102 protein-coding genes, 20 tRNA genes, 1 pseudogene, 1 riboswitch and 2 other annotated features are annotated in these 115,343 nt (G+C 31.1%); of the genes and pseudogenes, 100 read left to right on the top strand and 23 right to left on the bottom strand.

Translation table 11 applies throughout. The features are described 5' to 3' along the window. The first annotated feature begins 384 nt into the window (after positions 1-384). On the top strand, positions 385-951 hold the full coding sequence (locus tag J2Z44_RS10425; RefSeq protein ID WP_021282869.1) for an ECF transporter S component: 567 nt from the start codon (positions 385-387) through the stop codon (positions 949-951). Positions 952-1,339: 388 nt separating this feature from the next. Here J2Z44_RS10425 and J2Z44_RS10420 read toward each other — a convergent pair whose 3' ends face one another. Then, on the bottom strand, positions 1,340-1,510 hold the full coding sequence (locus J2Z44_RS10420; protein ID WP_021282868.1) for a zinc-ribbon domain-containing protein: 171 nt from the start codon (positions 1,508-1,510) through the stop codon (positions 1,340-1,342). Positions 1,511-1,771: 261 nt separating this feature from the next. Here J2Z44_RS10420 and J2Z44_RS10415 point away from each other — a divergent pair, with 261 nt between their 5' ends. The 6 genes from J2Z44_RS10415 to J2Z44_RS10390 all read left to right on the top strand — a co-directional run bounded on the left by J2Z44_RS10415 (position 1,772) and on the right by J2Z44_RS10390 (position 8,462). Further along, complete coding sequence (locus J2Z44_RS10415; RefSeq protein ID WP_021282867.1) at positions 1,772-2,917, top strand: AlbA family DNA-binding domain-containing protein; 1,146 nt, start codon at positions 1,772-1,774, stop codon at positions 2,915-2,917. 203 nt (positions 2,918-3,120) lie between these two features. Then, positions 3,121-3,531 carry a hypothetical protein gene (locus J2Z44_RS10410; protein WP_209649551.1) on the top strand — a complete coding sequence of 137 codons (411 nt, stop codon included), beginning with the start codon at positions 3,121-3,123 and terminating at the stop codon, positions 3,529-3,531. Between the two features lie 69 nt (positions 3,532-3,600). Then, positions 3,601-3,808 (top strand) — a binding site (T-box leader). A 251-nt stretch (positions 3,809-4,059) separates the two neighbouring features. Continuing rightward, positions 4,060-5,286, top strand: coding sequence for a tyrosine--tRNA ligase (tyrS, locus tag J2Z44_RS10405; RefSeq protein WP_021282865.1), 1,227 nt, complete (start codon positions 4,060-4,062; stop codon positions 5,284-5,286). 430 nt (positions 5,287-5,716) lie between these two features. Beyond that, positions 5,717-7,396: a hypothetical protein gene (locus J2Z44_RS10400; RefSeq protein WP_021282864.1), complete on the top strand. Its 1,680-nt coding sequence runs from the start codon at positions 5,717-5,719 to the stop codon at positions 7,394-7,396. A gap of 103 nt (positions 7,397-7,499) precedes the next feature. Continuing rightward, entirely contained in the window at positions 7,500-7,766 is a 267-nt protein-coding gene (locus tag J2Z44_RS10395; protein ID WP_021282863.1) for an EscU/YscU/HrcU family type III secretion system export apparatus switch protein, read from the top strand. A 6-nt stretch (positions 7,767-7,772) separates the two neighbouring features. Further along, a complete protein-coding gene (locus J2Z44_RS10390) occupies positions 7,773-8,462 on the top strand; it encodes a metallophosphoesterase (RefSeq protein WP_209649550.1) in 690 nt (229 codons plus the stop codon). A gap of 138 nt (positions 8,463-8,600) precedes the next feature. On the opposite strand, the gene J2Z44_RS10385 is transcribed toward J2Z44_RS10390, so the two are convergent. Next, the gene (locus J2Z44_RS10385; protein WP_021282861.1) at positions 8,601-9,518 is read right to left on the bottom strand and encodes a DUF2225 domain-containing protein; all 918 of its coding nucleotides are present in this window, start codon (positions 9,516-9,518) and stop codon (positions 8,601-8,603) included. Positions 9,519-9,927: 409 nt separating this feature from the next. Between J2Z44_RS10385 and yjbM the strand changes: the two genes are divergently transcribed. Continuing rightward, positions 9,928-10,719 (top strand): GTP diphosphokinase, encoded by a 792-nt coding sequence (yjbM, locus tag J2Z44_RS10380; RefSeq protein WP_021282860.1) that lies wholly within the window; start codon positions 9,928-9,930, stop codon positions 10,717-10,719. Positions 10,720-10,893: 174 nt separating this feature from the next. Here the strand turns inward: yjbM and leuS are convergent, their stop codons facing one another. From leuS to J2Z44_RS10360, 4 genes are all read right to left on the bottom strand, one after another. Next, the gene (gene leuS / locus J2Z44_RS10375; protein WP_021282859.1) at positions 10,894-13,332 is read right to left on the bottom strand and encodes a leucine--tRNA ligase; all 2,439 of its coding nucleotides are present in this window, start codon (positions 13,330-13,332) and stop codon (positions 10,894-10,896) included. Positions 13,333-13,375: 43 nt separating this feature from the next. Continuing rightward, positions 13,376-13,577, bottom strand: a binding site (T-box leader). 959 nt (positions 13,578-14,536) lie between these two features. Then, positions 14,537-15,139: a J domain-containing protein gene (locus J2Z44_RS10370; RefSeq protein ID WP_021282857.1), complete on the bottom strand. Its 603-nt coding sequence runs from the start codon at positions 15,137-15,139 to the stop codon at positions 14,537-14,539. Next, the gene (locus J2Z44_RS10365; protein WP_021282856.1) at positions 15,123-16,004 is read right to left on the bottom strand and encodes a DUF5685 family protein; all 882 of its coding nucleotides are present in this window, start codon (positions 16,002-16,004) and stop codon (positions 15,123-15,125) included. Before J2Z44_RS10365 ends, J2Z44_RS10370 begins: the two co-directional genes overlap by 17 nt. Beyond that, positions 16,004-16,552: a class IV adenylate cyclase gene (locus J2Z44_RS10360; protein WP_021282855.1), complete on the bottom strand. Its 549-nt coding sequence runs from the start codon at positions 16,550-16,552 to the stop codon at positions 16,004-16,006. The genes J2Z44_RS10365 and J2Z44_RS10360 overlap by 1 nt, the downstream gene beginning before the upstream one ends. A 226-nt stretch (positions 16,553-16,778) precedes the next feature. Between J2Z44_RS10360 and J2Z44_RS10355 the strand changes: the two genes are divergently transcribed. Together J2Z44_RS10355 and J2Z44_RS10350 are read left to right on the top strand one after the other, a co-directional pair. Further along, complete coding sequence (locus tag J2Z44_RS10355; RefSeq protein ID WP_021282854.1) at positions 16,779-17,813, top strand: nucleoid-associated protein; 1,035 nt, start codon at positions 16,779-16,781, stop codon at positions 17,811-17,813. 8 nt (positions 17,814-17,821) lie between these two features. Then, a pseudogene (locus J2Z44_RS10350) lies at positions 17,822-18,079 on the top strand (YciI family protein); the annotation flags it as partial. On the opposite strand, the gene J2Z44_RS22065 reads toward J2Z44_RS10350, so the two are convergent. The 4 genes from J2Z44_RS22065 to J2Z44_RS10335 form a co-directional block, all read right to left on the bottom strand. Next, a complete protein-coding gene (locus tag J2Z44_RS22065; protein WP_378109325.1) occupies positions 18,050-18,115 on the bottom strand; it encodes a hypothetical protein in 66 nt (21 codons plus the stop codon). The pseudogene J2Z44_RS10350 and the gene J2Z44_RS22065 sit on opposite strands and share 30 nt — an antisense overlap. Positions 18,116-18,273: 158 nt before the next feature. Then, positions 18,274-19,221 carry a class II fructose-1,6-bisphosphate aldolase gene (fba, locus tag J2Z44_RS10345; protein ID WP_209649549.1) on the bottom strand — a complete coding sequence of 316 codons (948 nt, stop codon included), beginning with the start codon at positions 19,219-19,221 and terminating at the stop codon, positions 18,274-18,276. Between the two features lie 177 nt (positions 19,222-19,398). After that, a complete protein-coding gene (locus J2Z44_RS10340; protein ID WP_021281524.1) occupies positions 19,399-19,821 on the bottom strand; it encodes a DUF4363 family protein in 423 nt (140 codons plus the stop codon). Further along, entirely contained in the window at positions 19,822-20,556 is a 735-nt protein-coding gene (locus tag J2Z44_RS10335) for a DUF421 domain-containing protein (RefSeq protein ID WP_021281523.1), read from the bottom strand. It abuts the gene before it with no gap. Positions 20,557-20,680: 124 nt separating this feature from the next. Between J2Z44_RS10335 and J2Z44_RS10330 the strand changes: the two genes are divergently transcribed. The 5 genes from J2Z44_RS10330 (at position 20,681) to J2Z44_RS10310 (ending at position 25,899) form a co-directional block, all read left to right on the top strand. Further along, positions 20,681-22,336, top strand: a complete 1,656-nt coding sequence (locus J2Z44_RS10330) for a nucleoside kinase (RefSeq protein WP_021281522.1) — start codon at positions 20,681-20,683, stop codon at positions 22,334-22,336. Positions 22,337-22,744: 408 nt separating this feature from the next. Further along, complete coding sequence (sdaAB, locus tag J2Z44_RS10325) at positions 22,745-23,425, top strand: L-serine ammonia-lyase, iron-sulfur-dependent subunit beta (protein WP_021281521.1); 681 nt, start codon at positions 22,745-22,747, stop codon at positions 23,423-23,425. A 3-nt stretch (positions 23,426-23,428) separates the two neighbouring features. Further along, on the top strand, positions 23,429-24,301 hold the full coding sequence (gene sdaAA, locus J2Z44_RS10320; protein ID WP_021281520.1) for an L-serine ammonia-lyase, iron-sulfur-dependent, subunit alpha: 873 nt from the start codon (positions 23,429-23,431) through the stop codon (positions 24,299-24,301). Between the two features lie 64 nt (positions 24,302-24,365). Next, the gene (gene cax / locus J2Z44_RS10315) at positions 24,366-25,466 is read left to right on the top strand and encodes a calcium/proton exchanger (protein ID WP_021281519.1); all 1,101 of its coding nucleotides are present in this window, start codon (positions 24,366-24,368) and stop codon (positions 25,464-25,466) included. A gap of 103 nt (positions 25,467-25,569) precedes the next feature. Further along, positions 25,570-25,899: a hypothetical protein gene (locus tag J2Z44_RS10310; protein WP_021281518.1), complete on the top strand. Its 330-nt coding sequence runs from the start codon at positions 25,570-25,572 to the stop codon at positions 25,897-25,899. 15 nt (positions 25,900-25,914) lie between these two features. On the opposite strand, the gene pssA is transcribed toward J2Z44_RS10310, so the two are convergent. Then, the gene (gene pssA / locus J2Z44_RS10305; RefSeq protein WP_021281517.1) at positions 25,915-26,427 is read right to left on the bottom strand and encodes a CDP-diacylglycerol--serine O-phosphatidyltransferase; all 513 of its coding nucleotides are present in this window, start codon (positions 26,425-26,427) and stop codon (positions 25,915-25,917) included. 201 nt (positions 26,428-26,628) lie between these two features. Here pssA and J2Z44_RS10300 point away from each other — a divergent pair, with 201 nt between their 5' ends. From J2Z44_RS10300 to J2Z44_RS10280, 5 genes are all read left to right on the top strand, one after another. Beyond that, positions 26,629-27,048 carry a CBS domain-containing protein gene (locus J2Z44_RS10300; protein WP_021281516.1) on the top strand — a complete coding sequence of 140 codons (420 nt, stop codon included), beginning with the start codon at positions 26,629-26,631 and terminating at the stop codon, positions 27,046-27,048. A 309-nt stretch (positions 27,049-27,357) separates the two neighbouring features. Further along, on the top strand, positions 27,358-28,245 hold the full coding sequence (locus tag J2Z44_RS10295; protein ID WP_021281515.1) for a YegS/Rv2252/BmrU family lipid kinase: 888 nt from the start codon (positions 27,358-27,360) through the stop codon (positions 28,243-28,245). A gap of 67 nt (positions 28,246-28,312) precedes the next feature. Further along, positions 28,313-28,957 carry a hypothetical protein gene (locus J2Z44_RS10290; RefSeq protein ID WP_021281514.1) on the top strand — a complete coding sequence of 215 codons (645 nt, stop codon included), beginning with the start codon at positions 28,313-28,315 and terminating at the stop codon, positions 28,955-28,957. A 265-nt stretch (positions 28,958-29,222) separates the two neighbouring features. Next, entirely contained in the window at positions 29,223-30,302 is a 1,080-nt protein-coding gene (gene rsgA / locus J2Z44_RS10285; RefSeq protein WP_021281513.1) for a ribosome small subunit-dependent GTPase A, read from the top strand. A 368-nt stretch (positions 30,303-30,670) separates the two neighbouring features. Continuing rightward, positions 30,671-31,918, top strand: a complete 1,248-nt coding sequence (locus J2Z44_RS10280) for a S41 family peptidase (protein ID WP_021281512.1) — start codon at positions 30,671-30,673, stop codon at positions 31,916-31,918. Positions 31,919-32,018: 100 nt separating this feature from the next. On the opposite strand, the gene J2Z44_RS10275 is transcribed toward J2Z44_RS10280, so the two are convergent. Continuing rightward, positions 32,019-33,953 (bottom strand): YgiQ family radical SAM protein, encoded by a 1,935-nt coding sequence (locus J2Z44_RS10275; RefSeq protein WP_209649548.1) that lies wholly within the window; start codon positions 33,951-33,953, stop codon positions 32,019-32,021. A 754-nt stretch (positions 33,954-34,707) separates the two neighbouring features. Here J2Z44_RS10275 and J2Z44_RS10270 point away from each other — a divergent pair. Then, on the top strand, positions 34,708-35,973 hold the full coding sequence (locus tag J2Z44_RS10270; protein WP_209649547.1) for a magnesium transporter: 1,266 nt from the start codon (positions 34,708-34,710) through the stop codon (positions 35,971-35,973). Between the two features lie 68 nt (positions 35,974-36,041). Here J2Z44_RS10270 and J2Z44_RS10265 read toward each other — a convergent pair whose 3' ends face one another. Then, the gene (locus tag J2Z44_RS10265) at positions 36,042-37,079 is read right to left on the bottom strand and encodes a M42 family metallopeptidase (protein WP_021281507.1); all 1,038 of its coding nucleotides are present in this window, start codon (positions 37,077-37,079) and stop codon (positions 36,042-36,044) included. A gap of 153 nt (positions 37,080-37,232) precedes the next feature. Between J2Z44_RS10265 and J2Z44_RS10260 the strand changes: the two genes are divergently transcribed. The 32 genes from J2Z44_RS10260 to J2Z44_RS10105 all read left to right on the top strand — a co-directional run bounded on the left by J2Z44_RS10260 (position 37,233) and on the right by J2Z44_RS10105 (position 75,267). Beyond that, positions 37,233-38,567, top strand: a complete 1,335-nt coding sequence (locus J2Z44_RS10260) for a VanW family protein (protein ID WP_209649546.1) — start codon at positions 37,233-37,235, stop codon at positions 38,565-38,567. A gap of 367 nt (positions 38,568-38,934) precedes the next feature. Continuing rightward, positions 38,935-39,885: an AAA family ATPase gene (locus tag J2Z44_RS10255; RefSeq protein WP_021281504.1), complete on the top strand. Its 951-nt coding sequence runs from the start codon at positions 38,935-38,937 to the stop codon at positions 39,883-39,885. After that, entirely contained in the window at positions 39,878-41,044 is a 1,167-nt protein-coding gene (locus tag J2Z44_RS10250) for a DUF58 domain-containing protein (protein WP_209649545.1), read from the top strand. Before J2Z44_RS10255 ends, J2Z44_RS10250 begins: the two co-directional genes overlap by 8 nt. 24 nt (positions 41,045-41,068) lie before the next feature. Then, a complete protein-coding gene (locus J2Z44_RS10245) occupies positions 41,069-43,435 on the top strand; it encodes a transglutaminase domain-containing protein (RefSeq protein WP_209649544.1) in 2,367 nt (788 codons plus the stop codon). 11 nt (positions 43,436-43,446) lie between these two features. After that, positions 43,447-44,283 carry a Cof-type HAD-IIB family hydrolase gene (locus J2Z44_RS10240; RefSeq protein WP_209649543.1) on the top strand — a complete coding sequence of 279 codons (837 nt, stop codon included), beginning with the start codon at positions 43,447-43,449 and terminating at the stop codon, positions 44,281-44,283. A gap of 212 nt (positions 44,284-44,495) precedes the next feature. Further along, positions 44,496-44,963: a tRNA (cytidine(34)-2'-O)-methyltransferase gene (locus tag J2Z44_RS10235; RefSeq protein ID WP_021281499.1), complete on the top strand. Its 468-nt coding sequence runs from the start codon at positions 44,496-44,498 to the stop codon at positions 44,961-44,963. 12 nt (positions 44,964-44,975) lie between these two features. Further along, entirely contained in the window at positions 44,976-45,824 is an 849-nt protein-coding gene (locus J2Z44_RS10230) for a DegV family protein (RefSeq protein WP_021281498.1), read from the top strand. Between the two features lie 377 nt (positions 45,825-46,201). Beyond that, positions 46,202-46,316: riboswitch (glycine riboswitch) on the top strand. Positions 46,317-46,428: 112 nt separating this feature from the next. Beyond that, the gene (locus J2Z44_RS10225) at positions 46,429-46,806 is read left to right on the top strand and encodes a GrdX family protein (RefSeq protein ID WP_021281496.1); all 378 of its coding nucleotides are present in this window, start codon (positions 46,429-46,431) and stop codon (positions 46,804-46,806) included. Between the two features lie 13 nt (positions 46,807-46,819). Next, positions 46,820-47,746, top strand: a complete 927-nt coding sequence (trxB, locus tag J2Z44_RS10220; RefSeq protein ID WP_021281495.1) for a thioredoxin-disulfide reductase — start codon at positions 46,820-46,822, stop codon at positions 47,744-47,746. Positions 47,747-47,838: 92 nt separating this feature from the next. Next, entirely contained in the window at positions 47,839-48,168 is a 330-nt protein-coding gene (locus J2Z44_RS10215; protein ID WP_021281494.1) for a thioredoxin family protein, read from the top strand. Positions 48,169-48,252: 84 nt separating this feature from the next. Further along, entirely contained in the window at positions 48,253-49,539 is a 1,287-nt protein-coding gene (locus tag J2Z44_RS10210; RefSeq protein WP_017416816.1) for a glycine/sarcosine/betaine reductase component B subunit, read from the top strand. Between the two features lie 54 nt (positions 49,540-49,593). Beyond that, a complete protein-coding gene (gene grdA / locus J2Z44_RS10205) occupies positions 49,594-50,061 on the top strand; it encodes a glycine/sarcosine/betaine reductase complex selenoprotein A (RefSeq protein ID WP_082206847.1) in 468 nt (155 codons plus the stop codon). A gap of 94 nt (positions 50,062-50,155) precedes the next feature. Then, a complete protein-coding gene (grdB, locus tag J2Z44_RS10200) occupies positions 50,156-51,460 on the top strand; it encodes a glycine reductase complex selenoprotein B (RefSeq protein ID WP_082206846.1) in 1,305 nt (434 codons plus the stop codon). 193 nt (positions 51,461-51,653) lie between these two features. Further along, complete coding sequence (gene grdC, locus J2Z44_RS10195; protein WP_021281490.1) at positions 51,654-53,192, top strand: glycine/sarcosine/betaine reductase complex component C subunit beta; 1,539 nt, start codon at positions 51,654-51,656, stop codon at positions 53,190-53,192. 144 nt (positions 53,193-53,336) lie between these two features. After that, positions 53,337-54,500 carry a glycine/sarcosine/betaine reductase complex component C subunit alpha gene (gene grdD, locus J2Z44_RS10190; protein WP_021281489.1) on the top strand — a complete coding sequence of 388 codons (1,164 nt, stop codon included), beginning with the start codon at positions 53,337-53,339 and terminating at the stop codon, positions 54,498-54,500. 291 nt (positions 54,501-54,791) lie between these two features. After that, entirely contained in the window at positions 54,792-55,892 is a 1,101-nt protein-coding gene (locus tag J2Z44_RS10185) for a BMP family lipoprotein (RefSeq protein ID WP_021281488.1), read from the top strand. A gap of 211 nt (positions 55,893-56,103) precedes the next feature. Continuing rightward, the gene (locus J2Z44_RS10180) at positions 56,104-57,648 is read left to right on the top strand and encodes an ABC transporter ATP-binding protein (protein WP_209649542.1); all 1,545 of its coding nucleotides are present in this window, start codon (positions 56,104-56,106) and stop codon (positions 57,646-57,648) included. After that, on the top strand, positions 57,638-58,714 hold the full coding sequence (locus J2Z44_RS10175) for an ABC transporter permease (protein WP_021281485.1): 1,077 nt from the start codon (positions 57,638-57,640) through the stop codon (positions 58,712-58,714). The genes J2Z44_RS10180 and J2Z44_RS10175 overlap by 11 nt, the downstream gene beginning before the upstream one ends. Further along, the gene (locus J2Z44_RS10170; RefSeq protein ID WP_021281484.1) at positions 58,707-59,639 is read left to right on the top strand and encodes an ABC transporter permease; all 933 of its coding nucleotides are present in this window, start codon (positions 58,707-58,709) and stop codon (positions 59,637-59,639) included. The genes J2Z44_RS10175 and J2Z44_RS10170 overlap by 8 nt, the downstream gene beginning before the upstream one ends. Positions 59,640-59,843: 204 nt before the next feature. Continuing rightward, positions 59,844-60,587 carry a DUF429 domain-containing protein gene (locus J2Z44_RS10165; RefSeq protein ID WP_021281483.1) on the top strand — a complete coding sequence of 248 codons (744 nt, stop codon included), beginning with the start codon at positions 59,844-59,846 and terminating at the stop codon, positions 60,585-60,587. 242 nt (positions 60,588-60,829) lie between these two features. Continuing rightward, the gene (gene rpoN / locus J2Z44_RS10160; protein ID WP_021281482.1) at positions 60,830-62,212 is read left to right on the top strand and encodes an RNA polymerase factor sigma-54; all 1,383 of its coding nucleotides are present in this window, start codon (positions 60,830-60,832) and stop codon (positions 62,210-62,212) included. A gap of 119 nt (positions 62,213-62,331) precedes the next feature. After that, positions 62,332-63,375 carry a sugar-binding transcriptional regulator gene (locus J2Z44_RS10155; protein ID WP_021281481.1) on the top strand — a complete coding sequence of 348 codons (1,044 nt, stop codon included), beginning with the start codon at positions 62,332-62,334 and terminating at the stop codon, positions 63,373-63,375. Positions 63,376-63,423: 48 nt separating this feature from the next. After that, positions 63,424-64,431, top strand: a complete 1,008-nt coding sequence (gene gap, locus J2Z44_RS10150) for a type I glyceraldehyde-3-phosphate dehydrogenase (protein ID WP_021281480.1) — start codon at positions 63,424-63,426, stop codon at positions 64,429-64,431. Between the two features lie 189 nt (positions 64,432-64,620). After that, a complete protein-coding gene (locus tag J2Z44_RS10145; RefSeq protein ID WP_021281479.1) occupies positions 64,621-65,817 on the top strand; it encodes a phosphoglycerate kinase in 1,197 nt (398 codons plus the stop codon). A gap of 25 nt (positions 65,818-65,842) precedes the next feature. After that, on the top strand, positions 65,843-66,589 hold the full coding sequence (gene tpiA, locus J2Z44_RS10140; RefSeq protein ID WP_031270906.1) for a triose-phosphate isomerase: 747 nt from the start codon (positions 65,843-65,845) through the stop codon (positions 66,587-66,589). A gap of 23 nt (positions 66,590-66,612) precedes the next feature. Further along, complete coding sequence (gene gpmI, locus J2Z44_RS10135; RefSeq protein WP_021281477.1) at positions 66,613-68,142, top strand: 2,3-bisphosphoglycerate-independent phosphoglycerate mutase; 1,530 nt, start codon at positions 66,613-66,615, stop codon at positions 68,140-68,142. A gap of 179 nt (positions 68,143-68,321) precedes the next feature. Then, complete coding sequence (eno, locus tag J2Z44_RS10130) at positions 68,322-69,620, top strand: phosphopyruvate hydratase (protein WP_021281476.1); 1,299 nt, start codon at positions 68,322-68,324, stop codon at positions 69,618-69,620. A 117-nt stretch (positions 69,621-69,737) separates the two neighbouring features. Further along, entirely contained in the window at positions 69,738-69,974 is a 237-nt protein-coding gene (gene secG, locus J2Z44_RS10125; RefSeq protein ID WP_021281475.1) for a preprotein translocase subunit SecG, read from the top strand. Positions 69,975-70,265: 291 nt separating this feature from the next. Then, positions 70,266-70,571: a YerC/YecD family TrpR-related protein gene (locus J2Z44_RS10120; protein WP_021281474.1), complete on the top strand. Its 306-nt coding sequence runs from the start codon at positions 70,266-70,268 to the stop codon at positions 70,569-70,571. 164 nt (positions 70,572-70,735) lie between these two features. Further along, positions 70,736-72,976, top strand: a complete 2,241-nt coding sequence (pcrA, locus tag J2Z44_RS10115) for a DNA helicase PcrA (protein ID WP_021281473.1) — start codon at positions 70,736-70,738, stop codon at positions 72,974-72,976. Between the two features lie 38 nt (positions 72,977-73,014). Continuing rightward, positions 73,015-74,997 carry an NAD-dependent DNA ligase LigA gene (gene ligA, locus J2Z44_RS10110; protein WP_209649552.1) on the top strand — a complete coding sequence of 661 codons (1,983 nt, stop codon included), beginning with the start codon at positions 73,015-73,017 and terminating at the stop codon, positions 74,995-74,997. Next, complete coding sequence (locus J2Z44_RS10105) at positions 74,998-75,267, top strand: hypothetical protein (RefSeq protein ID WP_021281470.1); 270 nt, start codon at positions 74,998-75,000, stop codon at positions 75,265-75,267. A 116-nt stretch (positions 75,268-75,383) separates the two neighbouring features. Here J2Z44_RS10105 and J2Z44_RS10100 read toward each other — a convergent pair whose 3' ends face one another. Continuing rightward, positions 75,384-75,617: a hypothetical protein gene (locus J2Z44_RS10100; protein WP_209649541.1), complete on the bottom strand. Its 234-nt coding sequence runs from the start codon at positions 75,615-75,617 to the stop codon at positions 75,384-75,386. A gap of 195 nt (positions 75,618-75,812) precedes the next feature. Between J2Z44_RS10100 and J2Z44_RS10095 the strand changes: the two genes are divergently transcribed. Continuing rightward, positions 75,813-77,381 carry a peptide ABC transporter substrate-binding protein gene (locus J2Z44_RS10095; RefSeq protein ID WP_021281469.1) on the top strand — a complete coding sequence of 523 codons (1,569 nt, stop codon included), beginning with the start codon at positions 75,813-75,815 and terminating at the stop codon, positions 77,379-77,381. 178 nt (positions 77,382-77,559) lie between these two features. Here the strand turns inward: J2Z44_RS10095 and J2Z44_RS10090 are convergent, their stop codons facing one another. Further along, positions 77,560-78,939: a hypothetical protein gene (locus J2Z44_RS10090; RefSeq protein WP_209649540.1), complete on the bottom strand. Its 1,380-nt coding sequence runs from the start codon at positions 78,937-78,939 to the stop codon at positions 77,560-77,562. A gap of 101 nt (positions 78,940-79,040) precedes the next feature. On the opposite strand from J2Z44_RS10090, the gene J2Z44_RS10085 reads away from it, so the two are divergent. The 23 genes from J2Z44_RS10085 to J2Z44_RS09975 all read left to right on the top strand — a co-directional run bounded on the left by J2Z44_RS10085 (position 79,041) and on the right by J2Z44_RS09975 (position 83,364). Next, a complete protein-coding gene (locus tag J2Z44_RS10085) occupies positions 79,041-80,015 on the top strand; it encodes an AIR synthase family protein (RefSeq protein ID WP_021281466.1) in 975 nt (324 codons plus the stop codon). 117 nt (positions 80,016-80,132) lie between these two features. Beyond that, positions 80,133-80,732, top strand: coding sequence for an XTP/dITP diphosphatase (locus tag J2Z44_RS10080; RefSeq protein WP_209649539.1), 600 nt, complete (start codon positions 80,133-80,135; stop codon positions 80,730-80,732). 15 nt (positions 80,733-80,747) lie between these two features. Then, complete coding sequence (locus tag J2Z44_RS10075; RefSeq protein ID WP_021281464.1) at positions 80,748-81,221, top strand: metallophosphoesterase family protein; 474 nt, start codon at positions 80,748-80,750, stop codon at positions 81,219-81,221. A 411-nt stretch (positions 81,222-81,632) separates the two neighbouring features. Further along, positions 81,633-81,708 (top strand) — tRNA-Pro (locus J2Z44_RS10070). Positions 81,709-81,723: 15 nt separating this feature from the next. Beyond that, positions 81,724-81,797: transfer RNA gene (locus J2Z44_RS10065), tRNA-Gly, on the top strand. Positions 81,798-81,806: 9 nt separating this feature from the next. After that, positions 81,807-81,883, top strand: a tRNA-Arg gene (locus tag J2Z44_RS10060). A gap of 4 nt (positions 81,884-81,887) precedes the next feature. Next, positions 81,888-81,963, top strand: a tRNA-His gene (locus tag J2Z44_RS10055). A gap of 4 nt (positions 81,964-81,967) precedes the next feature. After that, positions 81,968-82,042, top strand: a tRNA-Gln gene (locus J2Z44_RS10050). A gap of 4 nt (positions 82,043-82,046) precedes the next feature. Next, positions 82,047-82,122 (top strand) — tRNA-Lys (locus tag J2Z44_RS10045). A 7-nt stretch (positions 82,123-82,129) separates the two neighbouring features. Continuing rightward, positions 82,130-82,213, top strand: a tRNA-Leu gene (locus J2Z44_RS10040). 19 nt (positions 82,214-82,232) lie between these two features. Further along, positions 82,233-82,307 (top strand) — tRNA-Gly (locus tag J2Z44_RS10035). A gap of 4 nt (positions 82,308-82,311) precedes the next feature. Continuing rightward, a tRNA-Gly gene (locus J2Z44_RS10030) sits at positions 82,312-82,385 on the top strand. A 9-nt stretch (positions 82,386-82,394) separates the two neighbouring features. Then, positions 82,395-82,471 (top strand) — tRNA-Arg (locus tag J2Z44_RS10025). A gap of 4 nt (positions 82,472-82,475) precedes the next feature. Next, a tRNA-His gene (locus J2Z44_RS10020) sits at positions 82,476-82,551 on the top strand. A gap of 4 nt (positions 82,552-82,555) precedes the next feature. Continuing rightward, positions 82,556-82,630: transfer RNA gene (locus J2Z44_RS10015), tRNA-Gln, on the top strand. A gap of 4 nt (positions 82,631-82,634) precedes the next feature. Further along, positions 82,635-82,710, top strand: a tRNA-Lys gene (locus tag J2Z44_RS10010). A gap of 7 nt (positions 82,711-82,717) precedes the next feature. Continuing rightward, a tRNA-Leu gene (locus J2Z44_RS10005) sits at positions 82,718-82,801 on the top strand. A 19-nt stretch (positions 82,802-82,820) separates the two neighbouring features. Then, a tRNA-Gly gene (locus J2Z44_RS10000) sits at positions 82,821-82,895 on the top strand. Positions 82,896-82,899: 4 nt separating this feature from the next. After that, a tRNA-Gly gene (locus J2Z44_RS09995) sits at positions 82,900-82,973 on the top strand. An 8-nt stretch (positions 82,974-82,981) separates the two neighbouring features. After that, a tRNA-Arg gene (locus J2Z44_RS09990) sits at positions 82,982-83,058 on the top strand. 9 nt (positions 83,059-83,067) lie between these two features. After that, positions 83,068-83,143, top strand: a tRNA-Pro gene (locus tag J2Z44_RS09985). A 15-nt stretch (positions 83,144-83,158) separates the two neighbouring features. Beyond that, positions 83,159-83,232: transfer RNA gene (locus J2Z44_RS09980), tRNA-Gly, on the top strand. Positions 83,233-83,287: 55 nt separating this feature from the next. After that, positions 83,288-83,364 (top strand) — tRNA-Arg (locus tag J2Z44_RS09975). Between the two features lie 203 nt (positions 83,365-83,567). On the opposite strand, the gene J2Z44_RS09970 is transcribed toward J2Z44_RS09975, so the two are convergent. The 4 genes from J2Z44_RS09970 to pflB form a co-directional block, all read right to left on the bottom strand. After that, on the bottom strand, positions 83,568-84,659 hold the full coding sequence (locus tag J2Z44_RS09970) for an AI-2E family transporter (protein ID WP_021282821.1): 1,092 nt from the start codon (positions 84,657-84,659) through the stop codon (positions 83,568-83,570). 178 nt (positions 84,660-84,837) lie between these two features. After that, positions 84,838-85,287, bottom strand: a complete 450-nt coding sequence (locus J2Z44_RS09965) for a YbjN domain-containing protein (RefSeq protein WP_021282820.1) — start codon at positions 85,285-85,287, stop codon at positions 84,838-84,840. Between the two features lie 278 nt (positions 85,288-85,565). Continuing rightward, entirely contained in the window at positions 85,566-86,315 is a 750-nt protein-coding gene (gene pflA / locus J2Z44_RS09960; protein WP_021282819.1) for a pyruvate formate-lyase-activating protein, read from the bottom strand. A 198-nt stretch (positions 86,316-86,513) separates the two neighbouring features. Continuing rightward, positions 86,514-88,742: a formate C-acetyltransferase gene (pflB, locus tag J2Z44_RS09955; RefSeq protein ID WP_021282818.1), complete on the bottom strand. Its 2,229-nt coding sequence runs from the start codon at positions 88,740-88,742 to the stop codon at positions 86,514-86,516. A 694-nt stretch (positions 88,743-89,436) separates the two neighbouring features. On the opposite strand from pflB, the gene J2Z44_RS09950 reads away from it, so the two are divergent. From J2Z44_RS09950 to J2Z44_RS09895, 12 genes are all read left to right on the top strand, one after another. Further along, complete coding sequence (locus J2Z44_RS09950; RefSeq protein WP_021282817.1) at positions 89,437-90,243, top strand: hypothetical protein; 807 nt, start codon at positions 89,437-89,439, stop codon at positions 90,241-90,243. A 204-nt stretch (positions 90,244-90,447) separates the two neighbouring features. Beyond that, positions 90,448-91,740, top strand: a complete 1,293-nt coding sequence (gene tig / locus J2Z44_RS09945) for a trigger factor (RefSeq protein ID WP_209649538.1) — start codon at positions 90,448-90,450, stop codon at positions 91,738-91,740. A 136-nt stretch (positions 91,741-91,876) separates the two neighbouring features. Further along, positions 91,877-92,461 carry an ATP-dependent Clp endopeptidase proteolytic subunit ClpP gene (clpP, locus tag J2Z44_RS09940; RefSeq protein ID WP_021282814.1) on the top strand — a complete coding sequence of 195 codons (585 nt, stop codon included), beginning with the start codon at positions 91,877-91,879 and terminating at the stop codon, positions 92,459-92,461. Between the two features lie 18 nt (positions 92,462-92,479). Then, positions 92,480-93,772 (top strand): ATP-dependent Clp protease ATP-binding subunit ClpX, encoded by a 1,293-nt coding sequence (gene clpX, locus J2Z44_RS09935; RefSeq protein ID WP_021282813.1) that lies wholly within the window; start codon positions 92,480-92,482, stop codon positions 93,770-93,772. A gap of 219 nt (positions 93,773-93,991) precedes the next feature. Further along, the gene (gene lonB / locus J2Z44_RS09930) at positions 93,992-95,683 is read left to right on the top strand and encodes an ATP-dependent protease LonB (RefSeq protein WP_209649537.1); all 1,692 of its coding nucleotides are present in this window, start codon (positions 93,992-93,994) and stop codon (positions 95,681-95,683) included. Positions 95,684-96,169: 486 nt separating this feature from the next. Beyond that, positions 96,170-98,503: an endopeptidase La gene (gene lon, locus J2Z44_RS09925; protein WP_021282810.1), complete on the top strand. Its 2,334-nt coding sequence runs from the start codon at positions 96,170-96,172 to the stop codon at positions 98,501-98,503. Then, positions 98,493-99,110, top strand: a complete 618-nt coding sequence (yihA, locus tag J2Z44_RS09920; RefSeq protein ID WP_021282809.1) for a ribosome biogenesis GTP-binding protein YihA/YsxC — start codon at positions 98,493-98,495, stop codon at positions 99,108-99,110. Before lon ends, yihA begins: the two co-directional genes overlap by 11 nt. 304 nt (positions 99,111-99,414) lie before the next feature. Next, positions 99,415-100,146 (top strand): CPBP family intramembrane glutamic endopeptidase, encoded by a 732-nt coding sequence (locus tag J2Z44_RS09915; RefSeq protein WP_021282808.1) that lies wholly within the window; start codon positions 99,415-99,417, stop codon positions 100,144-100,146. Positions 100,147-100,650: 504 nt separating this feature from the next. Continuing rightward, positions 100,651-101,073 (top strand): hypothetical protein, encoded by a 423-nt coding sequence (locus tag J2Z44_RS09910; RefSeq protein WP_021282807.1) that lies wholly within the window; start codon positions 100,651-100,653, stop codon positions 101,071-101,073. A 165-nt stretch (positions 101,074-101,238) separates the two neighbouring features. Then, positions 101,239-101,475 (top strand): hypothetical protein, encoded by a 237-nt coding sequence (locus J2Z44_RS09905; protein WP_021282806.1) that lies wholly within the window; start codon positions 101,239-101,241, stop codon positions 101,473-101,475. Between the two features lie 58 nt (positions 101,476-101,533). Then, positions 101,534-101,752, top strand: coding sequence for a hypothetical protein (locus J2Z44_RS09900; protein WP_021282805.1), 219 nt, complete (start codon positions 101,534-101,536; stop codon positions 101,750-101,752). Positions 101,753-101,948: 196 nt separating this feature from the next. Continuing rightward, on the top strand, positions 101,949-102,761 hold the full coding sequence (locus J2Z44_RS09895) for a hypothetical protein (protein ID WP_021282804.1): 813 nt from the start codon (positions 101,949-101,951) through the stop codon (positions 102,759-102,761). Between the two features lie 224 nt (positions 102,762-102,985). Here the strand turns inward: J2Z44_RS09895 and J2Z44_RS09890 are convergent, their stop codons facing one another. Together J2Z44_RS09890 and perR are read right to left on the bottom strand one after the other, a co-directional pair. Continuing rightward, on the bottom strand, positions 102,986-103,930 hold the full coding sequence (locus J2Z44_RS09890; RefSeq protein WP_021282803.1) for a hypothetical protein: 945 nt from the start codon (positions 103,928-103,930) through the stop codon (positions 102,986-102,988). A 104-nt stretch (positions 103,931-104,034) separates the two neighbouring features. Beyond that, positions 104,035-104,451, bottom strand: a complete 417-nt coding sequence (gene perR / locus J2Z44_RS09885) for a transcriptional regulator PerR (RefSeq protein WP_209649536.1) — start codon at positions 104,449-104,451, stop codon at positions 104,035-104,037. 188 nt (positions 104,452-104,639) lie between these two features. Here perR and J2Z44_RS09880 point away from each other — a divergent pair, with 188 nt between their 5' ends. The 4 genes from J2Z44_RS09880 (at position 104,640) to J2Z44_RS09865 (ending at position 108,066) form a co-directional block, all read left to right on the top strand. Next, positions 104,640-106,016 carry a PhoH family protein gene (locus J2Z44_RS09880; RefSeq protein WP_021282801.1) on the top strand — a complete coding sequence of 459 codons (1,377 nt, stop codon included), beginning with the start codon at positions 104,640-104,642 and terminating at the stop codon, positions 106,014-106,016. A 510-nt stretch (positions 106,017-106,526) separates the two neighbouring features. Beyond that, complete coding sequence (locus J2Z44_RS09875; RefSeq protein ID WP_021282800.1) at positions 106,527-107,174, top strand: site-2 protease family protein; 648 nt, start codon at positions 106,527-106,529, stop codon at positions 107,172-107,174. A gap of 19 nt (positions 107,175-107,193) precedes the next feature. Beyond that, on the top strand, positions 107,194-107,862 hold the full coding sequence (gene trmB, locus J2Z44_RS09870) for a tRNA (guanosine(46)-N7)-methyltransferase TrmB (protein WP_021282799.1): 669 nt from the start codon (positions 107,194-107,196) through the stop codon (positions 107,860-107,862). A gap of 57 nt (positions 107,863-107,919) precedes the next feature. After that, the gene (locus tag J2Z44_RS09865; RefSeq protein ID WP_021282798.1) at positions 107,920-108,066 is read left to right on the top strand and encodes a clostri-philic family protein; all 147 of its coding nucleotides are present in this window, start codon (positions 107,920-107,922) and stop codon (positions 108,064-108,066) included. A 68-nt stretch (positions 108,067-108,134) separates the two neighbouring features. On the opposite strand, the gene J2Z44_RS09860 is transcribed toward J2Z44_RS09865, so the two are convergent. Together J2Z44_RS09860 and J2Z44_RS09855 are read right to left on the bottom strand one after the other, a co-directional pair. After that, the gene (locus J2Z44_RS09860) at positions 108,135-108,929 is read right to left on the bottom strand and encodes a metal ABC transporter permease (RefSeq protein WP_021282797.1); all 795 of its coding nucleotides are present in this window, start codon (positions 108,927-108,929) and stop codon (positions 108,135-108,137) included. A gap of 14 nt (positions 108,930-108,943) precedes the next feature. Then, the gene (locus J2Z44_RS09855) at positions 108,944-109,597 is read right to left on the bottom strand and encodes a metal ABC transporter ATP-binding protein (RefSeq protein ID WP_021282796.1); all 654 of its coding nucleotides are present in this window, start codon (positions 109,595-109,597) and stop codon (positions 108,944-108,946) included. Positions 109,598-109,835: 238 nt separating this feature from the next. On the opposite strand from J2Z44_RS09855, the gene J2Z44_RS09850 reads away from it, so the two are divergent. The 7 genes from J2Z44_RS09850 to J2Z44_RS09820 all read left to right on the top strand — a co-directional run bounded on the left by J2Z44_RS09850 (position 109,836) and on the right by J2Z44_RS09820 (position 114,980). Continuing rightward, entirely contained in the window at positions 109,836-110,759 is a 924-nt protein-coding gene (locus J2Z44_RS09850) for a metal ABC transporter solute-binding protein, Zn/Mn family (protein ID WP_021282795.1), read from the top strand. Between the two features lie 266 nt (positions 110,760-111,025). Then, positions 111,026-111,613, top strand: a complete 588-nt coding sequence (cobC, locus tag J2Z44_RS09845; protein WP_021282794.1) for an alpha-ribazole phosphatase — start codon at positions 111,026-111,028, stop codon at positions 111,611-111,613. Between the two features lie 18 nt (positions 111,614-111,631). After that, positions 111,632-112,180, top strand: coding sequence for a bifunctional adenosylcobinamide kinase/adenosylcobinamide-phosphate guanylyltransferase (cobU, locus tag J2Z44_RS09840; protein WP_021282793.1), 549 nt, complete (start codon positions 111,632-111,634; stop codon positions 112,178-112,180). A gap of 18 nt (positions 112,181-112,198) precedes the next feature. Then, positions 112,199-112,948: an adenosylcobinamide-GDP ribazoletransferase gene (cobS, locus tag J2Z44_RS09835; protein WP_021282792.1), complete on the top strand. Its 750-nt coding sequence runs from the start codon at positions 112,199-112,201 to the stop codon at positions 112,946-112,948. A 134-nt stretch (positions 112,949-113,082) separates the two neighbouring features. After that, a complete protein-coding gene (locus tag J2Z44_RS09830) occupies positions 113,083-113,304 on the top strand; it encodes a DUF1450 domain-containing protein (protein WP_021282791.1) in 222 nt (73 codons plus the stop codon). Positions 113,305-113,677: 373 nt separating this feature from the next. Then, positions 113,678-114,526 carry a DegV family protein gene (locus tag J2Z44_RS09825; RefSeq protein WP_021282790.1) on the top strand — a complete coding sequence of 283 codons (849 nt, stop codon included), beginning with the start codon at positions 113,678-113,680 and terminating at the stop codon, positions 114,524-114,526. 4 nt (positions 114,527-114,530) lie between these two features. After that, positions 114,531-114,980 carry a PadR family transcriptional regulator gene (locus J2Z44_RS09820; protein WP_021282789.1) on the top strand — a complete coding sequence of 150 codons (450 nt, stop codon included), beginning with the start codon at positions 114,531-114,533 and terminating at the stop codon, positions 114,978-114,980. The last annotated feature ends 363 nt before the right edge of the window (positions 114,981-115,343 follow it).

Below are 115,343 nucleotides of genomic sequence, written 5' to 3'. Positions count from 1 at the left end.
TCAAGTACTTCAGCCTTTTTTTTTATTGATTAAAAGCATAAAATACCTTTGTCCTAAGATTTTTACAATTCTTGATAAAAGTAGTTGATTTTATTGAAAATTGTTATATAATACAGATGGAAATACAGAGATTACATATAATTGTATCAATACAATTAGTGACTCTAATTATGACATAAGTACATTTGTTTCATTATACTTAAAAGTTGAAAGTGTATTTTATTCATAGTCAAAATCATTTTGGGAAGTAATGGAGTAATAATATAAAAGTTAATTATTGCTTTGTTTTATTTTGAAATACTAACTTCATTTAAATGGAAAAAGTATTGAAATCAAAATCAAATATAAATTCAAATAAACTATATTTTAAGGAGGGGGAAGACTATGGAGAAACAAAATAAATTATCAGTGAATAATAGTTCTTCTAGCGACATTTTAAGTTTGATTCAAGTGGGATTAATGGCTTCATTAGTTTATGTAGCAACTAGGATGATAGCAATTCCAGTGGGAAGTAATGCTGTACTTCATTTAGGCGATGCGGTAGTTTTCTTATCGGCACTTCTTTTAGGTAAGAAGAAAGGAGCAATAGCTTCAGCCATAGGAATGACATTGTTTGACGTACTTTCGCCTTATATAATTTGGGCTCCTTTTACCTTAGTTATCAAAGGCGCTATGGCATATATTGCTGGAAGTATAGCTTACAGAAAAGGGTATGAAGGTAAAAACTTTATAAATAATCTTTTTGCTTTTATTGTAGCAGGAATATTTATGATAGTAGGATATTTTATAGCAGGAGGGATATTAAACCGTTTTGTATATGGTGCACCAAATATGATTGCTGCTTTTGCACTTTCATTAGAAAATGTAGCGTTCAATGGATTGCAAGTTCTAGCTGGAATTGTTATTGCTTTACCTCTAGCACCACCATTAAAGAAAGTTTTGAAGTTATAAAATTGAATTATTACAAGGCAAGTTGTTAAAAGTTATAAATAAAAAACCAACCTTATAGGGAAAAATTTATTTGATTTTACTCTATAAGGTTTTTCTATTTATGTGTGAATTTGTTTTTTACTGCAAGAGATTTGGTTAAAACTTTGAGATTATAATGCATTCTTTACTTGAAAAATATAACTAATAATTTGAATTAAAAAAGCAAAAGTGCTTATAAAAATTACAGGCTCGGTAAGGCGGCAATTAAACTTCTTATGCTTACTTATAAAAGAGAAGAATTATAGATTTATTAATAAGTTATTTCACTGTATTCTGTTTTATGACCATTAATAGAAAAATAAAAGAGCATTTCTATTTAAGAGAAATGCTCAATTTCAACTATAAATTATTATCTTTTATTGTTGAATCCGTTGTTTCTTGATGCTTTTCTTGATTTTCTGCACTCTGGGCATCTTACTGGATCATTTTCAAATCCTTTTTCTTTGTAGAAAGCTTGCTCGCCTTCAGTGAATACAAATTCTTTTCCACAATCTTTACATGTAATGTTTCTATCTGCCATTATAATGACCTCCTTTTAATCTAAGGACTAATTAAACTAGGAACACTATCACAAAAACTACCTTGACTAAAGGAGGGGATAATTGCCTGTTAATTAATCTTATTTCTAGAGTTTTAACTCTAATATTATTATACCATATTTTTGTAAGAAAACAATAGGATTTTTTTGAAATATGGTATAATATTACTGTAATAACTACTTAAAAGGAAACATAATTTTATAGCAGCATAATATAGTATAAAGCGCTAGAGGAGAATATTTATGGACTTACGAAAAATTAAAAACCTGCTTAAAAAAGAAGAAAGTACAAAATTAGATTTTAAGCGTAAAATAGATATTTATACCGATAGTGGTAAGAAGGAGCTAGCCAAGGATGTTTGTGCAATTGCAAACTCTAGAGGTGGAAGAGGATATATAATTATTGGTGTTGAGGATAAAACTAAGGAAGTTGTTGGAATAGAAGATGAGGATTTAAGTGAGGAGTATATTCAACAAGTAATAAGCTCTAGATGTGTACCGCCAATCCCTGTAGCTTTTGAATGGGTTAAATATGGAGGGAAAACACTTGGTATTATATCTATTTTTGCAGGAACTCAAAAGCCGTATCAAATAAGAGATAATGGAGCTTTTTACATTAGAAGAGGATCAACTACTGACACTATGAAAAAAGAAGAAGTAGTAAGTTATCTATCAGAGGGCTTAAGCTTTAATATTGAAGTATCACCCATTATAAATAGTAGTACAAAAGTATTAAACTATAGTATTATTGATAAATACTTTACTTCAAAAGGTATGGAAATAAATAATGAAAATAGAATTGAGTTTATGGATGCTGCTGCTATAACTTATGTGGATAAGGATAGTGGAGCGAGAATGGTCACCCTTGGAGGACTTTTAGTTTTTTCTGATATTAATAATTTGTTTTTACCCCATAACATGGTTAAGGTAATTAATAAAATTAAAGGACCTAATAATAATGTAACTATACTTCAAGGAAGTTTATTAAGTTTACTTGACTCATGTGAAAATATACTAAAAACTATTTTACCTGCTAGCTATCCGGTAAATAGCATTTGTGAGGCAGTTAATAATGCAATACTTTATCGAGATTATAGTTTACACGGAAAGGTTATTGAAATTGTTATAAGCGAAAATAGTGTCATTGTGTCAAGCCCTGGCGCTATGATTTTTAATAACAATGATAAAAATCATAGCTATATTAAGAGAAATATGTGGATATATGATAAGCTTATTGCTTTAGATGATAAAAAAAGATATTTAAAGACATCTCCTGGTTTTTCAATAATGAAAAGAGGTTTTAAAAATATTGGTAGAATTAAATTTATTAATTCTCTAGATGAAAATGTGTTTAAGGTAATTTTCCCAGGGATTAAAATAATTTCCTGATAGCATTGTAAAAATATTCTGAATATTATATAATGAAGTTATGATCTACTATTTAAAATGGAGGTATGTTAATCTTTGAAAGTCTAGCTTTAATTTATTAGCATCAATTAATAAACTTATAAAATATTAACTAAATGATAATATTTAATAGTATTGATAAATATTATTATTATAAGTAATAAAATAGTTTGGGGGCGTTTAAGATGATTCATGTATTTTGTAAAGAAAGAGGATCTGGAAAAACAAAAGCTCTAGTTAATTTAGCTAATTTAAAAACCGAAGAAGCAAAAGGAAACTTGGTTTATATTGATGATGACACAAGGGTTATGCTTGAAGTCGATAGAAATATAAGGTTTATTTGTTCACAAGATTTTAAAATCCACAATTACAAAGATTTTTATGGTTTTATGTGCGGTATTATTTCAAAAGACTATGATATCGAGGCTATTTTTATTGATGGCATTTTAAATGATATCTGTAAGTCAAATGAAGATATGGTACTTTTATTATCTAAATTAGAATATTTAGTTGATAAATTTCATGTAAACTTTTATATAAATATAAACTGTAGTGAAAGAGAAATTCCTGAGGAAATAAAAAAATATGTAGCTTAGCGCCAAATTATTAATTTATACTTGTAATTTAATTAAGATAATAGTATTATATATGTAACTTAAAATTAGTTAAAAGTGATGAAGGAAAGAAGTAATTATGGAAATCATTCAGAGAGCTGATGGTTGGTGCAAATCAGTTGAGGAACATGATGAAATACATTCCAGAGCTTTAGGCTGAAATCATAGTAAGCTGAGACGGGTTCCTGACGTTATTAAGGAAAGAGATGATATTTATTTATCAAATTTGGGTGGTACCACGGAAAAATTCGTCCCTAGTGTTTTATACACTAGGGATTTTTAAATTTAATGCTAATTATATATCTGCAGATATTTTATACAGTATTATAGAGAAATCACTTTAACATTAGAGTATAACTTTTAAAATGGGGTTTCTTAAAAATTACCATAATAATTAGAGTTGCAAAATTTTGTATATACTAAAATATATAATTAAGACAATGTTAACCCTTAGTTAAAAGAAAATTTGTATTAATTAACAGAAGAAATAAAGTCATAGGAGGAAGAAATATGAGTAATATTAATGTTTATGATGTATTAAAAGAACGTGGTTTTTTAAAGCAATTAACTCATGAAGAGGAAATGAAAGAAATTTTAGGTAAGGAGAAGGTTACTTTTTATATAGGTTTTGACCCTACAGCAGACAGTCTTCATGTAGGACATTTTATAGCTATGATGTTTATGGCACATATGCAAAGAGCTGGTCACAGACCAATAGCTTTAGTTGGTGGTGGAACTGCTATGATTGGAGACCCCTCAGGAAGAACTGATATGAGACAAATGCTATCAAAGGAAGAAATTGACCATAATATTTCTTGTATCAAAATGCAATTATCAAGATTAATTGATTTTAGTGATGATAAAGCAATACTAGCCAACAATGCTGACTGGCTCTTAGATCTTAACTATGTAGATTTTATAAGAGATATAGGTATTCACTTTTCTGTAAATAGAATGCTTACAGCAGAATGTTTTAAACAAAGATTAGAGAAAGGCCTATCCTTTTTAGAGTTTAACTATATGTTAATGCAGGGATATGATTTCTTAGTTCTTAATCAAAAGTATGGATGTACCATGGAACTAGGTGGAGATGACCAATGGTCAAATATATTAGCAGGTATGGAACTGATAAGAAGAAAAGAAAGTAAGCCTGCTTATGGTATGACTTGTGCGCTTTTGACTAATAGTGAAGGAAAGAAAATGGGTAAAACAGCAAGTGGTGCTGTTTGGCTTGATGCAGAAAAAACAACTCCATATGATTTCTTCCAATACTGGAGAAATATCGATGATGCAGATGTAGAGAAATGCTTAGCTCTTCTTACTTTCCTACCGATGGATGAGGTTAGAAGATTAGGAACTTTAAAAGACGCAGCAATAAATGAAGCTAAAACAGTATTAGCTTATGAGGTTACTAAGCTTGTTCATGGTGAAGAAGAAGCAGAAAAGTCTAAAAAGGCAGCAGAAGCTCTATTTGGAAAAGGTGTGGATATGAGTACAGTGCCTACTGTTTCTATTTCACAAGATATGAAAAACACTAACATTCTAGATATTTTAGTTCAAACTGAAATTGTTCCATCAAAGGCTGAGGGAAGAAGACTTATTCAACAAGGTGGATTAACTATTAATGAAGAAAAAATTTCTGATGTTAATGCTTTATTTAATGAAAGTTTCATAGTAGATGGGGCTGCACTAATTAAACGTGGGAAGAAGAAGTTTTACAAACTAATTGTTGAATAAATTTGTTTTTAGCTAAGCTGGAAAAGATTGTTTATCCTTTTTCAGCTTTATTAGGATATTTATAAATGGAGCAACGTTGAAAAGTATAAAAACACTTTCTAAGGATGATTATTTCATCCTTTTTCTATAGTGCCATACTACTAAAGATGTGTTTAATTTGGGGTCAAGTAAGCTTTGAAAATTATTGGATAAATGAGTTTCTCATTAATTAACTAGTAAAAACTACGCGTTTGAAGGTAGTTCATTCTAAACTGTACAACTGGTAAGAAAAATTATTTTTGAAAGAGAGTATATAGCATAATAGATATAAGTTTTCCCTCCAGTTGTAATTATTGTAATAATAATGGAAACTACAGTTTTATATTTAAGTAAAAATTTACTTTGAAGTTCAATGCGAATATATTATACTAAAGGAGGGGGAAGTGATAATATGTCTGGAATTTGGAAAATTAATATGGTGCAAAACTTGAGCACAAAACAAGATTTTAACAAGCTAACTTTTAAAAAGGGTGATAGTTTTGTTGCAAGAGTTCTTAAGTTAGATGGAAATACTTCTGAAGTACTATTAAGGATGATAGATGGGAGGACCTTTCCAGCAAAGGTAGAAGGGGCTTTTAATGGACCTTTAGATAATTATCTACTAAAGTTTTTAGTAGATAGCTTTCAGGACGGAAAATTAAATATAACAATACAGGAAAAAATATCTGATAATATAAGTGATCAAAAGGAATATAATCAAGATAACTTGTTAGATGATCTAATTGGTAGAGTTAAATTTGCTGTTGATAAAGAAGATTTAGAAATTCTAAAAAACATGATAAAGTTTAATGTTCCAGTGAATGAAGAAAATTTTAAAGAGATTAAGGCCTTTTCAGAGTTCATTAATAAAATTAATTCATCACCGGAAGATGAGAATATATTTATTGATAAGTATCTAAGTTCAAAAGATATAAATGCAAGTAGCTCAAAGGGACAAGATATAAAAGATATATTAAAGGGTTTTTTCTCTGAAGCAAAAAAATTAGATTTAACAGGAATTTTAATGCTTAAAGAAAGTGACATTTTATTAACTAAAGAAAATATAAAAGCGTTTAATAAAATTATTTCACCAGAAATGGATGTATTTAAAGAGATAGAACAAATTAAGACAATAGTTGGACAATTTAGCGATATGAGTAAAGAAGTGAATTTAGGAGTAAATATAAATGATAAAATAATAAATAATAGCACTACTACAGATAGCAATATAATTAGAGGTAGTGAAGTTAATAAAAATGCTGAGTTAAAAGTAAATGGTGATGATTTAGATTTAAATAGCAATCAATTGGTTAAAAATATAAATGTAGGTTGTGAGGAAAAAAAAAGTAGTACTAATACTTTAATTAATAACAATGATAAAGCTGCTATAAATGAAGGAAAAGATGCATCTAAAGTAGGTTACTTATCACTCGATACTAATAATGAAGATATAATTAAAAATGTAGATTTAAATAATAAAGATGCTGAAATATTATCAACTAAAGCAAAAATTCATGCATCAGATCAAAAGAACCTACTAGCTACTGAAACTCTAGTTAAAGAAGAAATAAAAGATAAGCTAAGTATGTTAAAAACTACACTATTAGATCTTTTAAAGTTTACAGAAGAAAATAGTTCAATCGCAAATAAAATTTTTCAAAATTTAGAAGGTAAATTTCAAGAGTTTAAGATGTTTAATACTCTAAATAATGATTATTACTATTTAAATATTCCAATGAATATTAGAAGTGATGAATATGACTGTAAATTAGTAATTAAGGATGAAAGAGATAGTGGCAAAAAAGTAGATTCTAAAAATATTAAAATAGCCACAAGTATAAGTACAGTTAATATGAATACTGTAGATGCTTATATAACGGTCTTAAACAACAGTGTATCTGTTAAAATAGAGGCAGATAGGGGTTTTGTTAAACTTTTAGATATGCTTAAAGATAAACTTTTATGTGATTTAGGACATAATAAGCGTGTTTTTAATGTTTCAGTGGAAGAAAAAAAGGAGATGTTTTCTTTAGGCAATTGCAGAGAGTTTTTCTCGGATGAAGATTTCACAGCTATCAATGCTATTGTATAAGTATAAGAATATACTAACAATTTTATAAAGTATTTTTTAAAATCAGTGCATCCTTGTTAAATAAAAGAAATATTAAAAGCTAATTTTTATTAGGAGTGGTTTAATGGATGAAAGGAAAAAAGCAGCTGCGCTAAAATATGATTTTAATAGCCATGCACCTAGGGTTACGGCTGCAGGTATGGGAAGAGTTGCGGATAAGATTATTGAAACTGCAGAAGAGAATAAAGTTCCGATTGTATATAATAAAGAGTTAACAGAAATGCTTACTAAAGTAGATGTAGGAGATGAAATACCCTATGAACTTTATGATATTGTTGCAAAGGTTATAGCTTATGTAATGGATGTAGATAATAAGTTGAAAAGTAGGTGATATTATATGGCACTTTATGCAATATCAGATCTTCACTTAGCATCCACTGGAAATAAGCCAATGGATGTTTTTGGAGATAAATGGTATAAACATCATGAAAGAATTCAAGAAAACTGGAACAATATAGTAAAAGAAGAGGATACGATTTTAGTTGCAGGAGATATTTCTTGGTCTATGAGGATGGAAGATGGAAGAGAAGATTTAAATTTTATTCACCAGTTACCTGGGAGGAAAATTTTTGTTAAAGGGAATCATGATTATTGGTGGACTAGTATAACTAAGTTAAATAGTATGTATGAGGATATGAATTTCATTCAGAATAACTTTTTTGCTTATGAAAATTATGCTATATGTGGCACAAGAGGATGGATTACACCAAGTGCTTCAAAATTTACAAGTCATGATAAGAAAGTTTATGATAGGGAGCTAATAAGACTTTCGTTATCTTTAAATATGGCAAAGAAAGCGGGGTATAGTAAATTTATTGTTATGATTCACTATCCTCCAACTAATGAGAGTTTTCAGGATACTGGATTTATTGATATATTTAAAACATACGGTGTGGAGAAAGTTATTTATGGACACCTTCATGGCTATGGGCTAAACAATGTATTTGAAGGGATTAAAGATGGAGTAGAGTACATACTTACCTCTTGTGATTATATTGATTTTAGCCCTAAAAAAATTATGGACTAAAAAAGGACTATCTTAGTAGTCCTTTTTTAGTCCATAACTATAGGATTATTTACGATAGTACTCTATAAATATCCACTATAATTAAATCAATGCATGTGATTAGATGTTAAAATTATAAGTGTAATATAAAATTTATAGTTATTTAAAAATATTAAAAAAAGACTTTCTAGGGTGTGTTTCCTTAATATTTTCTTGTTCCTCTTCATTGTGGTTGTGTAAGTCTAGGTTTTGAGAAGTAAGGAGCTCACCGTTGATTTCCATTTTTTTCATTAGTAACATTTCTTCTTTAATTAAATCTTTTTGAGTTCTTGCTAATTCTTTCAAGTTGGGCTTTACCCCTTTGGATGTGATTACATTACTAAACCAATTTAGGGCCACCGAGTAATTTGAAAGTCTTCTATGGATTTCTCCTATAAGATACATGGTTGTAAAATTGTCCATGCCATAGATTGGAAAGGACTCCTTCATATAAGCTTCTTCTAAGCCTTTTACTGCTTCCTTTAGAAAGGTACGCTCCATTTCCTTTCCGTAATCTGAACTCATAAGCCTATGCATCCATGCAAGTTTTAGGCAAATAATAGCTTTTTTGCTCCATTTTGATTCCATATACACAGCATTAATTAAAGCCAACTTGTATCTTTCTATGGCTATGTCTAAATCATGAAATTCAGGGTATTCTTTAGGTTTAAACTTAGGGGTTACTTTTTCTAAAATAAGTTTAATTTCACCCTCCCATACCTTATTGAAATCTGCCTTTAATGCAGAGTATCCACATTTGTTACAAATCCATACGTCATAAAAATAAGGATTAATAATATCATATCTTATAAATAAATCTGTGTCCTTTGAGGCAATTTTAAAACTAAAGGACTTAACTGCTTTTTCCTTAAAGGTATTTCCACATACAGGACAAGTTACTGAAGTAAGGTATATAAGATTTTTTTCTGCAACTGAATTTGCCACTTTAGGTTGTTTTTCTTTACTTGTTCCATATATATCATCAATGTCTGTTTCTTTAAAGCCTAGTTTTTCAAGGCCGGAAAAAATTTCACTCATAAAATCCTCCTATAATAGCGTAATAAAATTTATATATAAAATAAATAGTTAATTTTCACTATATTTTTTTACATGAAACAAATGAAATTTATGATTACTAAATTTATTATACTATTAATTATCGTAATAACTAGGAAAAAGTTAATAATATATGCAAAAATTGATTATATTTTTCGTTTATAATACTTAAATGCAGATAGTATAACTATAAAGCAATAAAGAAAAATATATAACCTTGCTTTTTATCATAAATATTGTGATATAATATTTAATGTATTTTAATTTTAATAAACCCAATTAAACACCCCTGATAGGGAAGTATTTTATTCTTAAGGGAATGATGAGAGTAGGTTCGTTAAGATTATAGTTTGATGACCTACAAGTATTAGTTGGCAAAGGAATGAAGTTTATGGCTATTATTGAGTGGAAAAAGTTTTTAATTCCCTATGAACAAGCAGTGGAAGAGTTAAAAGTTAAGTTCAGAAGTATTAGAAGAGAATTAAGAAGGAAAAATGAATATTCACCTATAGAATTCGTTACAGGGAGAGTAAAGGAAGTTTCAAGTATATTGGAAAAAGCAAATAAGTTTAATATACCTATAGATAGAATTCACTTCGAGATGGAGGACATTGCAGGCTTAAGGGTTATGTGTCAATTTGTTGATGATATAGATAAGGTAGTAGATCTTATTAGACAAAGGAAGGATATGCAAATAATATATGAAAAGGATTATGTTACCAATGTTAAGCCTAGTGGGTATAGAAGCTATCATATGATTATTAAGTACCCTGTTTATATGGCAGATGGAATTACAGAGGTTTTGGCTGAATTTCAAATAAGAACTCTAGCAATGAATTTTTGGGCTACAGTAGAACATTCGCTGAACTATAAGTATAAGCATAATATACCATCTGATGTGAGAGGAAAGCTTAAAAATGCGGCAGATGCGGCCTTCCAACTAGATCAACAGATGTTAACAATTAAGGATGAAATTAAGGATGCTCAAAAGCTCTTTGAGGTTAAATCTTCTTTAGTTACTAATATAATGGAAAATATTTTAACCTTATCTTCTTTAGGAAAAATTGCAGAAGCTTCTAGATTTACTGAGCAATTAAACAAACTGTTAGAGGTAGGGGAAGTATTTGAACTAACAAGCCTTCTTGAAGCAACAAAGAGGGTTTTGGAGAGGTATAAACTGTAAATTAAAGAAGTTTAAATAAATGAAGGAATTCTGCGTGAATATTATCTACCTCAAGTACGTAAAAAGTATAAGAATTAAGTGACTTATTAAAAATAATGAAGTTTAAAATTGAAAATCCAATTGGAGTAGTTTAAAAAGGTGAAGTTATGATAATTCATAACTTCACCTTTAAATTTAGTTAGCAACTATATTAACTAGTCTTCCTTTTATTACAATAACTTTTCTTACAGTTTTTCCTTCAAGAGAAGCTCTAATTGTTTCATTTTCTAAAGATGCTGCTTTGATACCTTCTTCATCTAAAGAAGTTGAAACATCAATTTTAGCTTTGATTTTTCCATTTACTTGAATAGCAATTTCAACTTCATCTTTAATTAAGGCAGAAGGGTTAAAAACCGGCCACTGCTCATTAAATACTGAAAAGTTCATTTTAAGGGCTTCCCATTGCTCTTCACTAAAGTGAGGTGCGAATGGAGCAAGAAGCTTTATATAATCTACTAGTACTTCTTTTAAGAAACTTGAATTTTTATTTTCTTCATTAAGATATTTTGAAAGAGCATTTGTAAGCTCCATAAGTCTAGCAATAGCAGTGTTAAATTGAAGCTTTTCAGCATCCTCTGTAACACCTTTAATTGCAAAATGTCTCCAGTAATTCAACTCTTTTTCTTGTGCATCAATTGTAGTTTTATTATTTTTAGCATTTGAAGTTTCTGCTATGCTATTCTCAACGGTTCTTTCAATTCTGTCAACAAATCTAGCAATAGCTCTTAGACCATCATCACTCCAAGCACCGCCATCAGTGTAGCCAAAGCCAAACATTAGATACATTCTAAATACGTCTGCACCAAATTCTTTAATGTAATCGTCAGGAGAAATAGTATTTCCCTTAGATTTACTCATCTTTTGTCCATCTGGTCCTAAAATTAAGCCTTGGTGTGTTAGAGATAGGAAAGGCTCGTCGAAGTTTACATAACCCATATCTCTTAGGGCTTTAGTAATAAATCTTGCATAAAGTAAATGCATACAAGCATGTTCAGGGCCACCAACATATTTATCTACAGGAAGCATTTTGTTGATAAGCTCCGTATCAAAGGCCTTCTCCGAATTCTTATTGTCTGCATATCTTAGATAGTAGAAGGATGAGCAAACAAAAGTATCAAGAGTATCTGCATCTCTGTGAGCTGGTCCTCCACAGGTTGGGCAAGTAGTATTGATAAATTCCTCAGATTTTGCAAGAGGGGATTTTCCATCTGGTGCAAATTCAACATTATAAGGTAGTTCCACAGGAAGTTGAGACTCAGGTACAGCGACAATACCGCATTTTTCACAATGAACCACAGGAATTGGAGCACCCCAGTATCTTTGTCTAGAGACTAGCCAATCACGTAGTCTGTAATTAACCTTTTTTGCACCTAGTTCAATAGATTCTAATTTTGAAATAACTGCCTCTTTTCCATTATCACCTTCAAGGCCATTAAATTCACCGCTATTAACCATTGGGCCATACTCAGTGAAGGGAAGTTCTTCCCCGCCTTCTATAACTCTTTCAATTGGTAGGTTGTATTTTTTAGCAAAGGTAAAATCTCTTTCATCATGAGCAGGAACAGCCATAACAGCACCAGTTCCGTAAGTGTTTAAAACATAATCTCCAATCCAAATAGGAACCTGTCTTCCGTTTATTGGATTTATTGCATAAGACCCAGTGAATACACCAGTTTTTTCTCTTGTAATAGATTGCCTTTCAATTTCAGATTGCTTTTTAGCAGCCTCTCTATATTCGTCTACTGCAGCTTTATTTTCTTCACAAGTTAACTTATCAACTAAATCATTCTCAGGAGCTAAAACTACATAGGTAACTCCAAATAGGGTATCAACTCTTGTAGTGAATACATTAAAGGATAAATCACTATTTTGTACCTTGAAAGTTACTTCTGAACCAGTAGATCTCCCAATCCAATGTTTCTGCATTGCTTTAGTTTTTTCTGGCCAATCAAGAGTATCTATCATGTCAAGCAACTCATCTGCATAATCTGTAATTTTTAAGAACCATTGGGTTAAGTTTTTCTTTGTAACTTCAGTGCTGCATCTTTCACAGGCACCATCCAATACCTGCTCATTGGCTAAAACTGTATTACAGCTAGGGCACCAGTTTACAGGAGCATTCTTTCTATAAGCAAGACCTTTTTCAAATAGTTTCAAGAATAGCCATTGTGTCCATTTATAATAATCAGGTCTACAAGTTACTACTTCATGATCCCAATGAAACATGGCACCCATAGCTTTTAATTGTTTTTCCATAGTTTCAATATTTTTTTCTGTAGAATCCTTTGGATGAATTCCTGTTTTAATTGCATAATTTTCAGCAGGTAATCCAAAAGCATCAAATCCCATTGGTTGGAATACATTATATCCTTGCATTCTCTTCATTCTTGCCCAAGAATCAACTGGTCCGTAATTAAACCAATGCCCAGCATGTAGCTGGCTTCCTGATGGATAAGAGAACATTTCTAACACATAAAGCTTTTTATCCATATTAGTTTCATCAAATTTATAAAGATTGGTTTCTTCCCATTTTTGCTGCCACTTTTTATCAACAGCTGTTCCGTATTTTGCCATAATCTTTTCCTCCTATATAAAAAAATAAAGGCTTTCATCTCAATGAAGAGACGAAAGCCATAGTTCCGCGGTACCACTCTAATTAGATTCATAGAATCTCACTTAAAAATATAACGGTTTAAACCGTACTTGCTTTTGGCAAGTAAGCTCCGAGGCAAGTTCATATCAATTTAATACTGCATCACACCAAGCTGCAGCTCTCTGAAAATAAATAAAATATTACTACTCCTAATCAATGCGATAATTTGTTAAATTGTTACTAAAATTATAGATTAAAATTTACATATTGTCAATGCTAGAGTATTGGCAATATGTAAATTTATTTTATTCGTCAGTAAACATCTTAAGGAAACAAAATAGTTTCCATGTATAAGTGAATTTTTCGCTTTAATCTCTCATATTTAAAGGGTATTTATCCATAAATGATATTTAAAACCTATATTTTCTCACGGAATTAATAAAAACTGTAAGGGCATAATCAAATAAGTAAAAGGCAAACTGTGCCCCAATTATTATTAATACTATATTATAATTTAAAGTGAAATTTGGTACAAAAAAACTTTTGTAAATATAAAAATTTAAGAGAGTTAGTGAATTAAAATAAAGTAGTTTTAAAATAATTTCTAAAGGTACGTTTCTTAGTCTTTCCAAAAGAAACTTAACTATTCCATAGGGACCAAAGAGAAAGGTGTACAGCACCCATATGGATTTTACAGGAACTAGAAAATAACATAGTAAAGAAGATGCAGCAAAAACTAATATTGAATTATTTAAATTAGTGGAGATAAGGCATAGAGGAATAATAGCAGAGGCCACTCCCAACATAAACAGGGTGTTAAATTGCAAAATAGTGGTTAAATAAAGTACTATTACTGACAAAGTAACAAAAAGCCCACCTTTAGCAATATAAGAAGACTTATTATTCAAGATGTTACCATTCCTTTCATGAATATATAGCTAAGGCATCATGAAATAAAGCAGATAAAATGCTAAATTTCACTGTGCATTTTACTTTTTATCTTATTTCAGATGCCTTTGTATAATTTTTTATCATTTCTTAATTTTTTAGAAGATTAAACTCTAAATGCTTCCATGAGTATAAGTTACTTAATCAAAGGTAAAATGATTATTCAAATTAAATCTTCTTGCAAGCACTCTTAAAAATCAATGGGTTAGTATTTAATATACTACAATATTGTAAAAATTATATGCAATCTCCACCCATACATTCGCAGCAGGTATCAATGGCCCAAATTTTAAAGCACATATTACACATATCGTCATTTCCACCTCTTCTTCCATAGTAGTTCTGTCTGTAAGATGTTTGTCTTTGGTTAAGTTCATTCAACATTTGTCTAAATTCAAAGTTATTTGGATCCATGCTACAAGCAGTGTTAAAGAATCTGTGAGCACTGTCAAACCAACCTTTTCTAAAATGAATCATACCCATTAAGAAATGCCATTCTCCAGTACGGTTTGAAATAGCATTTAACTTTGCTTCGGCACCATTTAAATTTCCTCTATTAATTTCCATTCTAATTCCTTGGAAGGGGCCATCCTCACCATAGTTTCCACCTTGGTTGTTAGAAGAATAACCACCATAGCCTGAACCACTGCCCTGGAAGTTTTTCATTAATGTATCATAAGCTTCATTAATTTCTCTAAGCTTTTCTTCAGCAAGATCCTGTAATGGATTGTCTGAGTACCTATCAGGGTGGTATTTTTTTACTAGTTCTCTATAAGCTCTTTTTATTTCCTCTTCAGATGCACCTTGTCTTACTCCTAATACTTCATAAGGATTTCTCATTTTTTTCTTCACTCCTAATTTTAATTCTTTCCATTTTTTCCATTAAACCTAATTGTAGAATATTATATAATAATTCTTCATTTTTTGCCAATGGTAAATTATCTAAAGCTCGTAGGCAACTGTCAGCACTAAGTATTAAATTGAGCTCTACTCGTTCTCTAATTAAACTGACAAACTCTTCATAAGGAAGATTTCCCTCATTAAATGCTTTATTAATGGCATTAAATTTTTTCTTTCTCATGTCTTCTTCTAAATCATCATAAGCATCGATTATATAAATCCAACGGCCTAGACTATAACCAAGATTATAAAGGTCGTCTTTAAATTCTTCCTCTTTATAATAATAGGAGATAATAAAGCCAGTTAAATCAGCAAATTTGTCGCTAATCTCATCGATACTAAAGCTTTCCAGTGACTTTTCCAATGTATACAACTCATTTAACTTATTTTCCATATAATCTATTAAAGGTTTTAAATTAATATCACTAGTTTTTACAAATTTCTTAATGGTAAGAGAAAGTAGTTTACTATGTAATGAGTTATTATCTTCATAATCATCTAAAAGCTTAAAATACATTAGAGAAGTATTACAAAAGGCAGCATAATCAATTGCCTTGTTATCTACAATTTTTAATCTTTTGCCTATAGGATGAGCAATACATCCACTATTTATATAGGAATTTTTATTTTTGTCTAAAGAATCTAAAAGTACCCCTAAAAAAGTCATATCATAATTAAGTGCAAATCTAGAAACATTACCAAAGTTGTTTTTTAAGGAAAGGCATAACCCACAATAATACGCCTTAAATTTCTCATAATCTCTAATTTTAAGTTCCATTTTACATGGCATTACGTATCCAAACATTATAGTCCCTTTACTGTTCCTTCCTGATTTAAAATTTCAAAAATAGTTTTTGAAGTTGTATCCTCCATAGTATAGCCAAGAAGTGATACAATTTCTTTTATTTCCTCCTCAGAAGTTGATTCAATTTCTATATATGGAAAAGGACAAAAGTTTTCATCATTAATATCAATTTCAACTAAGGAATTTTTATATTTATAACTTTCTCTATGCTTTTTTATGGATTGAACCAATTCTAAACCAAGAGTTTGAAAAATCGAAGCACCTTGGGTAGCATCCTCAATGGTAGTTTCATGCTCTTCCATAACCTTATATTTTTTTTGACTTAAAAGTTTTTTTGTAGTTATGTAATTAACAGTAAGTTTATTTAAATTATCTTCAACAATTCTAATTCTAGCATAACCTTTATTATTTAATAGCCTTCTATCTGGAAAATCATATATATCATTGATTTGATATTCTTCTTTTACTTTAATTGCTTTAATTTCTTTTAGTTTATGTTTTATTTCATCCACATTTATTTTAATTATTCTTAATTCCATTTCTTCCATGGAAATCACTCCCTATATTTAAATTAGTCACATTATATCATAAACAAATAAAACATAGCTACAACACTATAGAATATAGGTGCAAAAAAATGTATAATTAGGTGTAGCATTGTTTGATAAGCTTAATTTAATTATATTTTATTCATGAACTCATATTATCATAAATTTTTCGGTATAAGGAATGAATTTTATCCTGTGTTCTTAAAATTCAAAAGGAGGGATACATTTGGAATATATTAAAGAGGTTAATATTAGAGAAGCAGTTATTCATATCTTGGATAACAATGCCGATGAGCCAATTCTAAATGAATTTGCATTAGATTTAAATGAAGAAACCTATAATTTTTTGCTAAAACATATACAAAGATGCTTAAAAGATGAAGAGCTTAAATACGCTTTTTTTAATAAAGAAAGAAATATCGTAAAGGACTTATCACAGGAGTATTTAAATGGAGAGAATAATATACTTGATGTTTCTAAGGAACTAGCTCGTCAAATGTTTATTTTAATGAGATCAAAAGGTAATATACCATCTTGTGATTTAATAACTGTGGCTTTTTCTACGGAGTACGGAATGTTTTTGGGTATTTTTAAGATGGATTATATAAAGAACTATTTACATAGCATAGAGTATGTAGATGATAGAATTGGAATAAATATTATTCCACAATTTACTGGACTACCAGCTAGTAGTTCCAGAATACAAAAGTGTGCTTTTATAAAAACCATAAGTGCAGATAATGAATATGACTTGATGGTAATTGATAAACAAAGTAAGAATAAAAATAATGAAGAGTATGGCTCAAACTACTTTATTGATAATTATTTAGGTTGTAGTGTAGTGGATAATGAAAGGGATCAAACTAAAAATTTTGTTAAAATAGCTGAAAAGTGGACTCAAAATGCTTTTAGTGAAAATGCAGATAAACAAGAACTAGTAAGAAGAGAACTCAAAAAGAAATTAAGAGAAGAAGAAGTTATAGATGTTCAAAAGTTTTCAGAAGAAGTATTTAAGGAGCCAGAGATTAAAGAAAGTTTCATTTCTTTTACTGCAGATGCAGGGGTGAGAGAAAGTGTTCCCATCGATAAAGAGTGGGTAGATAAAAAACTAAAAAGAATAAGGTTAAAGATAGATAAGGATATAGATGTATATATATCTGAAGAAGCATATCATGACATAAACAGATTTGAAATTCAAAGGAATGGTGATGGAACCATTAATATGATATTAAAACACATTTCCAATTATGTAGAAAAGTAGGTGTAAATATGCTTAGAAATAGTAAAAAAGAATTTATTTATGAACTTAAGCCTGTTCCACGATTATTAAAAGAAGTGAATTGGCGAGAGGAAGATAGAAGAATAGTAAATAAGCATGTTCGATACTTAAAGGAACTACAGGGGGCAGATTATTTAGTTTTAGCAGGTGAAACTCAAGGAGCAAAGGAAAACACATTCAGAATAGTTATAATAAAAGCTTTTACAGAGGAAGAGGCTTTAAACATTATGAACAATGATCCTGCCGTTAAAGAAGAAATTATGACGGCAAGTTTTTACCCATATAAAACTATAGTTAAGGGGTTTTAGTGATATCTTATTTAAGAATTTTTAAAACCTATAAAAGTTTTCCTTAGGGATGGGGCTAAAGGTTAGAAATTAAGGTAATATTTAATAAAGAGAAAACCTTAGTAACAAAATTTACTAAGGTTTTCTCTTTATATTTATTTCATTGAGTCTACTGAGCCTAAAACATCTTTAATCTTATCTTCAACTAGAACTTGAAGATTTTTTCTTGCTTCTCCAAGATATTTTCTTGGGTCAAATTCAGATGGTTTCTCAGCAAATACTTTTCTTACTGTACCAGTTACAGCAAGTCTTAAGTCAGTATCCATGTTTATTTTGCATACTGCCATTGAAGCAGCTTTTCTTAGCATTTCAGTTGGTACACCTTTGGCACCTTTTATTTCTCCACCATTGTTATTACACATGTCAACATAAACAGGATCTACAGCGGAAGCACCGTGTAAAACTATTGGATAGTTATTAAAACCAGCTTCTTCTAACTTTCTTGTGATAGTCTCTAATCTATCAAAGTCTAGTTTTGCTTCTCCTTTAAATTTATATGCACCGTGGCTAGTACCTATAGCTATAGCTAGAGAGTCAACACCTGTTCTCTTAACAAAATCAACGGCTTGCTCTGGATCAGTGTAGGTAGCTTCATGAGCAGCTACATTTACATCATCTTCAACTCCTGCAAGTTTTCCAAGCTCTGCTTCAACTACCACACCTTTAGAGTGAGCATAGTCTACAACTTCCTTAGTTAATCTTACATTTTCTTCATAGTCATAATGAGAACCATCGAACATTACAGAAGTAAAGCCTATATCTATGCATTTTTTACAAAGTTCAAAAGAATCACCGTGGTCTAAATGTAATGCTACATCAACTCCAGTTTCCTCTACAGCAGCAAGTACCATATGTCTTAAATACTCAGGTCTCATATATTTAATAGCTCCTGAAGAACATTGAAGAATTACTGCAGAATTTTGAGCTTTTGCTCCATCAACAATTCCTTGAATTATCTCCATGTTATTAATGTTAAAAGCTCCAATAGCGTATTTGCCCTCAAAGGCCTTTTGGAACATTTCCTTAGTAGTTACTAATGCCATAATTACTCCACCCTTCATTTATTTATGTAATGTTTACCACTACTATACCTTTATTATAAAGCATGTTTATTACAAATTCTACTAATACAGAAATAATTTATAAAAGGTTTAAAGTTATTTTTATAACAAAATCATACTTAAATTTAAATCGACCTCAAAATTAAATATAAAAAACTATCAATTGGTAGAAAATAAATTGGTTATAGGAAAATATTTAATAAAGAAAATATTACTAATGCTTACCTTTTCTAGCTGCTTCACTTCTAGAAGAAGAGTTTTTATCAGGTGAAGGGTAGCTAAAGATTCAGTTTTATCCTCTTCTTTACAATATTGTGTAAGCTTAATCACTTCACTATAGATTACATCTACATTTGCATGATTTATAAATATTGTCATGTGTTTTACATGGCCTTCATAAATATCAAGAAGTTCAAAAGACAGAATATAAGCGTTATCCCAATTTTCATCTACTATATTACTTTCCATTTTATTTGCTACATCTAAAAGCTTATCACTAGTTAATATTATATATTGGCTTGCAAAAAAAAGACAAAAGCACATAACTAGGAAAATAATTATGGTTACTACTATATTTCTCATTTAATTATCTCCTTTAGATGAATTCATTGATTTATTATTTTCACCGTCATTTGTTGTTTCGCTGTCCTTATACTGAAAGAATATTTTTTCAGAATTGGAATATAAAATTGCTATAAAAATATCCTTCGGATTTTTTATATTATTTTCTTTTAGTTTCTTTTCCAACCACGTATTATCTTTATTCATTATTTTTAGGTTTCTAGTATTAATTTTTCCATCTAAAATCACTGGAATAGGTAGAGGTTCATCCTCTACTTTTAAGTTCAAATCCTCTCTATTAGGAGGTGAAGCAGAGTTTTTAGGGATTATAGATATATCACCATTAGTTTCCATCATAGCATAATGAATTTCACTTAAATTAAAGTAGCCTTTAAGTCTTAATTCTTCTAGTAAATCGTCTAAATTATACCTAAGATGTTTAAGTTCCTTCATATCTACTTTTCCATCTTTGACCAAGATGCTTGGTTCACCATTTAGCAAGGTTCTTAAAGTCTCGCTTTTAAGTTCTATTACTGAAGTTGCGATTTGAAGTACAACTAAAGTAGTTATTGGTACAATTGCGTATATTAATGGAATTCTATTATCTTCCATTGGAAGGGTAGCTAGCTCAGATATCATTAGTGCTATTACTAAATCCACAGGTTGTAGTTGACCTAATTGTCTTTTTCCCATAAGACGCATTATACCAACAAGATATATGTATAATATTGTAGTTCTAATTATCAAGTTAAACATTATATCACCTCTTATGTTAATGTGTATATTTTTTTCCAAAATAAATAAAATTATTAATAAATAATAGATACATTTTTCCTAAAAACAAATATAATGATAGTAATCAATTTATCGAGGTGAAAGTATGGGCAAAATAAACATAACTATCGGAAATAAATCTTTTGAAGTAAATAAAGGACTAAATCCTTATGAAATAATGAAAAAATTTAATTTAGAACACAAAGTACCTGTAGTACTAGTAAGAGTTAATGGGAAACTTAGTGAACTTTCAAAGGGCATTGAAGAAGATGCTACCTTAGAATTTGTTGATATATCAGCTAAACTAGGTATGATGTGCTATATGAGAACTCTACAGTTTGTACTTATCAAGGCTGTTAGTGAACTTTTCCCAAATTCTAAAATTACAATAGAACACTCCTTAAGCAAAGGGTTATTTGGAGAAATCCATAAAGAACCAAAGCTTGGGATAGATGATATTTATGCCATAAAAGAAAAAATGAAAGATATTATAGATCATGATATTAGAATAACTAAGTCTACCTATGATAGAAAAGAAGCGATAGAATTGTTTAATCAAAAGGGTATGACAGACAAGGCGAAGCTTTTACAATTTGTTAGTGGAGAAAGTGCAAAAATTTACGAATTAGATGGATGTATAGATTATTTTTATGGACCAATGGCATACTCAACAGGAGTATTAAAGCATTTTGATTTAATATATTATGAACCAGGATTTATTTTAAGATTTCCAACTATTGAAAAGCCTACTGAAATTCCAAGGTTTGAAGAGCATAAAAAGCTGGCAAAAATATTCTATGAGGCAGAACAGTGGGGAAATATTTTAGGAGTTGGAGATGTAGGCTCCCTAAATGAAATAATAAAGGATGGGGATATTGTTACTTTAATTAGAGTAGCAGAAGCTCTTCATGAGAAAAAAATTGCTTATATTGCAGATAAAATTCACTCCAAAGAAACTGTAAAGTTAGTTTTAATCGCAGGACCTTCTTCTTCAGGAAAAACTACTTTTTCGAAGAGACTGGGAATTCAATTAAGAGTCAATGGACTTATCCCAATTCCTATTTCTCTAGACGACTATTTTGTAAATAGGGATTTAACTCCAAAGGATGAATTTGGTGAATATGACTTTGAATCAATTTATGCTCTAGACTTACCTTTATTTAATGAACATTTGCAAATTCTTCTTTCAGGTGGGGAAACAGAATTGCCAACCTATAACTTTAGAACTGGGCAAAGAGAATGGAATGGTCATAAAATGAAGTTGCCAGAGAATGGTGTTCTAATTGTAGAAGGTATTCATGGATTAAACGAAATTTTAACCTCTACAATTTCTCATGATCAAAAATTTAAAATTTATATTAGCCCTCTTACACAAATTAATTTAGATGATCATAATAGAATTGCTACCACAGATGTAAGAATGATAAGAAGAATAGTTAGAGATTATTTATCAAGAGGATACGGAGTAGAGGATACTTTAAAAATGTGGCCATCTATAAGGCGTGGAGAAGATAAAAATATTTTTGTTTTTCAAGAAGATGCAGATGCCATGTTTAATTCAGCGTTAATATATGAGCTTGCAGTGCTAAAAAAATATGCCCTTGCAGAACTGTATAAAATTCAGTGGGATAGCCCTGTGTATGACGAAGCTAGAAGGTTGATTCAATTTTTACACTTTTTTAAAGAAGTAGATAAGGAGTTTGTGCCAACTAACTCACTTGTAAGAGAATTCATTGGTGGAAGCTGTTTTTACCAATATTAGTTATAAGATACTAAAATGAAGTCCTATTTTCTTAATCACAATAAAAACTTAATTAAGGGATAAACATACAATTAGTATGTAATTTAAACATCGAATTCCATTGAAATTAATTCAAATTAATCTAAACCAACCACAAAAGTGCTGGGAAAATATTCTAGCACTTTTATAATGCATAAATCAACAATAAAATTCAAAAATAGACAGAAAAATGAAATTTTACATCTAAGGTAGATTTAATAAAATGTAAACCTTTAATAACGTTATAAATCAATTAAAAAGGCTAACTTCATTCTAGGGTTTATAAAGAAAAAATGGTATGATTAGCATAGGTAAATATGGGATAAAATAAGCAAGTGAATTAAGATGATACAGAATTTTAAGTAAATATGCTAAATCGAGGAGGATTTTATGAAAACTTATAGTGCGTTTGATATTTTAGGCCCCATCATGATTGGTCCTTCAAGCTCTCATACTGCTGGAGCAGCTAGGCTTGCAAAGATAGCAGCTACTATAGCAGAAAATGATATTAAAGAAGTTAGATTTTTGCTACATGGATCTTTTGCAAAGACTTATAAGGGACATGGAAGTGATAGAGCTCTAGTAGCAGGAATACTAGGAATGGATCCTTGGGATGAAAATCTAAGAAATTCTATGGAGATAGCAATAGATAAGGGTATAAAATATACTTTTGAAGAATTTGATTTAGGTGAGGTTCATCCAAATACTGTGAAATTTATTATAACTTCTCACAATGGAATAGAAACAGAAATAACGGGTTCATCAGTAGGTGGGGGAAATATACTTATTTTTGATGTAGACGGTCAAAGAGTTGAATTTACAGGAGAATACCCTACTTTAATTATCACTCATCTAGATGTACCTGGCATGATTCACAAAGTAAGTACACTACTATTTAATGAAAATATAAATATTGCTTTTATGAACGTTTATAGAAAAGCTAGAGGATCAGAAGCATCTATGGTAGTGGAAACTGATGGTGAGGTAAATGATGATATTATAGAAAAAATTAAAGCTTTAGGAAATATAAAAAATATAGAAGAAATTGTACCACCAATGAAAGGAGAATAGTCAATGTTTGTAAGTAAAGCAACTGAGCTTATACATATTTGTGAAAATACCAATATATCTATTGGGGAGTATACAATTAGAGAAGAAATAGAAAATACGGGAGCTTCACGTGAAGAACTTTTAGAAAAGATGAGAAAAAATCTTCAAGTAATGATAAATGCCTCACGAGAAGCTATGGAAAAAGAGGTTTTTTCAATTAGTGGTTTAATTGGGGGAGATGCAGTAAAACTAAAAAAATACTATGAAAGTAATAATACCCTATGTGGAGACTTTATTGTTAAAGCCATGGCAAGAGCACTATCTTGCTCTGAGGTAAATGCAGCTATGGGTAAAATCGTAGCAGCCCCAACTGCTGGTAGCTGCGGTATTATACCTGCTGCTATAATAACAGCAGGTGAAAAGCTTAATAAAAGTGAAGATGAAATGATTATGGCACTTTTTTCTGCTTCAGGAGTAGGAATTTTAATTGCGAAAAATGCCACCTTAGCTGGAGCTGAGGGTGGATGTCAAGCTGAGTGTGGAAGTGCTGCAGCAATGGCAGCAGCAGCTGTAGTAGAAATGATGGGTGGAACACCTTCTATGGCTTTTGATGCAGCAGCTATGGTAATTAAAAATATAGAGGGCTTAGTATGCGACCCAATAGCTGGGCTTGTGGAAATTCCATGTGCAAAACGAAATGTTGCTGGTGCTGTCAGTGCATTAACTATGGCAGATGTAGCTATGGCAGGGGTTAAGAGTAAAATTCCTTTTGATGATACTATAATATCTATGTATAAGATAGGAAGAGCCCTTCCAAGTGAACTTAGAGAGACAGCTATGGGCGGTCTAGCAACTACTCCAGCGGGATTAAGACTTAAGGATAAGATTTTAAAATAATCCATTGTCACTTTTCCATGTAATTTGAATAGGTTATTATAGGATAAATTATGTGGAGGAAATAATGAGAACAATACCTATGAAGATTAATAGAAATGCAAGTGGTAAAAATTATAAAAAACTAATTCTAGCAATCTATCTAACTATTTCAATAGGAATACTTTTTATAGATACAAAGTTTCCTCTTGTAAATAGTATTTTGTATTCACTTGCTATGGTGCCGTTAGCTATCATATTAGGAAAAGAAACCTCTAAAATATCTGATTATATCGGAGAAAAAAAAGGTGGATTACTTTCTGCTACAGTGGGTAATGTTCCAGAACTTATGATGGGTATTTGGTCCATTAAGTATGGAATGGTAGGTATGGCAAAAGCTGGCCTTTTAGGGGCAGTGATAACAAATATGCTCCTAGGTTTAGGTCTGGCAATATTTTGTGGAGGTATTAAATTTAAAGAGCAAAAATTTAATAAAATGATCGCAAGAACTAATTTTAATATGTTGCTACTTGCAATTTCTGCAATTATAGTAATTGCTGCCTTAAATAGATATAGTTTTATAAATAAACATCAAATGATTAATATAAGTGGAACTGTAGCAATTCTTTTAATTTCAATTTATATTCTGGGATTAGTTTTTTCTCTTTATACTCATAGCAATTTCTTCGTCTTATCGGAGGAAAAACTTGATATAAGTAAAAGTAATAAAAGAGAAACTACAAAAATATTTATTACTTTAGTTTGCATTACGCTTCTTTTATACTTTACTAGTGAAAAGCTTATAGAAAATGTGAATTATGTAGTTAATCAATATCACATCTCTCAAGAGTTCATAGGGATAATTCTAATACCGCTGCTTGGAGCCTTTGGAGAAAATGCTTCTAGTATAATTTGTGCTTTAAATAATAAAATAGATGCAAGTTTAGAGACGGCTATAGGGTCAAGCATTCAAATTACTATGTTCGTTATTCCAATCCTTGTTATTTCATCTATATTTATGGGGTTGGAAATGACTCTGTTATTTTCAACCTTTGAAATAATAATGTTGGTTTTATCTATGGCTATGTCTTACTTTGTGTTTCAAGATGGAAAAACCTATTGGCTTGAGGGTGGCATACTTGTAACTACTTATGTAGTAATAACTATTGCTTATTACTATGTGGTGTAGCTTTTACACTGTGATGGCAGGAACCTATATAAATTAAAACTTGGAATAAATACTAGTCCTTGTTAATATATTTATTGTGAAATAATGTATGGGGTGGGGACGTATGGCACATAGGAGAGTCATAGAAACTTATTATAAGGATGTTAATAATTTAGCTGATTTACTAAATAAACTTGTTAATTCATATAGATTGTTAATTGGTGGAGCAAATGAACTAAATGGTATTGCTTTAGCCAGTAAAAGAGATATAAAGGATGCTTTAAAAAGGGCAAATGAGCTTGGAGATATAATTGATGGAGTTATTGATGCTTTAGAAATAAGCACAGATAACTGCAATTGTTATTGTAAATTAAAATCCGAAATAATAAATTCAAAAATGCATATGGCATATATTGAAACTGAAATTAATGAGGATTTAAAGCTGCAAAATTAAAAGGTGAGAATTTTCTCACCTTTTTTTTATTTGATATTTGCTAACCATAAGATATGATAATAATAAAACTACCACAATTGGAAATATTTGAGGAACGTGTTTGGTTTCAGTAAGAAGTACAATAATTGCCATTAAACTTCCAGCTATAGTAATAGGAACACCAGTGAAAACATTATTAAAGTCTGAGCAATTATATCGTGCTAATCTAAAGGCTCCTGAAACTGGAAATAAAACTAATAAAATAAAACCTATAATACCTAAATTATGAAATTTGTATAAAGAAAAAGCCAATATGGAAGGAGCTACACCAAAAGATACTAAATCTGCTAAAGAGTCTAATTCCTTACCAAGCTCACTAGAAACCTTCAAAAACCTAGCTACAGTACCATCATATCTATCCAAAACACCTGCTAATAGTACAAGCACTCCAGCAACCTTAAAATTACCTAGCATGGTATATTGAATTGATAGTATACCACATACTAAATTACCAAAGGTCATAATATTTGGTATTGAGGATTTGTTCATTTAATCACCCCACAAAAATATATATTATTCTACTATACTACAAAAGCTTTAATATTAGAATAAAAATATAATTACATTTTATATAGTAGTAATTTTAACATAAAAAATAAATTATAGATATAGATAATATAAAATAATTACTACTATTTTTATTTGAATAAATAGGAGAAAAATTTCAAAGAATAATATTGAGGTGATAATATGAGAATAAATGATATAATGACTAAAGATGTTATTAAAGTAGATGTACAATCAAATGTTCAGGATGTGGCAAAAATATTAAGGGAACATAATATAGGCTCTGTACCAGTATGTAGAGATAATAAAGTGGTCGGAATTATTACTGACAGAGATATAGTAATAAGAGCTATTGCTGATGGTAACACTAGTTTAACTGCGGGGGATATAATGACATCAAATCCCGTAACATGTACATCTAATACTAATGTTGAGGATGTATCAAGAATTATGAGTGAAAGACAAATAAGAAGAATTCCCATCGTCGATAATAGTAGTTTAGTAGGAATGGTGGCATTAGGAGATTTAGCAGTAGAAGAACGCTCAGACAGAAAAGCTGGTGAAGCACTTAAAGAAATATCAACTCCATGTTGTCCAGAATAGTATTAAAATACCCCTTAAATTTAATTTTTAAGGGGTATTATTTTATAAAATTTGCAAAATAATACTTTTATATATTGGTTTTTCAATGCATTTATAGGATATATATGGTATATTTACTTTGGATACTTATTTAATTTTAAAATACCCTATAGTTAACCTATTTAAACAGGTGTTTTATCTTATCTAAAGCCAATTCAAGAGATAAATTATAATACTAGGAGGTGACAACCGTTAGGTGATTTCAATAACCCTATAGAGTTTTTATTTTGAGTATAAGACCTAATAGGGTGCTGACTAACGGAATTAATAATGAAGAGAGTAAAATTCATATACAATCCATATTCTGGTGAGAATTTAATTGTTAATAATTTAGATAAAGTAATAAAAATACATCAGCAATATAACCATATTATTGAACCTTTTAGAATAGATAATAGTGTAGACATTAAAGATGCCTTTAAAGATATGGATAGTAGCTATAAATATGTTCTTATTGCCGGTGGTGATGGCACCATTGACTCTGTGATTAATAAAATGAAGGAAAGTAATGTGGATATTCCAGTGGCTTTTTTACCTGTGGGAACTGCTAATGATTTTGCTAAATATCTAGGTGTTCCAAGTGATGTAGGGGCAGCATGTAAGCAAATACTAGAAAGTAAGCCTAAGAGATTTGATTTAGGTAAAATAAATGATAAATACTTCGTAAATGTTGCAAGCACAGGAATTTTTACAGATATATCTCAAAAAACGGATCCTCATCTTAAAAATACTATGGGGAAACTCGCTTACTATTTAAAAGGATTAGAAGAAGTAACAAATTTGAGAAAAATATATATGAAGGTAGAATCACCAACAGTATGTTTTGAAGGGAAAATGTACACTCTCCTAGTATTTAATGGTCAAACAGCAGGAAATATAAAATTTACAGATCTTTCTGAAGCAGATGATGGACTTTTAGATGTAGTAATTATTAAAGAAGATGTGGTGAAAAGTGCTTTAAATAACATTTTAATTATGGCTAAAAAAGGCATGGTTGCAGATATGGACGGAGTGTTGTATTTTAAAACTGATAAATTAACAGTAGAGTGTGAAGAAGATATTGCCACTGATATAGACGGAGAAAGAGGTCCTGGTTTTCCATTAACTATAAGTTGTGAAAGAAGGGCTATTAAAATATTAGGTTATAAAGAAAGTTAATTTATTTCATAAAATTAATAGGTTTTAAATATATATAAGTAAGATTAATTTAATGGAGAGTGAGTTTTTGTTTACTTATATATATTTGATAGCTATATTAATTATGTTTATGTTAATTTATGAAGGGATAACTACCTCCTTTGGTTATGCGCCAAGAAAAATAAAAGCAATAACCATAATTGCAATGGTTTTAGTAGCCTTTAGATTTCTAACCCTGCTTTTACTATTTTTATATAATAAAATGCAATATGTTTATTTGCTAAAACCATTAATTTTCTTAGAGTTGTTTTATATGCCCATTATAATATTTATTTGCATATATATTTACTCTAGAAATGATAAGATAAAACTAAGTTTTTTTTATGTGCTATGTGGAATATTTATAGTAACATATTTTTTCCTAATAATAAAAGCTCCACTAGTTACAAATATTTCAAGTATCTATGGATATTCGATAACATTGAAAAACGGATTTAATAGCTACTTAGTACTCCTATGTATAAATACCTTTGTATTTGTTTTAGGATTTAGAATTTACGGCTTTAAATATTCAAATAAACCCGGGGTTATTATGGTTATGGCAGCAGCCTTTATAACGGTAATATCCATTATTATTTCTGTGCTTCATGCTGAGTTTGTAGGTGTCATTATTCTGGGAGAAATATGCTGGATGATGACTTTGGACTATGGATTAAGAAAATTTAGGAAATAACTATTGTAAATTATTTCAATAGATGGTAACATATAAATATATTAGAGAAATTGAGAGGAGTGATGTAATATGAAAAAATTAGATATTATTTTTGTTATGACTAATTTTAATAATTACTACTCCAAGAACAGGGTGACTTATTTAACATAGTTTAAAAGTTAGATGGTAGTTTACTACGTTGTTAACATGTTTATTCAAAACCTTGGAGTAGTTAAAGACTAAGCCAGGGTATTTTTATGCCCAAAATTAAGGGAGGAAATAAACATTGATTAATAACTTTAAAAAACTATATAATTATGGATTAAAGGACAAAGTAATTGAGGAACTTGAAAGTAATTATAATAATTACTATTTGGGTAGAGTAGTAGTTGAACAAAAGGGATTATATAAGGTGATTACAGAAAAAGGAGAGATTAATAGCAGAATCTCAGGAAAACTGAACTTTGAAGGACATCAAAGAAGTAATTATCCAGCAGTAGGAGATTGGGTGGTCTTAGACAGAGAAGACTATAGAGCTGGAGAAGCTATCATCCATGGAATTATTTCAAGGGGTAGCAAATTATCTAGAAAAGCTGCTGGCGTGAAAAGTGACGAGCAGATTATTGCAGCTAATATTGATAAGGTATTTATATGTATGGCGCTAAATGGAGATTTTAACCTTAGAAGATTAGAAAGATATACAACCATTGTGTGGGATAGTGGTGCTACTCCAGTAATTGTGTTAACTAAGTCTGATTTATGTGAGGATTTAGAAATGAGAGTTACAGAAGTGAAAAATATTTCTCTAGGCATAGAAGTATTTAATATAAGTTCTCTAACTGGCGATGGGATTAGTAATGTTATAGATTATATAAAAACAGGAGAAACTGTAGCATTTATTGGTTCTTCTGGAGTAGGTAAATCTACCTTAGTAAATGCTCTTTTAGGTTATAATAGACAGGATACCAAAGAGGTTAGGGAAAGTGATAGTAAGGGGAGGCACACCACGACTTACCGAGAACTAATCCTAATACCTTCAGGAGGAGTTATCATTGATACGCCAGGTATGAGAGAGCTTCAACTTCTGAATAATATAGAAGGGGTAGAGGATTCCTTTAAAGATATAAGTAATATTGCAAAGGATTGTAAGTTTTATGATTGTAATCATAAATCTGAGCCAGGATGTGCAGTTAAAAGGGCAATTGAAGAAGGGATTATTACTGGGGAAAGATTAGAAAACTACTTTAAACTTAAAAAAGAAGCAGAGTATATGGAAAGAAAAATGAATAAAGCTTTGGCTAGCGAAAATAAAAAACAATGGGTTAAGATCAGTAAAGAAGCAAAAAGAAATAAAAAGAAAAAATAAGGAAAAAATATTTATTAGTATTGTTATTACAAAGCTAGTTTTGAAAGAAAGATGTGAATTCAAATAGTATAAGGCCTAATTTATCGAGGGGGTTTCTTCATAGTTTATAAGAACTAATTATAAGCTATGAGAACCCTTTTTGTTTTGAATTAAACTCTATTACGAATTAAATTCTAATAAATAAGTTTTAACAATCTCAAGCATTTTACTACAATAAAATATATTCATAAACATTTTACTTTTATATTGAAATTTAGTGTAAGTTATTAGGATTTTAGGTCAGTAAAAGATTTTTTCTATGATGTATATAACTTCGCTAAAGAGAATATATTTCTGTATCAATAAAAGTTTAAAGGTGGGTACGGAGAATGACAAGCAGTAAAAACCTAAAGAAAATGATTAGTATAACATGTATAATAATACTAGCTTTATTACTATTATTGACTTTTAAGGATAGTAAGTACTCCCCGGTTGGACAACTTACCTACGAAGAGAAGTTTCAAGATAGCAAGTACCTATTAGAAGTTATAACTAACATTTACCCCTACTTTGAAGAAGATGAAAGGAGTCAACATAATGACTTTTTAAAGAGAAAAAACGAATTTATATATAGAATCAGCAATACCAAGAACGATGAAGAATTCATACTCAATATAAAAGAAGTACTTGATTCTTTATACGCAGGCTTTGGAAAAATAACTCCTTTAACTAATGTTATGGGAGAAAGTTATTATAAAGATATAGACTATGTACCAATAACTACAAAGGATTATCAGGATTTATATGAGAAGCTAAATTATTGGAAGAAGATTTACAAGAATAAAATACAGGATAATGAAAGAGATACATCAATAGGTAGCAATGATAGCAACTTACTAAAAAACAATAACTCTTCGTTTTTTAGTATTTTAAAAGAAGGAAATACAGCAGTATTAAATTTTAGTGCAATGGAAAGTTACGAAAAACAATGGAGAAATGAACTTGAAAGAAATGCGGACATGTTAAATAGTTATGAACATTTAGTTTTAGATCTAAGGGGAAATAGATCTCTAAAGGGCTATGAAAGGCTATTGAATTTTATTATTAAAACTCCTAGGGACGCTAATTTATATAAGGTTTTTGCAAAAAATAAATATAATGAAAATCACTTAGCTTTTACGAGAAATTATGAGTTTTACAACTATAAAGCTATATATGAAAAATACACTGAACCAATTAAAAATAAGTTTTCATCTGAGAAATTTAATGTTTATGAAACTTATAATCTTAAAGGTGAAAATACTGAAAAATATAAAGGAAAGGTTATAATTTTAACTGATGAAAAAGAAGTGTCTGTGGACACAATGATGTTATTAAGTTTAGTTAAGGAAGAGAACTTAGGAACCATAATGGGAACAAATACTATAACTTGTAGTACTTTAACTAATGAGGAAGGATTCTTATTTATCTTACCCAGAAGTAAACTACCTATACTAGTAAGTAATTGCAAGTTTGTTGATGACTCAGGAAATTCTATTTTGAATAAAAAGATAATTCCCGATGTTTTACTCAGTACAAAAAATTATAAGGAAGACTTAATGAATTCTAGTAGTGATTTGGAGATAAGTAGATATTGAAATTAGGATTATCTGCTTAATAGTTTTATTAAGCAGATAGAAAACAATTAATACTATTAGAAGTTTTATCGATTGAGAGAATAATAAAAAGTAGCAGAACTTATCTGCTACTTTGTTTTTTTACATGTTTACTATTTTTTGTTGATGAAGTTCTAGAGATTTTAGATACTTCTTTAGTAGAAACTGTTTTATGACTTTTCTTATCTTTAGTCTTGAAACTACTAGTGGCTTTAGGAGGAGTTGGAGTGATTAAACAGCGTTTATCATAACCAATTAAATCCTCTCTACGAGCTTTTACTAGGGCGTCTCTAACTAAACTATGATTTTCAGGATTTTTAAATTGCATCAAAGCTCTTTGCATGTTCTTTTCCCGCTGATTTGTTGGAACATAGATCTTTTCTTTGGTTAATGGATTTATTCCAGTATAATAAATTGTAGTAGAAAGGCTTCCAGGTGTTGGATAAAAGTCTTGCACCTGTTCTGGCATATAACCCATTGTGTTAATATACTCCGCTAGTTCCACAGCAGCCCTCATATCACTACCGGGATGGCTGGACATAAGGTAGGGCACAACAAATTGGTTTTTATCCAATTTCTTATTTATCTCAGAATACTTTCTCTTAAACTTTTCATAAACTTCTTTTGAAGGCTTTCCCATCTGCCCCAAAACTTTATTACTAATATGTTCAGGTGCTACCTTAAGTTGACCACTTATATGATGTTCACAAAGCTCTTCAAAAAACTTAGTGTTTTTATCATGGATTAAATAATCATATCTTATACCTGAACGTACAAAGACTTTTTTTACCTTTGGAAGGGTACGAACCTTTCTTAGCAAGGATAAATATTCAGTATGATCTACTATTAAATTTTTGCAAGGCGTAGGGAACATACATTGTCTGTCTTTGCAAACACCATGCTTTTCTTGTTTTTTACAAGCTTTATGCCTAAAATTTGCTGTTGGCCCCCCTATATCATGAATGTATCCTTTAAAGTCATTGTCATCAGTAAGAAGTTTAGCTTCTTCAATGATGGAATTCTGACTTCTATTTTGTATTACTCTACCTTGATGGTAAGTAAGGGCACAGAAGGAACAGCTACCAAAGCAACCTCTATGACTAGTAATTGAAAATTTAACTTCATTTAAGGCTGGAATCCCCCCCATAGCTTCATAGGAAGGATGATAAGTTCTTGTGAAAGGTAATTTATAAACTCTATCCATTTCCTCAGTAGTAAGTGGAAACTGAGGTGGGTTTTGGACAACATATCTATTATCATAGGGCTCAATTAAAGTTTTTCCACGAATAGCATCCTGTTCCTCTGATGCTATTTTATAACTTTCAGCATAGGCTGCTTTGTCAGTAGTAATCTCATCAAAACTTGGCAGCATTGCATAATCCTTTAAGGAGGATATGTCTTTAGTTACATAGGAAGTACCCCTAATTGACGTTATCTTCGAAACGTCCATACCATAACTTAGAAGGTTTGCAACTTCAATTATAGGTTTTTCACCCATACCATATATCAATAAATCCGCTTTGGAGTCTAAAAGTATACTCTTTCTAATTTTATCATCCCAATAATCGTAATGAGCAAATCTTCTCAAACTTGCCTCAATACCACCTAGGATTATAGGCACATCTTTATAAGCTTCTCTTGCTCTGTTTGAATAAACAGTTACTGCTCTATTGGGTCTAAAACCTGATTTTCCTCCAGGAGAATATAGGTCATCTCTTCTTTTTTTCTTAGCAGCAGTATAATGGTTAACCATAGAATCAATATTTCCAGAACTTATCAAAAAACCATACTTAGGTTTACCAAGTTTTTTGAAATCATCTGTATTATCCCATTTAGGCTGAGCTATTATACCTACAGTAAAACCTTGGTCCTCTAGCAATCTTCCGATGATTGAGGTGCCAAAAGAGGGGTGATCAATATAGGCATCTCCAGTTATTACAATAAAATCAAGTTGACTTATTTGTCTTTCTTTCATATCCTCTTTACTCACTGGTAAAAAGTTTTTATTTATATTCATGTAAACACCTCCTGTAGGAGACTAAATATTATTATTTTGGTGTAAGTATTTAAAAATCCTATGGCAAAACTATAAAAAATAAAGGGTTTTTAAATTAAACTTTATTCTTTTGGGCAATATAAATATCTTAACATATGGGGACTTAAAGTCAACAATAACTTCCACAGGAGCTTAGGTTGGTAGTTTTAGTTTCTTAGTGTGATTTGTAGAAAAATTAGTATTATATAATAGCCTTAAAATAGATTATCCTTAAACTGTAATATAAATAATGATTTATATATTTACATAATATAACCCTTTACATTTAAATAATTCATGTGAAAATCAGTTTTTCTGAAGGCTTAATATGAAATCTATGAATATAAATGTGAGTATAGTAGAGTATTTAAAAATTTTATATTTTGGTTGAAATTTAAAGGATTTACTAGATAATCAGAATAGTTCTTTGAAAATTCAATATAATATGGTCTAGTGAATAAATTTGAACATTTTTTAAATAAAATAGTTACAAAATCAGTTTTTTCTACTATAATGATTATATAAATATAATGAAGTTTATATGTCCAGAAAAGGAATCTGAACATATAAAAACAATTTAAATTTTGGGTGGTGAGTTTTAATGGATGGTGGCCCTCCAATGAGAGAGTCGAAAAGGTTTTTAAAATTAAATATAGGTGGAGGAACACTATTATATTTTAAAACTATTAAGTCTTAGTTTTTTAGTTGTTCCTTCACATGATAGGGAGGAATAACAATGGAGAAACTAAGGGAATTTCACTTAAGCAACCTTTTAAACAAATACGTCTATGATGAGTTTGAAGATTGTATTGGGAAACTTCAGGATGTATATGTGACTACAGAAGGTGGATATCCAAGAGCTATTGGTTATCAGATAAGAAAAGGAAGAGATATATATAATTTTGAGTTTCGAGATATTGATGTTTATAAGCATAATGGAAATTGTTTAATTAAAGTTAGACAAGTAAAAGATATAATTCCTAGAAAATATTCTTATCTTCTATCTAAGAATCTGTTAAATAAACAAATTGTTGATATCAACGGTAAAAAAGTTGTTAAGGTGACAGATTTAAAGCTAGTTAAATGCAATGGGGATATTAAAGTTGTTGAAGTAGAATCAGGAGTATTAGCTACAGCAAGAAAGTTGGGCTTTGAGAGCGGTGTTAAAAGGATGTATAGCCTATTTGGTAAGGATCCAAAGGAAAATGTTGTTACTTGGGAAAGTGTGCAATCTCTTGAAATGACAGAACATAGCCTGCAGCTTACAACTCCTTATAACAAGTTAAGTCAACTTCACCCTGCAGACATTGCAGAAATTATTGCTGGTCTTTCACCGGAAGATCGAGTTAAGGTAATAGAAGGACTTGATAATGATTTGGCGGCGGATACCTTAGAAGAGTTAGACAAGGAAATTCAGCAAGAAATATTAACATTGTTAAGCGAAAGCAAGGCTAAAGAAATTTTAGATCTTGTACCAAATGATGAGATTGCTGATATATTAGATGAATTAGATGAGGAAATAGCAAATAAAGTACTGATTAATATAAATGATGAAGATGAAAATGAAATTAGAGATTTAATGAAGTATGAAGATGAAGTTGTAGGTAGTATCATGAATCCAGATTTTATTTCCTTCAATATAGACATAACAGTGGCTGAGACTATGAATATTTTAAGAGAATTAAAGCCAGAAGATGAGGTTTCTCATTATATTTATATTATTGATAAGGATGAGAGATTACAAGGCTTCGTTTCTTTGAGAGATTTAATATTATCTGAGCCTAACAACAAGTTGAAATCTATTATGAATACAAAAGTATTTAAAGTGAAGGATACTGATGAGATTGAGAAGGCTATTGGGTTAGCTGTTAAGTACGACCTTTATTCCTTGCCTGTTGTAGATGAGGAAGATAAGGTTTGTGGAGTAGCAGTAATGAATGATATTATAGATGAAATATTATCCCCCAGCTGGAAGAGAAAAATTAGAAGGTCAAGTCAATAAAAGATTGCTAGGAAGATTTATAATAAATATACAAAAGCGTAGTGCTATGCACTACGCTTTTAAATTTATTATTCAATTACATACTTAACTATTAAATCAACAGTAGCAAGTACTGAGTCCATATGAGTTCTTTCATAACCATGTGAAGCAAATATTCCAGCACCTATTAAAGCTGTTTTGATATCATAACCAGCTCTTAAGGCTGCTGAAGCGTCAGAACCATAGAATGGATAAACATCGATTCTATATTCAATATTATGTTTTTTGCAAAGGTTAGTTAACTTAACTCTTAGGTCTAAATCATAAGGGCCTGAAGAGTCTTTAGCTGCAATACAACAAGCATATTCAGTAGAGTTTTGATCAAGTCCTGGACATCCCATGTCTACAGCGATAAATTCTTTGGTTTTTTCTGGAATACATGCACAAGCACCATGACCAACTTCCTCATAATTACTAATAAACACATTAATTGTATTAGGAAGTTCAATTTTATTTTCAACAATATATCTTAAAGAATAAAGAAGAATTCCAACACTAGCCTTGTCATCTAGATGTCTAGATTTGATATATCCACTTTCAGTGAATTTTGTTCTTGTATCAAAACATATGAAATCTCCAACATTTATTCCTAAATTGATTACATCTTCTTTTGAGAAAACTTTTTCATCTAAAACAACTTCGTAGTTTTCTGCAACTCTTTTTAATTCTCTAGCATCTCCACCACTAATGTGAACGGATGGTTTAATTGTTTGAATGGTTCCTTCAAAAGTTTTACCTTCCGCAGTTTCAATAGTAATATTTTCACCCTCAACTGAAGTCATCATAAATCCACCAAGTTGAGTTAGAGACAGTCTACCGTTACCTTTTATTCCTGTTACCATAGCTCCTAAGGTATCCACATGAGCAGAAAGTGTTTTTTGATAATCATCATTTTTACCTTTTATTGTAGCAACTACTGCTCCTTTATTAGTAGTAACATAAGAAATATTTAATTTGTTTAATTCCTCTCTTATATAATCCATTATTCTAACAGTATAACCTGTTGGGCTTGGAATAGTTAATATGTTTTGCAAGTATTCTTTAATTTGGTTTGAATTATAGTTCATATAAACACCTCTTTTGATTATTTTAAAATATAAAATATTTTAAATATTACATATTGATATTATATTATCATAAATTTTCTCTAAGTAGTAGTGCAATTTTATAATTTTGAGTGTTTTATATTCATATAATTGTAAAAATGGAGGGGATTTTTAATGGGAAAAAAGAGGCTTAGCTTAGTGTTTGTAACACTTATTTTATTTATAATTTTTTCATTAACTATAATAGGTATGAGAATAAAAAAATATGAGAATCTCATCTACCCTGGAGTATATATAGGGGGAATTTATGTTGGAGGATTAAGCAAGGTAGAAGCAGAAAAAAAACTAAGCAATGAATTAACTAATATAATAAGAAGCAATGAAATTACAATTAAAATTGAAGACTTTTCCCTGGACACAAATTACAATGAACTTGGTATAAGCATTAATTGCAATAAAGAAGTAGATAATGCTTTTAGTTATGGAAAAAAATTAAGCTTTATGTATAAGCATAAAGCAATTCATTCTCCTAAGATTATTCATTTTCAACCCAAATTAATTCTTAGTGAAGATAGACTTAAAAAAGTTATTAAAGATATAGATGAAAAAGTTAAAATTCTAGCTGTGGATGCGAAAATTAAGAGGGTTAATGGGTCATTTAAAATTACTCCTGAGGTTGTTGGGAAAAAATTGAACACTATTCTGCTTATAAAGGATATAGAAGAAAAAATTAATGAAAATTTACAAATTCCTATAATTGTTCAAGGACATATTGAAGAGGAAATCCCAAGGGTAACAGAAGTAGAACTTAAGTCTATTGATGCGAAGATTAGTTCTTACAATACTACTTTTAACACTTCTACTTTAGCGAGAAGTAAAAACATAAAAATAGCATCAGAAACTATAAATGGAACTCTTTTAATGCCAGGAGATGTCTTTAGCTTTAACAAAATTGTTGGAAAAACTACCATAGATAAAGGATATGAAAATGCAAAGGTCATAGTAGGAGATGAGTTTGTAGAAGATATTGGTGGAGGTGTTTGTCAAGTGTCTACAACACTTTATAATGCAGTAATAAGAAGTGATCTTACAGTGATAGAAAGAAGAAATCATAGTTTACCTATTTCTTATGTGCCCTTAGGACAAGATGCAATGATATTTTATGGATACTCAGATTTGAAGTTTGTTAATGATACAGATTTTCCAGTGTTTATTGAAGGTAATGTAAATAACTATAGTGTGAATTTTAACTTATATTCAAATGTGGACTTGACGGGTAGGAACTATAATATTGAAAGCAAAATTATAAATACTATAAAACCAGAGATAAAAGTTATATATGATGAAGAACTAGAACCTGGAGAGACAATTGTGGAAAAGGAAGGTAAACCTTCCTATATAGTAGAAGTTTATAAAACTACCTATATTAGCAACTCACTATTAAAAAAAGAGTTAATATCAACTAGCAGATATAAGGGAATAAATAAAACGATAAGAGTTGGAAAATGAAAACACAGCCTAAATATGATTCTGCATATTTAGGCTGTGTTTTTTTATTGATAGTTAGGAGTTAGTATCCTTTATTTAGATTAGCAAGAAAATCAATCTTTTAAACCAAACATTACTAGTAAAGTTATATTGCGAAACCAAAAAGATGAAAACTTTTGAATTATGTAAAAAGTGAAGTATTAGAGAATGATAATTACAATTTTTAGAAATTGTGATATTATTATTTTATATAAAATGTGATATGATTTAGTTATACATTTTTTAAAAAGCCATGGTAAGTTTAAATTTATAGAAGTCAAAATAGTTTGTTAAGAATACTAAATAATTTGATTTCTTGATTATTAAGCGTTGAAGGGAAGGGATTAACATGAATAATAACTTAGAACTTGTTGAAAAAATAGTTAATAATGTAGAAAAAGTTATTATAGGAAAAAGAAGTGAAATTTATAATATTATGAAAGGGGTAATAGCTGATGGGCATATCTTAATTGAAGATGTACCTGGGGTTGGGAAAACCACTTTAATTAAGGCTATTACAAAGAGCCTTAATCTCACATTCAGCAGAATTCAGTTTACACCAGATTTGCTACCTTCAGATATTATTGGAGTATCCATTTATAATGCTAAAAATGGTGATTTTGAATTTAGGAAAGGTCCCATATTTGCAAATGTAATATTGGCAGATGAAATTAATAGAACTTCGCCGAAAACTCAGTCTGCACTTTTAGAAGTAATGGAAGAAAAGCAAGTTTCTGAGGGTGTTAATACCTATATGCTTCAGAGGCCTTTTATAGTAATGGCAACTCAAAATCCTATAGAGTATGAGGGAACCTTCCCACTACCTGAGGCACAGCTTGATAGATTTATGATAAAAGTAAAAATAGGATATCCTAGTGAAACAGATGAAGTTTCAATTTTAAACATATATAGAGAAGAAGAGCCACTGGAATCTCTTACAGCGGTTGCTACAAGAGAGGACATAATGGAACTGCAAAAGGTAGTTAGAAAAGTCCATATTAATAATGATCTTAATAAATACATTATAAGCATTATTAATGCTACTAGACATAATAAGAGTCTAGCCCTTGGAGGAAGTACAAGAGCGTCTTTAGCTCTACAGAGAATTTCTCAAGCTACTGCACTAATAAAAGGAAGGGATTATGTAATTCCAGAAGATGTTAAAGAAAATGTAAAATTGGTTTTGAGTCATAGAATTATACCAACCTCAAGTGCTAGAGCAAATAAGAATGATAGTGATGCTATTATTTCTGACGTATTACGTGCAATACCAGTGCCAAAGGTGATGAAATATGATTAAAATCAAAAAAACCTTCATGATCATAACTGTAGTAGCTTTGGCTTTTGCAAAAATATCTGGAGGAAATTTACCTTATGCCATATTTTATTCTTTATTTTTAGTACTATTTCTAGGGGTAATTTATGTTTATTTTACCAGTAAAAATATAGTTTCAGAAATAAAATGCAAAAATCATGAACTTAGTGTTGGAGATAGCGAAGAAGTAAGCATAAAAGTAAGTAATGATTCAATAATTCCAGTGGCTTATGTAGAAGTTGTTAATGACACCATGGTGGATATCTTAAAAAAATACCATGGAGATGCTTTTTTTCTTAATTTGAATTCCACTAAGTTCCTAAAAAAGAATGTGACTTTCAAAAAGAGGGGAATATATGATTTTGGAATTACCACAGTAAAAACTAGTGACATATTTGGAGTTTTTCAACAAGTAAAAAGATATGAAAATAAGACAGGTATTAAGGTGTATCCCAAAATTTATCAGTTAAGACCTTTATTTTTAGGTGGAAGCGAAAAGTTAGAAAATAGATTAAGTAATGAAAGTAAAGTAGAGGATTTAACCTTAATTAAGGATATTAGAGAATATAGAGTTGGAGACAGCCTTAAACGAGTTCATTGGAAGCTTAGTGCAAAACATGGGGATTTATACGTAAAGAACTATGACTATGTTTCTGGGGTTCAATGCAATTTGTTCTTAGATATGAGAAGAGAGAGTTTTTACTTTGACAATGATGGAACTAAGGAAGAGCTAATGGTAGATTTTTCAGTATCTCTGCTTAATAAAATGCTTGGAGAAGGAGTAAAATCAAAAATATTTATTTGTGGTAAAGAATATAAAAAATTTGATATTGATACTAAGGAGCAATTTCATGGATTCATGGAGTTTCTATTAACTCATAAAAGTGAGGGTGAAGGAAATTTTGTTGATTTTATTCATGGAAACTTAAATAATATTAACAGAAGAAGCTATATCGCCATAGTTACCCCGGATATTAATGGGGAAAATAAAAATGAATTTATAGACCTGAAAAGTAAGGGTTATGATATTAATATTTTTTATTACAGCCAATCCGTAGGGGTTATGGAGGACATAAATACTTTGTGCGAAGCTGGAGTTAAATGTTACAGTATACTAGAGCTGTTAAAGGATAGCCCTCAATAATTGTTATAGAAATTAGGTGAGATAATGGATAGACTTAAAGAAAAAATTATATCAATATTAATCGTTTTTATAAATTTTATTTTTTTTCTTAAGCTTATTAAGGATGGTTTGAAAATTCAAGATTTTGATTATGTTATCATATTTTTGCTTGTATTATTTGGAGTATTAATTTACTTGTTTTACACTTTTATTCTTGATAAAAAAGTTTATAAAGTAGTTTTTACGAGCATATTTATAGCTATTATTGGTGTTTTGATGTACAAGTATAAGGATATTATAACAATTTATACTACAAAGGATTTTATAAATAATATTCTTGATATTAACAATGCCTTACTTAAGGATAAGCCTACTTATTTTTATCAATATAAAAAAATGTTTTTTGTGTTAATTCCCTTACTTGTTTCATCACTTATTATTCTAAATAATCTTTGGAAAAATAGTATTATAGTATTTAATTTTGTTGCAATGGTATCTTTCTGGTACACTATATTATATTCATCGGTTTTAAAAAATATCTACTATTTTTTGGGGGTTTCTTTAGGAACCTTTGCTATAACCTCATTTTTGAAAAAGTTAAAAGAATTTAGAAGCAAGGAAATAAAAGTTAGCTTAAACATTAGACATATTTTTGTATATTCAGTAGTAATTTCTTTAATTATTGTCAGAATTACTTCTATTCTACCGCAAGATTATAGAGGTCAAAGTGTTAAAGAACTAACAGATACCTTTCAAAATAGATTTGCACCTTCAAAGAGAATAGGGAATCTTAAAAATGCACTTATAGGTGAATTTGATTTGAATCAATCAGGTTATAATGATACAGAGGTAAAACTAGGTGGCCCCATAACCTTAAATAGAAAAGAAGTTTTTAAAGTTAAAAGTGATAAACCTTATTATCTTAAAGGTACTGTTAAAGATTATTATTCAAAGAATTATTGGCTAAGTACTGAGGGAGAACCAACACCTAAGTATGAGGATTATGATTTTGAAAAAACTGGTTTAAAATCTATAGGTGAAGGTGAGGGGGATGGAGTTCTTGGGGCTACTACAAAAGAAATAGAGATATTCCCTAATGTAAACTTAAACTCAACTTCTTTTTTTACACCTAACAATGGATTTGATATTGTAAGCGATTATAAAGGAGTTTTTTATACAAAAACGCCTACCTTTATTAATGATGTAGATGTGAGAAATCCTTACTTAGTTAAATTTTTTAGCTATAAGGGGTATGAGAATTATGTGGAAGGTATTCAAAACAGACCTGCAGCAACTAATATAAAACAGGAAAATTATAAACTTCCAATTAGACAAGAAAATGAACCATATTTAAATTATGAGAAAAGAGTTAACTCTTTAGATATAAACAACTTTGAAAAGAGTCAGTTAACAAGTATTTTAGATAATTATGAAAGCTATTTCCAACTTGATTCAGAAATTTCTAGTGAAGTTTATGACTTGTTAGATAAAATCTTAAATAGCACAGGAAAAGAAAAAGAAAAACTTACTAATTACGAGAAGGCTTTAGCAATTAGAAATTATTTGACCAAAAACTATCCATACACTCTTCAAGTATCAGAAATACCAGAAGGCAAAGACTTTGTGTCTTTTTTTCTACTTGAAGAAAAGAAAGGGTATTGTACTTATTTTGCTTCTGCAACTACAATACTGTGCAGAATAGCCGGTATTCCAGCAAGATATGTTCAAGGGTTCAAAACACCTGATAAAACAGATGGTGAAGGTAAATATATTGTGACTAATGCAGAAGCTCATGCATGGTGTGAAATTCTTATAAATCCAGAAAAAGATCTGTGGGTTGTAGTAGACCCGTCGCCAACACCTACTGAATTTGAAGCTTTGAACAATTCAGCAGAAAACGGCGAAGAGAAAGTATCGGAAGGCAATAAGGAAAATGAAATTAATAAGGAAAAACCTAATAGGAAAAATCCTATGGAAGAAGAGTTAGAAGAAGATTCTTGGGACTTTAGAGCTTTTAACCTTAACTATAATTTGTTCTGTAGTATAGCTATTCCAACAACTATACTGTTATATATAATCTATAGAATTTTAAAAGTTAGAAGACGTATAAAATATGTGTACTTATCGTCAAGTGTAGTGCCTCTATATCAGTATTGCTTAGAAAGGCTAGAAACCATTGATATAATAAAACCTGAAAGTAGTGGGGATCTAGAATTTATAGAAACTGTGAGAGATGGTTCACTCAAAGAGCGATTAATGGTGCTTGGAGAGTTGTCCTATGAAGAATATTATGGCGGGATAAATAGAAATACCTCAGAAAAAAAACAAGAAATAATTTTCTTTGAGAATTATATTAAGTCTAAGGAGAAAAGATTAAGTTACTTTATGAAGAAATATTTTGGATCTAACTAAGGAGGATGATTATGGGTTATAAATTAGTTTGTGTTGATATGGATGGAACTTTGCTTAATTCCAATAAAAATATTACTAAAAGAAATCTACAAGCTATAGAAAAAGCTCATGAACTAGGAGTTAATATTGCTATCTGTACTGGTAGAATTTTCACTTCTGCAAATTACTATGGAGAATTAATAGGGGTTAAGGCCCCTATTATTGCCTCCAATGGAGCTTATATTAGAGAGTGTGATAGTAATGATGTAATATACAAATCTGTACTAGGATTAGATAATTGTTGTAAAATTCTTTCTGTATTAAAGAAATACAGTATAGTACCTCACTTTTTTACTTCAGATTCTATATTTACGGAGGAGTTAAAGTATTTTTCTGCTTATTATAATGAAGAAAATAAAAATAGAGGAAAGAAGCATCAAATATCAATAGAGGTTACAGAGAATTGGAAAGAAATATTTAAAAAATACGAAACTGAAATTATAAAGGTTGTGGCAGCAGATGAGGATAAGGATAAGATTTTAGCTGCAAAGTTGGAATTTAAGGAACTTAATTCTTTTGAAGTTGTAAGCTCTCATAGTAATAATTTTGAAGTGATGAGTAAAAATACCTCGAAAGGAAGGGCTGTAAAAATTCTATCAGATTTTTATAACATTTTCCCAGATGAAGTGATTTGCATTGGTGATAATGAAAATGATATTTCAATGATTGAATTTGCTGGTTTAGGGGTTGCTATGGGAAATGGAGAGGAAAGTGTAAAAAAAATTGCTGATTATATAACAGACACTAATGATGAAGATGGGGTAGGGAAAGTTATCGAAAAATTTATAATTAAAAATACTGAATTGTAATACAGTAAATTATTATATAAAGAATTAAGTGGAAATTAAAAGAAGAATATTTGAAAAGTTTAGGAAGATATAATATTATAAATACTAAAAGTATTGTAATATCTCTCTATATAAGGCTATCTCAATTGAATATAAACGTAATTACTAACTTTACTAAATGAGTTAATTAGAGTATTATAATGCTAAGCAATAATTCTTTGGGAGGTAGCAACGTGAATTTAAATATAGTATTATTTCAACCAGAAATTCCGCAGAATACTGGAAATATTGGTAGAACATGTGTGTTAACTGATAGCAAGTTACACTTAATTAAACCACTAGGATTTAGTTTAGAAGAAAAGGAAACTAGACGTGCAGGATTGGATTACTGGCCATATCTTCAATTAGAAATTCATGAATCCTATGAGGCGCTTAGAGAAAAATATAAAGATAGTACGTTTTATTTTTGTAGTACTAAGGGTGATAAATATTATCATCAAGTTGAATTTAAAGACGGGGATTTCTTAGTTTTTGGTCGAGAGTCTAGTGGATTACCTGAATATATAAGGAATGAAAACTTTAAAAATTTAATAAAAGTTCCAATGATAAATACGACTTCTAGATCTTTAAATCTTTCAAATACAGTAGCTATAATAGCTTATGAAGCACTAAGGCAACTAGAATTTCCTAATATGAAATAAAGGTGGGGGGACATGGAAAAAATAAAAATAATAACTGATAGTACTTGCGATTTGCCTAAGGAACTTATCGCGAAGCATGACATAGAAGTAATCCCATTAGAGGTTACTATAGACAACGTTACTTACCTAGATGGTGTGGATATAACCCTCGAGGAATTTTTAGATAAGATGGATAAGGCTGATGAGTCGCCTAAGACTAGTCAGATAACTCCAGGTAGGTTTTCGCAAGTTTATAAGAAATACTTAGATGAAGGATATTCTATAGTTTCATTGCACTTATCATCTAAAATGAGTGGAACTTTTCAATCAGCAACCATTGCAAAGGGAATGCTTGAAACAGATAAAATATTTATAGTTGACTCTCAAAATGTAACTTGTGGTCTTGGGATGTTAGTGTTAAAGGCTTGTGCATTGAAAAATGAAAATTATAATGCAGAAGAGATTTATAAAATAGTTCTCCAAACCATACCTAAAGTAAAAAGTACCTTAAACTTTGAATCTTTAGATAACTTAGTTAAAGGTGGAAGATTATCAAAGACTCAAGGCATTATTGGTGGCTTACTAGGGATAAAGTTAAATCTAGCTGTTGAAAATGGTGAAATGGTAGTTAGAGATAAAGTTAGAGGAAGTAAAAAAGCGCTAAGATATATAATAGAGTATTTAGAGCAGACTGGTATCTCTACACAAATAAGTCCAATAGTTTTAAATGCCGCAGCAGATAAAGAAAATGCAGAAGTTTTACAAGGGATAAAAAGATATTTAGAAGATAAAGGTATTGAATATGTAGAAGCAGAAGTTGGCTGTGTAGTTGGGACTCATTCAGGAAGAAATGCCTGCGGTATATTTTTTATTGAATGCTAATTTAAATTAAGTTTTTAAATTTACTGTAAATATGTTAATGAAAATTATAGGCTCCTTGGATAGGGATTTAATCCTTACTCTAAGGAGCTTATATTTTTATCATATTAGGAATAAAAAATAAGAAACTATTAAAAACTATAAGAGGATAAATAAAGGTTTAATACAACTGAATATAATTATGCCCTTAATTCTATATAATTTCAGAACAATCGTTAAAGAATATTTTATAATTTGTTAGCATTTTTTAAATATTATTAAATGATTGATATTTTTATAACAACTATAGAGAAATCAAATAGAAAAAATTAAAAATTATGTAGAATTTTATATTAGAATACTGTATACTTACCTTGTAAGTTAATTGAATATTCTAATGGATGATATTTTCGGGAGATAATCTGATGCTATTGAAGCAAAGGGTAGCCGAAGAAGCAAGTGATTGTTTAGCCAAACAATCATGAAACTCTCAGGCAAAAGGACCGCAAATGGACATAACTCTGGAAAGCGAAAGCACCGAAGGAGCAAAACTCTCAGGTTCAAATACAGGGCATATGGCAAAGGTAACTTTGTTCATATGCTTTTTGTGCGTAAAGGAGGTGTTTGTATGATAGAACCACTATTCATAGTTACTAATAATCCTATGTCAAAGGAAAAGTTTGAAAAGGATTATGAAGTTATTTATATAGATGGTGTGGCTATGGAAGTTTTGAAAAAGGTTAGAGATTTTATACATATAGGACACAAGTTATTAACTCATCCGTTGATGGGAAGTGTAAAACCTAATGAAACACCTTATAGAACCGTTTGTGTTTCCAAAGAAAAGTTGCAGGGCCTAGACATGCAGTCTCTAGAGTTTATAGAAAATTCTATAGTAACTACAGAGAAGTTTTTAAAAGATTTTAGAACTCCAAACTGGAGTGAAAAAATATTATTAGATTTTCAACTAATAGATTCAGATTTAATAGACCATGCTATAAATTAAGGAGGTTATACCTATGTCACAAATTTTCGATACTATAATAATTGGTGGAGGTCCTGCAGGATTATCAGCTGGATTATATGCTGCAAGATCAAGAATGAAAACGTTAATAATTGAAAGAGCAAAATACGGTGGTCAAGCGACTACTACAGATGAACTAGAAAACTACCCTGGTTCAATTGAAGATTGTACTGGAACATCTTTAAGCCAAAGAATGAGAAAACAAGCTGAAGAGTTTGGAACAGAATTCCTTAAAGATGAAGTTGTAGATGTTCAGCTTGATGGTGATATTAAAACCATAAAATGCAGAAAAGGTGAATACCAAGCTAAAACTATTATTATAGCTACTGGAGCAACTCCAAGACTTGGTGGATTTAAAAATGAAATTGAATTAAGAGGAAAAGGAGTATCATACTGTGCAACTTGTGATGCAGACTTCTTTACTGATTTAGATATAGCAGTTATAGGCGGAGGAGACTCTGCAATAACTGAAGCAATATATCTAGCTAAATTCGGTGAAACTGTTACAGTAATTCACAGAAGAGATTCTTTAAGAGCTGCAAAATCTCTTCAAGAAAAAGCTTTCAATAATCCTAAAATAAAATTCATATGGGACTCAATTCCATTAGAAGCTAAAGGTGAAGAAATATTAGAATCTTTATTGATTAAAAATGTTAAAACTGGAGAAGAAACTGAATTACCAGTTAATGGATGCTTCGTATTTGTTGGATACTTACCGATTTCGGAATTATTCAAAGGTAAAATCAATATGACTGAAAGAGGAGATATCATCACTGACGAAGAGATGAGAACAAATATACCAGGAGTTTTTGCTGCTGGAGACGTTAGAGAAAAGTCATTAAGACAAGTTATAACTGCTGCTGCTGATGGAGCTATAGCTGCTACAAACGCAGAGCATTATATAGAAGGAAACTTACACTAAAATTAAAAATTACTGTTTAAATAGTAATAAGAATGGAAAATATAAGCATTAGGTAAACTATGCTATTATATTGTGAAAGGTAGGTAATTACAATGTTAGAATTAAACAAAGACAATTTTGAAGCTGAAGTACTTCAAAGTGATAAGCCGGTATTCGTAGATTTCTGGGGAGACAAATGTGAAATTTGTATCGAATTAATGCCAGGAGTTCATGGTTTAGAATCAAAATACAGTGACAAAATTAAATTCGCTAGCTTAAATATTGGTGGAGCTAGAAGAGTAGCAATTGGACAAAAAGTTTTAGGACTTCCAACAATGAAAATATACAATGGTGGAGAGTGTGTTGCTACAATCACTCCTGACAAAATTGCTACACTAGATGACATTGAAAACTTTATTAAATCATACTACGAAACAGTATAATTAAATGCTTATAAGGCGAGGAGGATATACCTCCCGTCTTTTAATAAACTTAAATAAACCCATATATTCTAGGAGGTGAATGTTTTGCGTCTAGAGATTGGAAACATTATAATAAAAGATCTTCAATTCGGACCAGAAACAAAAGTTGAGAATGGAGTTCTTTATGTAAACAAAGAGGAATTACTAAAAGAAGTATCTGGAGATGAAAGAGTTGCTAGCATAGACTTTGACATAGCAAAACCAGGTGAGGAAGTTAGAATAATTCCTGTTAAAGACGTAATTGAACCAAGAGTAAAAGTTGAAGGAAATGGTGGAATATTCCCAGGTTTCATCAACAAAGTTGATACAGTAGGATCAGGTAGAACTCATGTATTAAAGGGAGCTGCAGTAGTTACTACTGGAAAAATCGTTGGATTCCAAGAAGGTATCGTTGACATGTGTGGAGAAGGTGCTAAATACACACCATTCTCAAAAACAAATAACTTAGTAATTATTTGTGAGCCAAAAGAAGGAATACACCAACATGATCATGAAGAAGCTGTAAGAATGGTAGGCTTTAAAGCTGCTACTTACCTTGGAAAAGCTGGTAAAAATGTTGAACCAGATGAAGTTAAAACATTCGAAACATTACCACTTTTAGAGCAAGTAAAACAATATCCAGAGCTTCCAAAAGTTGTTTATGTTTACATGCTTCAAACACAAGGATTACTACACGATACATATGTTTATGGTGTAGATGCTAAGAAAATAATTCCAACAATTATTTACCCAACTGAAGTATTTGATGGAGCAGTTGTAAGCGGAAACTGTGTATCTGCTTGTGATAAGAACCCAACTTATGTTCATATGAATCATCCAATAATTACTGATTTATATGAGAGACACGGAAAAGATTATAACTTCTTAGGAGTAGTAATCACAAATGAAAACGTGTACCTTGCAGATAAAGAAAGATCTTCTAATATGGTTGCTAAATTAGTTGAATTCATGGGAGCAGATGCTGTTATAATTTCAGAAGAAGGCTTTGGAAATCCAGATGCTGACTTAGTAATGAACTGTAACAAAGTAACTGCTAAAGGAATAAAAACTGTTCTAGTAACTGATGAGTATGCAGGACAAGACGGAATGTCTCAATCATTAGCTGACTCAACTCCAAAAGGAGATGCTGTTGTAACTGGTGGAAATGCTAACGAAGTAGTTATATTACCAGCTATGAAGAAAATCATTGGACACATTGAAGCAGCAGATATCATTGCTGGAGGACACGTAGGAAGTTTAAGAGAAGATGGAAGCATTGAAGCTGAAATCCAAGTTATTACTGGAGCTACAAGTGAAGTAGGATTTAACTACTTAACAGCAAAAGGATACTAAAATAGAACTATTATACAAGGAAATATAAATTACTTATAAAAAGGAGATATAATTATGTTACAAGGAAAAAAAGCCATTTGTATAGGCGATAGAGACGGAATACCAGGACCAGCTATTGAAGCTTGTTTAAAATCAGCAGGAGCAGACGTAGTATTCGCATCAACAGAATGCTTCGTGTGAACAGCTGCAGGTGCAATGGATCTGGAGATCCAACAAAGAGTTAAAGATTTAACAGATAAATATGGTGCTGAGAACATGGTAATTGTTATCGGCGGAGCTGAGCCAGAAGCTTCTGGATTATCAGCAGAAACAGTAGCAGCAGGAGACCCAACATTTGCTGGTCCTTTAGCAGGAGTAGCTTTAGGATTATCAGTTTTCCACGTTGTTGAGCCAGAAATTAAAGATGAGTGTGATGAAACAGTTTACGATGAGCAATGCGGAATGATGGAAATGGTTCTTGACGTTGAAGAAATAATTAAAGAAGTTAAAACTGTAAGAGACCAACATTGTAAATATCTTTAATTTTAAAATAGATAAATTATAAATTCAAATAATAATTGATCTGAAGGAATCTAACCTTTCTGTAGGTCAATTCCCATGAAAGGGGGAAAAACGCATGTTAAAAATTGTTCATTATATAAACCAGTTCTACGCTGGAATAGGCGGAGAAGAACAAGCACATATTAAACCAGAAGTTCGTGAAGGTTTTGTAGGACCAGGAATGGGATTAAATGGTTTACTACAAAAAGAGGGTGCAGAAATAGTTGCAACTGTTATATGCGGAGACTCTTACTATGCTGAGAACACAGAGGAAGCTCAAAAAGAAGTACTAGAAATGGTTAAAAAGTACAGCCCAGATTTATTTATTGCTGGACCTGCTTTTAACGCTGGAAGATACGGTGTAGCTTGCGGAGATATATGCAAAACTGTAAAGGAAGAGTTAAATATTCCTGTTTTATCAGCAATGTATATTGAAAACCCAGGTGCTGATATGTACAAGAAAGAAGTACATATAGTATCAACTAGAAATAGTGCAGTTGGTATGAGAGATGCACTTCCTAAGATTGCTGCATTAGCAGTTAAGTTAATGAGAAATGAAGAAATAGGTTCTCCAGCAGAAGAAGGATACATCGAAAGAGGTATCAGAAAGAACTACTTTGCTACAGAAAGAGGATCTAAGAGAGCTGTTGACATGCTTGTTAAGAAGTTAAAGGGAGAAGAGTTCGTAACAGAATTCAAAATGCCTGACTTTGATAGAGTAGAGCCGAATGCTCCAATAGTAGATATAACAAAAGCAACAATTGCTATAGTTACATCTGGTGGTATTGTTCCAAAAGGAAACCCAGACCACATAGAATCTTCTTCAGCTTCTAAAATCGGTAAATATGACATTGAAGGAATAGATGATTTAACATCTGAAAACTTCGAAACTGCACACGGTGGTCACGACCCTGTTTATGCTAACGAAGATCCAGATAGAGTTATTCCTGTTGATGTATTAAGGAATATGGAAAAAGAAGGTAAAATTGGCAAATTACACAGATACTTCTATTCAACTGTAGGAAACGGAACAGCTGTTGCTTCTTCTAAGAAGTACGGTGCTTTCGCTGCTCAAGAGTTAATAGCAGATGGCGTAGATGCTGTTATATTAACTTCTACATGAGGAACTTGTACACGTTGCGGTGCAACGCTAGTTAAAGAAATAGAAAGAGCTGGAATACCTGTAGTACACATGTGTACAATAACTCCAGTTTCACTAACAGTTGGAGCAAACAGAATACTTCCAACTATAGCAATTCCTCACCCACTAGGAAATCCTGCATTAAGCAAGGAAGATGAATATGCATTAAGAAGAAAGCTTGTTGAAAGAGCTCTTAAAGCATTAGAAACTCCAGTGGATGGACAAAAGATTTTTGAATAGTTTATAAGCTATCGAATCTAATTTGAAATATATAAATAATTAGGGAACCATAAGTTCCCTAATTATTTATAAAAATTATCATGTGCACACTGCAAAATGTATAATTTTCTACACTATATAAAGTTGGTGAATTATATATTCTGAATTGTGCATGTTAAAAAATACTGCACATTAAAAAGGGAGGTTGAAAATAATGAATTTTCCAGTACTTAAAAAAGCGTCATACATTTTAGTGAATACTCCAGATATGGTGATACATAATGGAACAACTCAAACTTTAGAAAGAGAAACAAATCCAAACTCTGAGTATTTACAAAATTTAAAAAATCATTTAAGACCATTTGAAGAGGTTGTTGCGTATGCTCCAAACCAAACTTATATAGGTAACTTAACTCCAGAACAATTAAGTGAAATGCCAAGACCATGGTTTGGCAAAAATGTAGAAACTGCAGACAGATTTGGTAAATTTGGTGAAGTTATGCCACAAGACGAATTCTACGGATTAATGAAAATATCAGATGTATTTGATCTTGTAATACTTGAAGCTGCATTTGCAAATGCTGTAAGAGAAAAATTAGCTAAACACCCATTAATTGCTGCGAAAGCAGAAAAGATTGTTGGAGACAGCATAGAAAAAGTTCAAGATTTAGTTAATAACTCTGGAGCAGAAGGATTATATCAAGATGGTAATCTAGTAGGATGTGTAAGAAGAGCACATGAATTTGACCCAAATCTTTCAGCTCATTATATGTTAGAGAACTTAGCGGTTAAAGCATCAGGTGTTTTAGCAGGAATGCACTTAATAAACAACTTAGATATACCTGTGAATGAAATTGAGTACATCATTGAATGCTCTGAAGAAGCAATTGGTGATATGAACCAAAGAGGTGGCGGAAACATTGCTAAAGCTATTGGTGAAGTAGTTGGGTTAACAGGAGCAACAGGATCAGACATGAGAGGTTTCTGTGCAGGACCAACACATTCATTAATTACAGCTGCATCATTAGTTCAAAGTGGAATATACAAAAATGTTGTAGTAATAGCAGGTGGAGCTACGGCAAAACTTGGTATGAATGGAAGAGACCATGTTAAGAAAAATATGCCAGTTCTTGAGGACTGCTTAGGTGGATTTGCTGTACTTGTTTCTCCAAATGATGGAGTAAGTCCAGTTTTAAGAACAGATGTAGTAGGAAGACATACAATAGGTCATGGAGCTTCCCCACAAGCTGTATTAGAAGCCTTAGTTTTAGATCCATTAACAGCTAACGGATTAAAAGTTACAGATGTTCAAAAATATGCTCCAGAGATGCAAACTCCAGATATCACTGAGCCAGCAGGTGCAGGAGATGTTCCTACTCAAAACTATAAGATGATAGGTGCTTTAGCTGTTAAGAAGGGTCAACTAGATAAGAAAGAACTTCCTAACTTTGTTAAGCAATACGGATATCCTGGATATGCTCCAACGCAAGGACACATCCCATCAGGAGCTCCAATCATAGGACACGGAATTGAACACATAAAGAATGGTGCTTTAAATAACTTTATGATAGTTGGAAAAGGAAGCTTATTCCTAGGAAGAATGACTAACTTATTTGACGGAGTTTCTATTCTTGTAGAGAAAAACACTGGAAAAGTTGAAAATAATAGTGGAGTAAGCAAAGAAGAAGTTAAATCAATGGTTGCAGATGCAATGAAAGATTTTGCTGCTTTCTTAGTAAATGCTAATCAGTAAATCTAATGATATAGATTTATATTAGTATTAAAAACTTGCTTACGAAAACAAGTCTTGAATTTTAAAAGTTGTACTACATTATAAAAGTTTTAAATATATTCCCTCTCTAGCGGAGGGAATATATTAAAGAAAAGGGGTGTACGCATGAGCCAAGATTCTACAAAAGCAATGATTGCTGAAGTATTTAATGATATAGCTAATGGAATAAAAAGCGGACAATTTAAGAAGAAAGTTAGAATAGGATTAACTATTTTAGGTTCTGAGCATGGCATTGAAGAGATGGTAAAAGCTGCAGAACTTGCTAAGAGTAAGTATGGTGACTTTGACATAGTTTTAATAGGCCCTAAGGTAGAAGCTGACTTTGAAATAGTTGAAGTAGAAACTGCTGAAGAAGGACATAAAAAAATGACAGCTATGCTTGAGAGTGGAGAATTAGATGGTTGTGTTACTCAGCACTTTGATTTCCCAATTGGGGTCTCTACAGTAGGTAAGGTTACAACTCCAGGAAAAGGTAGAGATATGATTATAGCTACTACTACTGGAACAACTTCAACAAATAGAGTTGAGGGAATGGTAATGAATGCAATATCAGGAATTTCTGTAGCTAAAGCTAATGGAATTAAAAATCCAAGAGTAGGAATTTTAAATCTTGATGGAGCTAGACAAGTAGAAAGAATACTAAAAGAAGTTCAAGATAATGGATATAATTTTGAATTCACACAGTCGTTAAGAGCAGATGGTGGAGCTGTAATGAGAGGTAATGATCTTTTAGCTGGTACTCCAGATGTAATGATTTGTGATTCTCTAACAGGTAACTTATTAGTGAAAATATTCTCATCTTTCACAACTGGTGGAAACTATGAAACCGTTGGAGCAGGTTATGGTCCAGGAATTGGAGAAAACTATGATAAATTAGTTAACATAGTTTCAAGAGCTTCAGGAGCGCCACTTATAGCGGAGGCTTTAAGATATTGTGCAACATGTGCTGAAAACAAAGTTCTAGATATAGCTAGGGATGAATTTAAGAAGGCTAATAAAGCTGGACTAAAAGAAGTTATAGAAAAAACAACTAAGAAAGCTGCTAAAGCAGAAGTAGTAGAAGAAGTGAAAATGCCTGCTAAAAAAGTTGTTACATATTCAATAGCTGGTATAGATATACTAGAACTTGAGAATGCTTGTAAAGCTCTTTGGAAAGAAGATATCTATTCTGAAAGTGGAATGGGATGTACAGGACCTATAGTTCTTGTAGCTGATGAAGATGCAGACAAGGCAATAGAAATACTAAAAAAAGCTGAATATATGGCTTAATGAATTAGCTGGACAGTGAATGTCCAGCTAATTTATTCTACAACTAATTTACCAATAATCTGTAAAAAAATAAATTTTCTTCATAATTTGTATTATCGTATCATAAACATTATTGTAAATGTTTACTGAATATGATAATTTAATATGTAATCATGCATAAAATTAGATAATTTTAGTTAAAATATTAGGGAAATTTTAAAAAATTACCTAATTAAGAAGGAATTTTACACCTAGTGTAGAATAATACAATGTTGGGACTTAAAGGTTTCTAAATTATAGGAGGTAATAATTATGAAAATGAAAAAATTAGTTGCAATGTTAACAACAGTTGCAATGACAGCTTCACTTTTAGTAGGTTGTGCATCAGGAGATAAAACTGGTGGAGATTCTAATCAACCAGCTGCTGGTGGAGACAAAAAACAAGTTATAGTTGGGCTTTCAACAGATGAAGGGGGTTTAAACGACAAATCCTTCAACCAATCTGCTGATGCTGGTGTTAAAAAGGCTCAACAGGATTTTAAATTAAAGTACACTCCAATTGAATCACAAAAGAAAGAAGATTACCAACCAAACTTACAATCTCTTATCGATGATGGTTCAAATCTTGTAATTGCTGTTGGATTCCAAATGGATGATGCAACAAAAGCTGTTGCAGATAACAACAAAGATGCTAAAATTGCAATTATAGACTCTATAGTTGATAAGCCAAATGTTGCTTCAATTACTTTCAAAGAGCATGAAGGTTCGTTCTTAATGGGAGTTATTGCAGGTAAGACTACAAAAACTAACAAGATTGGATTCATTGGTGGTAAAGACTTTGATACAATTAACAAGTTTGAAGCTGGATTTGCTGCTGGAGTAAAAGCAGTTAACCCTAAAGCTGCTGAAGGCTTACTAAGCCCAGATGGAAAAACTCCAGGAACAACTGTAAAATATGCTGACTCTTTTGGTGATACAAACAAAGGTTATGAGTTAGCAAAATCATTATACGAGGGCGGTTGTGACGTTATATACCATGCTGCTGGTGGTGTTGGTATCGGAATGTTCAAAGCTGCTAAAGAATTAAAAGATTCTGGAAAACAAGTTTGGGCAATCGGAGTAGATATGGACCAAGCGGTATCAGTTCCAGAATATGCTGATGTTATTCTTTCTTCAATGATAAAAAGAGTTGACGTAGCTACTTACAATGTATCTAAAGCAGTAGTTGAGAATACATTTAAACCTGGTCATCAAGACCTTGGAATTAAAGAAGGCGGAATAGGCATGGCTGAAACAACTTCTAAAAATACATCTGCTGATGTGTTAAAAGTTGCTAAGGATTATGAAAAGCAAATACTAGATGGTAAAGTTGTAGTTCCTGCAAACAGACAAGGAGCTAAAGATTTTAAATAAATCTTTACGACATAATTATAGCATAGTATAATTGAAGCTAGATGTTTATTCATCTAGCTTTTTTTGTAGAATAAGAAGATTTCAAATCAAAAAATAAAAAAGTTCTTCCTATTGTTCAAAAAAAATGTATAATTAATTACATAACTGCAATTATAAAATCTTCTACTATCATAGGCTAAGCTTTAGGTAATTTGTTTAAGGAGGAAGGGAAATGGAAAAGGTAATCGAAATGAAAGGAATAACCAAAGTTTTCCCTGGAACTATTGCTAATGATAACGTTAACTTTGAATTGTTATCAAGTGAAACTCACGTATTGTTGGGTGAAAATGGTGCAGGAAAAACTACCCTAATGAATATCCTTTATGGTCTTTATCAACAGGAAAAAGGGGATATTTATGTTAAGGGACAGTTGGTTAAAATTACCAACCCTAATGAGGCAATTAAATTAGGGATAGGTATGGTTCATCAACATTTCATGCTAGTACACAATTTTACTGTAGCAGAGAATATTGTTTTAGGAACAGAACCTAAAAAAGGAATTTCAATAGATATGAAAACTGCTGTAGAAAATGTAAGAAAGTTGTCAGAGAAATATGGTTTTGCTATTGACCCACATGCAGTAATTGAGGATATTTCTGTAGGCCAACAGCAAAAGGTGGAAATATTAAAGGCCTTATATAGGGGTGCTGACATTTTAATTCTAGATGAACCAACGGCAGTATTAACCCCACAAGAAATTGAGGAATTAGGTAAAATAATTCATAATCTAAAAAAAGAAGGAAAATCAGTAATACTTATTACTCATAAGTTAAAAGAGGTTATGAGTATGAGTGATAGAGTTACCATAATTAGAAGAGGAAAGGTAACTGGTACAGTTAAGACTAAGGAAACTAATATAGATGAATTGGCAGAATTGATGGTAGGTAGAAAAGTAAACCTTGTAGTAGATAAAAAAGAAGCTAGTATAAAAGGCGATGTACTAACGATTGAAGATTTATGTGCTAATGACCACAGAGGCATTGAAGCGGTTAAGGGATTAAGCTTAACTGTTAGAGGTGGGGAAATATTAGGTATTGCAGGTGTAGATGGAAATGGACAATCAGAGTTTTTAGAGGTTTTAACAGGCCTTAGAAAGCCTACTAAAGGAAAAGTATTACTAAACGGAAAAGATATATATGGTAAATCACCAAGAGAAATAATAGATTCAGGAGTAGGACATATTCCAGAAGATAGACATAAAAGAGGGCTTATTCTTAAGTACTCACTTTTCGAAAATTCAATTCTAGGAATTCATAGAAATAAACCTTTTAGTAAAGGCATCGTTATGGATTATAAGGCAATAAAGGAGCATTGCGATAAATTAATAAAAGAGTTCGACGTAAGAACTCCTAATAATGAAGTGTTTGCTTCCGCATTATCTGGTGGTAACCAGCAAAAATTAATTGCTGCTAGAGAAATTTCAAAAGACCCTGAACTTTTAATAGCTGCGCAACCAACTAGGGGATTAGATGTTGGAGCTATAGAATATATACATGGAAGACTAGTTGATGAAAGAGACAAAGGAAAGGCTGTTTTACTAGTTTCCCTAGAGCTTGATGAAGTATTATCACTTTCTGACAGAATAGCAGTAATGTATGATGGAAATGTGGTAGCAGTTTTAGATAGAGAAGATGCTAACGAACAAAAGCTAGGGGTATTAATGGCTGGTGGAAGTTTAAGTGATGTAAAGGAAGGAGCTGGTAGTGATGAACAATAAAGGAAAGCAGATTATTAGTTCTTTACTCTTTCCGTTATTAGCTATTGTAATATCATTCTTTGTGTCTGTATTTTTTGTAATGTGGGCAAAAGGATACCCTATAACAAGATATTTCTCAGCACTCGGTGATTTAATAGGCACAATTTGGAAAGGTAGTTTTGGTACAACAAGAAACTCAATGACAACTCTTGCCGAAATTACACCTTTAATATTTACTGGAGTTGCTAATGCTGTGGCATTTAGATGTGGATTATTTAACATTGGAGTAGGTGGACAGTTTGTTCTTGGTATGCTTGCTGGCGCTTTAGTTGGTACTATACCAGGGTTAAGCCCAATAATTCATATACCACTAATGATTATCAGTGGTATTATAGCTGGGGGTCTTTGGGGATCAGTTCCAGGTTTCCTTAAGGCAAAGTTTGGAACCAGTGAAGTTATTAATACAATAATGATGAACTATATATCCCTTGCGTTTGCTAACTATATTATCTTAAGAACACGTTTTGGGGTTCCAGGAAAAGCAAGTACTGCAACTATTGAAAAAAGTGCAGAATTTGCAAGGTTCATGACTACCTCTCAAGCTAACACTAGTATATTTCTTGCTATAGCTGTTGCTATATTTATGGCTTGGTTCCTTTGGAAAACAACTACTGGATATGAAATAAGAGCTGTTGGTATCAACCCTCTTGGAGCAGAGTATGGCGGTGTGAACGTTTCTAAAAATGCAGTATTATCTATAGTTATTTCAGGAGCAATAGCAGGACTAGGAGGAGCAACTCACGTTGCTGGAGTTACGCACTTAGCTCAAGACTTTATGGTATTACCTTCTTATGGATTCGATGGAATAGCGGTTGCATTGCTTGCTAAAAACAATCCAGTAGCTTGTATTGCATCAGCAGTGCTGTTTGGAGCTCTTAATAGTAGCTCAAGAGCACTGCAAATAAGTGGAATTCCTAAACAAATAGTATTTTTAATTCAATCAATAATAATAATTTTCGTAGCTACAGACTATATAGTAAAATATTTCAGCGATAAGAAAAAGAAAGGGGCGATAATGAATGAGTGATTTTAATTTAATTTCATTATTAACTGCTACCTTAAGAATAGCTACGCCTCTGATTTTTGCAGCACTTGGAGGTGTGTTTTCTGAAAGGTCTGGTGTTGTTAACATAGGACTTGAGGGAATGATGACAATCGGTGCATTCTTTGCAGTTTATGGAAGTTTTATTACTGGCAATCCAGTGGTTGGTATAGTATTTGCTATGGTTGCAGGAGGCTTACTTGCTCTTGTACATGCAGCGTTAAGTATAAATCTGAAATCAGATCAAGTTATTTCTGGTACAGCAATAAACTTATTTGCAACGGCTTTAGCCAGTTTCTTAATATTTATATTATTTAATGGTAAGGGTGGTCAAACAGATATAGTTAAGGAACTACCATATAATTTACCAGAAGGAATTTTAAATATACCATTTATTGGTGAGTTCTTAGGAGGATTAAACTGGTTTGTAATACTAGCTATAATTCTTGTATTTGTTTCCCATTATGTTATTTATAAAACACCAATGGGACTTAGAATTAGAGCTGTAGGAGAACATCCTAAGGCAGCTGACACCCTTGGAATAAATGTATATAAGGTTAGATATCTTTGTGTAGTTTTATCAGGAGTTCTTGCAGGACTTGGTGGAGCTGCTCTATCATTAGGAATTACTCCATTGTATAGAGAAGGTATGGTTGCTGGACGTGGATTTATTGCCTTAGCTGCAATGATATTTGGTAACTGGAAGCCATTTGGTGCTCTTGGTGCATGCTTATTATTTGCGCTTGGAGAGTCATTCCAAATAATAGCACAAGGATTTTCTTGGTCAGTACCAACAGAATTCTATTCCATGATTCCTTATATTTTAACTATGCTTGCTCTTGCAGGATTTGTTGGAAAGACAAATGCACCAGCAGCAAGTGGGTCACCTTACGAAAAAGGATCAAGATAAAAAAATGGCTTTGGCCATTTTTTTTATTTTTATTTTGTATCAATTTTTGGTATATATAATCTCAAGCAAATCATATTATTGTTATTAAATAAGATTTTTAAAATATTCAAAAAACTGAATACAAACTAGCAAGTATAGTATATAATATAATATATAGTATTCTATAATGAGGTATTATATAACACATTTTATTGGGGTGATAAAATGAATGTAGTCGGAATTAATACATGTAATGGGGGATGGTTTTGTGTAAAACTTTCAGAAGATAGTTGGGATGTTAATATTTTTAAGACCATTGAAGAATTAATGTGTTTATGGGGGGATAGTGACTTATTTTTATTTAATGTGCCTATTGGGTTTATGCAAGGTTCCCTTGAAGAAAGACAATGTGATGTAGAAGCCAGGAAGCTTTTACACCCATCACACTTAGATTTACCAGCAGTTCCGTGCAGAGAAGCAATTTACTGTAATAGTTTTGGCGTTGCAAATGTTGTGAATAAGAGGCTTACTGGAAGAAGTATTTCTACAAGACTGTGGGATGTAATTGAAAGGATAAGAGAGTTAGATGAATTTTTAGCTAATAACTTAGAGTATAGGGATAAGTTTAAAGAGTGTAATTGTGAGATAGGATTTTTTGTTCTTAGTGGTAGGTTTATGAGAAATAGTAAAATGGTTTTAGCTGGTTATAATGAAAGAAGAGATTTACTTAGGAAAGTATACCCAAATATTGATGATATTCTAGATTACAGTATTAAGAGTTTTAGAAGAAAAGATGTAAGAGCTGAAAACGTTTTAGAGGCTGTTTGTCTAGCTATAAATGGATTAGTTGGGATTAAGCATGGATTTATGTCTATGCCCAAAGAACCACAATATGACTCCAATAATATCAAAATGCAGATTGAAATACCAAAACATTATCGATATAATTATGGAAAAAATGTTATATAGCCATATTAAATAAATGGGTTATATGTTATATTAAAAACTACCGTGTGTTAAGTACATGGTAGTTTTCTTGTTTTTATCCATAAAAATTATTAAGAATATATAAAATTTCGATTTTAAAAGCTTAGCTAAAAGGCATGTATTTAAACAATTGGGATCACTTGTGAAAAATGTTAAACCTTTTAAGAAAATTATAAAAAGAAGTATAAATATGTTATAATATAGAAAGTTGTGGGGGTGAAGAAATGCACTTAGACTTTGGATTAAAATTAACTCAAGAACAAAAGTTAGTTATGACCACAGAAATGCAACTATCTATTAGACTTTTACAAATGTCTTCTTATGAGCTTATAGAATATGTGAACAAAGAAATACAAGAAAATATAGTTTTAGAGTATTCTAACAATAGTGAAATAGTAATTTCCGAAAGCAATATTGAAAAAGATGGAGTGAATCATAAAGAAATAGTTAAATACTTGGAGTTCGACAATTATAGCAGCAAAAGTTACAATATTAATAATTCTGAAGAAGAGATTTCTCCTTTTTCATTTATTAGTGTTAAGAGTACTTTAAAAGACTTTTTATATGAACAACTTTCAGAACTTAATTTAGAAAGTAGCAAATTAACCGTTTGTAAGTATATAGTGGAAAATCTCGATTCCAAAGGCTATTTAGATATTGAACTAGATTTAATTTGTGAAGAACTTGGTATTACTAAAGAGTTTAGTGAACAATGCTTAAATACAATTCAACACTTAGATCCTTGTGGAATTGGAGCACGGAATTTGAGTGAGTGCCTTATGATTCAAATTCATAGAAAAGGACTTTATCATAAGGATTTAGAGGAAATTATATTAAATAATTTAAACTTACTATCAGAAAATAAGTTTAGCGCAATTGCTAAGAAGATGAATATATCACCTTTGCAGGTGCAAAAATATGGAGATTTGATAAAAAGCCTTGAACCTAAACCTTCTAGAGGGTTTTACACAGGTGAGGAAATCACCTATATAATTCCAGATGCATATATACAAGAAGTCCAAGGAGAATATTTAGTTATAATGAATGAGAGTATAGTACCCAGACTTCACATTAACAATATATATAAAGAGGTAATAAGCTTAAGTGAAGATAAAGTAGCTATAGAGTATGTAAAGGAAAAAATAAATAGTGCATTATTTTTAATGAAAAGTATCGATAGCAGAAAGAGGACCTTACATAGAGTAATTAATGAAATTATAACTTTGCAAATAGAATACTTTAAGTATGGTGAGGAATATCTTAAGCCTATGACTATAAAATCAATAGCTATTAATTTAAGTTTACATGAATCTACTGTAAGTAGAGCAATAAGAGATAAATATATTGCTCTTAATACGGGAAAAATAATAAAAATAAAGGATTTGTTTACTAATGGGATAGCAGGGAATAAGGATAATTTTTCAACTCAAAATATCAAGAGGATAATAAAAGAAATCATTGAAGAAGAGAATGTAAAGAAACCTCTTTCAGACTCCAATATTTGCGAAATTCTTAACCATAGAGGGTTTAATTTATCAAGAAGAACAATTGCTAAATATAGGGAAGAAATGGGGATAAAGTCGTCCTCTCAAAGGAAGAGGCTTTAACTTAATAATAAATTATTAAAAATATTATTTACCTCTTCACAAATCATGGAAAGTATCGTACAATTTATATAGGGATAAAAATTGACCACAGGGACGTAACTTGTCCAAAGAGGTGTAATATGGAAGACATATTAAGATTACAACTAAAACTTATTCCTGAGCTAATAGAAGTTCTTAAAGTAAGATACAATATCTTAAGGAATATCAAATTTTATCAGCCTATTGGAAGACGGCTGTTAGCGAACAATGTGAATTTAAGTGAAAGAGTTGTAAGAAGTGAAACAAATTTCTTAAAGGAACAAAATCTTATCGAAGTTAATACTATAGGAATGTCAGTAACCAGTGAAGGAGAAGAAGTTTTAAAGGGACTGAAGCTATTTATTCGAGAAGTAAAGGGAATAGATGGTTTAGAGAAAGAAATAAAAGAAGCCTTAAATGTTAAGGATGTTTTAATAGTCGCTGGAGATGTTAACGAGGAGTCCTCTGTTTTAAATGAAATTGGAAAAGCCACAGCTAGTTATATAAAGAATATTTTGAAGGATGATATAGTGATTTCTTTGACGGGTGGCCAATCAGTTAAAAGAGTGGTGGATGAATTTGATAAGATAACTAAATTTAAAAACATTAAAGTTCTTCCAGGAAGAGGAGGAATGGCAAAGGATATTGAAAGCCAATCTAACACCTTAGTTCAAAGATTAGCTGACAAATTAGGAGCAGGTTATGAACTTTTGCATATGCCAGATAATTTGAGTCATAGTGCTTTTCAAACCTTGCTGAGAGAAAATGATATAAAGAAAATTTTTCAGCTTATTAGTCATTCTTATATCTTAATTCATGGAATTGGCATGGCAGAAACCGCATGTAAAAAAAGGAACCTGTCTGCAGATATAGTTGAGGAAGTGGAACACAATGGTGGGATAGGAGAAGCTTATGGCCATTATTTTAATATAGATGGGGAAATCGTTTACTCTATGCCTTTTGTGGGTATTTCCAAAGACCAGGTGGCTGATGTAGAGAATATAATTGCTGTAGCAGCAGGGGTAGAAAAATCAAAAGCCATTATAGCTGTAGAAAAAAATAGAACAAATAGTATTTTGATTACAGATGAAGCCACAGCTAGAGAGATAGCAAATATTTTAAAAGAGAAAATACTACTTGCATAAATCAAGTTATATGAGTAGGAAAAATATAAATTTTAGGAGGTAACTCAAATGATAAGAGTTGGTATTAATGGTTTTGGTAGAATAGGAAGAAATGTTTTTAAGGCGTTGGTTGAAAAGTATGGTAGGGACTTGGAAGTTGTTGCAATAAATGACTTAACTAATCCTAAAACTCTAGCTCATTTATTAAAATATGACACACTTTACGGAAAATTCAATGGCACAGTAGATGCAACTGAAAATTCAATAATAGTAAATGGAAGAGAAATAAGGATTTTTGCAGAAAAAGATCCAAAAAATATTCCTTGGGGATTACAAGGTGCAGAAATAGTAATTGAATCTACTGGTTTCTTTACTGATGCAACGAAAGCAAAAGCGCATATTGAAGCAGGAGCAAAAAAAGTATTGATATCTGCACCTGCAAAAAACGAAGATATCACAATAGTTCTTGGTGTAAATGAAGAGAATTATGATAATAATAAACATCATATTATTTCAAATGCATCTTGTACTACAAACTGTTTAGCGCCGTTTGCTAAAATATTAGATAGAGAGTTTGGAATTGTTAAAGGTTTAATGACAACAGTACACTCTTATACAAATGACCAAAAAATATTAGATGCTCCACATAGCGATTTAAGAAGAGCTAGAGCTGCAGCTGAAGCTATGGTACCAACAACAACTGGGGCTGCAAAAGCAGTATCTCTTGTTTTACCACAGTTAAAAGGAAAATTAAATGGTATGGCAGTAAGAGTTCCAACTCCAACAGTATCTATGACGGATTTAGTTTGTGAACTTGAGAAGTCTGCAACAGCTGAAGAAATTAATGCAGCATTCAAAAAAGCTTCTGAAGGTGAGTTAAAAGGTATTCTTGGATATACTGATGAGCCGCTAGTATCTATGGATTTCAAAGGTGATGAAAGATCATCTATTGTAGACGGTCTATCAACTATGGTTATGGATGGAAACCTAGTTAAAGTTGTTTCATGGTATGACAATGAATGGGGTTATTCAAATAGACTAGCAGACCTAACAAAATATGTTGCTGACAGACTATAGTATGTAATTAGATGAATCTATAATAATACCTAACAAAAATCTAGTTCTGTAGGTCGTCTGCAGTACTAGATTTTTAATTTTTTTAAACAAAATTAAATTGTTCGCTATTTAGAGGAATAAAAATAATTTGTAAATAAACTGCTAAATAATTTAGGTTCTCTATATTAAAAAAATAGGAGTGGAATAAAAATGTTATTTAATAAAAAAACTATAGAAGATATATCAGTAAAAGGAAAAAAAGTTTTATTAAGATGTGATTTTAATGTACCAATAGTAGATGGAGTAATTACAGATGAAAATAGACTAGTAGGTTCTATTCCAACTATAAAATATTTAACGGAAAATGGTGCAAAGGTAGTATTATGTTCTCATTTAGGAAAACCAAAAGGGGAAGCAAAAAAAGACTTATCCCTAGAACCTGTAGGGGTTAGACTATCAGAGTTATTAAATAAAAAAGTGCTTTTTGCTGACGATGATAACGTAGTTGGTGAAAATGCAAGAAACCTAGTAAATAACATGGAAGAAGGAGAGTGCGTACTTCTTCAAAATACTAGATTTAGAAAAGAGGAAACTAAAAATGAGGAAAATTTCTCTAAAGAATTAGCATCTTTATGTGATATATTTGTAAATGATGCTTTTGGAACTGCACATAGAGCACATTGTTCGACTGTAGGAGTAACTAATTTCGTAGAGATTTCAGTATGTGGTTATTTAATTCAAAAGGAATTAAAGTTCCTAGGTGATGCAGTAGAAAACCCAGAAAGACCTTTTACAGCAATTTTAGGAGGATCTAAAGTATCAGACAAGATAAATGTTATAAACAATCTTTTAGACAAGGTTGATAACTTAATTATCGGAGGAGCAATGGCATATACCTTCTTAAAAGCTAAAGGTTTTGATATAGGTAACTCAAGAGTAGAAGAAGATAAACTAGATTACGCAATTGAAATGATGAAAAAAGCTGAAGAGAAAAGTGTAAACTTATTACTTCCTTTGGATCATGTTATAGCCAGTGAATTTTCAAAAAATGCTGTTCCAAAAATAACAGACAATGAAAATATAGAAGAAGGCTTCATGGGATTAGATATTGGACCTAAAACAGTTGAACTTTATAGTAAGTGGATAAAACAGTCTAAAACGGTGATTTGGAATGGACCAATGGGTGTTTTTGAATTTGAGAATTTTAGCACTGGAACAAAAGCTATTGGAGAGGCAATGGCAAACTGTGGTGGAACTACAATTATAGGTGGTGGAGATAGTGCTGCTGCAGTTAATATCTTTGGAATGGGAGATAAAATGAGCCATATTTCTACTGGTGGTGGTGCATCTCTTGAATTCTTGGAGGGTATTGAACTACCAGGAATAATAGCATTAAATGATAAATAAGAATATAGATGGTGGAGGTAAAATTATGAGAAAGCCAATAATAGCAGGAAACTGGAAAATGCATAAAACAATAAATGAAGCAGTAGCTTTAGTGGAGGAACTAAAACCTTTAGTAAAGGGAGCTCAGTGTGATGTAGTTGTTTGTCCAACGTTTTTAAGTCTTCCAGCTGTAATAGAAGCGTGCAGAGATACAAATATTATGGTAGGTGCTCAAAATATGCACTTTGAAACAGAAGGAGCATTCACTGGTGAGGTATCTCCAAAAATGCTTAAGGAGCTAGGGGTAGAGTTTGTTATAATTGGTCATAGTGAAAGAAGACAGTACTTTAACGAAACCGATAATACTATAAATTTAAAACTTAAAGCTGCAATTAAACATGAATTAATTCCTATCCTTTGTGTAGGAGAATTATTAGAGGAGAGAGAAGCAGGAATCACAGAAGAGGTTTTAGCTAAACAGGTTAAGTTGGACTTAGCAGGAATATCAAGTGAAACGGTTAAAAATATGGTTATAGCTTACGAGCCAATTTGGGCAATAGGAACAGGAAAGACAGCCACTGCAGAGGATGCTAATGAAACTATCGGATTTATTAGGAGTGTAGTTGAAAAAATATATGGAAAAGAAGTAGCAGATAGTGTTAGAATACAATATGGTGGCTCTGTAAAACCATCAACTATAAAAGAACAAATGGAAAAAGAGCATATAGATGGTGGACTTATTGGAGGTGCTAGTTTAAAAGCACAGGATTTTAGTGCTATTGTAAACTATTAATTTATAAGGGTGGGAAAAATAGGATGCCAAAAAAACCAGTAATGCTTATGATACTAGATGGATTTGGTTTAAGTGATAAAGTAGATGGAAATGCAGTTAGAGCATCTAAAAAGCCAAATTATGATAATTTAATCAACAATTACCCAAGTGTTTCAATTTCTGCTAGTGGGCTAGATGTAGGCTTGCCAGAAGGCCAAATGGGTAACTCGGAAGTAGGACACTTAAATATTGGTGCTGGAAGAATAATTTATCAGGAATTAACAAGAATATCTAAAGAGATAAGAGAAGGAAGATTTTATGAAAATCAGGCTCTAAACTTTGCTATAGATAAAGCTATAGAAAGTAATTCTTCCTTACACTTGATGGGCCTATTATCTAATGGTGGAGTTCATTCACACATAGAACATGTTAAAGCACTTATTACTATGTGCAAGAATAAGGGTTTGAAAAAAGTATATGTTCATGGATTCCTTGATGGAAGAGATGTGCCACCTTCTTCAGCTCTTGAGTTTATAAATTATTTAGACGAACACATGAGAAAAGAGGGAACAGGTAAGTTTGCAACAATCTCCGGTAGATATTATGCTATGGATAGAGATAATCGTTGGGAAAGAGTTCAGCTTGCATATAATGCAATGGTAAAAGGCGAAGGAAATATAGCTGAAAACGCTCAGAAAGCAGTGGAACTAGCTTATCATGATAACAAAACAGATGAGTTTGTAATTCCTACAGTTATTGTAGAGGATGGAAACCCTACAGCTACAATAAAGGATAAGGATTCAGTAATTTTCTTTAACTTTAGACCTGATAGAGCAAGAGAACTTACAAGAGCACTTAATGATAAAGAGTTCTCTGGATTCCAAAGAGATAATTTAAATTTAAATTATGTTTGTATGACTCAATATGACAAAACTATAGAAAATGTTGAAATTGCGTATAGAGCTGAAAGTTATGTCAATACTTTAGGTGAGTATGTAAGTAAAAATGGCTGTAATCAATTAAGAATAGCGGAAACCGAAAAATATGCTCATGTAACTTTCTTTTTCAATGGAGGTATTGAGGCACCAAATAAGGGGGAAGATAGAGTTTTAGTTCCTTCTCCAAAGGTTGCAACCTATGACTTACAACCTGAAATGAGTGCTTATGAAGTAACTACAAAAGTTATTGAAGCTCTTGATGAAGACAAATACCATATGATTATATTAAACTTTGCTAATCCAGATATGGTAGGGCATACAGGTATAATAGAAGCAGCTATAAAAGCCATAGAAACTGTAGATGAATGTTTAGGTAAAATAGTAGAGAAAGTTCTAGAAAAGGATGGAACCGTATTTATTACTGCTGATCATGGAAATGCTGAAACAATGATTGACTATTCTACAGGCAAACCTATGACAGCACACACTAATAATCTTGTTCCCTTTGTCTATGTTGCGAAAGATGCCAAACAACTAAGAGAAGATGGTGTTTTAGCAGATATTGCTCCAACTATGCTTCAAGTTATGGGATTAGCACAACCCGAAGAAATGACAGGAAAATCCTTGATATTATAAAGAGCATAACGGTTGGATAATAATAATATTTAATATTAAAGTATAATTAGTTTAGGATTAATGCACAATAGGAAAAGCTTTCAAAATTAAGTTAAACCCTGTTGTGCATTAAATTAAAAATATAAATTCAGAATATTTTTAAAGCTAGTACAATTTGAAAATTGTCAGGAGGAATAATTATGAAACAGTATGTAGAAATTATTGACGTTTATGCTAGACAAATATTGGACTCAAGAGCCTTTCCAACAGTAGAGGTTGAAGTAGTTCTTGAAGATGGAACTATGGGAAGAGCAGCAGTACCTTCCGGTGCATCTACTGGACAATTTGAAGCAGTAGAGCTAAGAGATGGAGACAAAGATATTTATAATGGTAAGGGTGTTATGAGTGCTGTAGACAACGTAAATAACATCATTGCTGAAGAATTAATAGGAATGAATGTATTTGATCAAGTAGCTATAGATAAGACTATGATTGAGCTTGATGGTACAGATAATAAAGGAAAACTTGGCGCTAATGCAATGTTAGGAGTTTCTCTTGCCTGTGCTAGAGCAGCAGCAAGTTATTTAGGCCTTGGACTATACCAATATATTGGTGGAGTTAATGCTAAAGTTCTTCCAGTTCCAATGATGAATATATTAAATGGAGGTAAGCACGCAGATAATAACGTAGATTTACAAGAGTTTATGATTATGCCATGTGGTGCATCTTCTTTTAGTGAAGCTCTAAGAATGAGTGCTGAAGTATATCATGCATTAAAAGGTATATTAAAATCAAAGGGATTAGCAACTGCTGTTGGTGATGAGGGTGGTTTTGCTCCAGACTTAGCATCTAACGAAGATGCTATCAAAGTAATTATGGAAGCTATAGAAAAAGCAGGTTATAAGGCAGGAGAAGAAATTTTCATAGCTCTAGACCCAGCATCTTCTGAGTTTTTTGAAGATGGAAAATATAACTTAGCTGGAGAAGGTAGAGTACTTACTCCTGAGGAAATGGCTAATTACTACGTAGAACTTTGTGAAAAATATCCAATAATCTCAATTGAAGACGGTATGGCAGAAGAAGATTGGGAAGGTTGGAAGCATATCACTGAAAAATTAGGCAATAAAATACAATTAGTTGGAGACGACTTATTTGTTACAAATACTAAGAGATTAGAAATGGGTATAGACAGAGGTGTTGCCAACTCAATACTTATAAAACTTAACCAAATAGGAACATTAACTGAAACTATCAATGCTATAGAGATGGCAGCAAGAGCTGGATATACAGCTGTAGTTTCCCACAGATCAGGTGAAACTGAGGATACTACTGTGGCGGATTTAGTTGTGGCAATGAATGCTGGACAGATAAAAACAGGAGCTCCAGCTAGAAGTGAGAGAGTTGCTAAGTACAATCAACTGTTAAGAATAGAAGAAGAACTAGGTGAAATGGCTGAGTACAGAGGGTTAAAATCTTTCTATAATATAAGAAGAAAGTAATTTATTTTAGCAGAGAGAATTAATTCTCTCTGCTAATTTATTGTAAAAAATTTATTACTATGTTAAAATGATGTATATACTTGTAAAATGGCAAAATTGCGACAAGGGGGTGTACATATGATGGTAAAAGTGCTTATGGCAGTACTTGTTATATCAGCGTTAGTTGTTATGGTATCAATAGCCTTACAACCAAGCAAAACAAATGGTCTTAATAGTTTAATGACAGGAACTTCTGAAACTTTCTTCTCTAAAAATAAAACTAAAACTCGTGAATCTTTTTTAGCTAGATTAACCATTATTTCATCAATTGTATTTGCATTATCAGTTATTTTCATAAATATACAAATACGCTAAAGTAGTAATCTACTTTAGCTTTTATTTTTATTACAATTTTCAAATTAGCTTTAACGTTTTAGTACCCTTAATTGTATTTTATAAACTAAATTTAATATTAAATCTATATTAAGTTCTAAAACAAATAAGTAATTTGTATGGAAGGGAAGCTTGCATCCACTAATTCTTGTTCATTGTATAAAAACTACAATTATATTTGAATAAAATAAATATTCTGTATTTACACTTTAAAACATTAAACTTATAATAAAGATATAAACGTAACAAAAGCTTGAGTTAGGGGGATAAACCATGGGAGAGTTTAAGTCTAAGTTTGAAAGCAGGGAAATGGATTTTTTATTTGAAGGCATTGCTAGCTTAAAAACTAAAGAGGAGTTCTATAAATTTTTTGAAGATATATGTACAATAAATGAAATAAAAGCCATTGAACAAAGATTGCAGGTAGCAAGAATGTTAATGGAGAAAAGAACATATTTAGATATTGCAAGTACTACAGGCGCAAGCACAGCTACTATTAGTAGGGTAAATCGCTCATTAAATTATGGAAATGATGGATATAAGATTGTTTTTGATAGAATTAAATGGAAGGAAGAGTAAGTATAAAAATAATTACATAAAAGATACAATTGTAAGCCAAGCTTATAGATATTATATTTTTAAAGCGACAATGTCGCTTTTTTTGTTTAACCTATTAAAAATATGATATAATTAAGGATAGTGCAAATTTAAACTTATTATGGTTTAAGTTAGGAGTGATTTAAATGGACTTAAAAAAATTATTAAATAAGGAACAATATGAAGCAGCTATCACTGTAAATGGGCCTTTACTTATATTAGCAGGTGCAGGTTCTGGTAAAACCAGAGTATTGACTTATAGAATTGCCCATATGATAAAGGATTTAAACATATTTCCATCTCAAATATTAGCTATAACATTTACAAACAAGGCCGCAGGAGAAATGAAGGATAGAGTAAGGTCACTAGTTGGAGATGTAGCTGAAAACATGTGGGTATCTACTTTTCACTCAAGTTGTGTGAGAATACTAAGAAGAGAAATAGATAAATTAGGTTATAATAAGAATTTCACAATATATGATACCTATGATGCTAAAACTTTAGTAAAACAATGCATGAAAGAATTAAATATTAATGAAAAAGATATTACAGATTCGGAGATAATAGGAAAAATCTCAGCTTCAAAAAATAATATGATTTCTGCTGAAGCCTTCAAAAAGGAAAACGAAAGTGATTTCAGAAAAAATAGAATTGCTGATGTGTATCTACTTTATCAAAAAAGGCTAAAAGCTAACAATTCTTTGGATTTTGATGATTTAATATTTTTAACAGTAAAGCTTCTCAAGGAACACGATGAGGTAAGAGAATTTTATCAAAGAAAGTTTAAATACATAATGGTGGATGAGTATCAAGATACAAATAAATCTCAATATGAACTAGTAAAATATTTGATCAATGAAAATGAGAACATTTGTGTAGTTGGAGATGATGACCAATGTATATATGCGTGGAGAGGTGCTGATATTACCAATATTTTAGACTTTGAAAAGGACTTTCCAAATGCTAAAGTTGTAAAGCTAGAGCAAAACTATCGTTCAAAATCCAATATTCTTCAAGCGGCTAACATGGTTATTAAAAATAATGCTCAAAGGAAGGAAAAAGAACTTAGAACTGAAAGTGAGGCAGGAGAGAAGCTTAAGGTTTTCAGAGGGTATAGTGATATAGATGAAGGAAACTTTGTAGCAAATGAAATTAAAAGGCTGGTAAAAGAGGAAGGAAGAACCCTAAAGGACTTTGCCGTTTTATATAGAATGAACTCACAGTCTCGTATATTTGAAGAAACCTTCAGACGTGGAGAAATCCCATATAAAATCGTTGGTGGACTTAAATTCTACGATAGAAAAGAAATTAAAGATATTATGGCTTACTTAAAATTAGTGAATAACCCATTGGATGATATTAGCTTAAGAAGAATTATAAATGAGCCTAAAAGAAATATAGGGGATACTACTGTTGATAAGGTTCAAAGCTTTGCTAATGAAGGTGAAGATTGTATGTACAACACCCTTTTAGATTCAGAATTTATACCGGGATTATCTGCTAGAGCTGTCTCATCCATTAATAAGTTTACAAGTTTGATTAATAGTTTTATAGCAAGAGCAGATGAAACTCCAGTATCTGAATTAATTATGACTATATTAGAAGAGAGCGGATACATGACTGTTTTGAAGGCATCTAAGACTCCAGAGGATGAGAGTAGAATAGAGAACTTAAAAGAATTAGTATCTGATGCAGTAGCCTTTGAAAAAAACTCAGAAGATAAATCTCTAGGAGCATTTTTAGAAAAGGTTACATTAGTATCTGATGTGGATAACTTAGAAGATGAAGACAATTCAGTAGTAATGATGACTGTTCATAGTGCGAAAGGATTAGAGTTTCCCGTTGTATTTTTAGTAGGTATGGAAAATGGAATTTTTCCAGGAATGTCTTCACTTAATAGCTTTACTGAAATGGAGGAATCAAGAAGGCTTTGTTACGTGGCTATAACTAGGGCTAAGGAAGTTTTGTATATTACCTCTGCTGAACAAAGAATGGTATTTGGAAGAACAGTTGCTTACTCGGTTTCAGATTTTGTAAGTGAAATCCCTCCAAGTTTAAAAGAATTAATTGGTGGAAAATCGAGGGCTGTAAATGTCCTCAAAAATAATGAAAATAAATCATTTAATAATAATCCACATACCTTAAAAAATATGCAAGCTAGTTATGCTAAGGAAGTGGCAACTTCAATAATAAATAGTGATGATAAGAGGGAAAATATTCAGATAGATCAGGTTACTGTAGGAAGAAAGGTTAAGCATAGCAAATTTGGAACGGGAACAGTAGTTTCAGTATCTGGAGATGGTACAGATACTATTGTGACTATAGCCTTCAATAGCATGGGAATAAAAAAACTTATGCTTTCTTCATCACCACTAGAACTTATATAGATACCTAAGGAGGAGATAACTTGGAAAAGAGATCTAGAATGCTAGAACTTATTGAAGAATTAAATGAATACTCCTATGAATACTATGTTTTAGACAATCCTTCTATTTCAGATGTTGAATATGATAAGAGATATGATGAATTAAAAGTCCTAGAAAAGGAACTAGGGGAAGTACTACCTTATTCACCTACTCAAAGAGTCGGTGATGTAGTACTTCCAGAGTTTAAAAAACATTATCATAAATCACCTCTTTGGAGTTTAGATAAGGCACAAAGTATAGAGGAATTAAAAGAATGGCACAATAGAAATTTAAAAGCCATTGATGAGTACAATAGAAATAATAAGCATCAGCTCCCTCCCTTAACTTATGTTGTAACTAAGAAGTTTGATGGATTGTCAATTAACTTAACTTATGATGAGGAGGGTGTATTAGTTACAGGAGCTTCAAGAGGTACTGGAGAAGTTGGAGAAGATATAACAGCACAGGCAAAGACTATAAAATCTATACCACTTAAAATCAAAAATTATACGGTGACAGAAATTCATGGTGAAGCTATTATGACAAAGGCTGCATTTGAAGAATATAACAGTAAGGCTAGTGTCCCACTTAAGAATTTACGTAATGGAGCAGCAGGAGCTTTAAGAAACTTAAATGTAAAGGAAACAGCAAAAAGAAATCTATCAGCATTTTTTTATGATATAGGATATAAAGAAGGAGAACAGTTTCAAACTTATAAAGAGATGATGGATTTCATAAAAGAAATGGGGTTGCCAGTAGACTCTTATTTTAAATCTTGTAGTAATTTTCAGGATATAGTTGAGGAAATTAAGTATATCGAATCTATAAGAACACAGTTAGATTACGATATCGATGGAGTTGTAATTGCTATCGATGATATTAAAACAAGAGAGCATTTGGGATATACAGTTAAATTTCCAAAGTGGGCCATTGCATATAAATTTGAGGCTGAAGAAACAACAACTACTCTTTTGGATGTAGAGTGGAATGTTGGAAGAAGCGGAAGAGTAAGTCCTACAGCTTTATTAGAGCCTGTGGAATTAGGTGGAGTTACCGTGAAAAGAGCTACCTTAAATAATATGGATGATGTACATAGAAAAGGTGTGAAAATTGGCTGTGAAGTGTATATCAGACGTTCTAATGATGTTATACCAGAAATTATTGGAGTCGTAGAGTCAACTTTAGAGAAAGCTATAGGAATTGAACAACCTGAATATTGCCCAAGTTGCGGAACAAAGCTTGTACAACAAGGCGTACATCTATTCTGTGATAATACTTTGTCTTGCAAGCCACAAATGGTGAAAAGTATGGTACACTTTGCTAGCAGAGATGCTATGAATATAGAAGGCTTTAGTGAAAAAACTGCAGAACAACTTTTTGAAAAATTAAATATAAAATCTATTCCAAATTTATATAAAATAAAAAAAGAAGAGTTATTAACTCTAGAAAAGTTTGGAAACAGGAAAGCAGATAATTTATTAAATGCTTTAGAAAAAAGCAAAAATTGTGATTTAGCATCTTTCATTTATGCTCTTGGAATTCCTAATGTAGGTAAGAAAACTGCAAAGGATTTAGTGAAAAACTTTAGAAATCTTGAGAAACTACAGGATGCTACTTTTAATGATCTCGTTGCCATTGAAGATATTGGAGATATTGTTGCAAAAAGTATTATAGAATTTTTCAAGTCTAATGAGGTTAAAAATAATATAAAAGAACTCTTAGATTTAGGAATTACACCTTATTTTGAAAGTAAAGAAATTAAGGAAGAAAGTATCCTAATGGGAAAAACTGTAGTTATAACTGGAACTTTAAATAATTTTACAAGAAACGAGATAAAAGAAAAGTTAGAAGGTTTAGGAGCTAAAATATCTAGCAGTGTAAGTAAAAAAACAGATTATGTTTTAGTTGGTAGTGATGCTGGATCTAAATATGATAAAGCAGTGGAGCTTGGTGTAAAAATACTTTCAGAAGAGGACTTTCTTGCCATGGTTGGAGGGAGATAAGTGAAAAGAGCAATTAAATTGATTCTTTGGGCTTCTATGGTGGTTACTATAATAATAATAGTGTTAACTATTTTATCCATGTATAGTATCCACTATATTAAGTTTTTTCAGAATTACCATCCCTTTCAAGTATCATTGTTTTTTACTCTTATAATATGGAGTCTAGAAATAATTATAAATAAAAAAGGTAAAAACTATATTTTTTATGGAATTACTTTTATAGTCCTAGCTAACTTAATATTCTTGTTTATGTTATGGGGAGTAAAATAATAAATATAGAATAGTACTAATACAAATAAAAAAAGATAACTGAGTTAAGTACATCAGTTATCTTTTTTATATAAATATGTAATTAAATTTATGGTATAGAATCCCAATTAAGCAAATTAATCTTCTTTAATTTCTGAAAGGGAAGAACTATCTTGAGTAGTCTCTTTTTCATAGAAATTTTTAAAGTTGTTTGATAGAGTATGAATGTTATGAGAAACTTTTTCTAATAAATAATTCCTATATCTAATTTGGCTATATAAATAGTTAAAGAGAATAAAACTCCAAATGCCAATAAAGGTAAATGTAATTATAGACACAATAATTAGTATTTTTAAGATTATATCTAACATGGGTACCTCCAAGTAAATATTAATATGTAATTTTTAAATAAAATAGACTTCAGTAATTATATTATAGCATAAAATTACATTTTTGTAATAATAAATTTATAAATAAATGATAAGAAAGTTAGATTAATAAAGTAAAAATATGTAAATAATTTTAAGGTATAGGAACTATAATCACTATAGAAATGGGGTGGTACTATGAAAAAGATGTTTTATGCAATTGTTTTGATTGGAATTTTAATATGTTCTATTTCAATTGAGGGAGATCATAAAGAGATTACTTCAAATAATCATATTACCTATAATTTAGGTGAAAGACCAAAGAATTTAATTATGACTGATAGTTATGATGTGAGATCAAAAGACCTTTTAGTAGCTTTATTTCAAGGATTGGTTTCAGAAGATTTTAACGGTGAAATAGTGAAGGGTATAGCTGATGATTATAAAACTTCAGAGGACGGTCTAGAATATACATTTACAATAAGAGAGTCTGCTGCCTATAGTAATGGGGATAAAATTACAGCACAGGATTTTGTGAAATTTTTTAAAAGTTTTATAGATGACAATGAAAATATATATTCAGAACAATTGAATTGCATTTTTGGTGTGCAAGATTATAAGAGAAAAAAGATAAGCTTCGATGGTGTGGCAATAAGGGCAAAGGATAAGAAGACTCTTTCTATAAGGCTTAACAATAAGTGCCCTTATTTTATTAAAATATTAAGTCATCCAGTTTATGCACTTAGGGATTATGATAAGTTAAATAGAGGCTTTGATGAGGATTATTCAAAAATAAGGTTCACAGGACCTTTTGTAATAGATAATATAAATGAAAAGAAACAAGTTATAATCAGTAAGAGCCTTAACTATTATGACAAAAGTCAAGTTACTGATGAAAAAATAAAAATTTCGTTTATTGGAGACAAAGAAAAGGCCTTAGCTTACTTTGAATTAAAGGATGAAAGTGAAGATAGCATACATATCATGATGGATTCACCAATAAATGAATATCAAAGACTAGGAGAGGAAGAAAAAATTAGAAGCTTTCCTAGTAATTCAGTATATTACTTGAATTTTAATAATGATAGTAAGAATCTTGTAGGGGATATAAATTTCAGAAATGCAATAAATTCTATATTATCAAAGGAGTATTATGCACAACAAATTTCTAAAAACTTTGCAATACCTGCAGCTTTTTATGTTCCAAAGAATAGCGCTAATAGAAAAATATTTGATACTTTTGCAAATAAAAATGAAAGTATTGAATACTTAAAGAAGACTAAAATTACAGGGAAAGAAAATTTTATATTAGTTTACGAAGATAACAGTTATAATAAAAGAATAGCAGAAGACTTAGCAAAAAATATACTTCAAGATATAGAAATAAGTGTATCCCCAAAAGGTTATAAGAAAGAAGAGTTAGAAAAAGTGCTAAAGGAAAAGCAATATGATTTATATCTAAATATATTTAATCCACTGTATAGCGACTTACACTTATATTATGATATGTGGTCAAGTAAGTCCTCAAGAAATGTAATTGGGTACAGAAATGAAAAGTATGATGAAGTTATTAAAGCTGCAAAAGAAGAAATAGATGAAAAACAAAGAAATGCTTTATATAGGCAATGCGATGAGATTTTAAGGCAAGATTTGCCGTCAGTACCCATATATTATTTGAATACTATGGTATGTATTAGACCTAATATAACAGGGGTATATGCTACAGCTTTAGGTAATATTAAATTGGAACTTTTAAAAGTTGAATAGCTTTCCAAATAGATAGAAGATTCACCTAAAGTATAGGTAATTCTATACCATAACTAAATAAAAACAACTGTGATTTCGTATTCACAGTTGTTTTACTATAATTTTTAATAAGAGTATCAGTTATGAATTATCAATAGCCATGCTTAACCGTTATATGTCTTAAATTTCACCGTTGAATCTAATTTAAGAACAATATTAAAAAGAAGATAAACATATTCTTTGAAGCATCAAAACTGTGTTTATACTGCTTATATCTTTCCTTTCTTTTATTTAATGTTACATACTTTATAAATATAGGTGCTAATTCATTGCTCTCAGGGCTTGGCATGGAAGGCATTCTAAAATATTCATCTTTTAGAAGATCCTCAGCTTTAGAAGAGAAATTTCTATACCTCTCTACATTATCTAAATCTGGTACCTCAGGCCAACTTAGAATTATTCCAGAATTGATAATTTGGTTTTTGTAGATATTGTGAACCATAGAATAATCTACATCCTTATCCTTATTGCTATCATATTCATTCTGAAGTATTACCATATATAAATAAAGAACTATCTCGTCACAATTAAATTTGTTTTCTTTTTCCTCTATATCCTTTACAAAGATACCTTTATCAGGTTGATATAATTTTTCTAAATTAAAATATATCTTGTTGGCAGTATCTTTAAACTTAGCCATATGAGTTAGGTTATTAAGCATTATACAATTTATATAAGCTAAGCAAGAAATATCTATTTTGTCTTTAATCACTGATGAAGGAATATGCTTTAGATTTTCAACCATTAAGTCAGAGAAATCTAAGAGTAGGGTTTTAGCGTCTTCAAGCTGAGAATATTTATAAAAAATATTAAAAGCAAAGCATACCTTTACAAGTTCATCATGTGGAATATTATATATCTCATTTTTAAATTGTTTGAACATATTCAAGATATCTAAGGCAAAGTTTTTAAACTGATTATCTTCAGAATCTTTATAAAGTGAATATTTATAATAAGCTGCCATCAAGAGACCTTGAGTTGAAAAGCTAAATTTAAGATCTTTATCAGTCAAAGTATATTCCTGACACATAGGATCTGTTGAATCATACTTATCAATAAATACTCCTTCGTTATTTCTGCAATAAATTGCATAAAATTCTAGCTGTTCTCCAACTAGGTTTAAGAGATAATTCCTAAGGGAATATTTTTTTTCATCTACATCAATAAACTTACTGTAGTACTCTATCAGCTCAAGTAGGGACAAGGTCATATAAGCATTGGAGCATATATTTATTTCCTTTTTAAACTTACGATGATTCCAACTGAGCTTACTATTTTCTTTAATTAGTTTTCCATCAGCTTTTCTGTATACACATAGTAGTGGAGAAATATTACTATTTATGATATCATCATTTTTAGGTAAATGTTTAGATTTTAAATCTTCATTTTTAGATATTATTCCACAACCAGAGTGTAATGCTATGTGTCTTATGGATTCTTTAGATAAGTAAAATAATTGACTTTTTATGTTTGTATTATCCAATACATTGATTCTTAAAAAAGGTCCTATATATTTCAACGTAACACCACCAAAATATTAATTATATATAATAATATGATGTAAGGTTTAAAAATGTGCTAAAATCATAAAGAGTTTTTAAAATTATAAGGAGAATTAAAATGCGAGTAGGAAAACTTAATTGGGATGATTTAAAATATGTCATTGATAACCATAGAGGATTAAAAAGAGAAGAAGTTAGAATTAGCAACGGTATAGGAGAGGACTGTGCTGTAGTCAATTATGGTGACTATGAGTGTGTTATTTCAACGGATCCTGTTACAGGAGCAAATGAAAATATAGGTAGAATAGCTGTACATATTAATTGTAATGATATTGCATCGTGCGGTGTTGAGCCAATAGGCATATTAGTAACAATTCTTGCACCTCCAACTGCAACCTTAGAGGAACTGCATAATGTTATGGAAGAAATACATGAAGAAGCTTTAAATCTCAATGTTGAAATAATTGGAGGTCATACTGAAATAACTGAAGCAGTAAACAAGACTATTGTTTCATGTACAGCAATTGGAAAGACAAATAAAAACTCTGCAATATCTACCTCTGGGGCAAAAATAGGGGATGATATAGTGGTTACCAAGGATCTATGTATTGAAGGTACGTCCATACTTATAAATGATTTTCCAAATGAATGTAGGGCAGTATTATCAGAGGAAGAATACAAAGAAGCAAAAGAATATGTGAAAAGTATAAGTGTTGTTAGAGAAGGAATAATTGCTGGACGTGTAGGAGTAAACTCAATGCATGATATAACTGAAGGAGGACTGTTTGGAGCACTTTGGGAATTATCAAAATCAAGTAATGTTGGATTTAAAGTATATGAGCAGCAATTACCTATAACAAACATTACAAAAAAACTATGTAATAGATTTAATTTAGATCCACTTAAGTTCATATCTTCAGGCAGCATGATAATAACTTGTAGTCATGGGGAACAGCTTGTCAAAGAATTTAAAAAAAATGGAATTAAAGGTACTCTTATTGGAAAAATTACTGGTAGTAAAGGTATAGTTATTAAAGATGATATGGAATTAGAAGTAGATCCACCGGAAGCTGATGAATTATTTAACATTTAAGTTTCAACATCATAGGAGGAAATATGCCATTACCTAAGAATATAGAACATATTATTAACTACTCAAAAATATATTTGAGCTTAATAGAAATTTACAAAGTGTACTAGGAGGAAGTTTATGAAAAAATTAATTGTAGCCAGCAACAATAATCACAAAATAGGAGAAATTAAGGAGATGCTAAAGGAATTTCCTTTAGAGGTTATTGGATTAAAAGAAGCTGGAATAAACATAGATGTAGATGAAACAGGAAAATCTTTTATGGAAAATGCTGAAATAAAGGCAAAAGAAATATTTTCAATATCAGAAGGTCAAATGGTTTTAGCTGATGATTCAGGTTTATCAGTAGAAGCACTAAATGGTGAACCAGGGATTTACTCAGCTAGATACAGTGGAGAACATGGTAACGATATTGAAAATAATAAGAAGCTTATTAGAGAGCTGCAAGGAGTACCTTTTGATGAAAGGGCTGCCAAATTCATTTGTGCAATGGTATTAATAGTAGATAAAAATAATGTTATAAAGGTCCAAGGAGAAGTTAATGGTTTTATATTAGAGGAGTATAGGGAAAAGCAAGCTTTTGGGTATGATCCTTTATTTTATGTGCCAGAATTAAAAGAGACTTTTGCAGATGTTTCTTCAGAAATTAAAAATTCTATGAGCCATAGAGGACGTGCCTTGGATATGATAAAAAAAGAATTAAGCAATTATCTAAAATAAAGATGGTGAAGCAAAGTGAAAATAGGTGTTTTAAGTGATTCACATGGTAATGTTACTTCTATAGAAAGAGCTATTAAAGCTTTAGAGGAATGTAACATTATTTATCATTTAGGTGATTATATTAGAGATTTAAAACTGATAAAGGATAGATTAGGTCTACCCATGATAGCAATAAGGGGGAATTGTGATTTACATAGTGAGGGGATAAAAGAAGTTGTGGAAAGAGTTGAAGGAGTAAATATATTTCTGACTCATGGTGATAGGTATGATGTAAAATTCAACTTATTTAAGCTCCGATACAAGGCTATGGAAACAAATAGCTCACTGGTGTTATATGGGCATACTCACATAGGGAAAATTGAGAAAGAAGAGGGGATTTACTACGTAAATCCTGGTAGTGTGGCTGAACCCAGAGGTTCAAGCAAAGCCACAATAGCTATAATAGAAATCAATGAAGGTGTTATAAAGCCTGAATTAGTGGAAATATAACAAAGTTATAAATAGATATTAAAAACCATAAAAGCTCGTTGAGTTTTTATGGTTTTTAAAAAAGAAATTTAAACACTTTTAAAATCGAAATTAGAGCTAAAAAATAAAAAATTAATTCTACATAAAAAAATAAAAAAATCTATAAATATTGAAATAAAAGTTCATGGAATTTATAAAGTGGTATTAATATTTTTCATTAAAACAAAATAAAATGAAAAAAATACATAAAAATGTTTACAGTGGAAACGTAGGAAAATCAAGGGTTTGGACTATGCATCTACAAAAAGATAAAAAAAGTGCAAAAAAAGTTGTGAAAAAGTGTTGACTAATGAAATATATTGTTGTAGAATAACTATTGTCGCTGGGGTTACTAATTAAAACAAAGACAACGACAACAAGTAATAACATTATCGGGGTGTAGCGCAGATGGGAGCGCGCGTGGTTTGGGACCATGAGGTCGCAGGTTCAATCCCTGTCACCCCGACCATTAAGTAAATAACATGCGGGTGTAACTCAATGGTAGAGTGCTAGCCTTCCAAGCTAGTTACGAGGGTTCGATTCCCTTCACCCGCTCCATAAAAAAATGCGTCTTTAGCTCAGCTGGATAGAGCAACGCCCTTCTAAGGCGTGGGCCAGGGGTTCGAATCCCTTAAGACGCACCAAATGGTGGACGTAGTTCAGTTGGTAGAGCACCAGATTGTGGCTCTGGTTGTCGTGGGTTCGAATCCCATCGTTCACCCCAAAATTGGGATATCGCCAAGCGGTAAGGCACCAGACTTTGACTCTGGCATTCGTAGGTTCAAATCCTGCTATCCCAGCCAATATGGTTCACTAGCTCAGTCGGTAGAGCACATGACTTTTAATCATGGTGTCCGGGGTTCGATCCCCCGGTGAGCCACCAGTAATATGCAGATGTGGCGGAATTGGCAGACGCACTAGACTTAGGATCTAGCGCCTACGGCGTGGGGGTTCGACTCCCTTCATCTGCACCATATTACTAAAACAAAATATGCGGGAGTGGCTCAGTGGTAGAGCGTCACCTTGCCAAGGTGAACGTCGCGAGTTCGAATCTCGTCTTCCGCTCCAATATGCGGGTGTAACTCAATGGTAGAGTGCTAGCCTTCCAAGCTAGTTACGAGGGTTCGATTCCCTTCACCCGCTCCATAAAAAAATGCGTCTTTAGCTCAGCTGGATAGAGCAACGCCCTTCTAAGGCGTGGGCCAGGGGTTCGAATCCCTTAAGACGCACCAAATGGTGGACGTAGTTCAGTTGGTAGAGCACCAGATTGTGGCTCTGGTTGTCGTGGGTTCGAATCCCATCGTTCACCCCAAAATTGGGATATCGCCAAGCGGTAAGGCACCAGACTTTGACTCTGGCATTCGTAGGTTCAAATCCTGCTATCCCAGCCAATATGGTTCACTAGCTCAGTCGGTAGAGCACATGACTTTTAATCATGGTGTCCGGGGTTCGATCCCCCGGTGAGCCACCAGTAATATGCAGATGTGGCGGAATTGGCAGACGCACTAGACTTAGGATCTAGCGCCTACGGCGTGGGGGTTCGACTCCCTTCATCTGCACCATATTACTAAAACAAAATATGCGGGAGTGGCTCAGTGGTAGAGCGTCACCTTGCCAAGGTGAACGTCGCGAGTTCGAATCTCGTCTTCCGCTCCAATGTGCGGGTGTAACTCAATGGTAGAGTGCTAGCCTTCCAAGCTAGTTACGAGGGTTCGATTCCCTTCACCCGCTCCATAAAAAATGCGTCTTTAGCTCAGCTGGATAGAGCAACGCCCTTCTAAGGCGTGGGCCAGGGGTTCGAATCCCTTAAGACGCACCAATTAAATATCGGGGTGTAGCGCAGATGGGAGCGCGCGTGGTTTGGGACCATGAGGTCGCAGGTTCAATCCCTGTCACCCCGACCATTAAGTAAATAACATGCGGGTGTAACTCAATGGTAGAGTGCTAGCCTTCCAAGCTAGTTACGAGGGTTCGATTCCCTTCACCCGCTCCATTTATTTTTTTGTAAAAATTAAGAGACCTGATGGTAGATATATGCTTATGGCTATGCACCCATAGCTCATTTGGATAGAGCGCTGGACTTCGAATCCAAAGGTGACAGGTTCGATCCCTGTTGGGTGCACCAACTAGTAACAACATTGAATTTAAAACTATTCTAAAAGAGTAGTACGAAGATTTAATTTATTAATATAAACTATTAGAAATGATAACCGACTACATTTGGTTGTTATTTTTTTGTTTAATATAAACATAATGATGATTAGTAAAATATGTAATCACAAATAAAAAAGAATGAACTCATTATATTTTAATGAGTTCATTCTTTTTTTATTTAGTATCAATATCAATATCAATAGTAGACTTACTTTTACTATTATAATAATCATAGAAGTTTTTGATAATTATTTTTATCATATTATAAATAGGAACTGCTAAAAATGCAGCAAAGAATCCGCCGAAATAGACACTGACAGTAACAACTAGAATTGTAGTAAGTGGATGCATGTGAAGTTGATTCCCAGTGATATTAGGAGTTATAACATTCCCTTCAAGTTGTTGAACAATAACAGTCAAAATAAGTATTTTTACAATCATTCCAAAGCCCATACTAAGAGCTATAAGCAAGGCTGGAAGTATACCAAGTATTACCCCGAGAAAAGGGATGAAAGCGGTTATTAGTGAAAATAAGGCCAATACAAGGGCATTAGGCATTTTAATAATAGCATATCCGATAAACATTAAAATTCCTATTACCGATGCAACCATTACTTGTGATGTGATATATTGCCTTAAAACAGTATCAATTTCGTGTAATATTTTAAGTGTAAAAGATTTTATTCTTAAAGGTAACATAGATGAAAAAGTGTCATAAATTCTTCTGTCATCTTTAAGAATATAAAACATTATTATGGGAATTAACACGGCCTGAGCAAAGAAATTGCCAATAGAACTTGCTACTGCAAAAACGTTTTTACCTATATCAGCAAAGGAATTAGAAATAAAATTTATAGCTCTTTGTATAGCATCATTAATATTAAGATATTCATTTAATTGAGGATATATGTAGCCATATTTAGTATTTAAACTTGATACTGAGTTTGTAAGAGTGTTGACTAAACTTTGTCCCTGTGATGCTATAATTGATGATGCATAGGTAACAATATAAATTAACAATCCAATTATTAAGAGTATAGATAAAGCTGTAGCCCATACACTTGAAAGCTTAAACCTTTCAAGTTGTCTCTTAACTGGTCTTACCATGTAGTAAAGAAATATTGCGAGTACTACAGGGATAAACATGGCGTTTAACACCATCCGAAAGGGAGTAAATACAAAAGGCATCTTGCTTATAAGAAAAATTATAAGTAAGAATAAATTTATTGTAATTAATCCAGGAATTAATTTATCGTCTTTAAACATTGAGTACCTCCTTATGTAATAAAGTTAATCATAATATAAGTATAACCTATATTACCATGGTAAATCAAAGAAAATAGGAAGAATTTTAGCATAAATACAAGTAAATGAAAGATTTATATGGTTATTCAAATTTTATAGTAAAATAAAAAGCTCATATAATTATATGAGCTAAAAGTCTTTATCTTATACGAGCTATGATTCTTGGATACTCTTGTTCAGCAGCTTGGAAAATAACAGCAAGCATTTCAAAGATTAGTTCTGCATCAAAATTATTATTAAATGGTATGCAGATCTTAGAACTTATAACATTATCATCTTCATAAAAGCTTAAATATTTGTATGTTGAATTTAACTCATTAAATAATTTATATAGTAGAGTTTTTTTATTATCATCATTAGGAACGCTTGCTATATGGAAGCAGAATATGTCTGCTAAGGTATCGTCATCTCTAAGAGCAATAACAGCTCTTCTTTCATTTCCGCCACCTAATACATATTTTTCTACTCCATCAATTATTGTTTTTTCAGGAAAAGTAAATATAGTAAAATCTTCGATATTTACTCCTTTATTCATATGAATTCCATGGTCATTGATATATTTTTCAAAAGCAATAGCATTATCTCTCATTTTAAAAGTCCCCCTTAGAAAGTGTAAATAGCTAAATATTGTCGAAATATTTAATTATCAATTATTAATAGTATTATCTCACAAATAAATTTATAAGTAAATAACAAAAGTTATTAGAAAAGTAAAAAATGTACTAAAGATTAGTATATGAAATATAAAATAAAATATTACCAAATTGTGGATAAAACCGTGGACAATGTGGAAAAAAATGGATAGACCTCTCATTGTTAGTAATAATTGAGGTCTATCCAGAGTTTTAATAAATTATAAGATAGATATTAAGATATTCTTGAATTAGTATTAGATATAGAATTAACTTTAGATATTAAATAATACTGAAGTTCTTTAGCTCTTTCTTTATTCATAGGTTCAACACCATCAAGTCTGTACTTAATTCCTAAAGTTTCGTATTTATTAACTCCCAGTACATGGTAAGGCAGTAGTTCAATTTTATCTACATTAGGAATTTCATTATTAATTATATCAGCAATTTTGTCCATATGCTCAGTTGTATCGGTATATCCTGGAACTACTACATGTCTAACCCAAACTCTAGTTTTTGATTTACGCAGAGCTTGGAGAAAAGTATTTACATCTTTAGTGTCTCTTCCAGTTAAAACCACATAACCATCACTATTAATATGCTTTATATCTAAAAGTACTAAGTCAGTATATTTTAAAATTTCATCGTAGTTACCATCACCATAACCTGCAGTATCAATAGCTGTATGGATACCACTAGCTTTGCATAACTTTAGCATTTCTAGTAAAAATTCAGGTTGTACAAGGGGGTCGCCACCAGAGAAGGTAACACCACCACCAGAACGAGAAAAATATGGCTTAAATCTAAGAATTTTTTTCATTAATTCTTCAGGAGTAACTTCCATACCACCATTTAAATTCCAAGTATCAGGATTATGGCAATAGGCACATCTTAACTTACAACCTTGAATAAACACTATTGTTCTTATTCCAGGCCCATCAACTAGTCCCATGCTTTCTATTGAATGTATTCTGCCTTTAATCATATCTTATTCCTCCTTAATTATAGGAATGAAGGTCTCCGTATTTCATTGCATACTGAAATAAAAATAGTTTTTTACTTTAGTATACAATGAAGTTTATAATACAGTAGAAGCACCTGCATTATAACAGGTACTTCTACAATATTCTTAGGATAATCTATTCCCAAACTTCATTATATAATTTAAAAGATTTGTTTTTAATTACATAGTTTCATGGAAGGTTCTGCTTATAACTTCCATTTGTTGAGCTTTAGTTAATCTGTTAAAATTAACAGCATAACCAGAAACTCTTATTGTTAATGTTGGGTATTTTTCTGGATGTTCTACAGCATCTAAAAGCATAGCTCTGTTTAGTACGTTAACATTTAAATGGAAAGCACTTTGTCCGAAATATCCATCCATAATTGATACTAGGTTGTTTATTCTAGTGTCGTCATCTTTTCCAAGAGCATCTGGAACTATAGTAAATGTATTTGAAACTCCATCTTGGCAGTATTCTCTGTATGGAATTTTAGCAACAGAGTTTAATGAAGCTAAAGCTCCGTTTTCATCTCTTCCATGCATTGGGTTAGCTCCTGGTGCAAATGGTTCTCCATCTTTTCTTCCGTCTGGAGTAGAACCAGTTTTCTTACCATATACAACGTTAGAAGTAATTGTTAGTATTGATAATGAATGCTCTGCATTTCTGTATAATGGATGTTTTTTAAGCTCGTCAGAGAATTTCTTAACAACTTCTACAGCTATATCGTCAACTCTATCATCATCATTACCGTATTTAGGGAAGTCACCTTCAATTTTGAAATCAATAGCAATTCCTTGCTCATTTCTAATTGGAGTAACTTTAGCATATCTAATAGCACTTAAAGAGTCAGCAACAACTGATAATCCAGCTGCTCCAAAGGCCATGAATCTCTTAATCTTTGTGTCGTGTAGAGCCATTTGACCAGCTTCATAAGCATACTTATCGTGCATGTAGTGAATTGTATTCATTGTGTTAGCATATAACTCAGCTACATACTCAAGAACTTTCCAGTAATTAGCTTTAACTGCTTTATAGTCAAGAACTTCATCAGTGATTGGAGAAACAACATTACAAACTTTTTTGAAAGTTTTCTCATCTACTCCGCCATTTATAGCATAAAGTAATGATTTAGCAAGGTTAGCTCTTGCACCGAAGAACTGCATTCTCTTTCCAAGTTCCATAGCTGATACGCAACAAGCTATACCATAGTCATCCCCGTAAACAGGTCTCATAACGTCATCATTTTCATATTGAATTGAGTCTGTTAATATCGACATTTTAGCACAATATTTTTTGAAGTTTTCTGGTAATTTTTCTGACCAAAGAACTGTCATGTTTGGTTCTGGTGCTGGGTTTAAATTAACTAGAGTGTGTAAGAATCTGAAAGAAGTCTTAGTTACAAGTGGTTTACCATTTATGCTAACACCACCTAAGCACTCAGTTATCCAGTTAGGGTCTCCAGCGAATAAATCATTGTACTCTGGAGTTCTTAAATGTCTAGCAAGTCTTAGTTTAATTACGAATTGATCAATCATTTCTTGAGCTTCAACTTCAGTAATCACACCATTTTGAAGATCTCTTTCAATATATATATCAAGGAAAGTAGTAACTCTTCCTAGAGACATTGCTGCTCCGTTATTTTCTTTTATTGCAGCTAAGTATCCAAAGTATAAGAACTGAACAGCTTCTCTTGCGCATGAAGCTGGATTAGAAATATCTACACCATAAGATGCAGCCATAGCTTTAATTTCACCTAAAGCTCTTATTTGTTCAGATAATTCTTCTCTTAGTCTAATCATTTCATCAGTTGTATGACCAGTTAAGTTTTTAGCATCTTGCTTTTTCATTTCTACTAGGTAGTCAATTCCGTATAGAGCAAGTCTTCTATAATCACCTATAATTCTTCCTCTACCATAAGCATCTGGAAGACCAGTGATTAATCCTGCGCTTCTAGCAGCTTTCATATCACTTGTGTAAGCATCGAATACGCCTTGGTTGTGAGTTTTTCTGTATTTACTGAAGTATTTATCTATTTCTGGATTTATTTTATAGCCGTAAGCTTCTAAAGAGCCCTGTACCATTCTGTAACCACCAAATGGATTAACAATTCTTTTTAATGGGGCATCTGTTTGAAGTCCAACAATTACCTCATTATCTTTGTCAATGTAACCAGCTGCATAATTGTTAATGCCTGAAACCTCATTAACTTCAACGTCTATTATTCCTTTTTTGATTTCTTCTAATATTAATGCATGAGCTTTTTCCCATACCTTTGAAGTTTTTTCAGATTTACCAACTAGGAAACTGTCATCTCCCTCATATAAGCTGTAGTTCTTTTGAATAAATTCTCTTACATCGATTTGTTCTTGCCAAAGTTCGCCTTTGAAGCTTTCCCATTGTTTAAACATTTGTGTTCCTCCTATGCAATAAAGTTTAATAATAAATATCTGTTAATAATTATTATTATAACCTATTTATGTAAACAAGTAAAGTAGTTTATATAACAGTTTACTTGTTAAATATAACAGATTGTGATCAATAAAACATAAAATATAGTTGTTATAATTAATTTATTAGCTAAGATCATCTGTCTGTTATAATTGTATAACTGAAACAGTTTTCTTTCAAGTACTTTTTTGCGATTCATTAGAATTCAGAAAATTTAGAGATGTTTATTCACTAATTATTAATAAAACTAAAACACATAAATGAAGGCTATAACTTTGAAACAAGCAGAAATTAGAGTGGAAACCAGATTAATATGTGTGTTTAAAAAAAATTATGAAGTATATAATTCAAAACATATTAATTTTCAATTACCTTTGTAATAAAATAGTACAGTTTTTATAAACTATGATACAGAAATGTTACAGTATGACTCTGTATAAATAAATTTATAATATGGTAAATTAATGGTGAAACTTAAATTAAACACTAGATTTTAGTAACAATATGCTAAAAAAATACTAATATTTCTAATTATGAGTTATAATAAGTTTGATTACCTATTGTTAAAATGTTACTATATTAATGGTATCACAGACAAATTAAGGTTTTAATATATAGATATTATTACTATTTAATAAAATGGAGGGATTTCTTGTGCGTAGAAAACCTAGTATGTTTAGCAGAAACTATAGAAACCAACTGAGAAAAAGAAGAATAAGATATGCTACTGTAATATCTGTTATAATAGTGTTGCTTTTAGTTGGGTTATTTAGCGGCAAAATAATGGGGGGAGTTTCTAATATTAAAGCTTCCTTAACCAATATATTTTCTAAGGAGACTAGCAAGGATGAGTCAATAATAGAGAATGTAGAGGAAAATAAGGTAAATGAGAATTCTTCTGATGCAGATGTTGAAGTTAAACCAGCAGTTGAAGAAGAACAATTTTCTTTAACTTTAAACGAAAATGAAAATATAAACATCATATATGCAATTAATAATGATAAAAAAGAAATTAAGCAAGTAAAGGGAAGTGGAAATATCATTTACAATATATCTCCTTCAAAAGAGAAAGTAGTTATTTTGAATAATACTACACAAGATATATATATTGCAGATTTAAATAAAAACTTAACAAATCTATCAAAAACAGAATATATTTCAACTAAAAAAGAAGTTTTTAAGAAAGAAACAATAATGAAGCAATTCAAGAACTATGTGTGGGCTGAAAAACCAACCTTTATTGATGATACACACATTGCGTATAGTAGTAATTTGCCATGGATAAACGATAGTGGAACAAAATATTTATGGATTATTGACACTGCTACAGGTCAACACAAAAGTAATACTAAGGTAAAAGGGAATGATTTTCAGTTCGCAGATATCAATGCTAAAGGATTAACATTAATAATAGACAATACTACTATGTACATTGATAATAATGGTAATATAGTTATGTAATTTTAAACTTTGAAAAAAACTTGTAAATATGGATAAAGTTATTGTATAATTTATGGAGTATATTTACTGTACAGATGTAAATTATTTAAGTTAATAGTATAAATTGCATATTTTTCAATAAAATAGTCATTGTTCTATTTAATTTATGTAATTTATGTTATAATGTTAAAATGAATATTAGTCAGTTATTAGGAGGAAGAAATAATGAACGTTAAAATGGAGAAATTAGAGAACAACGTTGTAAAGTTTGAAGTAACAGTTGAAGCAGAAAAATTTAATGAGGCTTTAAAAAAATCTTATGCTAAAAATGCAAATAGATTTAATATACCAGGGTTCAGAAAAGGAAAAGCTCCAATGCATATAGTAAAAAAATACTATGGTGAAGGAGCATTATATGAGGATGCTATAAACTTTATATATGAAACTACATACCCACAAGTGTTAGTAGAAAACAACATCAATCCTGTAGACTATCCATCAATAGATGTAGTTGAAATTGGAGAAGGCAAAGATTTTGTTTATACAGCTACTGTACCAGTAATGCCAGAGGTAGAGCTTGGAGAGTATAAAGGAGTAGAGGTTAAGAAAGAGACTTATTCAGTATCAGATGAAGATGTTGAAAATAGATTAAAAGAATTACAAACTCAAAATGCAAGAGTTGAAAATAAAGAAGAAGGCGCTGTTGAAAATGGCGACATAGCTGTAATAGACTTTAAAGGATTTATTGATGAAGTTGCTTTTGAAGGTGGAGAAGGTCAAGATTATGAATTAGAAATTGGTTCAGGAACTTTCATTGATACTTTTGAAGAACAATTAGTTGGTTTAAAGGTTGGGGAATCTAAAGATGTTAATGTTAAATTCCCAGAGCAATATGGAAGAGAAGAGCTTAACGGAAAGCCAGCAAAATTTGAAGTTACCATCAAAGCTATAAAGAAAAAAGAATTACCAGCTATAGATGATGCATTTGCTAGCGAAGTTTCAGAATTTGAAACACTAGAAGAATTAAGAAATGACATAAAAGAAAAAATTCAATCAGCTAATGATTTAAAAGCAACAACTGAATTTGAAAATGCAGTTGTTGAAAAAGTTGTTTCCAATGCAAAAGTGGATATTCCACAAGCTATGGTAAATAGAGAGCTTGACGGAATGGTTCAGGACTTAGAAATGAGACTAAAATATCAAGGCCTTGATTTACAAACTTATTACAAGTTTACAAACACTACTGAAGAGAAGTTTAGAGAGCAAATGCAAGATGTTGCTGCTAATAAAGTAAAAACTGATTTAGTAATTGGAAAAATTGCTGCTGCAGAAAATATAGCTGTATCACAAGAAGAAATCAATAATAAAGCTAAAGAAATAGCTGCTGCTTATTCCAATGGCGAAGAGGTAGAAAAAACTGCTGAACGTTTAGCAAAAGTACAAAGAGATTACCTTGAAGTTGAGATAATCAATGAAAAGGTTAAAGAGTTTATATTAGAGAATAGCAAATCCTTATAATAACTCTCATATAGTAAACATTAATTAATTGCCAGTACATGCTGGCAATTAATTTTAAATAAATAAGGTTAAAAAAGTATAATAAGGATAAAATTTAACTATAACTTAATTTTTATTGCATTGAGGAGGGTATTTTATGAGTTTAGTTCCAATGGTAGTAGAGCAAACTGGAAAAGGTGAAAGATCTTATGATATTTATTCAAGGCTTTTAAAAGAAAGAATAATTTTCTTAGGAGATGAAGTTAATGATACAACTGCTAGCTTAGTGGTTGCACAACTTCTATTTTTAGAATCAGAGGATCCAGACAAAGATATTTACTTATATATAAATAGCCCTGGTGGTTCAATTACATCAGGAATGGCAATATATGATACTATGAATTATATAAAACCAGATGTATCAACCATTTGTATAGGTATGGCAGCATCTATGGGAGCTTTCTTATTAGCGTCTGGAGCAAAAGGAAAAAGATTTGCATTACCTAATAGTGAAATAATGATTCACCAACCATTAGGTGGTTTTAAAGGTCAAGCGACTGATATCGATATTCATGCAAAAAGAATTTTGAAAACAAAAGAAACACTTAATAGAATTTTAAGTGAAAGAACAGGTCAGCCAATTGAGAAAATCAATAATGATGTAGAGAGAGATTATTTTATGTCAGCAGAAGAAGCTAAAGAATATGGATTAATTGATGAGGTAATTGATAAGAAGAAATAGCTTTAAAGGGGTGTCGGCATGCCAAGAAATGATGAAAAGAAAAAGTTTAAATGTTCCTTCTGTGGTAAAAGTGAGGAACAAGTAAGAAGACTTATTGCAGGACCTGGGGTATACATTTGTGACGAGTGTATAGAGCTTTGCTCTGAAATTATCATTGATGAGCGTGAGGGAGACGTGCAAATTGACATGGATGCACTACCAAAGCCAGAAGAAATTAAAAAGTATCTAGATCAATATGTAGTTGGTCAAAATGACTCAAAAAAATCTCTTGCTGTGGCAGTGTATAATCACTATAAAAGAATAAATTCTCCTATAACTGATGGAGATGTAGAATTACAAAAAAGTAATATATTATTATTAGGTCCTACAGGTTCAGGTAAAACGCTTCTAGCACAAACACTAGCTAAAATGCTTAATGTGCCATTTGCCATTGCAGATGCGACTACATTAACAGAGGCTGGCTATGTAGGTGAAGATGTAGAGAATATACTTCTAAAATTGATTCAAAACTCTGACTATGATGTTGAAAGAGCTGAAAAGGGAATAATATATATCGATGAAATTGATAAGATTGCAAGAAAATCAGAGAATCCATCAATTACAAGAGATGTATCTGGGGAAGGTGTGCAACAAGCATTGCTTAAAATTCTTGAAGGAACTGTGGCATCAGTACCACCTCAAGGAGGAAGGAAGCACCCACATCAAGAGTTTATTCAAATAAATACATCTAATATATTATTTATTTGTGGAGGAGCTTTTGATGGCCTTGAAAAGATTATAACAAAAAGAACTCAGAAGTCATCTATTGGATTTGGAGCAGAAGTGCAATCTAAAGAAAATAAAGATGTAGGGGCGTTATTAAAGCAAATTATGCCAGGTGATTTACTAAAGTTTGGCTTGATTCCAGAGTTTGTAGGAAGGTTACCAATAATTGTAACTTTGGAAGCTCTTGATGAAGAAGCTCTAGTGAGTATATTAAGAGAGCCTAAGAATGCTTTAATAAAACAATACATGAAGCTTTTAGAAATGGATGATGTTCACCTAGAATTTGATGAAAGTGCTCTTAAAGCAATTGCTAAAGAAGCTATGAAGAGAAACACAGGTGCAAGAGGTCTAAGAGCAATTATTGAAGAAATGATGAAAGATATCATGTTTGAAGTGCCTTCAAGAGAAGAAATTGAAAAGGTTATAATTCATGAAGATACATTAGTTTCTAAAAAGCCTGAATATGTCATAGCGAAGGATGGTAAAAGACAGCCTCTTAAAATTGAAAGCAAGAGTAGGGGCAAAAGAGGATCTGAACCAGCTTAAAAATTGAGTAAAATCTTTAGAATATTTTCTAAGGATATGTAAAAATAGCAAGATTTGTCTTGCTATTTTTTTTGTATTAAAACATAATATGATAATTACAATATTTTCTATAATTTAGAATATAAATCCACTTAAATGTAAAGAATAGAAATACAAGAGTAAATTAAATAACATAAAGGGAGGGAAGTTAGTTTAATATGGTATTAAACTAAAATATTTATGGGATCAGCAACAGTAATAATTATGTTAATTCAACTGTTTTTTACAGTGGTAATAGGCTTATACTTTTTTAATGCCTTGAAAGGACAACAAAGTTCTAAAGTAGTTATTAATAAAGAAAATGCAAAGGAAATTGAAAATTTAAGAAGATTAAAAAGTATTGCTCTTTCAGAACCTTTAACAGAAAAAAGCAGGCCATCAAAGTTTGAAGATATAATAGGTCAAGAAAAGGGTATTAAAGCATTACAAGCTGCTATTTGTGGACCTAACCCACAGCATGTTATAATTTACGGGCCACCAGGGGTTGGAAAAACTGCTGCTGCAAGATTAGTTTTAGAAGATGCAAAGAGAAGACTTACATCTCCTTTTGGTCAGCAAGCTAAATTTGTAGAAATAGATGCTACAACTATTAGATTTGATGAGCGTGGAATAGCTGACCCACTAATAGGCTCTGTTCATGATCCAATATATCAAGGTGCAGGGCCCTTAGGAGTTGCTGGGGTACCACAACCAAAACCAGGCGCTGTTACAAAGGCACACGGAGGAGTTTTATTTATTGATGAAATAGGTGAGCTTCATCCAATTGAAATGAATAAGTTATTAAAGGTATTAGAAGATAGAAAAGTTTTTTTAGATAGTGCTTACTATAACTCGGAAGATCCTAATATGCCATCATATATTAAAGAAATATTTGATGAAGGGTTACCTGCTGATTTTAGACTTATAGGAGCGACAACAAGAAGTCCAGAAGAAATTATACCAGCCATAAGATCAAGATGTGTTGAGATATTCTTCAGAGGATTACAACCGGAAGAAATTGAAGTTATTGCAAGAAAAGCCATGAGTAAAATTGGATTAATTCTTGAAGAAAAAGCCGCTGAAATTGTTGGAAAGTATGCTACAAATGGTAGAGATGCAGTAAATCTTATTCAATTAGCTTCAGGCATTGCAATAAACGAAGAAAGAACAACAGTTACCGTTAGCGATATAGAGTGGGTAATTGAAAATGGTCAATATTCACCAAGGCCAGATAAAAAGATAAATGAAAGACCACAAATTGGTTATGTTAATGGATTAGCTGTGTATGGAGCCAACATGGGAGCCGTAATGGAAATAGAGGCAAGTGCTATGAAATCTAAGAATAAGGATGGAGAAGTAAGAATTACTGGTATAGTAGAAGAAGAAGAAATCAGTGGAGGTAATAAAAAAATGAGGAGAAAAAGTACTGCAAAATGCTCTACTGAAAATGTAATTACTGTCCTAGAAAAGTTTTACAACCTAGACACAAAAGGATATGATATACATATAAATTTTCCAGGGGGTGCTCCTGTGGATGGACCTTCTGCAGGAATTGCCATAACCACTGCAGTATATAGCGCTATAACGGGAAAATGCGTAGATAATAATATTGCAATGACAGGAGAAATATCAATTCATGGATTGGTAAAACCAGTAGGAGGGGTAAATGCAAAGGTTCAAGCAGCAAAAAAGGCTGGTGCAACTAAAGTGCTTATTCCAAAGGATAACTGGCAAGATAGTTTCGCAGCCTTAGAAGGAGTTAAAATAATACCTGTGTCATCAATAAAAGAAGTTATAGAAGAAGCAATAATGGATGAACAAATTTTCCATATAACTGTTGAAAATATTGAACAAAAGGTAGATATTTTATCTGCGACTTCTCTTGATGCTTAGATGAAACTTCTTAATTGATTTTAACTTAGGTTTACATAACTAAAGTATCCAATAGATATGAGATATAGAGATATTTTTAATAATATAGTTTAAGAGTTTAGTGCATTATTTTAATGAAATCATGTACTAAACTCTATTTTTATATTATCAGTTAATATTGTCTACAATATAAGTAGAGATATTAGAGATGAATATAATTTAATCATGGGAGTTATTGGTGAAAAAATAACAAATTAAACCAATATAATTGAAAAAAATATCTTTTATATGTATAATATATAAAGTCTTGTTATAATGGAATAATAAGCTTTACAATACGGAACAAACTATATAGAGTAGTTTTAATAATGATGCTTTTATAAATCTTATTCTATGATAGAAAAGATCTTTTACATATAATCTATGTTTTAGAAATACTTATAAAGATGAACTAATAGATATATGGTTAACTACTAATTAGACGCAAATAGAAAAGAGGGAAGAATAATGGATAATAACTTATTAAAGCTTCCTGTAATACCATTAAGGGGAGTAAATATTTTTCCGCATATGGTTTTACATTTTGATGTAGGAAGAGAAAAATCAGTTGCAGCAGTGGAAGAGGCAATGTCAAAGGATCAAAAAATTTTTTTAGTGGCTCAAAAGGATGCAAAAATTGAAGAGCCAAGTGCTGAAGAAATATATAATATAGGTACAATATGTTACATAAAACAATTTGTAAAACTTCCGGGAGATCAGCTAAGAGTTTTAGTTGAAGGTGAGCAGAGAGGTAAGCTTAATGAATTCATAGAAGGTGAGGCCATGTTTTATGGAGAAATTAAAGTTTTAGAAGATATTCCTTGTGAGGATGAAAATGTATGTGAGGCCTATAAAAAATCAATTGATAAAGCTTTTGATGAATATTTAGAATTAAGTGGAGAGAGCTTAAATGAAATATTTACAGAGTTAGAAGAAGAAGATGGCTTAGGAAGATACTGCGATATTATAGGGGCTTTCTTAATGTTGAAAACTGATACCAAGCAAGAACTCATAGAAATAGTTGATGTAAAAGAAAGACTAGAAAAGTTACTAGTAATTATTAAAAATGAAATAGAAGTTCTTAAAATAGAAAAAAGCATTGGCACAAAGATAAAAAGTAAAATTAGTAGAGTGCAAAAAGAATTTTATCTTAGAGAACAACTAAGAGTTATTCAGGAAGAACTAGGCGATGATGATGAAGAAAATAATGAAATGAAGCAGTATGAGGAAAAAATTCACAAGTCTAAACTTCCAAAGGATGTAAAAGAAAAAGCTTTATATGAGTTTAATAGACTAAAAAGTACTGGTCCTGGTAGCCAAGAAAGCGCAGTAATTAAAACTTATTTAGATTGGATACTAGATTTGCCTTGGAATAAACTTACAAAAGATAATTTAGACCTAAAAAATGCAAGAACTATTCTAGATAAGGAACATTATGGATTGGAAGATGTTAAAGAAAGAATAATTGAGTATTTAGCTGTAAGGAAAATCAGTAAAACCCTTAAAGGGCCAATACTTTGTTTAGTAGGTCCGCCTGGAGTAGGTAAAACTTCAATTGCTAAATCCGTAGCAAATTGTCTTGGAAGAAAATTTGTTAGAATGAGTCTTGGTGGAGTAAAAGATGAAGCAGAGATAAGAGGACATAGAAAAACCTATGTAGGTGCCATCCCAGGCAGAATAATTTATGGTATGAAGCAAGCAGGATATAAAAATCCACTTTTTTTACTTGATGAAATAGACAAGATGGGAGCGGATTTTAAAGGGAGCTTAGCTGATTCATTGCTTGAAGTGCTAGATAGTGAGCAAAATTCTACTTTTAGAGACCATTACTTAGAATTAGATTTTGATTTGTCAAAAGTAATGTTTATTACTACAGCAAACTCTTTAGAAGGAGTATCAAGACCATTACTAGATAGAATGGAAATTATAGAAGTTTCTGGGTACACCACAGAGGAGAAGTTCCATATTGCAAAGGAACATCTTCTTCCAAAATTATTAAAAGAACATAATATAACAGCTGATAAATTTATTTTTCAGGACAATGCTATTAGCACATTAGTTGAAAATTACACTCGAGAAACAGGAGTTAGAACTCTTGAAAGGAAAATGGCTTCTGTTATTAGAAAAGCCATTACAGATTTAGTAGAAAACGAGAAAGAGTTAATTACCATAAATGGAAATACGGTTAAGAAGTATTTAGGCCCTATAATCTATACCTATGATGACTTAGACAAAGAAGACAAAGTGGGAGTAGTAACAGGACTGGCATGGACTGGATATGGTGGAGATACTCTTCCTGTGGAAGTCACTGTAATGGATGGTGATGGTAAATTGCAATTGACTGGACAGCTTGGTGATGTAATGAAGGAGTCAGCCAAAGCCGGGTATAGCTATGTTAGGGCCAATGCTGAAAAATACGGTATCAATAAAGACTTCCATAAGAAAAAGGATATTCATATCCATATTCCAGAAGGAGCTATTCCTAAAGATGGACCTTCAGCAGGAGTAACAATGATTACTGCAATGATTTCTGCTTTAAGTGGCAAGAAAGTTAATCATAAGGTAGCAATGACAGGAGAAATTACGTTAACAGGAAGAGTTCTACCTATAGGAGGGCTAAAAGAAAAAAGTTTGGCAGCTTATAGAATGGGAATAAAAACTGTTATTATACCAAAAGATAATAAAAAAGACTTAGAAAAAGTGCCAAAGTTAGTAAAGTCAAAAATTAAATTTATAGTTGCTGACAAGGTTGAAGATGTACTACAAAATGCATTAATTGGAGAGATAGAAGATGGAAATTAAACAATCAGAATTTACTATATCGGCTGTTAAGCCAGACCAATACCCTATAGATCAAAGATTAGAAATTGCCTTCGTTGGAAGGTCTAATGTAGGAAAATCGTCCTTAATTAATACACTTACAAATAGGAGAAAACTTGTAAAGGTAAGTGGAACTCCGGGAAAAACTAGGTTAATTAATTTCTTTTTAATTAATAATGAGTTTTATTTTGTTGACTTACCAGGTTATGGTTATGCTAAGGTTTCTAAAAGTGAAAAAGCAGGCTGGGGAAAAATGATGGAACAATATCTAATAAATAGGCCACAGCTAAAGAAAGTTATGCTTTTAGTTGACTCTAGACATAAACCTACAGGTGATGATGTACTTATGTACAACTGGATAAAGCATTATGGTTATGGGGTTGTTATAGTAGCAACTAAAAAGGATAAGCTTACAAAGAATGAACTTCAAAGAAGTGCAAAAGTAATTAGAGAGACTTTAAGCTTAGACAAGAGTGAACAAATACTATTCTTTTCATCCCTTAAAAAGGAAGGAAAAGAAGAACTACTTCAAGAAATTTTTAAAGATATAAGCATGGAAGAAAATCTTGAAGACAATACTGAAGTATAAATTTAAGAGTACCTATTAAATAGGTACTCTTTGATTTATGTATTGTGTTATAATAAAATTTATATTACAGTGGATCATATCAATTAGTATTTAAAAGAAAATTACATTGAATCATGTAAATAAAAGTTAGAAAAATATAAAGAGACTTATTTGTGGGGAATTCTTAAATGTGTTTCTTCAATTTATTTAACATTTTTATATATTATTAAGTTAATTAATACCAAACTATAAAAAAAAGTCTTAAGGAATTTAGAGTAGTTTAATTGAATAGAATTAGTAGTGTAAATATAGGTAGGAGGAATTTATGGAGATATTAATTAATATTCTTATAATTTTATTATTATATCTTGTTCCACTGATTGTTTTTACCAAAACAATTACATGGCACAAATATTCTAAGCTGGTAAGTATTGTTATTGTTTTTGCTTATATAGGTTTACTTTTTATAGTGCCTAGTATGCAAGGAAACATATTACCCTTTATTCTTATAGTTTTTATGATGTTTAGAATGAAGGGTGAATCTTTAAATGGTGATTATTATAATTACAGATTTTCCATAAAGGAATTTAAGTTGGCTAATGGATTTAGATATGCTTTAGTGGGATATGGAATGGTAATTGTGGTATCCATAATTACTCAACTTCTACTTTTTGCTTTTGGAATTCAGGCTAAATCTCAAGAGGTGGTAGAGGTATTATCAGGATACAATTTAATTGAGTTCTTAATTGCAGCTCCTTCAGCAGTGATTTTTGCTCCAATTGTAGAAGAATATGTATTTAGATATGTTTTGTTCCAGAAAATTTTCAGAAAATCTTTAACTGGTAAGGGTGGATTTTTAATCAGTTCTTTTTTAGTTAGTATAATATTTGCAATAGCACATAATAATCTATCCGCCTTTGGAATGTTATTTATAATAAGTTTTTATAACTGTTATTTAATTGAAAAAAAGGGATATTGGTATGCAGTATTTAATCACTTTTTCGTAAATGTAATCACCACATCCTTTTTATTTGCATCAAAACTTATGCAAGGGTAAACTAATTTAATAAAGAAAGCAATTGTAACTGTGTTACCACATTTACAATTGCTTTTTTAAAATTATTCTTAGAAAATTCAACATCAATGCTTGATTTGGGTTTAATATAGGTTAATACCTTAAGTTTTCAAAATGATAAATAAGAATTCTAATAAGAAAGTATATACATTTCCTAAATTGAAAAATTACTAGATACACATCCTAAAGCCCTGAAGACAAAAAGATAAAATTAAGTATAGGATAGTAATTTAATTTATTTCTTTATATATTACTAATAAAACCTAAATATTTATAAAAACAAATTTTCACTAGTAACAAAAAAAGTATTTATTAATAATATATTATTAAGCAAAGGATTATTAGAAATAGAATAAAAAACTGAAGAGTTAACAAAAACTTTACAAAGCAAAAAATAAAGTAGTGTCAAAAACTAAGGTGAATCCATAGTATATACTATACAAAAGATAAGAATTAACTGAGTCTTCTGGTAAAGGAGGAAGAGCTATGGAAAACTATTCAAGTTTATTAAACCTATTAGCGGGCATGGATTCTTCACAGGCAGAAGGCACATCAGGAATATCATCATTATTAGGTGGCAACAGAAAGTTATGGGTATGGGTAATACTATTTTTAATTTTCTACAGTTGCTACTGTAATAACAGGGGTAATAGCAATTGCTGTAACTGCTGTTGTTGTGATTGTGATTGTGATTATGATGACTGCTGCTGTGGTAGGAAACACAAAAAACACAAAAGTAAAGATTGCTGCTGCATAGAAATAGACCCATGTTGTTTATGCAATGGAGGCTATGGCGGATGGAACAATGGAGGAGTACGAGGTGGTTGTGGCTTTGGTAATGGCTGTGGTATTAATATTTGCACTATAGCTATATTAGCTGCAATATTCTTAATTAGAAGAGGGTGCTAAAGAAATTCTTTAACAACTAAAGATTTATAGAATCTAAGGATTAAAATTTAAATTACTAATTCGAAATTATTAATATCAGAAGACAAGATAATTAAAATACCAATTATATTTGTGAAAATATCAAAAGTTAAGAAAAAAATAAATAAAAAATGGGAGGATTTAACCATGTGTGGATGCGGAAATCAAAGATTTAACTTTCAACCTTGCACAATTTTACTTGTTATTGCTATATTAGGCAATCAAGGGTTATTAAATGACTCACCACAAGCTAAGAATGCAATAACTTTACTACTTCTTTATTGGTTATGTGGATGCAGTAACAATAATAATAGTGGAGTAGCTGGAACTAATGAATGTAGACCTAGATGTAGAAAAAGAAAAATAAAAGTTTGCTGCTGCTAATTTACTAAAGGATAAAAAATAAAGTTCAAAAATACAATTTCAAAAGGAGAGATTAACTATGTGTGGATGCGGAAATCAAAGATTTAATTTGGAACCATGTACAATTTTATTAGTAATTGCTATTTTGAATAACCTTTGCCTATTAGACACTCAAAATAATCCAGTGGCTAAGAATGCATTAACATTATTATTCTTATACTGGTTATGTGGATGTAATGGCACAGGAATATCACCAAATAACAATAGAAAAGGCAATAATGGAATTTGCTGCTGCTAATAAGCAACCTAAAAAAATTAAATAATGTGCAAACTAAAGATAAATTAGATGTGTAAACCATGGCCCATGGTGGGGGGTTTCTAGAAAGATAAGAGTTTTTAGCAGTCCATGTGAAAACATGGATTGCTTTTTAAAATTAAAATGAAAATCAATAGGAGGGTATAATTGCCCTCCTATATTAAAAAGAGGTGAGTTTATGGGAAAACATAAGCATAGAAGAAGACATAGTGATACCAGTAATGTTCAACAGCTTCCATCACCTATGCCAGGTTTTGGTGGACTTGGAGAAATGTTAGGTGGAGGCATGGGTGGAGGAATGAATGGCATGGCAGGACTACTTTCATCCCTAGGTGGATTAGGTGGAGGTGGAGGAAATGGAATGGGGTCCCTTTTATCAGGATTAATGGGAGGAGCCCCTCAAGGTGGCGGTGGTGATCCATTAGCTGCACTTGGAGGAATTGGAGGCATAATGAATGCTCTTCAAGGATTAACAGGAAATCAAGGCCAACAAGGTCAACCTCCTCAACAACAAAAGCAAACACAACCAGCTAGCCTGAAGGATATACTTTCAAACATAACAGAGGCAGATAAAGATGCTTTGAGAGAGGTGTTTAGTGGTATACTTAACAGTGATAGTAAAAAGGAAGAACAAAGGGTAGAGTCGGGAGTAATTAATCGTAGGAAGCAGGAACAATCCATTGAGCAAATATTATCTAGTCTAGATTTCAACTCAATTTTGAGCAGTATAAACAATATAGATTTAAGTAATTTTGACTTTGAAAATATTGATCTTAATAATATAGATTTTGATAATATGGTAATTGAAGATGAGGAAAATGAAGGGGAAGAAAACAACCTTTTAGTAGAAGAGGGAGAAATTGTACAGGAAAATATTTTCAAATCAACTTCAAAGTTAAATGAAAATGAATTGCATGACTTAGTAAATATATTAGTTAGACTCATTGAACCAAGCAAGCTTAAAGCACTTGAAAAATTACTAAAAAGTTAAATATAATGTGAGATGCCCATAAATGCGTTGATTTATGGGCATTTACTTAATTCAATCTAGAAATAGTAATTAGTAAGAATAAAACTTCAAAATAAATGTATAAGAAGTCATAATTGGGTAACAATAATAAATGTAATAGGAGTTGAAATCTCCATAATCTCTAAAATATTAATTTTAGAGTAAACCCCCCCATCCCCCTTGGGACCTGTAGAGGTCCCTTTTTTTTATCTTAAATTTAAAGACGTAATTTTGTAGTTATAAGAGCCATCGCTATTTGGATATTTTGTAAGAATTAAATCAAAAGTAATAGCTTTTACTATCTTATTATCTGATAAGGAGGTAGCTTTAAAGTTTAGTGTCCATTTTATTTCATGTGGTATACCATTACTATCCCAGCTTAAATCTTTAAAAACTCCATCCTGAAAAGTATAGGATGTATTATTATTTGCCGCTCCATAAAGCAAGTTTAAGTCGCTACCACTTATATTGTGATAAAAGTATGAAGGCAATGCTAAAGAATCATTTGGGAAACTTTGTAGCAGGGTTACAAAACTAGCAATTACATCTATGCCCATATAATTGCTAGGAAAAGTATAACTATACTTTTTAAGCTCATCTTTAACAAAAATGAAGCTGTTGTAAGATATTTCACCATTAAAAATATTAGCCGAGATAATTCTTGGAGTTTTATTATTTTTGCTGTCCACAAAGCCTAAGATATTGTTGTTTGAACAGTAGATATCCTCATATTTTTTATCTTTCCAATGAAAAACATGTTGTATTGGCTTACCATGAAAGGAAGATTGTAGGAATATTTCTTTTATGTTGTTTCTAGATGCATCCAAGGTAATAACCTTCATTGGCCAATAATCTGTAGCATCTCCTAAGGTAGGCATGGCACCACTTGGATTAAGACCATAGCTAGTACCATCATTGAGATTAACTTGAACATAATAGTTTTTATCATCTTTTTTCACATATAAAATATCTTTTTTCCCATCGCCATTTAAGTCATCCTGTATAGTTTTACTATCTTCAATTGAAGTGATAAAAGCCGGTGAAGACCTATTTAAGTACTGAAAAGCGATTACTGGCATTAAAACGATCAAGGATAGTATTATAAAACTGTAAAAGTACTTTTTAGTTAATTTAAACTTTTTAAAACTCATTATTACACCCCCCATAATAATGTATATGTAAATTAAGGAAAATTAATTAGTTAAAATTATAAATTTAAATAAAAAAAGGACTAGCATTTGCTAGTCCTAAAAAGTTAATTTTCTTTAGTGCAATCTTGGCATAAACCATAAAAGTATACTTGATTAGAAAGAATGTTATAGTTTGTGTGATTTCTAATTTCATCATTTAAGAATGAAAAAGATATTCCTTCTATATCATCTACTCTAAAACAATTAGTACAATGCACATGAGGATGAGGTTCAACATTTCCATCGTAACGAAAAGTTCCTTCACCTACATTTATCTCTTGAACTAAATTTACTTCTACTAAAACTTTAAGAGCTTTATAAACGGTTGCAAGACTCATGGTTGGATATTCTTCTTGCAGTGCATTATAAATTGTTTCAGCAGAAGGGTGCTCCTTAGTAGATTTCAAGTATTTATAAACAGCTATGCGTTGAGGAGTAAGTTTTAATTTTTTTTCTTTAAAGATCTGTGTAAAATTATCCATGCTAATTTACCTCACTGTTTGATTATATTTATTATATAATAAGTATTATCCGGTGTCAAAGAAAATATAAATAAAATATGGAATTATGTATTATTTTGATAAAAAAATTTTTAGGAAAAGTTAATATTTTTATTCAATTATAGAAAGTTTTACATATATTAGTAATATAGGAGAGGAGGAGAAGTAGCTTGAAGAAAACTTATGTATTAGATACCAATGTTATTCTTTATTCATCTGGGGCTTTATTATCCTTTGGAGATAATCATGTGGTAATACCTGAAGTAGTTCTTGAGGAGTTAGACAACTTTAAAAAAGATAAAACTGACCTAGGAGCAAATGCTAGGCATGCTGCAAGAACTATTGATAAGTTAAGAAAAGAAGGAAATCTTAGCAAGGGAGTTTTTCTACCTAATGGAGGTACCTTAAGGGTAGAGATGAACCACTATGACACCATAATGCCTCCAGCCTGGGAAAAAGAAAAACCAGATAATAGAATACTACAGGTATGCAAAGCCTTAAAAGAACTAGGAGAAGATGTAATTCTTATCACAAAAGATATCTTTGAAAGAATTAAGGCGGATACGGTGAATATAAAGAGCGAAGATTACTATGAAAAAGTAGTTCCAGAAAATGACAGCCAATATACTGGAAGAATTGAAGTATATGTTCCCTCTTATAAACTTGAAGAATTCTATGCTAAGAAGTCTTTAAATCCCGATGATGCGCTATGTTATTCCCATGAAGAGGAAGATTATTATATTCCTGAACTATATACAAATCAATTTGTATTAATGCATTCAATGGAAAACGAAAAACAAACAGCTTTAGGAAGATTTGATGGGAAGAAGATAGTGCCATTATACTATAAAGATATAAAACCACTGGGCTTAAATCCAAGAAATGTAGGGCAAAAATTTATGCTAGAGGCTCTATTTACAGATCCAATAAAAGCTCCTTTAGTTATTATAAAAGGTCCTGCGGGTACTGCTAAAACTCTATTTTCTTTAGCTGTTGGGTTGCAAAAAATAATTGAAGAAAATACTGGACAATATAGAAGAATACTGGTTTGTAGACCTAATGTACCTATGGATGAAGAGATTGGATTTTTACCAGGGTCTGAGGAAGAAAAAATTGCTCCTTTTATGAGACCAATCTTTGATAATCTAGAGATTTTAGTGGATTCTGATGAAAAAGAAAGGTATAAAAATGAAAAAGAGTTACAGGATAAAATAAAAGAATTGTTTGACAGAAGAATAATAACTACTGAAGCTGTAGCTTATTTAAGAGGAAGATCCATAGTTAAAAACTGGGTTATCATTGATGAGGCTCAAAATCTATCCCCTAAGCAAGTAAAAGCTATAACTACTAGAGTAGGGGAAGGGACTAAACTAATACTTATTGGTGATCCTGATCAAATTGACCATCCATTTATGGATTCTAGGTCTAATGGCTTATGCTATGCCTCTGAGAAGATGAAGGGCAGTGAACTTTGCTATCAAGTGACACTTAAATTTGATGAATGTGAGAGATCACCTTTAGCTTATGAATCTGCGCAAAAATTATAAAAAAAGGCCATGGGCCTTTTTTTATTGAGTTATAACTTAAAGTTTATATTATAGTGTAGTTAATTTAATAAATAACAGCTAAGTGTAAAAGTTATTTAAAAATACTTGTATAGACTTAAGTGTCATTGACTATAATGTTTTTGGTAAACCTAAAAGACTTATGTGCCTATGAATAGATTTGTTTTTAGTATGTTTATTTATAAAATATATAACCACCTTGATTTTAAATAATAAACTACTATAATGATAGTATGAGTTAATATTGTATAAGGGATTTTCAAAAAATAAATAAGTCAGTTTGTTAGTTTATTTTGAGTTATATTGTGTCAATAGAACCCATAGATACCCTACTATCTATGGAACCTGTTTCCTTGTCAGCACAAGCTTGCTTGTGAGCACAAGCTTACTTGTGAACTCCAAATATCCTTCACATATTTGGCTTTTTATTTATTTTTAAATGCCTTATGAAATGCCTTATGGCTTTGATTATCCTTTTAAGGGGGACTTTTTATGAATAATTATCTTTTAGAAAAGATACTAATAATTCCAGCTATTTTATTGGCTTTTACCTTTCATGAATATGCTCATGCAATAGTTGCAGTAAAATTAGGTGATGATACGCCAAAATATCAAGGAAGGCTTACTTTAAATCCTTTTGCTCACGTTGACATTGTAGGATTTATTATGATTTTACTTGTAGGATTTGGTTGGGCAAGGCCAGTTGAAACTAATCCTCAGGCATTTAAGAATTATTATAAGGATGACCTAAAAGTTTCTATAGCAGGACCTTTAGCAAACTTATTAATTGGGTTTATTTCTGTAATAGTTCTTGTGCTATTTAGTAAGATTCAGCTTAATAATGCAAAACTTCAGGATATAATAGGAACTATAATATATTTGACTGCTTGGTTGAATTGTATGTGGTTTTTCTTGAATTTAATACCTATACCAGGATTTGATGGATTTCATATAATAAATGATTTATTTCCTAGAGTCTTGTATAAGTTTTCAACTATGCTATATAAATATCAAATGGTTATTTTTATTATTTTAATTCTTCCATTAATCGGACAAAGATCTATTTTAGATTTTATAGTTGGAATACCTGGAAGAGCTTTATTTGGTTTCTTTGTTAATATAGTTACATCAATAATATAAACAAGAGGAGTAGAAATTTATGCGCTTAAGAAAAAAGCACTGGGCAAGACCAGAAATGGAAGCAAGTGATATTGTTATAACTGATCAATATAATCATATGGGAAAGTGGAATGAAAATCTTGGCAACAATAGTGAAATACACTTAGAGTTAGGTTGCGGTATGGGAGGTCATATTGCACAAAGGAGTAAAAAAAATCCTGATATTAACTATGTGGGTATTGATTTAAAAGATGAGGTTTTGGTTAATGCCTTAAGGAAAGTTAAAAGCTTAAGAGAAGATGAAAGAATGAAAGATAAAGATTTTAATGTGAGATTAATGCCTTTAAACATAATGCTTATAGATAATGTTTTTGCAAAGGATGAAATTTCAAAGATATATATTAATTTTTGTAATCCTTGGCCAAAGGAAAGACACAATAAAAGAAGATTAACTCATACAAAGTTTTTAACTCAATATAAAAGATTCTTAAGACTAGGTGGAGAAGTTTGGTTTAAGACTGATGATACAGGTTTGTTCGAGGACTCTATTAACTACTTTAAAGAAAGTGGCTTTGAAATAAACTTCTTAACCTATGACCTTCATAATAGTAGCTTTGAGGACAATGTAGTTACTGAATATGAAGAAAAGTTTACTTCCATGGGAATGAAAACTATGTTTTTAGTAGCAAAATTGGTTTCTATAGATTAACTTGCATAGAATTTCTCCTTTCAGCAAAAAATAATTTTGGTGAAAGGAGAGATGACAATGGCAGAATATAATAAACAACACAAAGAAAATCAAGCAATGCAAAAAGGTGAAAGAAGACAAAGACTTCATAAGAATCAAAATAACAGAGGAGATGAAAAAATAAAGCCTCGTTATGATGAATTGGATGGAAATCCTGTTGGATAAATAAGAAGCTTAAATAAACCGTAAAATAAGTAAAATCCCCTTAAAGAGAATAACTCTAAGGGGATTTTCTATTTAGCTAAAAATTTTTTGAAAATAATAGTAAATATAAGTACAAATACTGAAACTAGTGCAATGGTACCACCAGGAGCACAATTTATATAGTAGGATAAAATTAATCCCAAAATAATATCTACAAAACCAAAGAATAGTGAAAGTAACAAGGTATCCTTAAAACCTTTGTTAAGCTGTAGTGCTGCTGCAACAGGAAGAGCTATCATAGAGGACATAACTAAAATCCCCATAATTCTAATGGAAACAGAAATAGTTGCTCCCACTAATAAAGCAAAAATATAATTTATTAGCTTGACATTTACCCCAGCAACTTTAGCCCCTTCCTCATCAAAGGTTATATATATAAGCTTATGATATAAAGAAGAAAGTAATACTATTGAAATAATGCTTAGTACGAGCATAGTAATTAAATCACTTTTAGTTACTGTAAGTATGCTTCCAAATAAAAAAGTGTTAACATTTCCACCAGTTTTTCCAGTACTAATTAAGGTGATGCCAATACCGATACTAAAGGTTAAAATGATTGAAAGAATGAGTTCAGCATACTTTTTGTAATAGTCTCTTAAATACTCTATTAAAACCCCACAGATACTAGTAAAAATAAAAGAAGACACTATAGGATTAAATCCAAATACAAGTCCAATAGCAACCCCCGCAAAAGAGGAGTGAGCTAGAGTATCACCCATCATGGAATATCTTTTTAAAACTAAGAAAACTCCAACTAAAGGACACAGAATAGAAATAAAAATTCCTGCTAAGAAAGCATTTTGCATAAATTCATAATGAAACATATAAACCCTCCAACTTAAACTATATTTTGACTATTTAAAAATTCATCTAAGGTGTATAAAGTGCCACAGCCACTTTTCATATTTAAAATGTGAGTTGAATTTTTAATAGCAGCCTCTAAATTATGTTCGATAGAAACCACTGTAATGCCATGATTTTTATTTAAGTGAGTAATTATGCTATAAATTTCTCTCATACTTTTATTGTCAACTCCCGTAGAAGGTTCATCTAGTATGAGCATATCTCTATCACCTAATAAAGCTTTGGCTATAAATACCTTTTGCTGTTGACCACCTGACAAATTTCCTATTAGGTTATCTTTGTAATCTAGCATTCCCACAGATTTTAATCCATCTATAATGCAATTTTTATCCTTTAATTTTAATATTTTTCTATGGGTATTTAAAACTTCGTATACAGTAATAGGAAACTGTGAATTGAAACTATCCAGCTTTTGTGGTACATATCCAATGTTTGTTGATTGACTATTAATAGAACCTTTAGCTGGTTTTAGTATGCCAAGCATTAGTTTTATTAAAGTAGTTTTTGCACTACCGTTTTCTCCTATAACTGAAACATAACTTCCACGTGGGATAGTGAAAGATAAGTTTTCTATAACGTAAGGTTTTATATTATTATAAGAGAAGGAAATATTTTCTACTTCGATCATACAGTTACTCCTTTCATATATTACAATATTGTCCAAATAAAATAAAAATATTAACCAATTTATTTATATAATGAATAAATTATAGTAAATTTGATAATAGTTACTTAATGATTATATAACAACAGTAGGAGTTATTGCAAATAGTTTGCAATAATTTTTATGAAATATATTTACAGTGAAAGTAGAATTGATTATAATAATATTAGATGCGAATTAATTGCAACAAAGGAGTATATTTATGAAAAAAAGAATTATAACATCAATGTTGGCTGTAATGCTGACAGTAACTCTTACTGGATGCAGCAAAGAAAATACTGTTAAAACCAGTAGTGAATCAAATAAAGTTAAGATAGTCACATCCTTTTATGGAATGAAGGCTCTAGTAGAGGAAATAGGCAAAGATAAGGTTGAAATTCATAATGTGGTGCCAGAGGGAACAGAACCTCATGATTTTGAACCAAAGGCCAAGGATATGATTAATATAGAAAAAGGTAATATATTTGTTATAAATGGAGCTGGTATGGAAGGCTGGAGCGAGAAGGTTTTAAAATCAGTTAACAATTCTAATTTAGAAGTTGTTGATGCCTCTAAAGGAATTGAATTAATAAGTGCTAAGGATCATGAAGAAGAAGTGGAGGAAGATCATGACCATGGTGAGTATGACCCTCATACCTGGCTTGGTATAGAAACAGCTAAAATTCAAGGGAAAAACATAATGGAAGCCTTAGTAAAGGCAGACCCAGGTAACAAGACTTATTATGAAGAAAACTATAAAACCTTTGAAGGGGCTATGAATGATATATTAAACACATATAAACCTAAGTTTAATGAAGTTTCTAATAAAAAATTTATAACCGGTCATGCAACCTTTGGTTACTTATGCAGAGATTTGGGTTTGGAACAAAATAGCATAGAAGATGTTTTTGCTGAAGGAGAGCCTTCTCCTAAGAAGTTAGAGGAGCTTGTAAAATACGTAAAACAAAATAATGTTAAGGTTATTTTTACTGAAACTTTAGTAAGTCCTGAGATTTCAGAAACTTTAGCAAGAGAAGTAAAAGGGAAGACAGAGAAGATCTACACACTTCATAGCAATGAGGATAACAAAACCTTTGTAGAAGCTATGAAATATAATGTGGAAACCATATATAATAGTTTGAAATAAATTAAGCTTTACAAGAGAAAGTTTTTAGTCCTTTTAAAAACTTTCTCTTCTACTTTTTTGCTTAAAATCTATTCTTTTTTAATGAATCCTACCTTTATTAGGAATACCTAATCTTACAATAGTATCCTGTATAAATATGTTAAATTTAATATTGTTAAATAGTGAAAAATCTCTTCATTGACAACTTTAGTATAAAGATATGAAGTTATTATTGAGTTTTAATTAAAATAAAAGTAATATAAGAGGTGAGATAGGGTGGTGAGAGTTTGGATATTTACTTATTAAGGCATGGAAAATCTGAAGAAAATGAAAAGAATACCTATTACGGAGCTATAGATTGTAGCTTAAATGATGAGGGAATTAATCAAGGAAATAGAGTAAAAGAAAAACTAAGAGGCATAGATTTTCAGTGTGCTTATGTGAGCCCAACAAAAAGAACTTTAGAAACATTACATATTGTTAATTCTTCTAAGGAATTGGTTGTCAACTTAGAGGAAAGACTTAAGGAAATTAATTTTGGTGATTTTGAAGGAAAGAGCTATGGCGAACTTTTAAAGCTTTATCCATCAGAATGCGAACTGTGGAAAAATGATTGGAAAGACTTCACTCCACCTGGAGGGGAAAGCTATGTACAGTTATATAAAAGAGTGGAAAGCTTTATGAAGGAGCTAATTAATAAAGATTATGAAAAAGTTTTATTAGTTACTCACAGCGGAGTAATAAGAACAATTTATACATATGTCCTTGGAGGAAATTTAGATTTATTTTGGGGCTTTGGATGCAAAAATTGTGATTTAGCAATAATTAAATATGAGTATGGCAATTTATATATTGATTCTATTACTCATTGTTAAAATATAGGAGGGTTTACAATGAATAAAATTACTTTAGTAACTGGTGGGAGCAGAAGTGGTAAAAGTACCTTTGCTGAAAGTCTTTTTAAAGATACTGACGATGTACTATATGTTGCAACTGCAATAATTACAGACGAGGAAATGAGAGATAGGATAAACAAACACATAAACTCAAGAAATAATAAGTGGACAACTTATGAAGGATTTAAAGACTTAGAAAAAGTTATAAAGGATACAAAGCATAATAATGTGCTTTTAGATTGTGTTACTATAATGATAACTAACCTAATGTTTGAAAAAAATCTAGATTTTGATAATATGACCATGGAAGAAGTAGATGAAATCCAAAACAAAATTAAACTTCAATTTGAAAATTTAATTAAAGCTGCTAGAAAAGAAAAAAAGAACCTAGTAATGGTTACAAATGAAGTTGGAAGTGGACTTGTTCCAGAATATAAATTAGGAAGAATCTACAGAGATATTGCTGGGTTTACAAATCAACATATAGCAAAGCTTTGTGATGAAGTATATTTTACTGCCTGCGGATTACCGTTAAAGTTAAAGTAGAAAAATGAGGAATAGATCATGAAAAATATAATTAACAACTTTTTATTATACATACAATTTTTCACCCGTATACCAGTAAACAAAGGCTTAAATTGTGAAGATAAGAACTTCATAGAAGGAACTCCCTTTTTTCCTATCATAGGACTCATAATTGGAGGATTTCAGTATGCAGTTTATTATAGTTTATCTGGTAAATTAAATTCCTTCACCCTTTCAATAATTGCGGTGCTTATTTCCATTATGATCACAGGAGCTCTTCACTTAGATGGCTTTGGAGACTGTGCTGATGGTTTTTTCGCGTTTAAGGGAGGCAAGGATAAAATCATTGAAATAATGAAGGATAGCAGAGTGGGAGCTTTTGGATGCATTGCTATTGTGTTTAATATTCTTTTAAAAGTATCTTTGGTAGACAGTGCAATTAATGCTGCTCCGCTACTTATAATTGCAGCTCCTATCATTGGAAGATTTTCTATTGTGTTCTTATCCTACATAGGAAAAAGTGCAAAACCTCAAGGAACTGGTAATCTGTTTATTGGTAAAGTTAAGGGTATAAACTTTATATGCACATTGATGGTTACTGGGGCATTGACCTATTTATTTATAGGCTATAGGGCTATATTACTAATAATAACATCAATGATAGTTACTTATTTATTTAATAAATTTTGTGAGAAAAAGATTGAAGGTTTAAGTGGAGATACCTTAGGTGCAAATAATGAGATAGTGGAAATCTTTACGCTTATTATGTATTTTATTTTTACTAACTAGAAAAGATTGAAGTAGCTGTAAGTTAAAACCTGGACTTGTACACTTCAAGTGATAACTAGTAGGATTTTATAGATTAAAGAGAGATAGTAAGGACAATAGAATAATAACAATGCTATAATCAAAGGAGGAAACAAATGAGCAAAAAAGTTAGTTTTTGTATGTGTAACGAAGGTTATGAAAAATTAATGGAAAAAGTTAAAGAAATTCATGGAGATTTTGTTATTACAGAAAACAAGTGCATCGGTGTGTGTAATTTATGTGGGTATAAATACATTGCTAGAGTTGATGGAAAGTTAATTGAAAGTGAAGATATAGAGGAAGCTTATAATTTAATTGAAGCTTCTATAAGAGCATAATAATTTATATGATAAGTTAATAATCTACAGAAAAAGTCACAAATTAAAATGTGGCTTTTTTTATATAGAATATTAAATATTTATTTGTTGAGAACATAGTAAAAGTCCAATATAAAAGTAAATGGAGATGTATTTTAAGTAATGAGAGTATTATGAAATTTCAAAAGAGTATGCGAGTGATGATTTAATATAGAGATTGGTAGTAATTAAAGTGTTTTACTAAAAAGCCACATAAGTGAATTATTGAATAAATTAGGAATATTTTTAACATAATAAAGATACTAAGAATGTTATCAAATTTGATATATCACTATTGATAACATACTCACTAGTGATATATAATAGAATCATAGTTAAACTAGGAGGGATTATTTTGCAAAAAATAGCTTTGGTAACAGACAGTGCAAGTGATATTACAAAGGAATTAAAAGAAAGATATAATGTAAGGGTTTTGCCCTTTAGAATTATATATAAGGATAGAGAATATAGTGATGGAGTAGACATAACTCCAAAGTATGTGTATGATACGTTAGAGACTGAAGCCCCGACTTCTTCTCTTCCAGCAATGAAAGATATAGAGAATATGTATGAGGAACTTAAAAGTGAAGGTTATACTCATGTTATAATTGTTACTTTATCTTCAGGATTATCAGGTGTTCACAATGCAATTTCCTTAGCTAGCGAAAATCATCCTGAAATTAAGTCCTTTGTTTATGATAGTAAGGCAATTTCTTATGCAGAAGCTTTGCCAATAGTTGAAGCAGCTAAGATGATTGAAAAAGGTATGAGCTTTGAAGAGATAGTTAAGGAAATTCCGCGAGTTACTGAAAAGACAGAATTATTCTTTGTTGTTGGTACTTTAGAATACTTAAAAAGAGGTGGAAGAATAGGTAGAGTGTCAGGAACAATTGCTGAGCTTTTAAATATTAAGCCTATTATTTCTGTAGATAAAAATGGAGTATACTATACATATGACAAAGTTAGAGGAAGAAAACAATCCATTAATAGAATGTTAGAAATAGCAAAAGATAAACTATCAAATAAAAAATATGATATTCATATAATTCATGGTGAAGCTGAAGATGAATCCAAAAATGTAGCAGAACAATTAAAAGGTCTTGAGAATGTTAATAGTGTAACTTTTCATGGTTATTTAAGCCCGGTTTCAGGAGTTCATTCAGGGCCTGGCCTAATAGGAGTAATATTCTACGAGGTAGAATAACATAATGGGCCAACATCATATAAAAGATATAAAGGAAGAGGAAAAACAACTTTATGAGGAATATAAAAGGAAGTTAAATGAACTAAGGAAAGTACAAAAAGAAAATGAAGCTGTTGGCCAAGTGTTTACTAAGGGGTTACTGCCCATTTATGTCTTGTACATCCTAAGCTTAGGTCCAACTAATGGTAATGATATATCTCATAAAGTTGGAGATAGAACTCATGGGTTTTGGCTTCCAAGCACTGGAGGCATTTACCCTTTATTAAAAAAAATGGAGAAACAGGGGTATGTTCAAGGGAATTGGGATGATTCTAAAAAAAAGGCTCAAAAAATATATAGTATAACTGAAGAAGGGTTACAGGAATTTACACAAAAAAAAGTATTATTACGAAGTAAGATTGAAGAAGCACTAGAAGTGTTTAAAATAATATATAAAGATTTATATGAAGAATAAAAAAGGTGATTTTTGAATTTTAGATAGTTCAAAAATCATCTCTTTTTTATATAGGGATTTCATGATGGAATTTTAACTTATTTATCTTAATCAATCCTTAAGGGACCTGGGGAGGATTTACGTATAGGTTAAGTTTTAACTCTTGTTCCCTATATAGGAGATGTAGCTTAAAAATATTTTTCGAGACACGAAATATTTTTATGAGTAGAAGAATAATATATTAAAGTGTATAATTATTATAAAATATTACAGTTTTTTCATGGAAAAAAAGACCAGCTAGTAATAGTCAATAGTTTTTTTAAAAGATTTCTTAGTTTAAAAAAGGGCATCACAAAAAGTACTGTCCGATATACGAACAATACA

This window comes from Clostridium punense (assembly GCF_017874425.1).
Lineage (GTDB): Bacteria > Bacillota > Clostridia > Clostridiales > Clostridiaceae > Clostridium_J > Clostridium_J punense.
The sequence above is the reverse complement of the archived record's forward strand: the minus strand, read 5'-3'. Positions and strand labels throughout refer to the sequence as shown.

What these genes read in the sequence shown, in the direction of transcription:
- J2Z44_RS10240 (WP_209649543.1), top strand. Translation starts at nt 43,447, where the DNA reads ATGGGTTATAAATTAGTTTGTGTTGATATGGATGGAACTTTGCTTAAT.
- J2Z44_RS09865 (WP_021282798.1), top strand. Translation starts at nt 107,920, where the DNA reads ATGGCAGAATATAATAAACAACACAAAGAAAATCAAGCAATGCAAAAA.
- J2Z44_RS10300 (WP_021281516.1), top strand. Translation starts at nt 26,629, where the DNA reads ATGAGAATAAATGATATAATGACTAAAGATGTTATTAAAGTAGATGTA.
- J2Z44_RS09905 (WP_021282806.1), top strand. Translation starts at nt 101,239, where the DNA reads ATGTGTGGATGCGGAAATCAAAGATTTAACTTTCAACCTTGCACAATT.
- J2Z44_RS09820 (WP_021282789.1), top strand. Translation starts at nt 114,531, where the DNA reads ATGGGCCAACATCATATAAAAGATATAAAGGAAGAGGAAAAACAACTT.
- J2Z44_RS10330 (WP_021281522.1), top strand. Translation starts at nt 20,681, where the DNA reads ATGGGCAAAATAAACATAACTATCGGAAATAAATCTTTTGAAGTAAAT.
- eno (WP_021281476.1), top strand. Translation starts at nt 68,322, where the DNA reads ATGAAACAGTATGTAGAAATTATTGACGTTTATGCTAGACAAATATTG.
- J2Z44_RS09965 (WP_021282820.1), bottom strand. Translation starts at nt 85,287, where the DNA reads ATGAGAGATAATGCTATTGCTTTTGAAAAATATATCAATGACCATGGA.
- sdaAA (WP_021281520.1), top strand. Translation starts at nt 23,429, where the DNA reads ATGTTTGTAAGTAAAGCAACTGAGCTTATACATATTTGTGAAAATACC.
- J2Z44_RS09890 (WP_021282803.1), bottom strand. Translation starts at nt 103,930, where the DNA reads ATGAGTTTTAAAAAGTTTAAATTAACTAAAAAGTACTTTTACAGTTTT.
- fba (WP_209649549.1), bottom strand. Translation starts at nt 19,221, where the DNA reads ATGGCATTAGTAACTACTAAGGAAATGTTCCAAAAGGCCTTTGAGGGC.
- J2Z44_RS10280 (WP_021281512.1), top strand. Translation starts at nt 30,671, where the DNA reads ATGACAAGCAGTAAAAACCTAAAGAAAATGATTAGTATAACATGTATA.
- J2Z44_RS10410 (WP_209649551.1), top strand. Translation starts at nt 3,121, where the DNA reads ATGATTCATGTATTTTGTAAAGAAAGAGGATCTGGAAAAACAAAAGCT.
- J2Z44_RS09910 (WP_021282807.1), top strand. Translation starts at nt 100,651, where the DNA reads ATGGAAAACTATTCAAGTTTATTAAACCTATTAGCGGGCATGGATTCT.
- trxB (WP_021281495.1), top strand. Translation starts at nt 46,820, where the DNA reads ATGTCACAAATTTTCGATACTATAATAATTGGTGGAGGTCCTGCAGGA.
- lonB (WP_209649537.1), top strand. Translation starts at nt 93,992, where the DNA reads ATGGGATCAGCAACAGTAATAATTATGTTAATTCAACTGTTTTTTACA.
- J2Z44_RS10335 (WP_021281523.1), bottom strand. Translation starts at nt 20,556, where the DNA reads ATGTTTAACTTGATAATTAGAACTACAATATTATACATATATCTTGTT.
- J2Z44_RS10395 (WP_021282863.1), top strand. Translation starts at nt 7,500, where the DNA reads ATGGATGAAAGGAAAAAAGCAGCTGCGCTAAAATATGATTTTAATAGC.
- tyrS (WP_021282865.1), top strand. Translation starts at nt 4,060, where the DNA reads ATGAGTAATATTAATGTTTATGATGTATTAAAAGAACGTGGTTTTTTA.
- pcrA (WP_021281473.1), top strand. Translation starts at nt 70,736, where the DNA reads ATGGACTTAAAAAAATTATTAAATAAGGAACAATATGAAGCAGCTATC.
- J2Z44_RS10255 (WP_021281504.1), top strand. Translation starts at nt 38,935, where the DNA reads ATGAATAATAACTTAGAACTTGTTGAAAAAATAGTTAATAATGTAGAA.
- gap (WP_021281480.1), top strand. Translation starts at nt 63,424, where the DNA reads ATGATAAGAGTTGGTATTAATGGTTTTGGTAGAATAGGAAGAAATGTT.
- J2Z44_RS10155 (WP_021281481.1), top strand. Translation starts at nt 62,332, where the DNA reads ATGGAAGACATATTAAGATTACAACTAAAACTTATTCCTGAGCTAATA.
- J2Z44_RS10165 (WP_021281483.1), top strand. Translation starts at nt 59,844, where the DNA reads ATGAATGTAGTCGGAATTAATACATGTAATGGGGGATGGTTTTGTGTA.
- gpmI (WP_021281477.1), top strand. Translation starts at nt 66,613, where the DNA reads ATGCCAAAAAAACCAGTAATGCTTATGATACTAGATGGATTTGGTTTA.
- J2Z44_RS10415 (WP_021282867.1), top strand. Translation starts at nt 1,772, where the DNA reads ATGGACTTACGAAAAATTAAAAACCTGCTTAAAAAAGAAGAAAGTACA.
- J2Z44_RS10390 (WP_209649550.1), top strand. Translation starts at nt 7,773, where the DNA reads ATGGCACTTTATGCAATATCAGATCTTCACTTAGCATCCACTGGAAAT.
- perR (WP_209649536.1), bottom strand. Translation starts at nt 104,451, where the DNA reads ATGGATAATTTTACACAGATCTTTAAAGAAAAAAAATTAAAACTTACT.
- J2Z44_RS09900 (WP_021282805.1), top strand. Translation starts at nt 101,534, where the DNA reads ATGTGTGGATGCGGAAATCAAAGATTTAATTTGGAACCATGTACAATT.
- cobS (WP_021282792.1), top strand. Translation starts at nt 112,199, where the DNA reads ATGAAAAATATAATTAACAACTTTTTATTATACATACAATTTTTCACC.
- J2Z44_RS10145 (WP_021281479.1), top strand. Translation starts at nt 64,621, where the DNA reads ATGTTATTTAATAAAAAAACTATAGAAGATATATCAGTAAAAGGAAAA.
- J2Z44_RS10080 (WP_209649539.1), top strand. Translation starts at nt 80,133, where the DNA reads ATGAAAAAATTAATTGTAGCCAGCAACAATAATCACAAAATAGGAGAA.
- J2Z44_RS10275 (WP_209649548.1), bottom strand. Translation starts at nt 33,953, where the DNA reads ATGAATATAAATAAAAACTTTTTACCAGTGAGTAAAGAGGATATGAAA.
- J2Z44_RS10245 (WP_209649544.1), top strand. Translation starts at nt 41,069, where the DNA reads ATGGATAGACTTAAAGAAAAAATTATATCAATATTAATCGTTTTTATA.
- grdC (WP_021281490.1), top strand. Translation starts at nt 51,654, where the DNA reads ATGAATTTTCCAGTACTTAAAAAAGCGTCATACATTTTAGTGAATACT.
- pflA (WP_021282819.1), bottom strand. Translation starts at nt 86,315, where the DNA reads ATGATTAAAGGCAGAATACATTCAATAGAAAGCATGGGACTAGTTGAT.
- J2Z44_RS10365 (WP_021282856.1), bottom strand. Translation starts at nt 16,004, where the DNA reads ATGTTTGGATACGTAATGCCATGTAAAATGGAACTTAAAATTAGAGAT.
- trmB (WP_021282799.1), top strand. Translation starts at nt 107,194, where the DNA reads ATGCGCTTAAGAAAAAAGCACTGGGCAAGACCAGAAATGGAAGCAAGT.
- J2Z44_RS09970 (WP_021282821.1), bottom strand. Translation starts at nt 84,659, where the DNA reads ATGTTTAAAGACGATAAATTAATTCCTGGATTAATTACAATAAATTTA.
- J2Z44_RS10370 (WP_021282857.1), bottom strand. Translation starts at nt 15,139, where the DNA reads ATGAGAAATCCTTATGAAGTATTAGGAGTAAGACAAGGTGCATCTGAA.
- J2Z44_RS10215 (WP_021281494.1), top strand. Translation starts at nt 47,839, where the DNA reads ATGTTAGAATTAAACAAAGACAATTTTGAAGCTGAAGTACTTCAAAGT.
- J2Z44_RS09860 (WP_021282797.1), bottom strand. Translation starts at nt 108,929, where the DNA reads ATGTTTCATTATGAATTTATGCAAAATGCTTTCTTAGCAGGAATTTTT.
- sdaAB (WP_021281521.1), top strand. Translation starts at nt 22,745, where the DNA reads ATGAAAACTTATAGTGCGTTTGATATTTTAGGCCCCATCATGATTGGT.
- J2Z44_RS10340 (WP_021281524.1), bottom strand. Translation starts at nt 19,821, where the DNA reads ATGAGAAATATAGTAGTAACCATAATTATTTTCCTAGTTATGTGCTTT.
- J2Z44_RS09855 (WP_021282796.1), bottom strand. Translation starts at nt 109,597, where the DNA reads ATGATCGAAGTAGAAAATATTTCCTTCTCTTATAATAATATAAAACCT.
- yihA (WP_021282809.1), top strand. Translation starts at nt 98,493, where the DNA reads ATGGAAATTAAACAATCAGAATTTACTATATCGGCTGTTAAGCCAGAC.
- clpP (WP_021282814.1), top strand. Translation starts at nt 91,877, where the DNA reads ATGAGTTTAGTTCCAATGGTAGTAGAGCAAACTGGAAAAGGTGAAAGA.
- J2Z44_RS10185 (WP_021281488.1), top strand. Translation starts at nt 54,792, where the DNA reads ATGAAAATGAAAAAATTAGTTGCAATGTTAACAACAGTTGCAATGACA.
- J2Z44_RS10265 (WP_021281507.1), bottom strand. Translation starts at nt 37,079, where the DNA reads ATGAACTATAATTCAAACCAAATTAAAGAATACTTGCAAAACATATTA.
- secG (WP_021281475.1), top strand. Translation starts at nt 69,738, where the DNA reads ATGATGGTAAAAGTGCTTATGGCAGTACTTGTTATATCAGCGTTAGTT.
- J2Z44_RS10360 (WP_021282855.1), bottom strand. Translation starts at nt 16,552, where the DNA reads ATGGAAGAAATGGAATTAAGAATAATTAAAATAAATGTGGATGAAATA.
- J2Z44_RS10420 (WP_021282868.1), bottom strand. Translation starts at nt 1,510, where the DNA reads ATGGCAGATAGAAACATTACATGTAAAGATTGTGGAAAAGAATTTGTA.
- J2Z44_RS09875 (WP_021282800.1), top strand. Translation starts at nt 106,527, where the DNA reads ATGAATAATTATCTTTTAGAAAAGATACTAATAATTCCAGCTATTTTA.
- J2Z44_RS09895 (WP_021282804.1), top strand. Translation starts at nt 101,949, where the DNA reads ATGGGAAAACATAAGCATAGAAGAAGACATAGTGATACCAGTAATGTT.
- J2Z44_RS10175 (WP_021281485.1), top strand. Translation starts at nt 57,638, where the DNA reads ATGAACAATAAAGGAAAGCAGATTATTAGTTCTTTACTCTTTCCGTTA.
- J2Z44_RS10270 (WP_209649547.1), top strand. Translation starts at nt 34,708, where the DNA reads ATGGAGAAACTAAGGGAATTTCACTTAAGCAACCTTTTAAACAAATAC.
- ligA (WP_209649552.1), top strand. Translation starts at nt 73,015, where the DNA reads ATGCTAGAACTTATTGAAGAATTAAATGAATACTCCTATGAATACTAT.
- J2Z44_RS10085 (WP_021281466.1), top strand. Translation starts at nt 79,041, where the DNA reads ATGCGAGTAGGAAAACTTAATTGGGATGATTTAAAATATGTCATTGAT.
- J2Z44_RS10100 (WP_209649541.1), bottom strand. Translation starts at nt 75,617, where the DNA reads ATGTTAGATATAATCTTAAAAATACTAATTATTGTGTCTATAATTACA.
- rpoN (WP_021281482.1), top strand. Translation starts at nt 60,830, where the DNA reads ATGCACTTAGACTTTGGATTAAAATTAACTCAAGAACAAAAGTTAGTT.
- J2Z44_RS10385 (WP_021282861.1), bottom strand. Translation starts at nt 9,518, where the DNA reads ATGAGTGAAATTTTTTCCGGCCTTGAAAAACTAGGCTTTAAAGAAACA.
- J2Z44_RS10230 (WP_021281498.1), top strand. Translation starts at nt 44,976, where the DNA reads ATGGAAAAAATAAAAATAATAACTGATAGTACTTGCGATTTGCCTAAG.
- cobU (WP_021282793.1), top strand. Translation starts at nt 111,632, where the DNA reads ATGAATAAAATTACTTTAGTAACTGGTGGGAGCAGAAGTGGTAAAAGT.
- J2Z44_RS10225 (WP_021281496.1), top strand. Translation starts at nt 46,429, where the DNA reads ATGATAGAACCACTATTCATAGTTACTAATAATCCTATGTCAAAGGAA.
- J2Z44_RS10260 (WP_209649546.1), top strand. Translation starts at nt 37,233, where the DNA reads ATGGGAAAAAAGAGGCTTAGCTTAGTGTTTGTAACACTTATTTTATTT.
- J2Z44_RS10295 (WP_021281515.1), top strand. Translation starts at nt 27,358, where the DNA reads ATGAAGAGAGTAAAATTCATATACAATCCATATTCTGGTGAGAATTTA.
- J2Z44_RS10400 (WP_021282864.1), top strand. Translation starts at nt 5,717, where the DNA reads ATGTCTGGAATTTGGAAAATTAATATGGTGCAAAACTTGAGCACAAAA.
- J2Z44_RS09850 (WP_021282795.1), top strand. Translation starts at nt 109,836, where the DNA reads ATGAAAAAAAGAATTATAACATCAATGTTGGCTGTAATGCTGACAGTA.
- lon (WP_021282810.1), top strand. Translation starts at nt 96,170, where the DNA reads ATGGATAATAACTTATTAAAGCTTCCTGTAATACCATTAAGGGGAGTA.
- cax (WP_021281519.1), top strand. Translation starts at nt 24,366, where the DNA reads ATGAGAACAATACCTATGAAGATTAATAGAAATGCAAGTGGTAAAAAT.
- J2Z44_RS10425 (WP_021282869.1), top strand. Translation starts at nt 385, where the DNA reads ATGGAGAAACAAAATAAATTATCAGTGAATAATAGTTCTTCTAGCGAC.
- J2Z44_RS10095 (WP_021281469.1), top strand. Translation starts at nt 75,813, where the DNA reads ATGAAAAAGATGTTTTATGCAATTGTTTTGATTGGAATTTTAATATGT.
- J2Z44_RS10180 (WP_209649542.1), top strand. Translation starts at nt 56,104, where the DNA reads ATGGAAAAGGTAATCGAAATGAAAGGAATAACCAAAGTTTTCCCTGGA.
- J2Z44_RS10310 (WP_021281518.1), top strand. Translation starts at nt 25,570, where the DNA reads ATGGCACATAGGAGAGTCATAGAAACTTATTATAAGGATGTTAATAAT.
- J2Z44_RS09830 (WP_021282791.1), top strand. Translation starts at nt 113,083, where the DNA reads ATGAGCAAAAAAGTTAGTTTTTGTATGTGTAACGAAGGTTATGAAAAA.
- tpiA (WP_031270906.1), top strand. Translation starts at nt 65,843, where the DNA reads ATGAGAAAGCCAATAATAGCAGGAAACTGGAAAATGCATAAAACAATA.
- leuS (WP_021282859.1), bottom strand. Translation starts at nt 13,332, where the DNA reads ATGGCAAAATACGGAACAGCTGTTGATAAAAAGTGGCAGCAAAAATGG.
- yjbM (WP_021282860.1), top strand. Translation starts at nt 9,928, where the DNA reads ATGGCTATTATTGAGTGGAAAAAGTTTTTAATTCCCTATGAACAAGCA.
- clpX (WP_021282813.1), top strand. Translation starts at nt 92,480, where the DNA reads ATGCCAAGAAATGATGAAAAGAAAAAGTTTAAATGTTCCTTCTGTGGT.
- tig (WP_209649538.1), top strand. Translation starts at nt 90,448, where the DNA reads ATGAACGTTAAAATGGAGAAATTAGAGAACAACGTTGTAAAGTTTGAA.
- grdD (WP_021281489.1), top strand. Translation starts at nt 53,337, where the DNA reads ATGAGCCAAGATTCTACAAAAGCAATGATTGCTGAAGTATTTAATGAT.
- pflB (WP_021282818.1), bottom strand. Translation starts at nt 88,742, where the DNA reads ATGTTTAAACAATGGGAAAGCTTCAAAGGCGAACTTTGGCAAGAACAA.
- J2Z44_RS10170 (WP_021281484.1), top strand. Translation starts at nt 58,707, where the DNA reads ATGAGTGATTTTAATTTAATTTCATTATTAACTGCTACCTTAAGAATA.
- pssA (WP_021281517.1), bottom strand. Translation starts at nt 26,427, where the DNA reads ATGAACAAATCCTCAATACCAAATATTATGACCTTTGGTAATTTAGTA.
- J2Z44_RS10120 (WP_021281474.1), top strand. Translation starts at nt 70,266, where the DNA reads ATGGGAGAGTTTAAGTCTAAGTTTGAAAGCAGGGAAATGGATTTTTTA.
- J2Z44_RS09915 (WP_021282808.1), top strand. Translation starts at nt 99,415, where the DNA reads ATGGAGATATTAATTAATATTCTTATAATTTTATTATTATATCTTGTT.
- J2Z44_RS10250 (WP_209649545.1), top strand. Translation starts at nt 39,878, where the DNA reads ATGATTAAAATCAAAAAAACCTTCATGATCATAACTGTAGTAGCTTTG.